Source organism: Bifidobacterium felsineum, from assembly GCF_002802915.1.
GTDB lineage: Bacteria > Actinomycetota > Actinomycetes > Actinomycetales > Bifidobacteriaceae > Bifidobacterium > Bifidobacterium felsineum.
The window spans coordinates 173,014-288,356 of record NZ_PEBJ01000003.1 but is presented as its reverse complement, the minus strand read 5'-3'; the positions used below and the strand labels follow the sequence as shown (position 1 = coordinate 288,356).

Below are 115,343 nucleotides of genomic sequence, written 5' to 3'. Positions count from 1 at the left end.
GCACAAGAACAAAAGAAGACAACAAAGAACAGCAACTCGCGCCGTCGTGGCTCTGGCCGCAAGGGCGGCAAGAGCCAGACCAGCCGCAACAACCAGTCCCGCAAGATCAATCAGGCGCCTACTGCGCCTCAGCAGGATGCGGTGCTGATTGCTCCGCCGAAGTATCGCAAGGGTTCCATGCGCATCACGCCGCTTGGTGGCCTCGGCGAAATCGGCCGCAACATGAACGTGATCGAATACAACGGTCATTTGCTGCTCATCGACTGCGGCGTGCTCTTCCCTGAGGAGGAGCAGCCGGGCGTCGACCTGATCCTGCCTGATTTCAGCTACATCAAGGACCGTCTCGACAAGGTCGACGCCCTGGTGCTGACTCACGGTCATGAGGACCACATCGGTGGCGTTCCCTACCTGCTGAAGCTGCGTCCGGATATCCCGCTGATCGGCTCCAAGCTGACCCTCGCATTCGTGGACGCCAAATGCAAGGAACACCACCAGAACCCCACCAAGGTGGAGGTCGCTGGCCGCGAAAAGCTCAAGGTGGGCCCATTTGAGCTTGAGTTCGTCACGGTAACCCACTCCATTCCGGACGCCCTGGCTGTTTACGTCAAGACTCCGGCAGGTTCCCTGATCGATACCGGCGACATCAAGCTCGATCAGCTGCCGCTCGACCACAAGATCACCGATCTGGTGGAATTCGGCAAGATTGGCGAAAAGGGTGTGGACCTCCTGATGATGGATTCCACCAACGCCGAGGTGCCTGGCTTCGTGAAGCCTGAGACCTCCATCGGTCCGGCATTGGATCAGGCGTTCGCCCAGGCCACGCGCAAGATCATCGTGGCCAGCTTCTCCTCCCATGTTCACCGTGTGCAGCAGGTGGTGGATGCGGCCCACAAGTATGGCCGCAAGGTCGTGTTCGTAGGCCGTTCGATGGTCCGCAACATGTCCATCGCCGCCGACCTCGGCTACCTGCACATCCCTGAAGGCACCGTCGTGGACCTGAAACAGGCCAACGACATCCAGGATGACAAGCTCGTCTACATGTGCACCGGTTCCCAGGGCGAACCAATGGCCGCCCTCGGCCGTATCGCCGACGGCAACCACCGTGACATCCACATCAACGAGTTCGATACGGTGATTCTCGCCAGCTCCCTGATTCCGGGCAACGAGCATGGGGTGTACAAGGTCATCAACAAGCTCGTGCAGCTCGGCGCCAAGGTGGTCAACCGCGATAACGCAGCCGTGCACGTTTCCGGCCACTGCAACGAGGGCGAGTTGCTGTACATGTACAACATCGTCAAGCCGAAGTGCGCCATGCCTATCCACGGTGAGAACCGTCACCTGGTGGCCAACGGCCTGATCGCCGTTAAGACCGGCGTCGATCCGCAGAACGTGGTGCTTGCGGAAGATGGCGACGTGGTGGATCTCTACCACGGCAAGGCCGCAGTCGTCGGCTCCGTGCCGTGCGGTTACGTGTACGTCGACGGTGATTCCGTCGGCGAACTGACCGACGACGAACTGGAGAAACGCCGCATCCTCGGTACCGAAGGCTTCGTCTCCGCATTCGTGGTGGTGGATACCGACAACCGCGAAGTCGTCACCGGCCCGAAGATCTACCTGAACGCCGTTGCCGAGGACGAAAGCGAATTCGACAAGGTGCGTCACCAGATCGTCGAACAGCTGAATGACGCTCTGATGCAAGGCACTCGCGACACCTATAAGCTGCAGCAGATCATGCGCCGCACACTGGGCGGCTGGGTGGCCCGCCAGCTGCACCGCAAGCCGATGATCGTGCCGGTTGTGGCGGACATCGCTCAGGATGTCGACATTATCGACCAGCACTGAGTGCCGTTAATGGTAGCGGGTCAGGGGAGCGTAATACCCCTGACCCGCTACAGTCGTAGTTAACCTTTACTTGAAAAGTCGTTTTCCACTCCGGCGCTTTGCGCCACCTCCCTTGCACAGGGAGGTTTTTGTATGAAAGGAACACTATGCCCGGATCGAATCTGACCCGTGTCGAGGCCGAAGAACGTAAGGCCGTAGTCGAAGCGCCAATTCACTACCATGTTGACCTTGACCTGACCGTGGGCCCGAAGAACTTCGGTTCCAAAGCCCTCATCTGCTTCAACGCCAAGGAAGACTCCTCGACCTTCCTCGATCTGATTGCCGATGAAGTCACCGCCATCGAGCTCAATGGCGAATCGATCGACCCGGCCGTGGCCTACAAGGACAACCGCATCGAACTCAATCACTTGAAGGCCAAGAACGAGGTCACCGTCACCGCTTTGTGCCGTTACTCCAACACCGGCGAAGGCCTGCATCGTTCGGTTGATCCGTCTGACGGCAACGTGTACCTGTACTCCCAGTTTGAAGTGCCGGACGCTCGCCGTGTCTATGCCGTGTTCGATCAGCCTGATCTGAAGGCCACGTTCGATTTCAAGGTGCTTGCCCCGAAGAGCTGGATCGTCACCTCCAACATGCCGGCTGCCAGCATTGAAGATGACGCTCGCGAAACCCTTGACGGCACTCTGGAAAACAAGCCGAACGAATCCAGCCGCCTGTGGACCTTCGAGCCGACCCCGGTGATGAGCTCCTACCTGACCGCCATCTGCGCTGGCCCGTACGCCGAATGGCACACCGAATACCACAACGAGGATGGTCGCACTGTGCCGATGGCCCAGTACTGCCGCCAGTCCTTGGCCGACGCCTTCGCCAAGGACGTGGACTACCTGTTCGACATCACCAAGAAGGGCTTCGCCTTCTACGCCAAGACCTGGGGCGTGCCGTACCCGTACGCCAAGTACGACCAGATCTACGTGCCGGAATACAACGCCGGTGCCATGGAGAACATCGGCATGGTGACCATCCGCGACTCCTACGTGTTCGAATCCAAGGTGACCGATGCTCTGGCCGAACGCCGCGTGGTGACCGTGCTGCACGAACTCGCCCACATGTGGTTCGGCGATTACGTGACCATGAAGTGGTGGAACGACCTGTGGCTCAACGAGTCCTTCGCTGAATTCACCTCCACGTTGGCCACCGCCGAGGCCACCGAATGGCACGACGCCTGGGCCACCTTCTGCTCCGGTGAAAAGAGCTGGGCACTGCGCCAGGATCAGCTGCCGACCACGCACCCGATCGTGGCCCCGATCAACGATCTCAACGATACCTACGTCAACTTCGACGGCATCACCTACGCCAAGGGCGCTTCCGTGCTGAAGCAGCTGGCCTTCTACGTGGGCCGCGAGCAGTTCTTCAAGGGCATCAACAGCTACCTCAACCGCCACGCCTACTCCAACGCCACCCTGGCTGACCTGCTGGGCGAACTGGAGAAGACCTCCGGCCGCGACCTGAAAGCATGGAGCGCCAAGTGGCTGGAGGAATCCGGCATCAACACCATCGCCGCATCGGTGGCCGAAGCCGCTGACGGCACCATCGCCGAGCTCAAACTCACCCAGACCGCTCCTGAAGAGCACCCGGTGCTGCGCCCGCACCGTCTGGCCATCGGCTTCTACAACGAAGACAAGGCCACCGGCAAGATCGTGCGTACCGAACAGTTCGAACTCGATGTGGACGGCGAAACCACCATCGTGGAAGCCGCCGCCGGCAAACAGCGCCCGGCTCTGATCCTGGTGAACGACGACGATCTGACCTACACCAAGATTCGCTTCGATGCCGAGTCCCAGGCCTTCGCCGAAGCCAACCTGCATCGTTTCGACGACGCACTGGCTCGCGCCGTGACCTGGCTGGCCTTCTGGGACATGACCCGTGACGGTGAGTTCCCGGCCGAGCGCTTCGTGGACATGACCCTGCGCCTGCTGGCCACCGAAACCGAATCCACCACCTTCCGCTACGCATTGGCCTGCATGAGCACCACCGCCCACCACTATGTGGCGCCGGCCCGTCGCGAAGACGTGCTACGCCATGTTGCCGCCGAGCTGTGGAAGCTGGCCAACGCCGCCGAAGCCGGTTCCGACACCCAGTTCCAGCTCATCACCGCCTACCTCGGTTACGGCGAGGAAGGCGACGAAGCATTCGCCGCCAACGCCCGTGGCCTGCTTGACGGCACGGTGAACCTGCCTGGTCTTGAGATCGACAACAACTTCACTTGGACCATCATCCAGTCCCTCACCTCCGTCAATGCGTTGAGCGATGACGAGGTTGAAGCCCAGCTGGCTAAGAAGGATTCCATTGTGAACCGTGAGTTCGCACTCGGCGCTCGCGCCGCACGCCCGACCGTTGAGGCCAAGGAATGGGCTTGGGATCAGGCGCTCAACAACACCGAGCTGACTAACTCCCAGCTCGAGGCCGTGGCTCGTGGCTTCTCTGCCACGCCGAACACCGAGTTGGCCGAGCCGTTCGCCGCCAAGTACTTCGAGACTGTGGATTGGATCTGGGCCAACAAGACCTACCACATGGCCGAGGCGCTGCTCAATGGCCTCTACCCGGGTTACGCCGATCCGGCCACCCTCACCAAGCTGGGTGACGCATGGCTGGAGGAGCACTTCGCCGCCGACAACGCCCTGAAGCGTCTGATTGTGGAGAACGTGGCTTCCTCGCACCGCACGCTCAAGGTCCGTGACTACAACGCCGCCCTGTGAGCCTGTAGTCCATATAGCAAAAGAAAACCCGCAATCAATCCTCAACAGCGTATCCTCGCTCAAGGCTGGTGATGTGCCGACCTGAACAAGTGAAGGGTACAAGGATGATTGCGGGTTTTTCCATACTTTCGCTGCTGTTGATTCTGTTGGCCGGTGTCGGTGCCGGATTCGTGGGGTATGCAGTAGGCGCATCCTCATTGGTCTCTTACCCGGCACTGCTTGCTTTCGGCATTCCACCGGTGCTGGCGAACGCCTCCAATACCGTCGGTGTAGTGGGTACCGGCATTGGCGGTGTAATGGGCGCTCATCGTGAGCTTAAGGGGCAGACTCTGCGTGTTATCACCTATGTAGCCATCGGTGCCATCGGCGGCATCATCGGCGCTTTCCTGCTGCTTGAGCTCGACCCCAAGGTATTCGAGTTCGCAGCCCCTGCGCTGATTCTGTTTAGTTCTCTCATCATCGCCGTCAATCCTCGCGGACGCATGCAGGCGAAGCAGGCGGCCGTAGATGCCGCAGCCCAGCTGAACCACATCAGTGCGGCCGAACAAGCCACGGTAACGGAACCGATTGCCGAACAGCGTAAGGCCGAGGACCGTGCGGCTCAACTTTCCATCGATCAGCCGGTGCAGCCGATGAACAAAGACTCATGGTGGGTCTGGATTGGCGTATGGGCCGTGGCCATTTATTCCGGCTACTTTGGAGCCGGTGCTGGCACTTGTGCGCTCGCCGTATTGGATGCGGCCAAAATCGGGCCGTTCCATAAGATCAACGCCCTGAAAACTCTGATCGGTACCGGTGCGAACATCACCGCATCCGTGGTGTTCATCGTGCGAGGTGCAGTCGACTGGCCGGCCGCCATCATGCTGTGCATCGGCTGCTTCATCGGCGGCTACATCGCTCCACCAATCACCCGCAGGATTCCGGCGAATATCATGCGCGCCGCCGCCGTGATCGCCGGCATTGTGCTCACCATCGATTTGGCCCTCAAAACCTACTAACCATTGTCGGAAATACGGGCTGAAATGGACGTTCCTGGCAATTCGAAGCGCCAAATAGGACATCGAGGATGCCCAAAACGTCCGTTGGACGCTTCGAATTGCCAGGAACGTCCATTTCAGCCCGTGATTGAATGGAATCAAGGTGATGTGGTAGGGGAACTTACGCCCAAGTGGCTGCAAATGCAACCGAATTGAGCAGTATTGCGCAAATCAGTATGACATAGTGCGCCCAGCCGATTACCATGGTGCACGTTATAGAACGAGACGGCTGGAAGCCGCTCAAGTGAAGGATGCAATAGTATGCCGAAAATGTTTGGAACCGATGGTGTTCGAGGACTTGCCAACAAGGATTTGACTGCGCGCCTGGCCCTCGATTTGGGTGACGCCGCCGTGCGTGTGCTGGGCGATGCCGGCACGAAGGATGATCAGCCTGAAGGTCGCCGCCGTGCGCTTGTGGGCCGTGACACCCGAGTTTCTGGCGATTTTCTGGCGTCTGCACTCTCTGCAGGTATGTCCGCAGGCGGTTTCGACGTCATCGACGCCGGCATCATTCCGACTCCGGGTGTGGCTTATCTGACCAGCGTACTCAATGTGGAAATGGGCGCCGTGATCTCCGCATCCCACAACCCGATGCCTGATAACGGCATCAAGTTCTTCGCTCGTGGCGGCTTCAAGCTGCCCGACCAGAAGGAAGACGAGATCGAGGCCGTGCTCGGTCAGGATTGGGAGCGCCCGACTGGTGCTGGAGTGGGCCGTGTGAGCCATGACCAGACCACTGCCACCAACCTATACATCGACCACCTGGTCTCCACCATCGCGCCGCTCAACGATGACCAGACCCAGCCGAAGCCTTTGAAGGGTCTAAAGATTGTGGCCGATTGCGCCAACGGCGCCACCTCCGTAGTGGCTCCTGAAGCCCTGCGTCGCGCCGGTGCCGATGTGATTGTGATCAACGCATCCCCGGATGGCTACAACATCAACAAGAACGCCGGTTCCACCCACCCCGAGCAGCTGCAGGCCATGGTCAAGGCCACCGACGCCGTGATGGGCGTTGCCTTCGACGGCGACGCCGACCGCTGCCTCGCCGTGGACGAAGACGGCAACATGGTCAACGGCGATCAGATCATGGGCATTCTGGCCCGCGCCAAGAAGCGCGAGGGCAAGCTCAACCACGACACGCTCGTCGTCACCGTGATGAGCAATCTGGGCCTCAAGCTCGCCCTGAAAGAAATGGGCATCAAGACCGTGGAGACTTCCGTAGGTGACCGCTATGTGCTCGAGGAAATGCTCAAGGGCGATTACTCGCTCGGCGGCGAGCAGTCCGGCCACGTGATCAACCGTGAATTCGCCACCACTGGCGACGGTACCCTGACCGCACTGACCCTGTGCAACGAGGTCGTCAAGTCCGGCAAGAGCCTTAAAGAACTTGCCGCCGACTTCCCGCAGCTGCCGCAGACCCTGATCAATGTGCCGAATGTGGATAAGAAGGCCGCCTCCACCAACAAGCGTATTCAGGAGGCTGTCGCTCACGAGGAGGAGCTGCTGGGCGATTCCGGCCGTGTGCTGCTGCGCCCGTCCGGCACTGAGCCGCTGGTGCGCGTGATGGCCGAAGCTGCTACCCAGGCTTACGCCGACGAGGTGTGCACGCGCCTGGCCAAGATTGTGGCTGAGGAGCTCGCCCTGAAATAGTCCCTTCCGTAAAGGAACGTCCACAAAAGGAAAGCCCGCATGTTTGGAAAGAACACCAAAGTCGACCTTGAGCTCAATCGCATCGTCGAGCAGCTCATTAAAACCGGTGGCAAGGAGAAGATCCTGCCTATCGTGCAAGCCGGAGAGCCGGTGCTGCGTCAGCAGACCATGGCCTACAACGGGCAACTGTCGAAGCGCACGTTGGCCAAACTCATCGACACCATGCACACCACGATGCTGGAAGCACCGGGTGTGGGCTTGGCCGCAACGCAAATCGGTCTCGGTCTGGCACTCGCTGTAGTCGAAGACCATGTGCGTGACGATGAGGACGATCCTCGCGAAATCGCCGAATTCCCCTTCCATGTGATCATCAATCCGAAGTACACGCCTGCCGGTGACGCTACCGCCTCCTTCTATGAAGGGTGCCTGAGCTTTGACGGCTATCAGGCCGTGCGCAAGCGTTGGCTTGATATCACTGCCGAATGGGACGACGAAGACGGCAAGCATCATACCGAAAAGCTGCATGGCTGGCCGGCGCGTATTTTCCAGCACGAGACCGATCATCTGAGCGGCGAGCTCTACATCGATCGTGCGGAGATTCGGTCGCTGACCACGTATGAAAACCTCGAGGACTACTGGTGCAATGATCCGGTGCCTACTGAGGCAGCAGAAGAACTCGGTTTCGCACTGTAAATTGTCGCTGCTGTGATTGCTGTGACCGCTGTGGCTGTAGGTGTTCGAACGTTGACTGTAGGTTATTAAACGTTTTTCGTTCAAAAACCTACAGTCAACGTTGAATGAGATGTTGGCACGGAGTCATGCGTGATCGAGGCCGTGAACAAATTTGTGCCCAAAGCCACACGATAGTGCATTGATAGGCGGTATTTGGCTGCTCGACAGGTCTGAGGATTCGTTTATACTTCTGATTCCGTGAGTGAATATCAGGACAGTCGTCAGCAGCGTGAAAACCGCCGCCGCACTATGGTGCGCGTGGTGTGCGTTGTCATAGCTGTGGCTATGCTCGGCTCCCTGGTCATTCCGGCCATCTACGCCGGACTTTGACGCTGCCTGTGCGCATTCGTGTTTGCGGTTCGCACGTCCTGTTGCAACTGGTGTAATACATGTTCACATGCGCGGTCAGCGAAACATCATGAGCATCACTGGCCGATGCCGAACGATTAACAGCACACAGGCAATCACCGCGGCAGGAAGTCGGCGATTGGCGCCAATGGCGAGATCCGGCGACGGAATGTGCACAGGCTGTCAACAAGGACGTGGCACTAAGGAACTTTCAAGAATACACAGTAAGGTAAAACACGATGGCAGAATTTGACTTTACCCAAGCAATCGGCGAAGCTCGCGCCAAGTATGATTCCATCGCCAAGGCGCTGGACGTGGATCGACTCAAGGCTGAAATCAAGGAGCTTGAAGCTCAGGCTGCAGCACCGGGTCTGTGGGATGATCCGGAGAACGCGCAGAAGGTGACCAGCAAGCTTTCCGCTACGGAATCCCAGCTAAAGCGCTTGAATTCCGCATCCCAGCGCATTGATGATGTAGAGACGCTTGTCGAGCTGGGTCGTGAGGAAGGTGATCAGGCCTCCCTCGATGACGCCCAGAATGAAATCGGCGAGATCCAGAAGGATCTCGACCAGATGGAGATTCAGACCTTGCTCGACGGCGAATACGACGAGCGTTCCGCCGTTGTGACCATTCGTTCCGGTGCAGGTGGCGTGGATGCTGCCGACTTCGCGCAGATGCTGCTGCGCATGTATCTGCGCTACTGCGAGCGTAATGGCTTCAAGGCCAAGGTGATGGACACCTCCTACGCCGAAGAGGCAGGCATCAAGTCCGCCACCTTCCAGGTGGATGCGCCATACGCCTATGGTCGCCTCTCCGTGGAAGGCGGTACCCACCGCCTGGTGCGCATCTCCCCGTTCGACAACCAGGGCCGCCGTCAGACTAGTTTCGCCGCAGTCGAAGTGGTGCCGCTGGTCGAGGCCACCGATCACATCGATATTCCGGATACGGATATTCGTGTGGATACCTACTGCTCCTCCGGCCCTGGCGGTCAGGGCGTGAACACCACCTACTCGGCCGTGCGCATCACCCACTTGCCCACCGGCATTGTGGTGACCATGCAGGATGAGCGTTCCCAGATTCAGAACCGCGCCTCCGCCATGGCCGTGCTCCAGTCCCGACTGTTGGTGCTGCGCCATGAAGAGGAAGCCAAGAAGAAGAAGGAACTCGCCGGCGACATCAAGGCCAGCTGGGGAGACCAGATGCGCTCCTACGTGCTGCACCCATACCAGATGGTCAAGGATCTTCGTACCGGTTACGAAACCAGCCAGACGCAGGCCGTGTTCGACGGCGATATCAATGGCTTCATCGAAGCCGGCATCCGCTGGCGTCACGAGCAGCGCCGCCAGGCCGAATCCGAAGAGTAATAGAAGCGCAATACCTGCCTGAAGACCGGGAACGAAGGTCTGTGCTGTGCGCAGCACAGACCACCCATCAAAAACACAATCTGACGAAAAGGAAACGGATATGGCATTGATCTCATTGGACAAGGTGTCCAAGATCTACCCGAAGGGTACGCGTCCGGCACTTGACAATATCAATCTTGATATTGAACGCGGTGATTTCGTGTTTTTGGTGGGTGCGTCCGGCTCCGGCAAGACCACGTTGCTCAGCCTGCTGCTGCGCGAGGAGGAAGCCACCAGCGGCGAGATTCGCGTGGCAGGCAACGATTTGCGCCGCATCTCCAACCGTCAGGTGCCGCAGTATCGCCGTTCTCTGGGCTTCGTGTTCCAGGACTACAAGCTGCTGAACAACAAGACGGTGTGGGAGAACGTGGCATTCGCACTTGAGGTGATCGGCACTCGTCGCTCGACCATCAAGTCGCTGGTTCCCAAAGTACTGGACACGGTTGGCCTGACCGGCAAGGAAAAGAACTATCCGCATGAGCTCTCCGGTGGTGAGCAGCAGCGCGTGGCCATCGCCCGAGCATATGTGAATCATCCGCAGATTCTGTTGGCCGACGAGCCCACCGGAAACCTTGATCCGACCACATCTCTGGGCATTATGGAAGTGCTGGATTCCATCAACCGTACCGGTACCACTGTGGTCATGGCTACGCATAACGAGGAGATCGTCAACTCCATGCGCAAGCGTGTGGTGGAACTGCACAACGGCAAGATCGTGCGCGACGAAGCCCATGGTTCCTATGATTCCGCGCTGTTCTTCCCGGATGCCGAGGTTGAGGCGCGTTCGGATAAGGCTAATCACATTGCCGCGCCGGCTCGCGCTGCGATTGAGGTGGGCGAAGGCCAGTCCGAGGGTATCGCCCGTCTGGCTAATTCCGTGCATTCCGGCCGTACGGGCCGCTATGGCGAGACGTTTGCCCCGATTGAGGATACGTTGACCTGGGGGAAGGGCTTGCCTCTTGACGAGCAGGCTGCCGCGTTGGAGGAAACGCAGGCGTTTGACCCATTGAAGGATACGGCGGACGGAGCAGTGACATCCTCCGATGCCCGTGACGATTCCCGATTCGCACCTCCTCGCGTGCCCGCGCCATCGTCACCATCGGATTCCGCTGAAGCTGCCGGTCAAACCGCAGCACATGCACACGGCGCCGAAGGCGGAAGCGCGGCAGCCGAAGCATCTTCGCTTGTGCCTCCGGCACCGCCTGCGCCCCCTGTGCCGCCTGCGCAACAATCCGCGGCTCCTGTGCCGCCAGCACCATCCGATGAGCACAACGCTGACGCTGACAAGAAGGGGGAGTAGCTAGCTATGCGTGCGCAATTCATTCTATCTGAAACCTGGACCAATCTGAGGCGAAACCTGGCCATGCTGCTTTCGCTGATGCTGGTCACGTTCATCTCCTTCCTGTTCATCGGCGCATCGGTGCTGACCCAAGCGCAAATTACCAAGGCCAAAGGCGATTGGTACGACAAGGTCGAAGTCGTGGTCTGGCTGTGCCCGGACGGCACCAGCCAATCCGCCAATTGCGCCTCGGGTAAGTCGCCTTCCGCTCAGGAGATCACTGATCTGCAGAAGACCATCCGCGATGAGCTCAACGATGTGGTCGCTAAGATCGATTACGTCAGCAAGCAGGATTTCTACAACAACACGTTCACCAAGCAGTATCCGAACGGTGAATTCCAAGGGCGCACCCTGACCGCCGATGACATGCAGGATTCGCTGTGGCTGAAGCTCAAGGATCCGACGAAATACCAGGTGGTGGCCGAAGTGCTTTCCGGCAAGGAAGGCGTGGAGGATGTGACCGATCAGCGGCAGATCTTCGATCCGGTCTTCGCCGTACTGAACCGCGCCACCGCAGTGACGGCGGTGCTGGCAGGTGTGATGGTATTGGTCGCCATTCTGCTTACCGGAACCACGATTCGTATGTCCGCCGCGTCCCGGCGCACGGAAACCGAGATTATGCGATACGTCGGTGCCTCCAACTGGACCATTCGGCTGCCGTTCATTTTGGAAGGCGCCATTGCATCCTTACTGGGCTCGGTGCTTTCATGCCTGATGCTTTCGGTGATCGTGCGTGTGTTTATCACCGGATGGTTGGCCCAATCCGTTACCTGGATTCCGTATGTGAATCAGCTCACAGTGCTGATGATCTCCCCATTCCTGATATTAGGCGCGATATTGCTATCGGTCATTGCCTCCACCATCTCGTTGAGACGTTATCTGAGAGCATAAGTTTGCCGGAGCGCCACCGGCATTCTCAGATTCGCATGTTATGGTGTGCATTTGTATGGCAATGGAAAGGATTATTCGTCTATGAATAAGACGACGAACACAATAAAGCCCGCATTGGCAGCGTTGACGGCGGGTGTGTGCTGCGTGGCCGGATTTGTGCTGGCTCCCGTGCAGTCCGCCGAGGCGAACACCTATTCCAATTTGGTCAATGCGCAAAATCAGCATGCGGCATCCGTGGCGCGTGAGTCACAGCTGAAAGCGCAGTTGGCCGGTGTCAGTACTGAGCTTGCCAACAAAATCGTCGAGCTTGATGATCTGACCAATAACAAGATCGTCGCCGCCCAGGATAAGGTCACGCAGGCCAATGCCGATGCGGCTACGGCCCAGGACGAAGCCGAGGCCGCGGCGCAACGCCTCGAGGCCGCACAAAAAGATAAGGAAAACCTCGAAAAGCAGATTGAGCAGACCGGCAAGGACTATGACGATGCTCATGCCGCCGTTGCCCAGATTGCCCGAGATAGCATGCATGGCTCCAATACTTCGGAGGTCATGAGCGTGGTCACTGGTGCCAGCAGCACGCAGGACTTCGTGAATTCCATGCAGTCCCGCGACGCATTGTCTCGCAACGAAGCCAACGCCGCATCATTGGCCGCAAGTGATCTCAACACATCTAAGAACCGTGGAGAACGTCTTGCCGCCATCGAGAAGCAGATTGCCACGCTGAAGACCCAGGCCGATCAGAAGTCCGCCGCGGCGCAGACTGCTGCCGAAAACGCGCAGAATGAGCGTGACGCTCTTGAACAGCTGCGTCAGGAAGGCGAGCAGCGTCGAAACGAACTGACCTCCATGGTCTCCGATTTGAAAGATCAGCAGGCGGCTCAGGCGGCGCAGAGCGTTCTGCTGGCGTCACGAGTGGACTCCTATAACCAGCAGTATATTCAGGAACAGGCTGCTGCTGGTGGTCAGGTGAGCAATGGACAGCAGCAGAGCAGTGGTGGCACTGTCTCTGGCGGCAGTACTGGTGGTGGCACTGTTTCAGGCGGCGGCAGCAGCTCTGCGGGCAGTAGCACCGGTCAGGGCACATCGAATGGCGATGTCGGCAATATGTATGTTGCGGGTCAGTGCACGTGGTATGCATACAACCGGCGTAAAGCGATGGGCATTGGCACCCCCTCCTACCTCCATAACGGTGGTGAATGGTACCTCAACGCGCCTCGATATGGTCTGCGTGTCGATCACGTTCCCCAGGTAGGTGCGGCGCTGTCCTTCCCGCCAGGGGTTGCGGGCGCTGATGGCACCTATGGCCATGTGGCCGTGGTGGAAGCGGTATCCGGCAACACGGTGACGATTTCCGAGATGAACGTCATGGGCCCGTTTGTTGTTAGCTCGCGCACTCTGCCTAACGCCAGCGCGTACTGGTATGTGCACTGATGGGACAAGCAGGCCGGTCCTATTATGGCCTGCGATTGCGTTATGATGATTCCCCCTCCTCAACAGGAGGGGGATTATTGAATGGAAGGAGGGAAGCTATGGCCAAGGAAACCGGTGAGAAGCTGATTGTGCAAAACAAAAAAGCTCGGCATGACTATGCCATCGAAGACAAGTATGAGGCCGGAATCGCGCTGACTGGCACCGAAGTGAAGTCGCTGAGGGAAGGTCGTGCTTCGCTATCCGAAGCGTTCATATCCATCGATCGTCGTGGTGAGATGTGGCTGGAAGGCGCCAATATTCCCGAATACCTGAACGGTACTTGGAATAATCACGCCCCCAAGCGCAAGCGCAAGCTGCTGCTGCATCGTCAGCAGATCACCAAGCTGGCCCGCGGCATCGAAGCCAAGGGATACACGATCGTGCCGCTCAGCCTGTATTTCAAGGATGGCCGAGTCAAGGCCTCCATCGCATTGGCCCGAGGCAAGAAGGAATTCGACAAGCGTCAGGCATTGCGCGAGGAACAGGACAAGCGCGAAGCATTGCGTGCCATGCGCTATGCCAACATGCGTCACTAGGCTTGGCTTGTTATGCAATCAGCTCTTCTCTGTGTTGAGAAGAGCTTTTTTATTATGCTGTCTTCGGTCCAACGATGTCCACAACGTGAGCAGTATCTCGCATTATTAACCGCCTTGTAGCATTGCGAACTTACTCTCTGGAGCCAACTGGGAAATATACCCGCCCAGCCGACTATACGGAGAGAGGAAATCCAATGTCTCTAAGCAAGGGAATGAAATCCATGGCTGCCGCCGCCGTAAGCGCGGCAATGTTGATTGCGGTCGCCGCATGCGGCACCAGCGACAATGCGGATACTGCTTCCACCAGCGGTTCCGATTCGTCCAGCAAGTCCAGCACGCAGGGCTTCGATACCAGCAGCATCAAGAAGGACGACGCCATCGCCGCGCTGCTACCTGATTCCGTTGCCGGAGACGGCACTTTGACGGTCGGCACCGATACCTCGTATGCTCCAGCGGAGTTCCTGGCGGAGGACGGCAAGACACCAGTTGGCTTCGACGTCGATTTGTCTAAGGCGCTGGCCGCCGTGTTCGGGCTCAAGGAGAAGACCGTTTCCTCCACGTTCGATTCGATTATTCCATCCGTCGGCTCCAAGTACGATATCGGTATTTCTTCCTTCACGGTGACCAAGGAGCGCTTGGACGCCGTCGATTTCGTCACCTACTTCAAGGCGGGGTCCACTTGGGTGACCAAGAAGGGCAACCCGGACAAGGTAGATACCTCCAACCTGTGCGGTGTCAAGGTGGCCGTGCAAACCGGCACCACTCAGGAGGAAGAGATCAATGCCGCCAATGACCAGTGCAAGGCCGACGGCAAGCCTGAGATCGATGTTCAATCCTCCAAACTGCAGACCGATGTGACCACGGCTGTGGCTTCCGGCAAGGCGTCTATCTTCTATGCTGATTCTCCGGTGGCCGGTTACGCCATCGAACAGACCGGGGATACGTTGGCCGCTCTTGGCGACGACACTGGCGTGACCCCGGAAGCCGTGGCCATCAAGAAGGGCGATTCCGCCACTGCTGAAGCCGTGCAGAAGGCCGTGCAGAAGCTGATGGATGATGGCACCTACAAGAAGATTCTCGATACCTGGGGCGTCTCCTCCGGAGCCGTCGATAAGGCTGAAATCAACCCTGCCGTATCCGAGTGATATGGGCGCCGCTGCTGCGCCATGCCAACCAAATCGTATATGTATGCATGTTAGTGTATAACTATACCTAATGATTGATGACGGCCAGCCAATCAAGGCCGGTCGCCCAAGAGAAGAAGAGAAGTACTATGCAGTCCAAGAAGCTGAAGACCATTGCCGCCGCCGTTCTGAGCGCAGCCATGCTGTTCACCGCCGCCGCTTGCGGCACCACCGATGAAGCCACCTCCGGCTCTGATTCCGGTTCCGGTTCCGGTGAGACCAAGACCATCACCAGCTACGATGTGAGCTCCGTCAAGAAGGATGATGCCATCGCCGCTTTGCTGCCTGAATCCGTGGCCAAGGACGGCAAGCTGACCATCGGTACGAACCCCTCCTATGCTCCGGCTGAATTCCTCGACGCCGACGGCAAGACCCAGATTGGTTATGACATGGATCTGGCTCACGCTTTGGGCAATGTGTTCGGCCTCAAGACTGAAATCGTCTCCTCCAACTTCGATACCATCATCCCGGCCATCGGCTCCAAGTACGATCTCGGCATCGCGGCATTCACTATCACCAAGGAACGCATGGAATCGGTTGATTTCGTCTCCTATTTCACTTCCGGCATGGCCTACGCCGTGGCCAAGGGCAACCCGAACAAGGTTGACGCCAGCGATTTGTGCGGCCTGAATGTGGCCGTGGAAACCGGCACGGTGGAAGAGGACGCCATCAATGAAACCGCCAAGCAGTGCAAGGCCGATGGCAAGAAGGACATCACCATCCAGTCCTCCAAGCAGCAGACCGACGCCACCACTGCGGTGGTGACCGGTAAGGCCGATGTGTTCTTCGCCGACTCCCCGGTGGTCGGCTACGCCATCGCCCAGACCGACGGTCAGCTTGAGCAGCTCGGCAAGGACTTCGACTCCGTGCCGAACGCCATCGCCATCAAGAAGGGTGACACCGGCACCACTGAAGCCGTGCAGAAGGCTATGCAGAAGCTGATGGATGACGGTACTTACGGTAAGATTCTGAAGCACTGGGGCGTTGAGTCCGGCGCTCTGACCAAGGCTGAAGTCAATCCGAACGTCGAGTGAGGGCAGTTCGCTCGGCCTGTTCGGCTGACCGGGCCGGACTGAACTCAAGCTGAACTCAAGGGGAGTTCACCCTGTATAAAGAATGGGGCGCTTATGTTGCACGTAACACAAGCGCCCCATTCATGCGTTAAGGTGCAACGATAGTTCTTACAAGTCGTGCAAGGCGACTTCAACATACACAAGGAATGACCATGGCGAAGAAAGTAGTTGACGGCGAAGGACTCGATATCCCCAACCGCATCAAAGCCCTACCGGTAAAGCGCCCAGGGCCCATTGTGGCCGCAGTGATTGTGGCGTTGCTCGCCGCAATGCTTATCCAGGGCATGATCACCAATCCGCGATTGGATTGGCCCACGGTCTGGAAATACCTGTTCAATGAGAATGTGCTCGAAGGTATTCGCTATACGCTTGAGCTCACCGTGATCTCCATGGTGGTGGCCATCATTCTTTCCGTGATCCTGGCCATTATGCGCAAGTCCATCAATCCGGTGTTGCGCGGTGTCAGCTGGTTCTTCATTTGGTTCTTCCGTGGAACCCCTGTGTATACGCAGCTGATCTTCTGGGGTTTGTTCTCCGTGTTGATCCCCAAGCTCAGCCTCGGTATTCCATTCACCTCGGTCGAATTCTGGAGCATTGATTCCAACGTGGTGGTCACCGCGTTCAACGCCGCATGGATCGGTTTGGCATTGAACGAAGCGGCCTATCTTTCCGAAATCGTGCGCGCCGGTCTTGAAGCCGTTGATCCAGGACAGACCGAAGCCGCAGAAGCCTTGGGTATGAATCGCACGTTGATTATGCGCCGCATCGTGCTGCCTCAGGCCATGCGCATCATCATTCCGCCCACCGGCAACGAGACCATCGGCATGTTGAAGACCACCTCCCTGGTCACCGCAGTGCCGTTCACCTTGGAACTGCAGTTCGCCACGAACGCCATCGCCAACCGAATCTACAAGCCGATTCCGCTGCTGTTGGTGGCCTGCTTCTGGTACCTCCTGATTACCTCCATTCTTATGGTGCTGCAGTCTCGATTGGAGAAGCACTTCGGCAAGGGCTTCGACGCGCGCGCCATGGGTACGCGCGGCAAGCAGCCGCCGCTGCCGGGCAAGACCGAAGGCGAACCCAAGGATGATGTGAACAAGCTCAACGAAGCCGCATTCACCGGCATGACCGCGTGAGAGGGAAGGTACAACAATCATGACTGAAACTATGAATGCCTCCACTCCGGCTATCAAGGCCACTCAGGTGCATAAGGCCTTCGGCACGTTGCATGTACTCAAAGGCGTTGATCTGACTGTTATGCCCGGTACTGTGACCGTAATCCTGGGTCCCTCCGGTTCCGGCAAATCCACGTTCCTGCGTCTGATCAACCAACTGGAAACCCTGACTGGTGGCTCCATCGAAGTCAACGGCGAGCTTGTTGGCTACAAGCATGTGGAAAAGAACGGACAGGACATGCTGCAGACCTTGAATGACAAGGAGATCGCGGCACAACGCTCTAAGCTCGGCATGGTGTTCCAGCGCTTCAATCTGTTCCCACACATGACCGCCATCGAAAACGTGATGGAGGCGCCGGTTCATGTGCAGCATAAGTCCAAGAAGGAAGCCCATGATTTGGCCGTTGCCGAGTTGACGCGCGTTGGTCTGGGCGATCGACTGGATTATTATCCATCCCAACTTTCCGGCGGTCAGCAGCAGCGCGTGGCCATTGCCCGCGCGTTGGCTATGAAGCCGGAAATCATGCTGTTCGACGAGCCTACCTCCGCACTCGACCCGGAACTGGTGGGTGAGGTGCTGAACGTCATGCGTTCCTTGGCTAAGGAAGGTATGACGATGGTGTGTGTGACCCATGAGATTGGTTTCGCCCGTGAGGTTGCCGATCAAGTGGTGTTTATGGATGGGGGAGTCGTCGTAGAAAAGGGCGGCCCCGAAATCATCGACAACCCCACCGAACCAAGGTTCAAGGACTTCTTGCAGCACGTGCTGTGATTCAGATAACGATTACGTCCGCATATAGCGGCGGCATACATCGCTCGACACACTCAAGGCCGTTCGGCCAAGCTTACGGTCGCGCAATGCATGCCGCCACTATACGCTCTTTTTGTATATACGTGTATGTTGTAGTTACTTGGTTATTCCGTTTTCTGGCTCCCTCGTTTGAGAGGGGCTGCCAGCGGAGCGGACCGAGGGGCAAGGCGTGTTGTTGAGTAGTGCGTTGCGCTGATAATGCGAAAACGTCTGGCCTGATTCGACTTTGGGCATATTCGTCCGCTAGGGTAGAGGGCTATGTGTGGAATTGTTGGATATGCAGGAAATGTTGAAACCGCTTGCGGCAAGCCGCTTGAGGTGTGCCTTCAGGGCCTGGCCCGTCTTGAATATCGAGGTTATGATTCAGCCGGCGTGGCGCTGAGCGCACCGGGCATGGATAAGGTGGCCGTGCGCAAGAAGGCCGGCCGCTTGAAGAATCTGGTCGAAGACATCGAACATAAGCCCATGCCGTTGGCCACAGTGGGTATCGGTCACACCCGTTGGGCCACCAACGGCGAACCGAGCGACGTGAACGCCCACCCGCACACCAGCATGGACGGCAAGGTCGCCATCATCCATAATGGCATCATCGAGAACGCCTCCCAGTTGCGTCTTGATTTGCAGGCAGAAGGCTACCGTTTCGTCTCTGCTACTGATACCGAGGTGGCCGCCAAGCTGCTCGGCAAAATCGTCGATAAGGTGATTGCGGAGAAGGGCCATCCTGATTTGTTCGAGGCCATGCGTCGTATGGCTCGCATGCTTGACGGCGCGTTCACTATCCTGGCCACCGACTGCCGTCAACCGGATATTGTGGTTGGCGCTCGCCATGATTCTCCGCTGGTCGTGGGTCTGGGCGAAGGCGAGAACTTCCTTGGTTCCGACGTAGCCGCTTTCGTGGCCTACACGAAGCACGCCATGGAAATCGATCAGGATCAGGCAGTGTGCGTTTCCGCCAACTCGGTCACCGTCACCGATTTCGACGGCAATATCATCGACAACCCGAAGACCTACACCGTGGACTGGGACGCCTCCGCCGCCGAGAAGGGCGGCTGGGATTCCTTCATGGACAAGGAAATCCATGAGGATCCGGCCGCGGTTCAGCGCACGTTGCTTGGCCGCTTCGATAAGAACGGCGATATCACTCTTGATGAAGTGCGAATCGATGAACATGACTTCAAGTCCATCGACAAGATCATCGTGGTGGCCTGTGGTACCGCGAGCTACGCCGGCCAGGTGGCCAAGTATGCCATCGAGCACTGGGTGCGTATTCCGGTGGAAATCGAATTGGCGCATGAATTCCGCTACCGTGATCCGATTCTGACCCCACGCACGTTGGTGGTGGCCATCTCCCAATCCGGCGAAACGATGGATACGCTGATGGCGTTGCGCCACGCCCGCGAACAGGGCTCCAAGGTGCTGGCCATCTGCAATACCCAAGGTGCCTCCATCCCTCGTGAATCCGACGCCGTGCTGTACACGCATGCCGGCCCGGAAGTGGCTGTTGCCTCCACCAAGGCATTCGTGGCACAGATCACCGCCGCCTATCTGCTGGGCCTGTACCTGGCTCAGGTCAAGGGCGCGATGTTCCGTGACGAGATCCATCAGGTGCTCGACTCCCTGAAGGAAATGCCGCGCAAGATTCAATGGGTGCTCGATACGCAGCCCAAGGCCATTCAAGCTGCCGCCGAGCGCATGGTCAACGCGAACTCTTTCCTGTTCCTCGGCCGCCATGTGGGCTACCCGGTGGCGCTGGAAGGCGCATTGAAGTTGAAGGAAATCGCCTACACCTTCACCGAGGGCTTTGCCGCCGGCGAATTGAAGCATGGCCCGATCGCCTTGGTGGATGAAGGTGAACCGGTGGTGTTCATTGTGCCGCCTGAACGCGGACGCAATGTGCTGCATGCCAAGGTGATTTCCGGCATCGAGGAAGTCAAGGCTCGTGGTGCCTACATCATCGCGGTTGCCGAGCAAGGCGACCCGGATGTGGAACGTTATGCGGATGTGGTGTTCTGGCGTCCGGCCTGCCCGACGCTGATGAGCCCGCTCGTGGACGTGGTGCCGCTACAGCTGTTCGCCATGGATATGGCTAAGCTCAAGGGCTACGACGTGGACAAGCCTCGCAATCTCGCCAAGTCCGTCACTGTGGAGTAAAGGTAATGCCGCGGCCACATCGATTTGTGACTGAGGAGCCTCATATTCCGTTCGATTTGGATGTGCTGTATGAGGATGAGCGGCTTATCGTGGTTGATAAGCCGCATTTCCTTGCCACTATGCCGCGCGGCATGTGGTATCGCGAAACAGCGCTGATTCGGCTGCGCGAACAGTACGGTGAGCCGGATATCATTCCCGCGCACCGATTGGATCGCATGACTGCCGGCATACTCGTGTTCGTGCGCGACAAGTCGTGCCGCGGAGCCTATCAGATGCTGTTCCAGAACAAACAGGCAGTTAAGGTATATGAGTGCCTGGCACCGTGCCGTCCTATTGCAAACCCTCGATTTGGCACGGTCGTGCCTTTGGAATCGCCTCGACCGTTCCCGCTATTGCGTCGCTCGCACATCACCAAGGTGCGTGGCATCATGACCGCCTATGAAGAACCGGGAGCGGTCAATGCCGAAACGCTGATCGAGCGTGGTTCGCTCACAGTCGATAATCAGCTCGTCCGAGCCGCTCAGGTTCCAGGGGAGCCACTGGTTTGCCGCTACACCTTGCATCCACACACCGGCAAAACGCATCAGCTGCGAGTGCACATGAACTCGTTGGGGTTACCCATCGTCGGCGATAACTACTATCCACGCATCCAAAACCGTCCCTATGACGATTTCAGCCAGCCGTTGGCACTGGTCGCACGCACATTGACCTTCACTGATCCCATCACCGGCAACCTGCGCGAATACACATCCCGCATGCCGCTCAGTTGATGCTACTTAGTTGATGTCGCGCACGGAACCGCGTTCGATGAGCTCGGTGGGGATTACGGTTTTGATGCCGGTGGGCACCCTGTCGCCTTCGCATTGGCGGCGAATCATCGAAAAAGCGGTTGCGCCAATATCATCGAAACGCATGCGCATGGTAGTGAGATTCAGTCTCGGGACCATGTCCACAAGCGAATCATCCACACCCACTACACTGACATCTTCAGGGACCCGCTTGCCTGCGGACTGCAAGCCGAGAATCGCCCCATACGCCATCTGATCGTTGGCGGCATAAATCGCCGTGCAATCAGGATTATGAGCCAGCGCCACACCTGCCTGATAACCGGAATCCGCGCACCAATCGCCGATATACATGCTTGGTACAGGTGCACCCATCTGCTCAAGCGCTTCGCGCCAGCCTCGTGCACGGGATTCGGCGGCGCGGGAAGTGGCGGGGCCAGCGATATGATAGACGGTTTTATGCCCCTTGCTCATCAGATAATCCACGATGGCAGTGGAGCATCCATACTGATCGGCGTACACAGTGGGGCAGTGGTCGGCTGCGGCTTCGCAAATCAATACAACCGGCAACTCTTTTGGCGGTTTGTACCCGATGAAATCGGAGATACGCTCCTCTAGCACCACGATGACGCCGTCCACTGGCTGTTGCTGCATGCGTTCGATAGCGGCGGCCAAGGTTCGTTCGGAACCATGACGCATGGTCTGAATGGTTACGGAGTAATCGTCATCGGCGGCGGAGGAAATGATGGCGTCGAGAATGCGGGAGTTGCCGAAGGATGCGGTATTGAACATCACCACGCCGATGTCCTGGAATTTGCCACGCTTCAAGGCTCGCGCCGCATAATTCGGCCGATAGCCGAGCTTCTGCATGGCTGCTTCCACGCGCTGGCGGGTTTCCGACTTTACGGCGTCACTGCCGTTGGCCACGCGGGATACGGTTTGGGGGGATACTCCTGCGGCTTTAGCTACATCCTGCATGGAGACTTGTGATGCTCTCGACATGGTGACCCCCGGTCGACACTTCAACTACAACTGTTCTCTCACGAATAATGCCATTCATCATCGAACAAGACGGTAACGATAACATCATTGTTTTCGTGACCATTATATCAAACATGGCGAAAATCCCTGAATTAAGACACGAATGGACAATGTGATAAACAGTGTTATGATGGTAACGCAAACATTTTTATCAACCTTCGAAGGAGAGGGGTTGGAATGGCTTCAGCTGGTATCGCTGCTGAACCTGTGAAGGCAGGCGAGGTGCGTGTGAATAAGCATAAGGCGGATTGGCGTGGATGGAAGTTCATGTGGCCTTTTGCGGTGGTGTTCGTGTTCGTGTTCATCATCCCGATCGTGTACGCCATCTATATCAGCTTCTTCAAGAAGCAGATGATCGGCGGCACGAAGTTCGTGGGACTTGAGAATTACTCCCGTCTGCTGGTCGATCAGCAGTTCTGGAGCTCGGTAGGCCGTGTGGCTTTGTTCACGGTGGTGCAGGTGCCAATCATGCTGTTCCTCGCCGCCGCCATGGCGTTGGCTATCGACTCCATGAAGCTGCACGGCACGAAGTTCTTCCGCATCAGCACATTCCTGCCTTACGCGGTGCCCGCCGTGGTATCCACGTTGATCTGGGGCTTCGTCTACGGCGCCAAGTACGGCCTGGTCGGCTCGTTCAATGACTTCTTCGGTACGAACATCGACGTGTTGAAGCCTTCGGTGCTGTTGGCCGCGATTGGCAACATCAACACGTGGGAGTTCACCGGCTATAACATGCTGATCTTCTACAGCTCGCTGTCCACGATTCCGCATTCGCTGTATGAGGCGGCTTCGATCGATGGCGCTTCCGAGTGGCAGATCGTCAAGTCGATCAAGTTGCCGGAGTTGAAGGGGTCGCTGGCGATCACGGTGATCTTCTCGATCATCGGTTCGTTCCAGTTGTTCAATGAGCCTTCCATTTTGCAGAACATGGTGCCGGGCAATGCGATCACCACGTATTACACGCCGAACATGTACGCGTACAACCTGTCGTTCTCCGGTAACCAGTCGAACTACGCCGCGGCCCTGGCCATCGTCATGGCCGTGATCACCATGGCCATCGCCTACGCGGTCCAGCTCAACAGCATGAAGGAGCAGATGAAGTGACGCGCCTGACGTTGATTGATGGAATGACTGAGACTGTGATTGTGAAGGAGCGTATCTGATGAGTGCAGCAACGAGTGCCCGTTTGACTGAGGCGGAGTTGAGGGCTCAGGAGAAGGCGGCCAGGAGGGCCGAGAGGGAGCGTCAGAAGAGGATCGCCCGTGACGAGGCGGCCGAGAGGAAGCGCAGCGAGAAGGCCGGGTTCGCGAACGTGAACAACCCGCGCCGCAGCACGCTGATGACGATCCTGTGCGCGATCTTCGCGGTCTACTGCCTGTTCCCGTTCGTCTACCTGGCGATCAACGCCACCAAGACCCAGGCCGACTTCACCAGCACGTTCGGTTTGGGCTTCGGCAAGACGTTCGCCCTGTGGGACAACATCGTCACCGTGTTCACGTATCAGAACGGGATCTTCGGCCGTTGGCTGGTCAACACGCTGATCTACGTGGTCGTCGGCGCCGGCGGCGCGACCCTCCTGGCGATCATGGGCGGCTACGCGTTGGCGAAGTTCCGTTTCCCGGGCCGCAAGGCCGTGTTCGCGGTGATCATCGGCTCCATCAGCGTGCCGGGCATCGCCCTGGCGGTCCCGCAGTTCCTCCTGTTCGCCAAGCTCGGTCTGACGAACACGCCGTGGGCCATGATCATCCCGTCGCTGATCAGCCCGTTCGGCCTGTACTTGATGTGGATCTTCAGCGAGCAGGCCGTGCCCACCGAACTGCTCGAGGCGGCGCGCGTGGACGGCGCGTCCGAGTTCCGCACGTTCTGGACCATCAGCCTGCCCCTCTTGGCCCCCGGCATCGTCACCACCGCCCTGTTCACGATCGTGGCGACCTGGAACAACTACTTCCTGCCGTTGATCATGCTGAAGGACGCCGACTGGTACCCATTGACCATCGGCCTGAACCAGTGGAAGGACCAAGCCAGCACGGCCGGCGGCCAGGCCATCCAGAACCTGGTGATCACCGGCTCCCTTATCACGATCATCCCCTTGGTCATCGCCTTCCTGTGCCTGCAGAAGTACTGGCAATCCGGCCTCGCCGCAGGCGCCGTCAAGGAATAATGATTGTGAAAGCGACTGCTTTGACAACCATTGTTCAGGTGCCACCTGATCTCTACGCCTAATACAGGGGCCGATGAGCCGAATTGGCTTCGATTCATCGGCCCTTTTTATCACTGTCGATAAATAGGCGAACACGTAAGGAATGAATAATTATGGAACACAGGAAATTCAACTGGCCGCAGCCTCTTGCCGGCAAAAGCCCGCGCATCTGGTATGGCGGCGACTACAACCCCGACCAGTGGCCCGAGGAAGTCTGGGATGAAGACATCGAACTGATGAAAAAAGCCGGAGTCAATCTGGTCTCCGTAGCCATTTTCTCCTGGGCCAAGCTTGAGCCGGAGGAAGGTGTTTACGATTTCGACTGGCTCGATCGAGTCATCGACAAGCTCGGCAAGGCCGGCATCGCCGTGGACCTCGCCACCGGTACCGCATCCCCGCCGATGTGGCTCACCCAAGCACATCCGGAGATTCTGTGGGTGGACTACCGTGGCGACGTCTGCCAGCCTGGCGCCCGCCAGCATTGGCGCGCCACCAGTCCGGTCTTCCTCGACTATGCGCTCAACCTGTGCCGCAAAATGGCCGAGCACTACAAAGACAACCCATACGTGGTTTCCTGGCATGTAAGCAACGAATACGGTTGCCACAACCGCTTCGACTACTCCGAAGACGCCGAACGCGCCTTCCAGAGGTGGTGTGAGAAGAAGTATGGCACCATCGATGCCGTCAATGATGCATGGGGCACCGCCTTCTGGGCGCAACGCATGAACAACTTCTCCGAGATCATCCCGCCGCGTTTCATCGGCGACGGCAACTTCATGAACCCGGGCAAGCTGCTCGACTGGAAACGCTTCAGCTCTGATGCGTTGCAGGACTTCTACCGTGCTGAGCGTGACGCATTGCTTGAAATCACGCCCGGCAAGCCGCAGACCACCAACTTCATGGTGTCCGCCGGCGGTACCGGTCTTGACTACGACAAGTGGGGCTACGACGTCGACTTCGTGTCCAACGACCACTACTTCACCCCGGGCGAAGTGCACTTCGATGAGCTCGCCTACTCGGCCTCCCTATGCGACGGCATCGCCCGCAAGAAGCCGTGGTTCCTGATGGAGCACTCCACCTCGGCCGTCAACTGGCGTCCGATTAACTACCGTGTGGAGCCAGGCGAGCTGGTGCGTGATTCGCTCGCTCACCTGGCCATGGGCGCCGACGCCATCTGCTACTTCCAGTGGCGTCAATCCAAGGCCGGCGCCGAGAAGTGGCACTCCTCGATGGTGCCGCACGCGGGCCCGGATTCCCAGATCTTCCGCGACGTGTGCGAGCTGGGTGCTGATTTGAACAAACTCGCCGACGAAGGCCTGCTGGATACGACCCTAGTCAAGTCCAAGGTCGCCGTCGTGTTCGATTACGAGTCCCAGTGGGCTACGGAACATACCGCCACGCCTACTCAGGAGGTACGCCATTGGACCGAGCCGCTCGCATGGTTCCGTGCGCTTGCGGACAACGGTCTCACCGCCGACGTGGTGCCGGTCCGCGGCCCCTGGGACGAGTATGAGGCTGTGGTGCTGCCAAGCCTGGCCATTCTTTCCGAGGAAACCTCACGCCGCGTACGCGAATATGTGGCGAACGGTGGCAAGCTGTTCGTGACCTACTACACCGGCTTGGTGGACGAGAAGGATCACGTCTGGCTTGGCGGATACCCCGGCTCCATCCGAGACGTGGTGGGTGTGCGTGTGGAGGAGTTCGCTGCCATGGGCAACGACTTCCCAGGCACCATGGACCATCTTGATTTGACCAATGGCACCGTGGCGCATGATTTCGCCGACGTGATCACTTCGGTTGCGCCGACCGCCCATGTGGTGGCATCCTTCAAGGCTGATAAGTGGACCGGCTTCGATGGCGCTCCTGCCATTACCGTCAACGAATACGGTGACGGCAAGGCGGCATACATTGGTGCCCGACTGGGTCGCGAAGGCTTGGCCAAGTCTCTGCCGGCACTGCTCGAGGAGTTCGGCATCGATACGCCGGCGGAAGATGATCGTGGCGAAGTGCTGCGCATCGAACGTGCCGATGCCGCCGACGAGAACCACTTCGTGTTCCTATTCAACCGCACGCACGATGTTGCCGTGGTGGATGTGGCAGGCGAGCCATTAGTTGCATCGCTGGCTCAGGTCAACGAATCCGAGCATACGGCCGCCATCCAGCCGAACGGTGTGCTGGTGGTGAAGCTGTAACACGGTAACGCTTACAGCAAAAATCCATGCGGGGTCTCGCTGGGCAATATGCTTGGCGAGGCCCCGTTTCGTTGTTTTGTGTTGCGGCATCGGCGGAATAACACAATTGTTTGCGATAACACGCCGGGCATAATCATTTGCCAATGCCGGACACGTGTGTATACTGATAAATGTTATCGCAATCATAGTTTTGGAAATGGCGAGAGGAGCCACTTCTCGAGGTTGAGGAGAATTCCAAGGAGTTTGAATCAACCGCAAGCAATGATTGCGAACGACAAACATATTTGGATCGTTCTGGACGATTCGAGGAAGGAGAACAGAACGATGAAGTTCACTACCGCCAAGAAGGCCATCGCTCTCACCGGTGCCGTTGCCATGCTGGCTTCCGTCGCTGCCTGCGGTTCCGACAGCGCTGGTTCTCAGCCTGAGCAGGAAAAGGATGTGCAGGAAATCACCGTGTGGGCTTGGGAGCCCACGCTGACCCAGGTTGCCAAGGACTTCACGAAGAAGACCGGCATCAAGGTCGACCTCAAGAACGTCGGCACCAACACCAAGGAATACACTCAGCTCGATAACGCCATCGAGGCCGGCAACGGCGCTCCGGATGTGGCCCAGGTCGAGTACTACGCCATCCCGCAGTACGCCATCAAGGGCAACTTGCTGGACATCACCGACAAGACCTCCGGCTTCAAGGACTTCTACACCCCTGGCCCGTGGGCTTCCGTGCAGTTCAGCGGCAAGGTCTACGGCCTGCCGATGGATTCCGGCCCAATGGCCTTCTTCTACAACAAGGAAGTCTTCGACAAGGCCGGCGTTGACGCCACCCAGATCAAGACCTGGGACGACTACTACGAGGCCGCCAAGAAGATTCACGCCCTCGGCGACAACTACTACATCACTTCCGATACCGGCGACGCTGGCTTCTACGACTCCATGACCTGGCTTGCCGGCGGCCAGCCGTTCAAGACCTCCTCCGATGGTTCCGAGGTCACCATCAACCTGACCGGTGACGAGAACGTGCAGAAGTTCAACGAGTTCTGGCAGAAGATGCTGGACGAAGGCCTGCTCGACACCAAGACCGCCGGCTGGTCCGAGGATTGGTTCAAGGGCATGGTCGACGGCACCATCGCCTCCCTGCTCACCGGTGCTTGGATGCCTGCAAACCTTGCTAACTCCGCTGCCGGTGGCGCTGGCAAGTGGCGTGTGACCCAGATGCCGACCGCTGACGGTTCCGCAACCAACTCCGAGAACGGTGGTTCTTCGCTGGCTGTGCTATCTTCCTCCAAGAAGGCTGAAGCTGCCTACAAGTTCATCGAGTACGCTAACCACGGCGATGGCGTGGCCACCCGTGTGGCTGGCGGCGCATTCCCGGCCGACAAGGCTTCCATGGAATCCGATTCCTTCAAGAACGCCACCACCGTGAAGAACTCCGATGGTCAGGATGTTGACTACTTCGGTGGTCAGAAGTACAACGAGGTCCTTGCTCAGGCTGCTGAGAACGTGTCCTCCGACTACCAGTTCCTGCCGTTCGAAGTCAAGGCTCGCACCATCTTCGGCGACTACGTCGGCAAGTCCTACACCGGCGACCAGAAGCTCTCTGATGGTGTTGCCGCTTGGCAGAAGGCCCTGCAGGATTACGGCAAGGATCAGGGCTTCACTGTGAAGTAAGCTTCACGCTTCCATCCATAACTTCATAACTGACTGCAAAAGCCCCGAGCGCTATGTGCTTGGGGCTTTTTCTTGTATTGCCATTTATTGTCATTGTCTTTTCTGTGTTGCCACCAACGCCTTACCGGATTTTTCGGGAATCCGCGGTATAGGTCATGGATGAGGAAACATCGCGCACCGGCATACTAGTAGACTCGGCACTATGAGTTTGATTGACCGGCGAATCCGAAGAATGGCAACTGCGGTGGTGGCAGCTGTCCTCTCCGTCTCTCTGGCCTCATGCGGGCAAGCCACACAGGATAATCGCACCCAGATTACGGTGTGGAGCTGGGAGCCCAGCATGGGCAAGGTCATCAGCCGATTCGAGAAGGCTAATCCGGATATCAAAGTCAATTGGACGAACATCTCCGGCTATAACAATCTCAACACCGCTATTCAGGATGGTTATGGCACTCCGGATGTGGCGCAAATCGAATACTATGCACTGCCACAGTATGAGGTTTCCGGACAGTTGCTGGACCTGACCGATCGCATCGGTTCCGATTATGCGAACTTCTTCACCCTCGGCACATGGTCGTCCGTACAACTTGCCGGCCGCACGTACGGTCTGCCGATGGATTCCGGGCCGATGGGCTTCTTCTATAACAGCGACATTTTCGAACAGGCCGGCGTTGACGCCGCTCAGATCAAGACTTGGGATGATTATTACGAGGCGGCCAAGAAGCTGAAAGACATAGGCGCGTACATCGCCGCCGACTCCGGCGACGGCAGTTTCTATGACGCCATGGTCTGGCTTGCTGGCGGCCAACCCTTCCATACGTCGGCGGATGGCAGAACCGTGACCATCGATCTCGACCACGATGCTGGTACGCAACGCTTCACCGCATTCTGGCAGAAGATGATTGACGAAGGCCTGGTGGATACCACATCGGCCACATGGTCCGAGCGGTGGAAGAGCCGCGTGGGCAATGGCACCATAGCCTCGGTGTTCATGGGTGCATGGATGCCGTCCCTGCTGTTGGCCAATGTGCCGGGAGCGGCCGGCCTGTGGCGCGTGACGACTATGCCTACCTATGACGGCAATCCCACCAATGCGGAAAGCGGAGGGTCGGCGCTCGCAGTGCTTCAGCTCACTCGCAAACCGGATGCGGCTTACCGTTTTGTGGATTTTGTGACCCATGATGTGCAAGGCATCAGCGCACGCGTGGCAGGCGGCGCATTCCCCGCTGACTATGCCACGCTCAATTCCAAGGAATTCCTGGATAAGACCACCATCACCAACGAAAGCGGCATCGAAATCCCGTATTTCGGCGGGCAGAAATTCAACCGCGTGCTGTCTGAAGCGGCGGAGGATGTGTCCGTTGGCTACCAGTATCTGCCGTTCGAAGTCTATGCGCGCAGTGATTTTGAATCCACTGTGGGTAAGGCCTACAGCTGGGCCAGCAGTTTCCAGGCCTATCAACGCCGTCAAGCCGCCATCGACATGGGGCTGAAAGACGAGAACGGCAACCTGTTGCAGCCGTTAGAGGACCCAGGTAAAAAAATCAGTTTGGAAAACGGACTCACCCAATGGCAGAAGGACCTGAAGGAATACGGCTACAACCAGGGCTTCACCATCAGGTAGCGGCCAACTAACGCACGTTGCGCGCGTAGATGTGCGCCATGCCCTTGAAAATCAGGTCCGGATCGTATACGTCGATTAGATCGGTGTCATCAGCGAACACACGGCCCAAGCCTCCGGTGGCGATGACCTTGAAATCCTCGCCGCCAAGCTCCTTGCGGAACTGCTGAATCGTGCGCTCCACGCCGCCCAGGAACGTGTAATAGAGACCGGCCTGCATGCACACCTTGGTATTGGTGCCCAGAATCGTAGACGGTCGGGTGATTTCCACTTCCGGAAGCTGAGCGGTATCGCCCCAGAGAGCCGCGGCACCCGTACGGATACCGGTGGTGATCACACCGGAATCGATGACTCCGTTTTCGCTCACATGCGTAAACGTAGTCGCCGTGCCGAAATCAGCCACCAAAACCGGGCCGCCGTATTCGTTATAGGCACCGGCGCAATCCGCCAGAATGTCTGCGCCCAGTGACTTCGGATCGTCCACGCGCACATTCATGCCGGTTTTGATGCCCGGGCCGATCACCATCGGCTCGATATCGAGGAACTTGATAATCGACGAGCGGAAGGAATGCATGACTTTCGGCACCACCGAACAGATCACCACATCATCCACATCCTGAGGCGTAAATCCGCTCATATGCAGAAATTCGGTCAGGAACAAGCCATACTCGTCGGATGTATGGTTGGCCTTCGACGTGATGCGGTACGTGCCCATATTGGTGAGGCCTGAGCCGCCATCCAAAAAACCGATCACAATATTCGTATTGCCGATATCAACGGCGACCAGCATGATAACCCTCCAGCGTTGAGATGGATTTCACGGCCTCATTCTACGCATATTCGGCGCACCTTCTACGCACCCACGCCTATGATTGAGCTTCGGTGGTCGACCCGGCTTGGGCGGCCAACCGATTTCAACGAATAATTGCATAAAGGATTACAGAGGAAGAACTATGTCTCAAGACAATGGTGTGCACGCAGCAAGCGGCGCAACCACGGACGCAAGCTTGGCGGCGCGTGCCAAGAATCCGAAGAAGAACGGTCCGAAATGGTGGCTGATTTCCCTGATCGCCGTCATCGTGGCATGTGCTGTGGTCATTGGTATCACTTTGGCTTACGACAAGAAGGATGATTCCGCGGACGCATCCGCCAGCAATCAGTATGCGGACACCGTGACCATCGGCCTCAAACTGGCTCCCACCAACCTTGATATTCGCAACACCGCAGGTTCCGCATTGGATCAGGTGCTGATCGGCAATGTGTACGAAGGCATTGTGGCCCGCGACTCCAAGAACCAGGTGGCGCCAGGCCTTGCTTCCAGCTGGGAGGAATCCAAGGACGGCCTGACCTACACGTTCCACCTCAACAAGAACATGACCTTCTCCAATGGCGACAAACTGGATGCCGAGGATGTTGCCTGGTCCATCAACGAGCTCATCGCCAAGCAATATCATGATGCCGATGCGCTCGCCGCAGTGAGCAAAGTGGAGGCGAAGGATGCTGACACCGTGGTCATGACGCTGAAAACCCCGAACTCGAACCTGCTGTGGACCCTGACAGGCCGCTCCGGCTTGGTATTCGACAAGGATGCCAAGTATGACTTGAAGACCCAGGCCGTGGGCTCCGGCCCATACACTGTGGCCAAGTTCGTTGAGAATGATTCGATTACACTCAAGGCCAACGAGAAGTACTGGGGCAAGAATAAGGCCAAGACGCCGACCATCGTCATCAAGTATTTGGCTGACGACAATGCTGCCGTGAATGCGCTGAAGTCCGGTGACGTGCAGGTGCTCGCTCCGATCACCGAGACCCTCGCCGGACCGTTCAAGTCCGACTCGTCCAACTACACGGTTAAGGCCGGTAACGGTACCGATAAGTATGTGCTCGGCTTCAACAATGCCTCCGGTTCCAAGCTCGCTGATAAGCGCATCCGCCAGGCCATTCGCTACGCCATCAATCACAAGGAGATCATCGCCTCCCGCGGTGGTGCGGACAAGGCGCTCGGCGGCCCGATTCCGTCCCTCGACCCGGGTTACGAGGATTTGACCAAGCTCTACCCATACGATCAGGCCAAGGCCAAGTCGCTGATGGCCGAGGCTGGATATTCCGAAAGCAATCCTCTGGAGCTGAGCCTCACCTACGCCAACATCTACGGCACCGAGCTTGGCGACCAGCTGCGCTCGCAGCTGAAGCCGATCGGCATCGATCTGAAGGTCAACGTGGTGGAATTCTCCACCTGGCTGCAGGACGTGTACACCAACCATGACTTCGATATCTCGCTGGTGGATCACAACGAAAGCCACGACTTCTACTCCTGGGCCGACCCGACCTACTACTTCGGCTATGACAATGCCGAGGTGCAGAAACTCTACAACGAGGGCGTGGCAGCCACCACCGATAAGGAACGTGACGCCAAGTTCGCCGAAGCCGCCAAGCTCATCTCCGAGGATGCGCCGGCCGACTGGCTGTTCAACTACCGCATCACCACGGTTACAGCCAAGGGTGTGAAGGGCTTCCCATTCGACCTGAACCAGACCGTTCTGCCGCTCTACAACGTGACCTACTCGCTCGCCGAGTTCAGCCAGCAGTAGTTAAGCGCATTTTTCTCACAAAACGTACGCTGAGTGAATCTCAGCGTACGTTTTGTGAGAAAAATGATGCAGGAGTGATTGCAAAGGAGCTGCATATGCGATTTGTGATTCGCCGACTTTTGCTGTTCGTAGTGGCGTTGTTCGGCATATCCGTGGTGGTGTTTGCGGCGCTGCGCATTCTGCCCGGCGATGTAGCCTCCATTATGGCGGGCATCAATGCTCCAGCCAGTCGCGTGGCGCAATTGCGCGAACAGCTCGGCCTGAATCGACCGCTAGCTGTGCAGTACTTCGATTGGATGGGCGCGCTGGTCACCGGAGATTTCGGCACCTCGATTCTGACTGGCCGCTCGGTGACAGCGTTGATCGGCGCGCGCGCATCCATTACCTTCCCGCTGATTATTCTGGGACTGCTGATTGCCATGGCCATTGGACTGCCGCTCGGCTGCGCAGCGGTGCTGGCGCGTTCGCCTCGCGTGCGCGCGGCATTCCATGTGCTCGCCATTATCGGCGGTTCCGTGCCCGCACTGTGGGGTGGCTTGCTGCTGATTCTCCTGTTCGGCAAAGGTATCGGATTCATTGGCGTCCTGCCTTCGCAAGGCTTTCCATTGGATGGCTGGGGAAAGCCCGGCAACGCAATACTGTCGCTGATTCTGCCGGCGCTGACGGTCGGTATCATCGTCGGAGCTTCGCTGATGCGCTACACGCGCACGGCATTGGGTGATTTGGCAGGCTCCGGCTACATTGACATGGCCCGCTCCTGCGGCATGACCCGCACCCAAGCGGTCTTGAGCGTCGGGCTTCGTCTCGCCATGCCGCAGCTCGTATCAGTCATCGGCCTGACTTTCGCCTCGATGATCACTGGTGTCATGGTTATCGAAAACCTTTTTGCTTTGCCTGGCATCGGCAATGGTCTCGTCACCGACGTCGGCAATCGTGACCTGATTGCCGTGCAAAGCGAACTGTTCCTGCTCGCCGCGTTCTTCTTGGGGATAGGCCTGATCGTGGATGTACTGCATCGCCTACTCGACCCGCAGTTGAAGAACGCCGGCAATGTTGCGGAGGTGAGCGCATGAGCAAGCAGAGGACCAACAAGCTGGGGGCCATCGTGCGATCCGTCTGGCAACGCGGCGAGGGCAAATTCACGCTGATTGTGCTCGCGCTCTGGCTGGCTGTGGCATTGGTTTCCCTTGTCTGGACACCGCAATCATTGTGGGTTACCGATGGCTACCATGTGTGGGCCAAACCGTCTGCCTCGCACTGGCTCGGCACGGACGGCACTGGAGCCGATGTATTCAGCTGGCTGATGGCCGGCTCGCGCACCAATCTGCTCATCGTGCTGCTCACCGTAGTGGTATCCGCTCTGTGGGGACTGCTGCTGATTGCTGCCATGGTGGCGCGCAATTCCGCGCTTGCCAGCACATCCGTGGTGATGATTGACGCGCTGATTTCCATTCCGACGGTACTGATTGCGCTGATTCTTGCTGTGCCAATGGGGGCTTCCATCACTGTGATTGTGATTGCCTGTGGATTCGGCTATGGGCTCAATCTTGCCCGTGTGGCTCGCCCGTCTGCGTTGCTGGCCGCGCGCTCGGCCTATGTGGAATCGGCTCTGGCCAATGGCGCGAGCGGGTGGAGGGTGCTCGTCAGCCATATCATCCCCAATATTCTGCCGGTGCTGGCCGTGCAGCTGTCTCTGTCTGCAGGTACTGCGGTGCTGGCCGAATCCGGGCTGACGTATCTTGGCATTGGCGTACCTTCCGGCGTGCCGAGCTGGGGACATTCGCTGGCTACCTCAGTCAAGCTCATCAATGTTTTCCCGCTAACCGTGCTCTGGCCGGGTCTCATTGTTACGGTGGTGGTTGTGGCGTTGAACGTGTTCGGCGATGTGCTGCGCGACGCCATCGATCCAGTGACGAACCCGGCATTGCGCCAGATTGCTGATTCCGCCGAGAAAGAAGGCGAGCGATGAGCGTTGTCGTAGAGGATATGAACATTGCCATCGGTGGCAAACCCATTGTTGCTGATGTGGATGTAAACATTGCCGATGGCGAGCGAGTCGGACTCATCGGTTCCTCAGGTTCCGGCAAATCCATGATTTCCAAAGCGATGCTGGGATTGCTGCCGCTGAATGCCTCGGTTTCCGGGTCGATTATGCTTGGCGGTACGCAGGTCGTCGGTGCTTCCGAACGTGAGCTTGCGGATTTGCGCGGCCGCTACGTGGGCACGGTATTTCAGAATTCGGCCGCTTCGTTGAACCCGGTGATGACGGTAGGCCAGCAGATCGGCTTGCCGCTGAAACTTCATTACGACCTCACCAAAGCCGAACGGGCTGAACGCATGGTCGCAATGCTCGGCAAAGTCGGGCTGAGCGCGGATATGGCGGACAAGTATCCGCATGAGCTTTCCGGCGGGCAGCAGCAGCGCGTGGGCATCGCCACGGCGTTGATTACCTCGCCGCGATTCATCATCGCCGACGAACCGACCACCGCACTTGATTCGATTACGCAGCGTCAGATTGTCGATTTGTTGACTTCATTGGTGGATGATGCAGGCGCTTCGATGCTGTTTATCACCCATGATTTTTCCGTGCTCGCGCGTGCTACCACGCGCTGCTATGTGTTGGAATCCGGGCGTATCGTGGATTCCGGAGCGACCGCCGATGTGCTGGCGAACCCACAGACGCCTGAATCCAAGCGCTTGGTGTCCGCAGCCCGCAGTCTCACCCTCCGCAACACCAGGGAGGATTCCGATGAGTGATGAATTATTGCTTGCCGCACGCAAGATCAATGCGTCCTTTGCGGACCGTAATATGCATCGCGGCCTGTTCGACTTCGGCCGCACGCCTCGCCGTCAGGTATTGTTCGACGTGTCCGCTGAAATCCATGCAGGGGAGTGCCTTGCCGTCATCGGTGCATCCGGCTCGGGCAAAACCACATTGACCCGCATCATGCTGGGCCTTAGTACCCCTGATTCCGGCAGCATCAAATACCGTGGCGCCGAAGTCCGCCACGGCTCGGAAGGCCTGCGCACCTTGCGAGCCGAATCCTCCATCGTATTCCAAGACCCGTTTTCCTCGCTCGACCCACGTTGGACCGTTGAGCGTTCGGTTTCCGAGCCCCGATGGCTGCGTCGCCGTGCGCTCGGATTCGCGGCCGACGAAGTCGAGGGCAAGACAGCGCAAGCGCTGGCCCGAGTAGGCCTTGAGCCCAGAATCTTCATGGGCCGCTATCCCTGCGATCTGTCCGGTGGCCAAGCCCAGCGCGTGGCTATTGCCAGGGCCATCGTCAACGAGCCGCGTCTGATTCTGGCCGATGAGCCGATGAGCGCCATCGATGTGGCCGCCCGCGTGCAGATCCTGGAAACCTTCCAATCGATTCTGTCCGGCGAAGGCTCGCGAACGACAGACCCAACCACCGGCCAGCCCATCAAACCGGCCATCATCATGGTCTCCCACGACCTTGGCGTCGTACAACACATTGCCGATCACATCCTTGTGCTGCATGAAGGCAAAGTAGTCGAATCTGGCACCGCCGAAGCCGTGCTCAATAATCCCCAGTCCGACTACACCCGTCAGCTCATCGCCGCCGCCTCGCTATAGTCGGTGTAGCTTGTAGTAAGCATCATCAGCGAACGGCATTGAGCAATAGGGAAGTGTGCGGATGAGTGAACAGTCGGCTGCTCAAATGGATGCCCAGAAGGACTTGGCGAACAAGCCGATTATTCCTCTGGTGTTCTCTCTGGCTGGGCCGGCAATCGTGGCGCAGGCGGCGAACGCGCTGTATACCATCGTCGACCGTCTGTTCATCGCACATATTCCCGAAGTCGGTGATATGGCCATTGCGGGCATCGGCATCTGTTTTCCGGTGACTATCGCGGTCTCTGCTTTCGCATTGCTGATTGGCTCAGGCGGTGCGCCTTTGGCCTCCATCGCGCTTGGCAAAGGCGATGTGCGAGGCGCCGAACGAATCCTCAGCACCAGTACCGCGACGCTGATCGCCATATCGCTCACACTGACCGTGTTGCTGGAACTGACCAAAGAGCCGGTATTGCGAGCATTCGGTGCTAGCGATCACACGTTGCCGTACGCTTCGGATTTTTTGAGTGTCTACCTACTGGGCACCTTGTTCGTGCAGATCACGCTCGGGCTCAATACCTTTATTTCCGCGCAAGGCAAGGCAATAGTGGCGATGGTGTCGGTGCTCATCGGTGCTGGAATCAGCGTAATTCTTGACCCGATTTTCATTTTCTGGCTTGATATGGGCGTGCGCGGTGCCGCAATGGCCAATGTGATTTCTCAGTTCCTGTCCGCAGCATGGATTGTGGCGTTCTTGGCTTCGCCGCGCAGCGCCATACGGTACCGATCGGCGCGGATGACCATTAATCGAACCGTGTTGCCGGTGCTGGCTTTAGGCGCCTCTCCGTTTGTGATGCAGTTGACCGAATGCGCTATCAATGTGGTGTTCAATAGTCAGCTTTCCCGACTTGGTGGCGACGATTACGTGGCGGCCATGACCATCATCACCAGCACCATGCAGCTGATTTATGTGGTGAACAATGGTTTGCAGCAAGGCTTGCAACCCGTCATCAGCTACAACTATGGTGCTCGCAACTATGCGCGCGTGCGGTATGCGTATCGATTGGGAATAGGACTGTTACTCGTGGTGATGTCCGCTATGGTGACGGTAATTGCGATGGTTCCCGAATCGTTCGCGCGATTATTCACCGCTGATGACGGCATTATTGCCATTGTTGGTTCGATGATGCCGCTGTTCGTGTGCGGTTGGGGTATTTTCGGCATCCAGTGTGGTGTGCAGTGCACGTTGGTGGGCCTGGGCCTCGCGAAACCATCACTGTTTTTGGCTATTCTGCGCAAAATCATCCTGCTGATTCCGTTGGCATTCATACTGCCACACTTTATGGGCGTAGTTGGCGTCTTTGCCGCCGAGCCCATCTCGGATATCACCTCGGCAGTGGTATCGGTGTTTGTGTTCCGGCATGCCGTTGCGCGGGTTGTACCGCGGACTGGGGCTCTTACTGAAGCAGCAAGTCAAGCGGCGTAAATGATTTCGGCTTTGCGGCGCAACAGTGACTTGCCGCCATATACATTGGCCTGCGATTTGATTCATTGCGAACTTGACTGCTGCTTGTTTTGGTTATATGGTTAGTTACATAAGTAACTAACCAATGAAGTAGTTGCTTTGCTATCTCCATGAGGTTGGCTGAGCGATATCGGTCAGACTGTCCCTACCATCGTTGATTCCAATGCCAAACCACAGTCGCAGGAGGTGAACCAAACCTTGCACTTCGATGATTCCAGTGGCGAGCCACTGTTCAGACAAGTGGCCGACCAGCTGAATGAAGCCATTGTCTCCGGACTCTACAAGGAAGGCGACCAAGTGCCGAGTACCACGGAAATCTCCACTACATACCGTATCAATCCGGCCACCGTGCTCAAAGGCATGAACCTGCTGGTTGAGCGAGGATTGCTGGAAAAACGCCGAGGTTTGGGTATGTTCGTGGCGGCCGGTGCGGTAGCTCGCGCTCGTGACGCCAAACGCGAGGAGTTTCTTTCTAGCCAACTGCCGCAGTTTATTGCTGAAGCGCGACGTTTGGGCTTCGGTCCCAAAGAACTTACCGAGCTGATTGAGAAGGAGTATGCATCATGAGCGCAACGGAATACGCTACGGCTGCTGTGGATGCAGCCGCCAATGCAAAGCTCACCATCACTGACTTGCGCAAACGCTACGGTTCAACCGTGGCATTGAACGGCGTGAATCTTACGCTGAGGCCCGCGATTTACGGGTTATTCGGCCGCAATGGAGCAGGAAAGTCCACATTGATGGGCATCATCGCCAATCGTCTGCTGCCGAGCGGCGGTTCGATTGAACTAGACGGGGCGGGCGTCTTCGAGAACGAAGTCGCACAATCACGCATCTATCTGCTCAATGAAACCGTGCCATTCATGGTCGGCGTTCGGCTCAACACGATTTTCAAGCGCGAAGAACGGTATTACGGTGGCTTTGATTGGGCGCTCAGCGCTCGCATGCTCGCCGAATTCGGCATTATGCCGGGCAGCTTGTACGGTCAGCTTTCGCTTGGCCAACGCATGATTGTGCGATTGGTGGCCGCCCTCTGCGTGCCGGTGGACGTGCTGTTGCTGGACGAGCCAGTGCTCGGTCTCGACGCCGCTAACCGCGAATTGTTCTACAAGTTCCTGTTGGAATCGTTCGGTGATTATCCGCGCATCATCGTGCTTTCTACCCATATCATCAGCGAGATCGCACATGTGGTGGAGCGGGTCGCCATTCTCGACCAAGGCAAAATCATCGATGAATTCGATGCCGAATCGGTGGGCTCAAGGGCAACTGTTTTGGTTGGCGAGGCTGATCAGGTAACCACGTTCGCTGCCAGTAATCAACTGCAAATCATTTCGCGCGAGGAGATGGGGAAGCTGCTTTCCGTGGTAGTGCGCGGGCAGATTGACTCCTCCGAATTACCGGCTGGCGTATCCGCCACTCGGCTCGATTTGCAGGAGTACGTCATACGTGCCACCTCGTCTCCGGAAACGCAGCAGTCGGATTCACTATCCACCAACGTTGCAGGCTTCGCAGCGGCGGCACTGCCATCACAGAAAGGCCAATGACATGACTGGCAAAACTCAAGGATTGAGCAAGCAGTTCCTCCTGACATTGCGCCGATGCCTTACGGTGTATGGCGTGGTGCTTGCGGTAGGGTTGCTACTGTTCGTGCCGCTGTGCTATCAGTCGGTAATGCTCGGATATACCGGTTCGAGCGCGATTGTGTTTCCGGGAATCAACGATGTTGAGCTATATTTCCGCCCCATATTGTTATTCACAGCAATGGCATGGCAATGGTTCTTCTTCGATTCGGCACTCTGCCACGGGGTTTCGCGCAGATCGTACATGAAAGCGACCGCGATAACCGCCGCCGTGGTGCCGCTGGTACTGTCTGCGTTCTATCTGGTGGCACGATTTACGGTTATCGCCACGGGAACGGCGATTTGCTATGAGAAATCGGATGGATGCCGGCTCACTGGCCCGTTCTATGCTCATCTGTCCGAACAATTCCTGTATGCGTGGGAACGAGTGTCCTCAGATGCCTTCTCGGCATTGGAGGCAACATATTCGAAGGAGCTTGCAGCTGGTCCGCTGTTTGTGGGTATGAAGTTCTTCTCGATGATGCTGGCGTATACGGCTATCGGCACGTTGATTGGTGCCGTGTTGGCTTGGCTGGCGAGCAAGGGAATCTGGGCGGTCGTAATCGCCGTTGTTGCGTTCTGGTATGCAGCGCAGCAGCTGAGTTCCTCGATGTCAATGCTGTTGTATGTGCCCAAGATGCAGGCGGTAGGTGCGTTCTTTCAGCGCGGAACAGCGCAGAACCGATTGGTGCAGGCCATGTCTGGGCGCGTAGTCAGCTATACGGCGGACGGCGTGGAAATCGGCACCTATGTGGTGTGGATTCCATTGGCTGAATCGCTGGTGCTGTTCGCGCTGTGCATGTGGATTGTCTGGATGCTTACCAAACGCCGAGAAATCCACCCTGCACGCCAGCGCGGATGATAAAAAACGAGGCTCTTCTTTTGATAGCGAGAAGAGCCTCGTTTCGTAATATGAACGCCGGCGACACGCGCATGCTGCAACCTGTGCTATGGTGTGAGGCATGCAGATTTTCTCATGTTGTTGTCGCTAACCGACGCCCCCGGGCGCACGGTCAGTGACGCATAACTTGAGAACGAGCATTCATATCGCAGCAGGATGACTGCGAATCTTCGATGAATTTGGAACCGCGAAAGTTGGCGCGGTGTGATGGTTCGCATCACAACATCGGAACAGCAAAGAATCGCAGCACGCTCCTTACGCGAATGAAGGGGTATGGATGCTCCAATCAACATAATGTCATAGTCCGCTCGTCCGGGAACGTCGGTTCATGAAAGCACACGACCCAATAGCAATCCAAGCAACCCAACCCACGGACCAAAGGACTTCACATGACCATCCACAACAGCCTCGCGGAACTTATCGGCAACACCCCGCTTGTCAAGCTGAACCACATTCCCCAGGCGGCCGGAGTCAAGGCCACCATCGCCGTCAAGGTCGAATATTTCAACCCAGGCGGTTCCTCCAAGGATCGTATCGCCGAGCGCATCATCGATGCCGCCGAGCGCTCCGGCCAGCTGAAGCCCGGTGGCGTCATCGTCGAGCCCACCTCCGGCAACACCGGCGTCGGTTTGGCGCTCGTCGCCCAACAGCGCGGCTACCGCACGATCTTCACCCTGCCGGACAAGGTCTCTGAATCCAAGCGCGCCGTGCTGCGCGCCTACGGTGCCGAAGTCATCGTGACCCCCACCGATGCCGGTCCGGACGACCCGCGTTCCTACTACCAAGTGGCCGAACGCCTCGCCAACGAAATCCCCGGCGGCTTCCGCCCGAACCAGTACGACAATCCGAACGGCCCGGAAAGCCACTACTACACCACCGGCCCGGAAATCTGGGAAGCAACCGACCATAAAGTCACCCACTTCGTTGCCGGCATCGGCACCGGCGGCACCATCTCCGGTACCGGCAAGTACCTGAAGGAAGCCTCGAACGGCGCGGTCAAGGTCATCGGCTCCGATCCGGAAGGCTCCATCTACTCCGCTGATTCGCTCGCCGACGTGCACCAGTACGACATCGAAGGCGTGGGGGAGGACTTCTATCCCAAGGCCTTCGACCGCAACATCACCGATGACATCGTCAAAGTGGGCGATGCCGAAGCCTTCGAAATGACCCGCCGACTGGCCGGCGAAGAAGCACTGCTCGTGGGCGGCTCCTCCGGCATGGCCGTCGCCAGCGCCATCAAGTACGCGCTCGCCAACGATCTCGACGAAAACCAGCTCGTTGTAGTGCTCGCACCGGATTCCGGCCGCAGCTACATGGAGAAGATCTTCAACGACGACTGGATGCGCGCCAACGGCTACGGCGACGTGGTGGACCGCACCACCAAGCCCTCCCTCGCCGAACAGTACCTTGCTCAGGCTCCCTCTGACGAGGGAGCTGTCAGCAAAGCTGACTGAGGGAGAGACTGGCGACGCAGTCGCCAATGAAAAAGTCACATACGCTCCGCAATAACCCGATATCAATAACACCAATACCAACACAACCCGCATAAGCCGGCAGCTGCCGTAATCTGCGAAGGCAGCATACAGAAAGGAACCCATCACATGTCCGCTGAATACAACGCCAAGTTTGCCCAGAACGCTCTCGCCACCCGTGCCATCCACGCCGGCCAGGAGCCTGACCCGACCACCGGTGCCGTGGTAACCCCGATTTTCGCCACTTCCACCTTCAAGCAGGATGGTGTTTTGGGCTTGCGCGGCGGCCACGATTACTCCCGCTCCATCAACCCCACCCGCACCAGCTTCGATGAGCAGCTGGCTTCCGTGGAAGGTGCCAAGTACGCGCTGAGCTTCTCCTCCGGTCTTGCCGCCATCGATGTGCTGCTGCGCTCCACCATCAAGCCCGGCGACAACATCCTGCTCGGTAACGACGTGTACGGCGGCACCTATCGTCTGCTCTCCAAGGTGTTCGTGCCGTGGGGCGTGGGCCTTGACGTAGTGGACATCACCGATCTGAAGGCCGTGGAAGCAGCCCTGTCCTCCAAGCACTACGAATACGTGTGGGTTGAAACCCCGTCCAATCCGCTGCTCAACATCACCGACATCGCCGCTACCGCAGAGGTGGCACATAAGTATGGCACCAAGGTTGCCGTGGACAACACTTTCGCCTCTCCGGCGCTTCAGCACCCGCTGGATGAAGGTGCCGACGTAGTGGTCTACTCCACCACCAAGTACATCGGCGGCCACTCCGACGTGGTCGGCGGTGCCGTGGTGGTGAACGATGACGAGACCCGCGAAAAGGTGGCCTTCCTGCAGAACGCCGCCGGCGCCGTACCGTCCCCGTTCGACTCCTGGCTGGACATTCGTGGCTTGAAGACCCTGGACCTGCGCGTCAAGCGCCACAGCGCCAACGCCCTGAAGGTGGCTGAATGGCTGGAATCCCAGCCGGCTGATGTGATTGAGCGCGTCTGGTACCCGGGCCTTGAATCTCACCCGGGCCACGAGATCGCCGCCCGCCAGATGCACGGCGGCTTCGGCGGCATCGTCTCCGTGCAGCTCGCCGCAGGTGCGGAAGCCGCCAAGCGCTTCGTGGACCATACGCAGATCTTTACGCTGGCTGAATCCCTGGGTGGCGTGGAAAGCCTCATCGAGGTGCCGGCTGCTATGACCCACGCCTCCGTTGCCGGCACCACGCTGCAGGTGCCTGCCAACCTGGTGCGCATTTCCGTGGGCATCGAGAACGCCGACGACCTCATCGCCGACCTCAAGCAGGCCCTCGAGCGCCTGTAATGTGCTAACTGCTTTACGAGGGGTGCATTCCGCTGTCTCCGAATGTCTATCTGCGTTGTAAGGGGTACCAATTCAATGGAATGACATCCACCATCACCGTCATTGCAGCGATGATAGATGTCATTTCACGTAAAAGGTACCCCTTGTAAAGCAGATAGATGTCAGAAGATATAGGAATGTACCCCTCGCAAGCGAGATAGTGTTTTTATAACACTGTTCAAACGCTTCTTGGCGGCATCGATGCGCTATGGTGGGAGCCATGACGGCACAGGATGCGGCGCTCGTTGCGCTCAAACAGTATTACGGCTACGACTCATTCCGGCCCGGCCAACAGGGGATTGTCGAAGCCCTGCTCGCCGGCCGTGATGTGTTGGGCGTGATGCCTACGGGCGCCGGCAAATCCGTGTGCTATCAGATTCCCGCTGCACTGTTGCCGGGCGTCACGCTCGTTATTTCGCCGTTGATTTCCCTGATGCGCGATCAGGTGGATGCGCTGAATGACATTGGTCTGCCGGCCGCATTCGTCAACACCACGCAGGACATGGACGAGCAATCCATGGTGCTCGCTCAAGCTGCTGCCGGGCAAATCAAACTGCTCTACGTGGCTCCGGAACGTTTGGAAACCGCGCGATTCCGCGATTTCGCCGCCCGAACGCCGATTTCCCTCATCGCCGTGGATGAGGCCCACTGTGTCTCCCAATGGGGGCAGGATTTCCGTTCCTCATATCTCGGCATTGGCGAATTCATTGCTGGGCTTCCCAACCGCCCTCCGATTGGCGCGTTCACTGCCACCGCCACCGAGCGTGTGCGTCGGGATATTGTGGAATTGCTCGGTTTGCGGAACCCGGCCGTTACCGTGACCGGTTTCGACCGGCCGAACCTGTATTTCGATGTGGTCAAGCTCGAAACCAAATACAAGGCGGCATGGGTGGCCTCATATATCGCCGAACATAAGGATGAATCCGGGATCATCTATTGTGCGACTCGAAAGAACACGGAGGCGCTCGCCGCAACGCTGAATGATATGGGCCACACTGCGGTCGCCTATCACGGTGGCATGGCCGCGGATGTGCGTGGAAAGGCGCAACGTGATTTCATCACCGACAAGGTGCCGGTGGTAGTGGCCACCAACGCGTTCGGCATGGGCATCGACAAGTCCGACGTACGTTTCGTGATTCATTACAACATGCCGGAATCCATCGAGGCCTATTATCAGGAGGCCGGTCGCGCCGGGCGAGATGGTGAGCCGAGCCGCTGCACACTGCTGTGGAACGAGTCCGATATCGTGACCCGACGCCGGCTTTTGGACGGTGATTATGAGAACGAGCGTATGACCTCCGAACAGCAGGAAATTGTGCGCCAGTCCAAGCGCCGTCTGCTTGACGGCATGATTGGCTACTGCCGCACTACCGACTGCTTGCATCGGTATATGACCCGATATTTCGGCCAGGAGTTGGCGGCGCCGGGGGCCGATGCCGCCAATAGTGGTGATGATAAGTGCGGCGCATGCTCCAACTGCGAAAGCACCTTCGCCACCACGGATGTGACCCAAGTGGCGCGTGCCATCAGCCGATGCGTGCACGATGTGAACCAGCGCGTTGGCTCAGGAAAAATCGTCAAGATTTTGCGCGGCTCTCAAGCCCAGGATTTGGCGTGGCTGGACCCTGAGCAACTGCCTACATTTGGCATGCTCAAAGAGGTGAATACCGCATTGATACGCGATGTATTGAACCAGATGGCCACGGATGGGTATCTTTCCATCGCCGAAGGGCGGTTGCCCATCGTGCAATTCGGTGGACGTGCCACTGAAACCGTCGCACCTGATTTCCATTACGAGATCAAGAAAGTAGAGCGCAAATCAACGGCTCGTGTGGCAAGCCGCGGCGCATATGGCGGGGGAGCGGCCGATAGTACTTCCGAGGCTCAGGTCACGGACGCTGGCAAGCCACTCGGCTCATATACGCCGGATGATGATGCCGAAGCGTTGTTCCAGAAACTGCGTGAACTGCGTCGAACCATTGCACAAGAGATTGGCAAGCCGCCATACATCGTGTTCTCGGACAAAACCTTGCGCGATATGGCTGTGATTAGGCCAGTGACCAATGCGCAGTTCCTGGCCGTCAATGGTGTAGGCGAGCACAAGCTCGAGCTCTACGGCAAACGTTTCATGGAGGCAGTAGCCGCATTCAATGCCGGTAAGGCGTAGTCTCACTTCGTTCGACAGCCCCTCTCCTGAGGGGGCGTCAGTGCAGCTGGCCGAGGGGAGATTCGGCGACGTAATAAATCCCAATAACAAACGTCTATAGCGATTCCGCAAATCGCTCGCACGCGAACCGATCTTGCTGGCTACGATGATTAAACAGAACAGTCTTGTCAGAACAATTCACAGAAAGGGAATCATGGCAGAGGAAACTCAGGAAAAGCCTGTTGTCGAGTCGTTCCAGCTTGACCACACCAAGGTCAAGGCTCCATACGTGCGTTACATCGATACCGAAAAGGGGCCGCATGGCGATGTGATCTCCAATTACGATCTGCGTCTGACCCAGCCGAACAAGCAGGCCATCCCAACCGGCGGTCTGCACACCATCGAACACACGATTGCCGTGCTGCTACGCGAACGCATCCCGGGCTACATCGACTGCTCGCCATTCGGCTGCCGCACCGGCTTCCATCTGCTGACCTGGGGTGAGCATCCCACTGAGGAAGTGGCTAAGGCACTGAAGGAATCCTTGGAATTCATCGCATACAAGGCCACTTGGGATGATGTGCCGGCCACCACCGAGAAGAGCTGCGGCAACTACCGTGACCATAGCCTGTTCACCGCCAAGGAATGGGCCAAGCAGATTCTCGAAGAAGGCATCAGCTCCGATCCGTTCGAGCGTAAGGTTGTCTGATTCGCAATACCGGTGTTGGCATATCGGCCACCACCGTTGAGACGGTCCCCGTCCACGCTATGACGTGGGCGGGGTTTCTTATGCCATGACATGGTAGGTTTACCAATGAGTTAACGCCTGATCAATCGCAGTTGGCGTACAGGGATGCAAGAGAAGAGGTATAGGTGACCCAGTCGGATACCGCGAACAAAACTACGGGCCGCCGATTCCGCCATGCCACGATGCGTGATTTGCCGCAAATGCAAAAGATTTACGCACATGCGCGCGCACTTATGGCTGCGAACGGTAACCCTACGCAGTGGGGTACTGAATTTCCGCGCGAATCTGTGATTATCGATGACATCGCCAACCAGCGCACGATGCTGTTGGTCGATGTGCATAATGGTCGCGAACGGATTCTCGCCCAGTTTGCACTCTGCCCGGGAGAAGACCCGACATATGCTTCCATCGATGGGGCATGGCTTGATAACGATACTTATGTGACCATCCACCGTATCGCTTCATCCGGTTTGGTCCGCCATGCCGCGCGCGACTGCATTACCTGGGCATTGAAGCATTATGGCAACGTGCGTGCCGATACGCATCCGAATAACAAGGCCATGCAGCATGTGTTGGAGACTGCGGGATTCGCCCGCTGCGGTCTGATTCAACTATTGGACCGTCCCACGGATACGACCAGAATCGCCTATCAAAGACATGAATGGTAGTAATAAAGCCCCTCAAATGAGGGGCTTTATTACTACCATCAGCGATACTGATTATTTGGTTGTTCCAGCTTCAGCGGCTTCGACATAATCATCAGTAACTTCAGGTGCGTTGGTATGTTCCAGCTTGCTGCGCTTGCGGCTGTAGCCGAAGTACACAATCAGACCCAAGCCGAACCAGATGGCGAATCGCACCCAAGTCTCCCAGTTCAAGCCTGCGATCAGGATGAAACAGAACACGATGGAGATAATCGGCGTGAACGGCACAAGCGGAGCCTTGAAACCGCGGTGCGCATCCGGCTGCGTCTTGCGCATCCACAGAATACCGGCGGACACGATAATGAATGCGGACAGCGTACCGATGTTCACCAGCTCGAACAGCACATTGATGTTGATGAAACCGCCGGCGATAGCGGTCAGGATGCCGAAGAACCACGTGCCCTTGAACGGGGTGCGGTACTTCTCATGCACGTGGCCGAAGAACTCCGGGAACAGTCCGTCGCGGCTCATGGCGTAGCAGATGCGGGACTGACCGTAGAGCTGCACGAGCATCACCGTGGTCATACCGATCAGAGCGCCAAGGTTCACGATCACGGCCAGCCAGTTCAAGCCGGTGGCGAGAATCACGCCGGCGACCGGGGCGTCAATGAAGTTGGCGAACTCCTTGTACGGCACCACACCGGTCATGATGAACGTCATCACGATGTAAAGCACGGTGGAGATGGCCAGGGAAAGCAGAATGCCCTTCGGCAGCGTCTTGTTCGGATTCACGGTTTCCTCAGCGGAGGAGGAGACGGCGTCGAAGCCGATGAAGCTGAAGAACACAATCGAAGCGGCAGGCACAATGCCATATGGCTGGGTGGAACCGGGTTGGAAGGTGTAGATGCCGTACGGGGAGAACGGGTGCCAGTTGGCCGGGTTCACGAACCACACGGTGCAGACGATGAACAGCACGATAATGATGAGCTTGATCATCACCATAATGTCGTTGGTGCGCTTGGTCTGGTTGATGCCGATGGACAGCACCCAGGTAATCAGCAGCACAATCACAAAGCCGGGCAGATTGAAATAGGTGGTGACGCCCGGCGTGGTGCCGTAGGCGGCGGTGAGCTCAACCGGCAGATGCAGACCGAAGCCCTCGAGCAGTTTGTTGAAATAGCCAGACCAGCCGGCAGACACGGTAGCTGCCTGCAAAGCGTATTCCAGAATAAGGTCCCAGCCGATAATGAAGGCGATCAGTTCGCCGAACGCCAGATAGGCATAGGAATAAGCGGAACCGGAAACCGGTGCCATGGAAGCGAATTCGGCGTAGCACAGGCCTGCGAAACCGCAGCAGATGGCGGCAAGCAGGAACGAGACGGACAGTGCCGGGCCGGCGGTGAGCGCACCCTTGCCGGTAAGCACGAAGATACCGGTGCCGATGATCGCGCCGATGCCGAGCATCGTCAGATCGAACGTGTGCATGGTGCGCTTTAACGGAGTGGATTCAGATACAAGCTGATCCACGCTTTTTTTACGGAAGAGATCCATGTTCTTCTCTCATGAACTTGGTTTATGGGGCTAAACCGGACGGATTTCCGGGATCCCGGCACGCCTCAACGCCGGGAATCAACAACGGTTCGCGTAATCAATCGAATCGCGGTAGAACCGTATAGTTTGCACAGTGTACGCTGCCTGCGCGGACAATATTGTTACGCGTTCACGATAAAAGTCCTTGATGTGTAACTTTTGGGTTACTTTTCGTTCAAAGTTTGCTGAAACGTGGTTTCAACGCCCGCACGTCATATTGTCGCGCAAGAATAGGGACTCATGAGCATGAATGCAGCACCTGAAATCAGTTTTTCCGGCGAACAGGGTAAGGCCAATTACGCGGCCGCCCGTCGCCAATACCCCGCACAGGCCATTGTGGATCTGAAAGCCTTGCGGGACAACATGGCCCACTTGGTCTCCGTGGTCGGCGGGCCGAACTCCGGTACTGCGGTGATGGGCGTGGTGAAGGCGGACGCATATGGCCATGGTCTGCTGCCATCTGCTCTGGCCGCTTTGGCGGGTGGCGCGACGTGGCTCGGTACCGCGCAATCGCATGAGGCGCTACTGCTGCGCAAGCTCGGCATCGGCCCCGACCGCTGCCATATTCTGACTTGGGTCTACAACGGCACCGAGGTTCCGTTCGACGAGCTGATCGCTGCCGATATCGATGTGTCCGTGGGCTCGCTGCCTGGTATCGATGCCGTGGCTGCCGCTGCACGTCAGCTTGGCAAACCGGCCCGCGTGCATGTCAAGGTCGATTCCGGCTTTGGCCGCAACGGTTTTACTCCCGCTGGATTCGAGGCGGCGCTCGCCAAGCTGGTGCCGCTCGCGAAGGAAGGCGTAATCCAGATTATTGGCCAGTGGAGTCACTTGGCAGTGGCTGATTCTCCGGATGTGCCGGAATTTGTGGCTTCCACCGACCGCCAGATCGAAACGTTCAAGGACTTCACCCGCCGTATGGAGGCAGCTGGCATTCCGCCAGAGATTCGCCACTTGGCCAACACCGCGGCCACGCTGGATCGTCCGGAGATTCACTTCGAGTTGACTCGCCCGGGCATCGGCCTGTACGGCTACGAGCCCGACCCGGCCATGGGCACCCCGCGCGACTGGCATCTGACGCCGGCCATGCGTCTGCAGGCCCAGCTCGGTACGGTCAAGGATGTGGAAGCCGGCCACGGCATCTCCTATGGCCGCACCTATCTGACGCCAGACAATACTTCTACCGCCATCGTGCCGCTCGGCTATGCGGACGGCATCCACCGTTCGGCTTCCGGCTTTGATATGGAAGGCGCCAAGCATGTGGAGAAGGAAGGCGGCCCGGTGCGCTTCATGACCACCGCCGGTCCGCGTTTGCTGCGCGTGTGCGGTCGTGTGTGCATGGATCAGTTCATCGTGGACCTGCACGGTTCCGCCGCCGAACTGGGTGTGCACGAGGGTGACACGGTGGAGCTGTTTGGCCCCGGCCGTGGCGAGGACTTCGCCGAACCGACCGCCGATGATTGGGCTCGAGCCGCTGGCACCATCAGCTATGAGATCTTCACCTGCCTGAGGAACCGTATCCCGCGCCTCTATGAGCATGCTTCTGAGGTGTTGCCGCCCGAAGATCTGGCGAAGCTCGACGCTTCTACCTTGCTGTAAAAGGTTGACAACGGTGAATTACCCGAATTTTGGACACTGACAGAATCTCAGCATCCAAAATTCGGAAGAATGACCGTAACACCCTAAAATACGGACGTTCAGAATGAGGCAGCGTCCAAAATTCAGATAAGCAAGGGTGGGCTCCTGAAATATGGACGCTGCCGGATACTCAGTGTCCAAAATTTGAGGACGAGGGATTTCCTTCCGGAAATTCTGGCGCTGTTCAGCTGTAGCCAAACAAAGTTACCTCGTTTTCGTACTATGGCGTTATGGAAACAACGCGGGATGGGGAAACAGTACTGGTCAACGAGGGATACAGCGCTTTTGACGAGGAGCGCTGGGCCCCCGAACCACCGAAATCGAAATCTCGCACCGCTTTCGAACGAGATCGCGCGCGGCTGATTCACTCTTCGGCCCTGAGACGACTCGGTGCCAAAAGCCAGATTCTGATTGCCGGAACCGATGATTTCGCCAGAACCCGTTTGACCCATACGCTGGAAGTCGCCCAAATCGGCCGGCAGATCGGTGCACTGCTTGGCTGCGATCCGGATGTGGTTGACTGTGCCTGCCTTGCTCATGATCTCGGTCATCCGCCGTTCGGCCATAACGGCGAGCGCGCACTTGCCGAAATCGCAAAAAACATCGGTGGGTTCGAAGGCAACGCCCAAACCCTGCGCATCTTGACACGTTTGGAACCCAAAGTATTCCACCCGGATGGACGTTCCGCTGGTGTCAATCTGACGCGTGCGGCTTTGGACGCCGCAGTCAAATATCCGTGGACCCTGGCCGAAGCCGACCAGCATCCAAAAGGGGAGCGATCCAAGAAATTCTGCGTCTATCCGGACGATGAGCCTGTATTCCGGTGGCTGAAGCGCAACGCTCCCAAGGCCACCAAGCCGATGGAATGCCAGATCATGGATCTTTCCGACGACATCGCCTACTCGGTGCACGATGTGGAGGACTCCATCGCCACCGGCGCATTCGATCCGATTGTGCTGGCCGATCCACAGATTCTCGATCACATCATCGAGCAGACGCGCGCATGGTACGGCACGAAATGGGATGCCGATAAGCTGCTTGCCGCGTTTATGCGATTCCGCCGTGAGCATGTGTTCCCCGCGCATTTCAATGGGTCTCGTCAGGCGTTGGCACAGCTTAAGAACATCACCTCGGATTTGATTGGCCGGTTCTGCTGGTCGGTGGAAACCGCCACGAGAGACACCTATGGGGAAGGTCCATTGACACGGTATTCCGCGAATATCGTGATTCCCGAGGAGACTAATTACGAGATCGTGGCGCTTAAAGGCATCGCCGTGTACTTCGTTATGGCACCGCGCGAACGCGAGCCATTCCATCAAGAGGAGTTGAAGATCGTCGAGGACCTGATCGACGTGCTGATGGCTGATTCCCCGGCTCCTTCAGACGCGTTGGAAAGCCAGTTCCTGGCTGATTGGAATGAGTGCACCAATGATGATGAACGTCTGCGTGTGGCCATCGATCAGGTCGCCTCTCTGACCGACGGCTCCGCCTTGGCATTACATTCGATTCTGTGCTGAGACTTACCTCGCCAAACGTACGCTTACAGCGCGTCAGTGTACGTTTGGCGAGGAAAAGGAGAAGGAGGGAGGATCGAGGAGGGTAAAAATTTACCCTGTCCGCAATCAGGCGGTAGTCTAGAGAACTATGGTCGGGATGATTAAGAAAGAAGACGTTGAGAAGGTGCGCGCCGCCGCGGACCTGTATGACATCGTATCCGCGACCGTAACGTTGAAACCTTCCGGAACCGGCACCTATGTTGGCCTGTGCCCCTTCCACGACGAGAAGACCGGCAGCTTCAATGTACGCCCCTCACTCGGCGTCTGGCATTGCTTCGGCTGCGGTCTGGGCGGCGACGTCTTCAAATATGTGGAGCAGTCCGAAAACATCGACTTCCGCGAAGCGGTGGAACTACTTGCCGACAAGTATCACATCGAACTGCATTACGAGAACAGTGGCAATGGCACAGGCCATCCGGACGGCACGGGTTCCAAGCGCACGCGACTGCTGGAGGCGTGCGAGGAAGCACAACGGTTCTTCGTCTCCCAGATTCTGACTCAGGAAGCATTGCCCGCGCGCAAGCTGCTCGGAGGACGCAACTTCTCGCAGGCTGACTGCGAACGGTTCGGCTGTGGATACGCTCCACAGGGCTGGGATAACCTCGTACGTCATCTGGCTTCCAAAGGCTTTACGCAAAAGGAGATTCTCGACGCCGGCTTGGCTCGCCAAGGTCAGCGCGGTATTTACGACTACTTCCGCGGTCGCGTGACCTGGCCGATTCGCGATTCGACCGGCCGCACGCTCGGCTTCGGCGCTCGCAAACTATATGAGGATGATCAGATCGCGGCGAAATACATCAATACGCCGGACACGCAGCTGTATCGCAAAACCCAAGTGCTGTACGGCATCGATTTGGCCAAGTCCGCGATTGTGAAGAAACGCCAGGTGGTGATCGTCGAAGGCTATACCGATGTGATGGCCATGCATCTGGCTGGCATCGATACAGCCATCGCCACCTGTGGCACCGCATTCGGTGCCGAACACGCGAAAATCGTACGTCGACTTATCGCCGATGATTCGCTGGGAGCCGTGCAATTGGTTGGTCCGCTCAAGGTCAAGGACCAACCGTTGAGCTCGCGCATCGTATTCACATTCGATGGCGATGCGGCCGGTCAGAAAGCCGCATTGCATGCGTTCGGATTGGACTCGGCCTTCCTTTCCCAGACGTTTGTGGCTGTGGCCGATGACAATCTCGACCCTTGCGACTTGAGAATCGAACGAGGCAACGAAGCGGTACGTTCGCTGATCGCCCATGCCAAGCCGCTGTATGATTTCGTGATTGACGCCGCCATTGCGCGCTTCGACCTGACCTACACGCCTGGCCAAGTGGGGGCGATGAAGGCCGTTGCACCACTGGTCGCGCAAATCCGAGACCGTTCGCTTTGGGATGCGTACGCGCGCAAGGCCGCGGGGCGTATTGGCATGGATCTGGAGGTGATGCGCCGCGAGGTGATGAGCGCACGCCGTCAGATGCATGTGCGCGATGAAGACGCATACGCCGCCAAACGCCGTTTCCAGAACGAAGCTCCACGTGTTGAACCGGGCACGAATCCGTACGCCAATCCCGCGGCGCGCAAGGCATTGGAACGTCAGGACGCCAAGGAACAGGCGTATTTCAAGATTGACGATGCCGTATTCATCGCCGAACAGCAGTTCATGGCTACACTGATTCAAGTGCCGCGCGCCATAGATCGTACGATGTTCGGCCAACTGACTATCGATCACTTCATGAGTCCGGTGTTCCGTACGCTGTTCCAGGCGATTGCAGCGGCTGGAGGATTGCCTTCCGATGACACTCCCCAAGGCCTATGGATGCATAACCTCACCAAGGCCGGCGGCCCTATGCTCAACCAGGTAATCAATGAGCTCGCCGTCATGCCACTCCCATTGCCGGGAGATGATACCGGTAACGGGGCTCAGCCTGCGCAGCCGAATGTTCCGGGCAATGCCGCGGCGGTGCAGTTGCGTCCCGCTACCAAGGAAGAACAACGGTATGCTGCCGAATTACTCACCCGACTGTTGGACATGGGCTTCATGCGCCAAATCGGTTTGGCCAAGCGCCGCATGGCGCAGCTGCCTGACGGTGAGGAGAAGATCGCGCTTCTCGGTCAAATCACCCGTATGGAAACCGCACGCAAGGACCTGCAGGCACAGGTCTATGGCAATACGATCGGCTAGTCGGCCGAATTCAAGGCCATGCCGTTGCTCTAGGGGATGCGACCACAACCAGCAGGGGGTGTTGGAGCATAGTCATCAGTGCTAAGCTCGTGTGCAAACGTGAGAAGAGTCACGTTGCGCATACCGACAAAGGGGTTCCCGGGCGCATTGTTTCGGGGTAATGAGAAGGGCGAGTCACAGTGGAATCGCAGCAACCTGACAACGACGGCAATCAGCAATCCCAGCCTCAACCGGCGCCATGGCAACAAGGATCCAGGCAGAACGCTGCTGCGAATCAGCAGCCATACCAAAGCCAAAACGGGCAATATGGTCAATACCATCAATATGACCAGCAGCCACAGCCTGGGCAGCCGCAGTATCAGCCGGGACAATACGCCCAGCCGCAATATCCGACGCAGCAGTATCCTCAGCATCAACCGAGCCAGCAGCCCTATGCGCAGCCACAAGGGCAGTGGCAACAGCCTTCCCAATACCCGCAGCAGCCGCAATATCCACAGGGGCAAACACAAGGCCAGCTGCAATATCCACAGCCCCAGCAATATCAGCAGTATCCGCAATACCAAACCGCGCAGCCGACCCAGCCTGGGCAACCGCCCCAGCAGCAGTTCGTCTATCCTACGCAGCAGCCCTACCAGCCACAGCTCCAGCAGCCTGCCTACCCAGGCCAAACGCAGCCCAATGGCCAAAGCACATCGCACAAGGCCAAGCAAAGCAAACAAGCAAAGCCCAAAGGCCAGAAGCGCAAGCCGAAATGGTTGATCATCGTTATCGCTATCGTTGCCGTACTAGCGTTGGTATTCGGCGTCGTCAGCGTCGGCGGCTACTACATGATGAAAGCGGATGGCGCCATCGATGGCATCATGGCCGACTCCACCATGCCTACCAAAGAGCAAGCCTATGCCGGCATGCCGAGCGACAAATACCAGTTCAAGGACCCCATTGCCGTAGATACCTATTATGAGTTCGAACTCATCATGAAGGATCCGGTCAAGATCAAAGACAATGTCAAATGGGGCGAGGCTCAGATGACAGGCGTTGATCTGAGCCTTGATGATTGTGCTCGCGTCTACCAGGATTCCTCATTCGGCGTGCCAGTGCCCACAACGACGATTGCCACCGAGCCGTTTGATGAGAAGGAAGGCGCCGGAACCATCACCCTGTCCGGCAGCATGGATTTGCCGAAAGACATGCAGCATGGCAACTCCATCGCCAAGGAGCACGGCTTCCTGCCATCGGATGGTTACTACTACGTGCAATACGTGGGCGCGAACGGCAAGAAGCTCGCCAAGCCCATCGTGCAGTTCTTCCGCGTCAAGGAGCATACGGATATCACCCGTCTGCCGCAGGTGAACAACGTGACACCCGTGGTCAACAAAGATGGCGGCGTCGATATCTCCTGGGACAAGGTTGACGGTGCGAAGTCGTACAACGTGTACGTGTACATTACGCGTAAGGCGATCGGCAAGGACGGCGACGAAAATTACATGCCGGCGACGCGGTCCATCAAGAAAATCGGATCCAGCACCAAGACTGAGCTGCTCTCCGCCGACTATGACAAGCCGAAGGAATATAAGGACGATACGCTCGGCACCAGCGTCTTAAAGCAGAACATGGCCTTCCAATCCCTTGCCGTGGAAAGCCAGGACACTATTGAGCAGTGCCAGAAATCCACGCATGAATACTGTGCTGAAATACTGCAGGATGCAGGCGGTTCATGGGATGCCGATTCGGCCGGCAAACTATATATCGTGGTCACGGCTGTCGATAAGGACGGTCATGAAGGCCGCTGGCATGCAGTCGATGCCAATGATCTGGTGCCTACCATTCCGATTGGTCAAGCGACGCAGGCGCAGACCTCTCAATGGAGCTATGGCCTGAAGGGCGTCTTCGGTGAAGGCAACACTGTGGAAGAAGACATGCAGGCCTACGTGTACACGTTCGTGGAAATGGCGAACGGTGCCACGGTGGCAGTGCCCAGCGAATTCAGCGATCTGACCAGCAATGGCAGGAATGGTTGGCAATTCACCTACAGCGCGCCCGGCACCAAGATCAAAAACACCGGAAACGTGTACTACGAAGGTGATTTGACCCAGACCTTCAGCCAAATCACCAAGGCCGCCACCGATGCGCTGCCCAAGGCCGGCGGTGTGCTTGACCGATTGAATTCGGTCGGCAAGACGGACTGGACCGGATATGACACGAAGAAGATTGATTCCGACACCAAGGAATCCCCGCTCTACAACTTCGCGTCCACTGATTTCGGCAAGTATCTGGCCAACAACATCCTCAACGGCCACGAGGTGATTGACATCACCAAGTATGCCAATGATGAGTACCAGACCAGCACGCAGGATGTGATGACTGAAGTGCTGTACCAGAACCCGTACATCGCCACGGTTTCTGATCGAGTGAACTACACGGTTCGCAAGAACGGCAACAAGACAGTGATGTGGGTCAAGTATCCGGATGACTATAAGCAGCGCCAGCAGGAAGTCGAGAATCTGGTGAACTCCGCCAAAGGGCAATTCCAAGGTTCCGACAGCGATAAAGCCATCGCCATCGATCAGTTCCTCGCTGGCAAGATGGAATACGACATTGATGCGGCCAATGCCGTAGGAGGTCGCGATAGCAGCGGCAATGCATTCGAAAACGACGAAGGCATGAAGCAGTATCCGAATGCGTGGAGCGTGTACGGCGTGGTCAGCGGTAAGGGTGTGTGCATGTCGTATGCCTACGCGTACCAGGTTCTGGCCAAGGCCGCAGGTTTGGATTCACGCGTGGTAGTCGGTTCCGTGTCTGGCACGAGTGTTCCTCACGCCTGGAACTACGTGCACATCAACGGTGAATGGCTGCTCATGGATTCCACATGGGATGATGACGGCAGCACGGCGATTGATAAGTACCAGCTCAAGAAGCCGGCCGAAGTGACCGATCACTTCGCCGCGAACCAAGGCTGGACGTTGGCTTCCGAAACCGGCGACTACCAGTAAAGTGCCTGTGATGTTGTAATACGTCGTGGCGCCATGGTTGGATCCAAAATGTCTCCTTTGCTCTTGCGGAGGAGACATTTTCATATTGCTTTTGTTCGAGATATTCGAATTGGATGGGTGAAGAGGTCGGCGATTGGCCCCATCCAAATTGGACTGGTTTGGTGGTGTGCGTATGTGCGCGCCTCATAATAAGCGGGACGATAACGTTCACTCTTAAACGAAGGGGATACCAATGGCAGGCAATCGCGCAGAACTCAACCGAAATCTGGCTCAAATGCTCAAGGGCGGCGTAATCATGGACGTTACCACGCCGGAGCAGGCGAAGATCGCCCAGGATGCGGGCGCTTGCGCGGTCATGGCCTTGGAGCGCATTCCCGCCGACATTCGTGCGGCAGGCGGCGTCTCCCGTATGAGCGACCCGGCCATGATCAAGGGCATTCAGGAGGCCGTCTCCATTCCGGTCATGGCCAAGGTGCGCATCGGCCACATCGCCGAAGCCCGCATCCTGCAGGCCATCGATATCGATTACATCGACGAATCCGAAGTGCTCTCTCCGGCCGATGATGTCTACCACATCGATAAGAACCAGTTCGATGTGCCGTTCGTCTGCGGTGCCAAGAACCTGGGCGAGGCGCTGCGCCGTATCGCCGAGGGTGCTGCGATGATCCGCACCAAGGGCGAGCCTGGTACCGGTGATGTGATTCAGGCCGTGCGCCACATGCGCACGATGAACAAGCAGATTCACGAGCTCGTCTCCCTGCGCGATGACGAAGTATATGAGGCGGCCAAGCAGCTCGCCGTACCTTACGATCTGGCCAAGTACGTGCACGATAACGGTCGCCTGCCCGTAGTGAACTTCGCCGCCGGCGGCGTGGCCACCCCAGCCGATGCCGCGCTGATGATGGAACTCGGCGCCGAAGGCGTGTTCGTGGGCTCCGGCATCTTCAAGTCCGGCGACCCGGCCAAGCGCGCCGCCGCCATCGTCAAGGCCACTGCCAACTGGCAGGATGCCGACCTGCTTGCCAAGCTGTCCGAGAACCTCGGCGAGGCCATGGTTGGCATCAACGAGGACGAAATCCAGACCATCATGGCCGCCCGCGGAGAGTGACATGGTCGTAGCTGTTGAATACATATCCAAAGAAGAATCAGATGGCGTCGAATCCGCGTCTCACGGAGTGACCGGCATTCTGGCTGTGCAAGGCGCATTCGCCGAGCATGCCGCCGTGTTGGACAAGCTCGGAAGCCCGTGGAAGCTGCTGCGCGCGGCCGAGGATTTCGATGATTCCATCGACCGTGTGATTCTGCCGGGCGGTGAATCCACAACACAGGGCAAGCTTCTCAAGTCCACCGGCCTGTTCGAGAAAATCGACGCTCATATCAAGGCCGGCAAACCGGTATTCGGCACATGCGCCGGCATGATTCTCCTGGCCAAAAAGCTCGATAACGACCCGAACGTGTACTTCGGCGCGCTGGACGCCGTGGTGCACCGCAACGCCTACGGCCGCCAGCTTGGCAGTTTCGCCGCCACCGCTGATTTCGGGCAGCCGGGTGCGCCTGACTACATCGCCGACTTCCCGCTGGTGTTCATCCGCGGGCCGTATGTGGTGTCCGTTGGTCCGGAAGCCACTGTGGAAACCGAAGTGGATGGCCATGCGGTCGCTCTGCGCCAAGGCAAGATTCTCGCCACCGCGTTCCATCCGGAATTGACGGATGATACGCGCGTCCACGAGCTGTTCCTTACGCTGTAGCCCCACTCTTTTCGTGCGAATCGTACGCAAATAGCCTCCAGAAAGGCTGTTTTGCGTACTTTTCGCGCGAAAAGTACGGGAATAGGGTGTATGGAGTACTGTTTTGCGCACGATTCGCGCGAAAAGTACGGAAGATGCTTATGCGGTACGACCTGGGAGGTGGGATATGCAATTGCAGCTGAACCGGCGCAGTGGCGTGCCGTTATATCGGCAGTTGGCTGGTGAACTGCGCGAGCAGATCGTCTCCGGCACGCTCGCTGAAGGATATCGTCTGCCTCCTGAACGCGAACTCGCCGCGCGGTTGGAAGTCAATCGCACCACGGTATTGCAGGCCTACCAGCAACTGAAAGATGAAGCGCTCATCGCGTCCAAAGTAGGCAAAGGCACATTCGTGCTACCTCGAAACGACTCGACGGACGGGCCGGCAGCGCCAAGGCCAAGGCAAACAGTACCATCCGCGCTGGCTGCCGAACCAACCGTCATTCGGCCACCGTGGTCCGTATTGTTCAGCGACTATTCCAATCGCTTCACCTACCACGACATCGCCGCAGCCAACCGTGCGCAAAATGGCAAGGCGATTATCGACTTCGCCACCGGATCGCCCAATCCGGCTGACATTCCCGATGATTTGCTGCGCGCGGTGAGTCTGGAAGCCTTCTCGTCGCACGAATTTGATGGTCAGCCGGAATCCCCGATCGAAGGATTCCCGGAACTGCGCGAACTATTGGCTGAACATATGCGGGCCCGTGGCGTGCATTGCAATGCGCGCAATGTGATGGTGCTCTCCGGCTCCGAGCAAGGCATCGATCTATGCGTACGCGCGTTCATCAATCCCGGCGACTGTGTACTTGTGGAGCAATCCACATTCTTTCCGGCATTGCAATCTTTCCGTTCCGCCGATGCTCGAATCGTGGGCGTACCCATGGATGAATACGGCATGCGAACCGATTTGCTGGAAGGCTACTGCGCCCGATTCCATCCGAAATTCATCTATACGATTCCGACTTTCCAAAATCCCACCGGGTCGACGATGCCGGCGGCACGTCGCAAAGAGCTGATTGATGTGGCGCGTAAGTACCAGTGCCTCATCATTGAAGACGATGCGTATGGCGAACTCTGGTACGGAAGACCGGATGCTGGGCGCGGAGGCAATGCCAAACGTCCAGTTCCGCTCAAAGGCATGGAAAACGCGGGATATGTGATGTATCTTTCCACATTCTCGAAAACCGTGACATCGGGATTGAGGACCGGGTGGATTGTGGCCGATCCGCATGTGATTAATCGATTGGCCGCACTGCGTCGCATGGTCGACCAGCATACGAGCACATCATCGCAGCGTATCTGCTTGGAACTGCTGAAAGAAGGGCGTATCGCCGAGCATGTGAAGACGCTGACTATCGCCTATCGCAAGCGGCGCGATACGGCGGTGGCTGCATTGGAGCAATATGCGCGAGATGGTATGAGCTGGAATGTGCCGGAAGGTGGCTATTACATCTGGGTGACATTGCCGGAGGGTGTGCGCTCGCTGGATGTGCTCGACCGTTGCCGCACCAAAGGCGTCACGTTCATGCCAGGTAGTGTATTCGATGTGGATGAGACGGACGATTCGCATATCCGCCTGAATATAGTGCATCCGGATGCCGGCGATATTGAACGCGGCATCCGGATGATTTGCGAATCCGTAGGCTGAGGGAATCAGGCAAGTTGAGCGAGCAGCGTCGGCAGCTCGGCCATCGTGTCGATCACGGCATCGGCACCGGCATTGACGAACGCGTCGCGGGCGGCGTCGCGGGCCTTGGCCTTATCGGCATCCGACAATGCGTTGAACTCGGCCTCGGACAGGGCCATCTGGGAGCTGCCTTCCGTCACGCCAATCGTAAAGACGCCGGCGTTCTTGCCTTCGCGAATATCGGAAAGCGTGTCTCCCACCTTCGCTGCCTTGCGCACGTCAGTGACGCCCAACTTCTCAAGGTTCCTGAACACCATGTACGGGTAGGGGCGGCCGAAACCGTTGGTGCCGTCCGGGCTGATCCAGAAGTCCGGAGCATAACCATTCTCGGCGGCCTTCGGCACCACGATCTCCATCATCTTGTCGGTGTAGCCGGTGGTGGAACCGATCTTGATGCCGGCTTCGCGCAGTGCGGCGACCGCATCCACCACGCCGGGCTTCGGATCAGCGAAACCATCGAGAATGGAGAGCAGCTTCGGCTCGAAATGGCTGTATACGGCGTCTACGTCGGCGTCGGTGGGGGCGGCGCCATGCTCATCCTCCCAAGCGCGGGCGATGCGGTTCATATGCAGCATCGTGTTGATGTGATCATGCTTCAGCATGCCCATCGGCTTGCGGGTCTCGGCCATCGTTGGCTCGATGCCGAATTCCTTGAACGCCTCTTGGAAGGCGCGGACCGGGGCGAAGCAGCCATAATCCACAGTGGTGCCGGCCCAATCAAAAATAACAGCTTCAAAACGGTTGGTCATGTTGTATGTGCTTTCATTGCGTTTTGTTGGCAGGAAGTCAGGCATATGTTGTTCGACGCACTCAAGGCCGTTCGGCCTCGCTCCGGTGTGTGCTCGTGAAGCGTAGCACACACCTTCGCTGCTTACGGTCTCACAACACATGCCTGACTTCCTGCCAGCCGTATTGACGAATTATTTACGGACTGATGTATTGAAATCAGGCGGTGAGCTTGACGCCTGTGGGGGCGGCGGCCTTGATCGGCTCGCCGGCTTTGTCCATGGCGGCGATGGCTTCCGGCACGGAATCGGTGCCGATGGCGGCCTCGAGCAGTCCGCGTTCGCCCATGTAGAGGGCCAGCAGTTCGGTCACCTTTTCGATGTCGTCGGTGTAAATCTCGCCGATGTTGCCCAAGCGGAAGGTGTCTTCGTTGGTGAGCTTGCCCGGGTAGATGGCGTAGCCGCGTTCCTTGATGAACTCGTACATGTCATGGAAGTTGAACTGGGTGCCTTCCGGGTAGAGGAAGGTGGTGATGATCGGGCCCTGGTGATCCTTGAGGAACACGCGGAAGCCGAGCGCCTTCATGCGGGCGATGAGCAGGTGGTTGTTCAGTGCGTAACGAGCGGAACGGGCAGGAATGCCACCCTCGGCGAACATTTCGTCGAGGGCCTTGGAGAAGGCGAGCACCACGTGGGTCGGGGAGGTGTAACGCCACTTGCCGTTGGCCTTCTCGAGGGTGTTCCACTGATCCCATAGGTCGAGGGAGAGGGAGCGGGCCTTGCCCTTGGAAGCCTCCAGCTTGGCCTTGTTGCAAATGATGAAGCTGAAGCCCGGCACGCCCTGGATGCACTTGTTGGCGGAGGAGACGAGGAAGTCGATGCCCCAGTCGGCCACCGGGATGTCCACGCCGCCGAAGGAGCTCATGGCATCCACCATGAAGGTGCAGCCGTGCTTCTTGGCCACGGCGGCCACGGCCTGAATGTCGTTCAGGAGGCCGGAGGTGGTTTCGGAGTGGATCATCGAAACATGGGTGATGGTCGGGTCGGCGGCAAGGTATTCCTCAACCTTGGTGGCATCCGGGATGCGGTCGTACGGTTCGGCGTACTGGGTGTAAGCAATGCCGGCGTGGTCGCAGATCTTGGCCTGACGGTCACCGTAAGCGCCGTTGGTGCACAGCAGTACCTTCTCGTCCTTGCCGATCACGGAGGTCAGCACGCTTTCCACGCCGAAGGTGCCGGATCCCTGCATCAGCACGACGGTGTAGTCGTCGGCGTTCACGTGGGCGAGTTCAAGTAGCTGGCGACGAATCTTCTGGGCGATCTGCTGGTAATCCTCGTCCCAGGTGCAGTGGTCGAAGAGCATTTCTTCCTTGACCGTGCGGGTGGTAGTCAGCGGACCGGGGGTCAGCAGCTTGTATTCGTTTGCCATTGGTGGATTTCCTTTCTTGGGTTCTGCGGCTGAGTCTAATCAGCTGCGTAGTTGCTGTAATCTTCTACGTAGTTTGTAAGGCACAATCGGAGTGTCGTATGTAGTTCTGTATGTGATGAGTGTTGACGCGTTTGGTTGGCATGTATGATGCCCGACACGCTCAAGGCCGCTCGGCCTCGCTCCGGTGTGTGCTCGCGGAGCGTAGCACACACCTTCGCTGCTTACGGTCGGGCATCACACATCCCAACCAAACGCTATGCAATGCATGATTTGGAACTGGAACCTGCGATTATTCGCCTTGGGCGGCAATTATGGACTCGCCTACGGCGAGGCTCAGTATTACCTTCGTTCGGCTTTCGCCTCGCTCAGGCCTCGCCGATGAACAGTCCACTGGACTGTTCAGTTTTCGGCTCGGCGTTTGCATTCGGACGAGAAGTCCTGGTGCTCTTGCAGCAGGTCCACGGTCAGGGGCTTCGGGAAGGTCTTGGAGCGCTTGGAGGCGTTCGCCGGAGCCTTCTCACCCTGGTAGAGCGGCGTCGGATAGGTCTTCAGCAGCTCCTTGCGGCCTTCGTCGATGATTACGCCGGCCATCTTCTGTGCCTTCGGATTGGTCTTGGCGCCCTTATCCAGCACGGCTACCGACTCGGTCAGCGAGTAGTTGCCTTCCTCCGGGTCCACGTAATCGATCGGCAAGCCCTTCTTCTTGTCGGCCACGGCTTGGTGGCGCAGGCCGAAGCCAATCGCCACTTCGCCGGAACGCACGGCCTTCAACGGGCCGGAGCCGGATTGTTCAAGATGCGGGCCCGCATTGCGGTAGATGTCGGTCAGAATCTGCTTACCTTCATCACCGGTGCCGTAGGCGTCGGCGATGGCCTGAATCATCAGCCAGCCAGTGGAGGAGCCTTCCATATCCGGCACGGAAATCAGACCCTTGTACTGCGGGTCGGCAAGATCCTTGAAGCTCTTCGGTTCGGGCACGCCGGCTTCCTTCAGCGCGGTGGTGTTCACGATGATCGCACCTTCCTGCGCGGTGGTGGGGGAGCGGTATGCGGGTGCCTTGGAGTTCTCGGAGGTGCCGAGCAGCTTGGAGTGCACGTCGGTCAGGTTTGCGAACATGTGGTTGCGTTCCTGGGCGGAGTCCACGTAGTAGGAGCTCATCGTGAGCATGTCCGCTTCCAGGGCCTTGCCTTCTGCGAGCATCTTGCCGCCGAGTTCGGAGGTGCCGAAGCTTTGGATGATGTACTGGTTCTTGAAACCGTTGTTATCGAGGGCGTGCTGGAAGGCCACTACGGCTTCGTCATCGGCGTTTGTGTAGATCACCACTTGACCATTGGAGCTGGCGGTGGCCGTAGCGCCGAAGCCGAAACTGACTAACAGCACGGCAAGCACGGCGGAAAGCGCTGCGGTGAACGCGTTGCGAGCCTTGCGATTGCCGGAAGTCGGCAACGGGAAGTCCGGCGTACCGTTGTGCGCGGTCTGTGCGGCGGCGGTCAGACGGGTGTCGGCGGCGACCGTGGAACGAGCGGCGGCCAGCTGCGGGGTCTTGACGGTCGCGCGGGCGGCAGCCTTGGCGCGCTCGGCCGAACGGTCGCGCGTGGCGAAGGCGATCACGCCCTTGACCACCAGGTTCGTCACCAGAATCAGCAGCGAGAGCACGAACACGTCATCGAACTTGGCGATATGCTGCAACGCGGAGATCTTGGTGGTGATCACCTGCGTGCGGGCACCGGTCAGGAAGACCACTGCGGAGATCGTCACCATGGCGTTGACGAAGTAGTAGCCGAAGACCTGCAGGATCGTGGGCCATGCGTTCGGCGTTACCACGCGCACGATGGTCTTGATCCAGTTATCGCCCATGAGCTTGGCCGTGGTTTCCCAGCCGGCGTTCATCTTGGACAGGGAATCCTTGATCATCTGGTACGGGGTGGCGAAATAGTGGATGATGTTCGCGATGATCAGAATCCAGAACGTGTTCTGCAGCGAGGAGCCTGAGAACGCAAACAGGAAGGCGATGCCGAGCACCATGCCAGGCACGGTGTTGATGATTGCGGAGATCGCGTCCACCGAGCGCTTCGCCCAGTTCGGCAGCTTGGAGCGGGAGGTCACCAAACCTGCGGCATAGGCGAACAGGCAGCCCACGATAGCGGTCATCACGGCCACGTACAGCGAGTTGGTGAACACCTGCGTGAGCTCGGAATCGGTGAACATGTTCGCAATGTGCGAGAAGGTCGGTGCCACGTTGAACGGCCACTCGGTGACGAACGGGATCAGCAGGATCACGGCGAACACCGAGAGCGTGCACACCAGCACCACCACGGAGGCGATGCCGCAGAACCAGTCGCGACGCTTGCCCTTCGGCAGCTCGACCTGACTGATCTGCTTGTAGCGGATGGCGAAACGCTCCAGCACGGTCATCAGAATGATGGAGATGATCGAGGGGATGAGCATGAACACGGCGATCACGGCACCACGGTTGAAGTTCGGGATGGAGCCGAGCATCTGGTTGAACAGGGTCATGGCCAGCACGTCGTATTCGCCGCCCACCGAGGTCGGAATGCCGTAGTCGGTGAACGCGAGGAAGAACGACTGGATGAAGGCCACCGCCATCGTGCCGATCAGCGGCCTCAGCACGGTGTTGAGGAACGTGGTTACGGGCTTGTCTCCCATGATGTGCGAGACGATGATGAACTTCTTATCCACGAACTGGAAGCTGTTGTTGATCAGCAGGAAGCAGGTGGGCAGCGTGTAGATTACGTAACCCATCAACAGACCGTTGAAACCGTAGATGTCGAACAGCTGATGCCCGAACAGGCGGGTGATCAGACCCTGCTTGCCGAACGAGTAGATGATGGCGAAACCGTAGGTGATGGTCGGCAGCAGCATCGGCAGCTGGGCGAGCAGTGCCACGGCCTTCTTGAATCCGGCTGGCACGTTCGTGCAGTTAATGGTGTACGCCAGCAGGAATGCCAACAGCACGGCAACCAATGCGGAGGTGGCGGAAACGGCCAGTGAGTTAGTGAGCGAGCGGGTGAACTCCGGGCGGGAGAGCACGGCCGCATAGTTGGAGAGCGTGGCGGAACCGGAAGCGGTGGTGAAGGAGCGGATGATGACCAACACCATCGGCACCACGAGGAACGCGGCGAAGCAGACGGCCACAATAGCCAGCAGCGTCCACAATTCAGTCTGCTTCGGCGCACGCGGACGGCGCTCGTAGTTGACGATTTCAGGGCGGATGTTAGGCAGTTGCTTGCCCGCCTGGATGGATTCGACGGACATGGCTCAGGCCTCCTGCCCTGCGAGCGCGTGAGCCTTTTCGTCGGCTTCGGCTTCGCTGAACAGCGAGTAGATGTTGTTGCGCTTGACCTCGAGCTGGTGCAGGATGAACTTCTTGACGAAGTCGGACGCCGGGTGTTCGATGATGTTCTCCGGCGTATCGAACTGGGCGATCTTGCCGTGGTTGATGATGAGCACCTTGTCGCTCATCGTGCAGGCTTCCTCAGGATCGTGGGTGACCATGATGGTGGTGAGCTTGTACTGGTCCACGATCTGCTTGATCTTGGCCTTGATGGATTCCTTGATGACGCCGTCCAGTGCGGAAAGCGGCTCGTCGAGCAGCAGCAGCTTCGGCTTCATCACCAGCGTGCGGGCCAGGGCCACGCGCTGCTTCTGGCCGCCGGAGAGCTCGTCGATGTGCTTGTTCAGGTGCTCTTCCAGGCCGAGCAGCTTGATGAGTTCCTTGATCTCGGCTTCGGAGGAGATGCCGGGGTTGTTACGAAGACCATACGTGATGTTCTCGTAAGCGGTGAGGTTCGGGAACAGGGCGTAATCCTGGAACACGATGTTGAAGCCGCGCTTCTCCATCGGTACCTGGGTCAGATCCTCGCCGTTGTAGAGAATCTGGCCGCTGGTGGCATCGGTGATGCCGAGGATGATGTTCAGCAGCGTGGTCTTGCCGCCGCCGGAGGGGCCGAGGATGGACATGATCTGGCCGTCTCCAAGAGTGAGGCTGATGCCGTTCAACACATGAGTGTCACCGAACGACTTGGTGATGTTCTTCAGTTCGAGCATATTTCCCAACTTGCCTTCCGCGAGCTACTCGCAGAATCATTTTTCGGACAATCAACATTCAGTTATGTGCGGCGTGTAACCGCTTGCCGTACTTCCATAGTCGTGCAAGAGCGAGTGGCGGGAATCTTACATTGGAGAAAGCTCAGGAAAAGGAAAATGAACAGTAAGTAAAACTACCTGCTTTATGCGTAGTCGGCGTAGTTTTCGCAGGACGCCATTTTCACAATGTTCCGAATGCCGCTGTGCCGCTGCGGCGGAGCGGGGTTGAGGATTCTCGGACTTTAGTATTGCCAGCAACGCGTACATATTCGGAATTTGCTTTCAGTTCACTATCTCGTAAATAACAATTGAATAAAAAAGTCGGGAATGCAGCCCAATCGCCAGTAAGGGAAAGTGCCAATTTCTGCAAAAAAGGTCGGAAAACAGCACGCCGAAACTACGTACTCGGCATGGCATTCCGATACTATGGTCCACGTCAGAATGGCTTGAAAACGGAGGATTCATGCGGCGTTGGCTGATCAACCTGCTGAAAAATGAGACGATTCTGGTGGTCGCCGCAATACTCGCACTGATATCCTGCTTCATCGTTCCGCCAGACGCCGATTACAAGGGCTATATTCATGCCAGCACCATCAGCCAGCTCATCTGTTTGATGATTGTGGTGTGTGGATTCCAGCGCATCGGCGTCTTCCGCATCATCGGCTCGCGCCTGCTGGAAAAAACCAGCACGATGCGCGGCCTTGTCATCACACTGGTGGCGCTTACCTTCTTCTCCGCGATGCTCATCACCAACGATGTGGCACTGGTGACGTTCGTGCCGTTCGCGGTGGCGGTGCTCATCATGGCCGGGCAGCAGGAGCGCACTATTCTGGTGGCCACGTTGATGACCATTGGTGCGAATGTGGGCAGCATGCTCACCCCGATCGGCAATGCACACAACCTGTATTTGAAGGCGCTTACCGGTATGCCGACGATGGAATTCATCGCCATCATGGCGCCATATTCCATTGTCGCCGCCATACTGCTCGTCATTGTGGCTTGCGTGGTATTCGGCAAGCAGCCGGTCGGCAATCTTGGCAATCTTGAAACCGGCGTATTGGCCCCCGAGCGGAACAAGCATCAGCCTGACGAAATCCGCATCACCGGTTATGGTGCCGGCTACGGCGGCTGGCGAACCGTGGTGTATTCGCTGCTGTTCGTGGTCTGCCTGCTTGCGGTTTCCGATGTGATTCCGCTGTGGGCCATGTGCGTGATTGTGGTCGTGGTGTTCCTGTTTACCGATCGGCGCGTATTCCGTTACGTGGATTGGGGTTTGCCGCTCACCTTCTGCATGTTCTTCATCTTCATCGGCAATATGAAACGCGTGCCGGAGTTTTACGAACTCGCGCGCTCGCTGGTCGGCGGTCATCCGCTCGAAGTGGCTGTGGCCTCCAGTCAGGTGATCAGCAACGTGCCAACCACCATCCTGTTGTCCGGATTCTCCGACCAGTGGCGTGAGCTCATCATCGGCACCAATCTGGGCGGCATGGGCACATTGATCGCGTCCATGGCCTCGCTGATCTCCTATAAGAACGTCGTGCGCCAATACCCGGATAAGAAGGGTCGCTACTTGGCCATCTATTCGGCGGTCAACGTACTGTTCCTCGTGGTGCTCGTCGGCTTGAGCTGGATCATCGAGTAGCAGTCGACTCACTGCAGCTCTGCAGCTGGCTACCAGCGCGCAGTAACCAAGGTCAGGCTGTACGGCTTGATTTTCATTGCCAACAGTGAGTTCGAGGCCGGCAATGATACCGTCCGCCGTTCAGGAGCAAGCGTACCTTGAGCCTCACCGCGATAGCCGATGGTGGTTTTCGCATCGGGGGTGGCGCTAAGCGTTTCGATTTCCAATCGAATCGTGGCGTTGCGAGCCTTGCCATTGTCAGCATCGTCCATGCTTCTGCCCAGTGCAACCAGCCCACGCTCGATCTCCAACGTCACATCCACCGCAGTGGCACCGGTGTTGACGATTTTGATATAGCGGCACGCTTGCGTCGCACTATCGTCGGTCGCGCTGCTGCCGGTGGCACTGACATACAGGTGCTGTGCTGCCGCCGCATCACGCTCCACATCCACCTGATAGGTCCACGCTCCAACATGCGCGGAGAACAGCCGCTCAGCCGCATAGTTGAGCGTGGGATTCACGTGCGCCGGATTGAATTCGATAAGATTCTGAGCCCAGCCCTTGGCGGGAATATGCGCGAGCAGTGGGGCATATGAGGTCATCTTCACCACGTCGGAATTGCGCTCGCAGCCGGTCAAAAACGCGGCCTCGCCTAGTGCGGACTTCCATGTGTTCGCGCCCTGCTCGGTTTGCGGTTGACCGGCGAAATAGCCGTTCGCCGAGTACTCGCCGAAGTAGACGCCTGCGCCGCAGCGAGGATAATCATCGAAACGACGAGCCTGCGACTCAAACCACTGGGCCGAATGGTAGGAATGTTCATCCACGATGATCGCGTCGCCAGTGGCGGAATCCTTCGCTCCGGTGCCGGCACTCGCGGTTTTGCGCGCATAATCCCAGGTGCGTTTCATCGGCAGTTGGAATGGGAACAAGCCGGCGCTCATAATGCACAGCATCTGAGGGTATCGCTCATGGATCGCGTCGCTGATGCGCGTGAACTTCGCCACGTAATCAGCGCCGAAATTCTCATTGCCCACGCCGATCATATCGAGGCCGAATGGCTCCGGATGACCCATATCGCGGCGCACCGCGGCCCACGGACTCGTGTTGGGGTCCCCATTGGCGAACTCGATCAGATCCAAATAATCCTGCACCACATTGCGTTGGAACGCCTCAGAATCGATATCCATATGGCGTGGATCGCGGCCGGGGGACTGGCATGCGATGCCGGCGAACAGGGTCGGCAGCGGCTTGGCCCCAAGGTCCTCGCACAGGCAGAAATATTCGTAGAAGCCGATCTGATAGCTCTGGCAATAGCTGGAACCATCCGGCATCTTGAACGACCAGATGGAATACTGCGGTCGGCGGGCCGCCAACGAGCCGATCGTATCCTTCCAGCGATACTCGTTGCCGGGCGTCACGCCCTCGACAATGCAGCCTCCGGGGAAGCGCATGAACGTGGGGTGCAATGCCTTGATGGTCTCCACCAAGTCGCGTCGAAGCTTGCCGTACCGCCATTTCGGGTCGTTGGCTCCCCAATAATCGGCGTCCATGAACTGCACCAGATCCAGATCAAATGCGATATCGATGTTGGCTGCATCATCGTCAGTGGGCGCAGTCGCATCCGGTGCCGGTTCGATGGCGATATGCAGTTTGCCGTAATCGGTCGCCAATCCGCGTACTTGTGCCGTGCAGTGGCGCCAACCGTTATTGCTGCCGACGGTCGAGTCGGTCCACGAAACGGCGGCGGAGCAATCGAACCGGGCGGTTTCGGTCAGCGGGCTGCCATCCGCACTGATCACATTGATGGCAAGCGTCACGTTGCCGTCCACCGGCCGTAGCTCAAAGTCAATGTCATAGCTATGCCCGGCAACAATGGAGAATGCGGGTTCGTCGGCGTTATCGCCACCGCCGTTGTACCCGAGGTTTTCAATGAACACCGGGCTATCGGACGCATCGGCGGCATCGGCCGAATCGGACGTATTGCCCACGAAAGCCGTGCTGTAGTGGGGCATCGCAGCGGTGATGCGCGCATACCTGCTGTGGACATGGACCGGTGCGTCGGGACACTCGGTGGCGAGTATCTGACCATGCTCCCCGCGGATTTCAGCTCCATAGCTTTCGGCGCTGCAGTTGGTAAAACGCCAGAATCGCAAAGGGTCAGCCTCGGTGCGCCACCGATCGGCGCCGGAAATACGCCAAGTATGGTGGTTGAGATACACGCCATCGAAACTGTAATTATTCACCATATTGGCGTTCAGTCCGCCGTCGGCACTGTGATTGATGTCTTCAAAAAAGACGCCGTACAGTCTCTCGCTCGTTCGATGAGTGGGGTCTGAGATCGTAATCCGCACCATGATGCCAATTGTAGATGTTCACCGCTGGATTGTGCAGCGAAAGTAAACGGAAGAGTTCTCTCACAGTTCATATTGCTGTTAATGCTTTTTGCCGGTTTCCCGGTTTCGACCCGGTACGCTCGGTAATCAGAAAGTAATTGTTGAAGGCGATGATGAGGAGCGTGCCTGTGCAATCCTCGGTGGGAATACGAGAGCGTATCGACCACGTATATCCAACATTGCGTCCGGCCGAGCGTGCTGTGGCGCAGTATATTCGCGATCACACGGAAGAGGCGGCCGAGCTGACGGTGGGTCAGCTTGCGGATGTGGCGCACGTAAGCCAACCTACGGTTATTCGCTTCTCTCGCAAGCTTGGCTTCGGCGGCTACCGTGAGTTGCGGTATGTGTTGCGGCATCCGACCGCCGCGCATAAGGTGACATTCGATCCGCTGTCCGGATTCGACCTGAATCCTTGGGATAGTGTGGATGAAATCCCCTCCAAAGCCGCTGATGGCGCGAAAGCCCTGATCGATGAGATGCGCGGGGCATTGGATGCCAAGGCCTACCGCAAGGCGATTGAGATCATCGCCGAAGCGGGATTGATTGATATTTTCGGCGTGGAGAATTCGCTGACGCCGGCCATGGATCTGTTCACGAAGTTCGAGTATCTGGGGCTCACGTGCCGTCTCAATACGGACGCTTACCTGCAGCAGATCGGTGCCGGACACCTGACTCATGGCGATGTTGCCATCGCGTTCTCCCACTCCGGAAGCTCAGCGGATACAGTCAAGGCGCTGAGGCTGGCGAAGTCGCGTGGTGCAAAAACCATCGCGATTACCAATGCCATCGGTGCCCCCTTGGCTAGCTGGGCTGATGTAGTGCTTGTGACCGGGCGCGACTCGCATGCCATCTACGGCAATGCGATCTTCTCGCGCGTGGCCGATACCGCCCTCGTGGACATGCTCTACATGGGCGTGATCCTCTCCGACTACGGCCGCTTCTCCACCGCGCTCGATGAATCCGGCCGTATGATTCGCGACCGCGTGTTCGAGGGATGATTACTGCGTCTCGGCTGGATAGTATGTTTATCCGCTGATGCCCCTGTAGCTCAATGGATAGAGCCACGGCCTTCTAATCCGTCGGTTGCCCGTTCGAGTCGGGTCGGGGGCACATCTCAAGACTGCTTTCCCATTGACTGGTTGCAATGAGGAAGCAGTCTTTTTGTATTTGCAGCTTATCCGGGGACACCCTTAGGGGGTGCGGAGGCGGTGCGGCAGCTATAGACTTGCTGAAAGCGTTCTGAAGAGAAGAGCCGAAAACAGTGGTGAACCCGCTCGCCAATGGCGACGAACGAGAGAAGAAGATGCCTATGGCACAATCCAATGTCCGTGCACATACGCGCCCCATCATCGAAGTGCGCAACCTGCGCAAGGAATACCCGGTGGAAGATGAGACGGTGGTGGCCCTTGAACGTGTGAATCTCGCCATTCCACAAGGCCAGATCTGCTGTATTTTCGGCGAATCGGGCTCCGGCAAATCCACGCTCCTGAACCAGCTGGCCGGTATGGAAAAGCCCACGAGAGGTGGTGTCAGAATCGGGGGAGTGCAGGTGAGCAAACTCAGCGAACGCGAGCTTGCGGCCTTCCGTCAAAAGCATATCGGCTTCGTTTTCCAGTCCTACAATCTGCTGCCGAACCTCACCGCGCTTGAAAACGTGGCCATGCCGTTGATGTTCCGTGGCGTTCCCAAAGACCAGCGTGAACGCACCGCACGCGCCGTGCTCAAACGCGTAGGCCTCGGCCACCGCCTCACGCACTATCCGCGGCAGATGTCTGGCGGCCAGCAGCAGCGCGTTGGCATCGCCCGCGCGTTTGTCACCAAACCTGAAGTGGTCTTCGCCGATGAGCCGACCGGTAACCTCGACTCCAAAACCAAGGCCGAGGTCATGGCGATGATCTGCTCATTCGCCCGCGATTTCAACCAAACCATCGTGCTCGTCACACATGACCCGCAAATGGCCTCATACGCCGATCGCATCGTCACGCTATTGGACGGCCGAATCGTCAGCGATCGCGCGAATCAGCCGGCGCTATCATCCCCAACTTCATCACAATCATCCCTAACCCGTCCGCAGTCAGATATCACAATCAATCAAGGAGCCTCGCGATGAACATCCATACCAACCAATCCGGCACCCACGCAGGCTCTTGTGTCGCCCAATCCGTTGCGGCACCAGCTTCAACATCCCCAATTTGCCGCATCAGCGCAGCCGTATGCGCCATGCTGATGGCTATTGCTTTCCTATGTGCGGTGATATTCGCGCCAACCCACGCATTTGCCGATGAGGGCGACGATTCCACAAGCAGCAGTACGGTAGCCGCTCCCATTGCCGGCCCGGTGCCGAACATCATCGTGACCAACTTCACCTATGGAGGGGATTCCGTAGCCGCCGGCGCCAAGTTCGATTTGGCGTTCACCTTCCAGAACAAAGGCCAGGTGGCGGTGACGAACATGGTGGTCACCGTGGATGGCGGAGAAAGCTTCGCCATCGCCGGCGGCACGAACACGTTCTATGTGGACGCATTGTGGGCCGGCTATTCACTGACGCAAACCGTGCCGATGCAGGCGCTCGCTTCCGCGAAGAGCGGCGCACAGCCGGTGAGCATCAGCTTCAAATACGAGTATCTTGACTCCGGCGCGCGTTCCTCCACCCAGTCCGACATCAAGATTTCCGTGCCGATCAGCCAGCCCGACCGGTTCGAAGTGAGCGACCCGGTACTGCCCGACCAATCGATCGCCGGCCAGGAAGCCACCATCACGATGGAATATGTGAACAAGGGCAAAGGTGACATCTCCAACGTTGAGGCCACGATGGAAGGCGAGGGTTTCGACGCCACGATGAAGAACCAGTATGTCGGCAACGTGACATCCGGGGCCACCGGCTCAATCGGCTACGCGTTCACCCCACAGGCTGCCGGCGAGCTCAGCGCTACCGTCAAAGTCACCTACGAGGATTCCGACGGGCAAAGCAAAACCAAGGAATTCCCGGTCAAGATCACCGTGGCAGACGCGCCGGTGATGGATGGCACTGCCGTGGATGACATGACTGTTGAGCCAGCCGGTCCGGTGGTGCCCATATGGGCGTGGGTGGCTGGTGCCGTAGCTGTAGTGGTGCTGATTGTGGTGATCGTGCTGCTAGTGCGTCGCCATCGCAAGAAGAAGTCAAAGAGCAAGATTGATGAGGAATGGGACGACTGGGCGGAAGGCGACGCGAATAAGGGCGATGCCGCAGCCAACGGTACTGATGCGCGTGCTGACGCGGCATCCAGCGCATCAGCTGGAGCGGCTGCCGCAGCCGGCGCATCGCCAAGTGATTCGGCTCCGACCACCGTGTTGGAACCGGTCTCCGCAGTCGATTCCCCAGCTCCCATCGCTGCCGATTCCACTGCGCACAGCAAGTAGAGGAGCCGGCCATGCGATTCGGCGATATCCTGAGACTGTGCCGGCAGAATCTATGGCGGCGTAAATCCCGTACGATTCTGACCGTGCTCGGCGTGATTGTGGGCTGCTGCTCGATTGTGCTGATGATCTCCTTGGGTCAGGGCATCAACGAGCAGAATGAGAAAATGCTCAAATCCATGGGCGACCTGTCCATCGTCACCGTGTACACCAATGGCAGCTATGGAAGCGGCATGATGATGGGTAGCGGCGCATCCTCCTCTTCCGCTTCCTCCGATGTGAAGCTCAACGACGAATCGGTGGAATCATTCCGCGCGTTGGCCGGCGTCTCCGGCGTGACCCCGGTGATGAACTACAACTACAATTCCAGCGCCCGAACCGGTGCCGGCGGCCGGTACCTGTACGACTATGTGCAGATTATGGGCATTGACATGTCGCAGTTCGACCAGATGGGATTCAAGCTCAAAGACGGCGCGTTGCCCATGCGCGAAGGCGAGGTGCTCGCCGGCGAATGGCTGGCCTACGATTTCATGGATACGCTCAAAAACGGTGAGATGCGTGAAACCTCGCGCGGCGACGGCTGCCTATGGAACGATGACACTGCCCAATGCGATCCGGAAGATGATCCGTATTTCAAACCGATCGGCACACAGCTCACATTGACCACTGGCGCGAACTACCAAGGTGACCCATATACGCAGAACCTGTACGGCACCGGCTCTGGCGGCGGTTCGGCGGGTGGTGCCGGCGAATCGCAGAACGTCAGCGTCGATATGCGCATCGCCGGCGTGACCGTTTCTGATTACAACAAGGGTTTCGCCACGTCCGACGGCATCGTCATGGATCTGAAGTCGTTGAAGGAGCTCATTGCCAAAGTCGATCCTTCTGCGGCCAAGCAGCGAACCGCCAATTACGATCAGGTGCTGGTCAAGGCGCAGGATATGGCGTCCGTGCCGGAGGTCGAATCGCAGATCAAGGCGCTCGGCTACGAGACATCCTCCTATGAGGACATGCGCAAATCTCTGGAAGAGCAGTCGCGCGCAATCCAGCTCATCTTGGGCGGCATCGGCGCGGTGTCCCTCTTGGTGGCGGCTATCGGCATTGCCAATACGATGGTGATGTCCGTAACCGAACGCACACGCGAAATCGGCATTATGAAAGCGCTTGGCTGCTATGTACGCGATATCCGCGTGATGTTTTTGACCGAAGCCGGCGCAATCGGATTCCTTGGTGGCCTGATTGGCTGCATCATCAGCGCGATGCTGTCGTTGGGCATCAACATGGCGGGTATGACATATATGGGTGGCGGTATGGCATCCAGCTCAGGCGGTGACGGTTCCGGTTCCAGCTCTGATGGCTCCATATGGACGATGCTCTGGCAGGCAACGGTCGGCGGCGAGGATGTGACCCGCTACTCGGTGATTCCTTGGTGGCTGTATGCGTTTGCGATTCTATTCGCCACGCTGATCGGTCTGCTCTTCGGTTTCGGCCCGGCCAATAAAGCCGTGAAGATCCCAGCCTTGGATGCCATCAAAAACAGCGAGTGACCGCATCCGCGATAGCGTCTACAGTCAAACCATAACGCTTATTGAGCTCGCTCAGCGGCACGCGGTCGGTGAATTCCTTGGTGGCACCGAAGTTCAGTACGCGGGGGTTGTGCGGCTTGTCGACCTTGTTGCTGCCGTTGCTGTGCTGCCAATGGTTCGCGTAATAGGCGGTGACTTTCTCGCCCCAGCCGCCTTCAAGCTGACCGTCCTCGAGCGTGATAATCAGCGAGTGTCGTTCGCGCAGCGATTCGAGCACATCCGTATCCAGCGAAGTGCACTGCCTCGGATCAATCACCGTTGCAGTGATGCCATGACTTTCAGCCAATGCGGCTGCAGCACGTTCCGCCAACGGGTATGTATTGCCCAAGCCGAGAATCGCCGCCTGCGAGCCGGACTGATTGACGCGCCATGCCAGCATGCCCTCGAGCGTACGCTCAGATCGAATAGCGTCAGCATTGTGCGTGCCGGTAATCGGCAACAATTCAGGATTGCGTTCGGCGGCGAGCACACCTTCGCCCGGTACACGAATCACCACTGAACCAACGGGAGCGCCAGCGGTGTCAGCCGGCAGCGTAGCCCAAGCCAGATCATCCAGAAAATCACGTCCGGATGTCGGCACCAGCATCGTCACCTGGGGAATATTGGCGAACATCGCCAGATCGTAGGCGCCGGAATGGGTGTTATCCGAACCGGAAAGCCCGCCCAGAAAGTCCAGCACGGTCACGCGCGAACGGTTGAGGCTCATCTCCTGGAAGAACTGATCGTACGCGCGCTGGAAGAAGGACGCGGTCGTGGCCACCACCGGCGTGCCACCTGCGCGTGCAATACCGGCGGCGAACGCCACGGCATGCGCTTCGGTGATGCCGGTGTCCACATAGTGCGAGCCGGCACGCTCGCGGAAGTCATGCGTAATGCCATTGGAGCCAGGGGTGGCGGGAGAAATCACCACCAAACCTGGCTCGGCTGCAAAGCGCGGCTCGAGCGCAGCCATGGCCATCTTGCCGTAATGCTTGCGCGGATCTTCGGGCTTGCCGAGCGAAGCGTCCGGGTTCTGCCAATGGGAGGCCTCACACTGACCCTCATGCGGATTGTGGTCGGACAGGTTGCAGTGATCGGAATGCCAGGGCTCATCGTGAAGCACATTCGCGGTCGCTGTGATGCCCTCGGCCTCGTCCGTGGCAGTGGTGTGCTGAAGCTGTTGGTGAGTGGCGCTGATGGCATCGGTCTCGCCTTCGTAGCCTGCGCCCTTCAGCGTATGGATATGCACCACCACCGGGTGATCGGTGTCGCGCACTTCCTCGAATGCGGCAACCAGCGCGTCCACATCATTACCCGCCTCAACATAGCGGTAATCTAGGCCGAATGCATTGAAAATATTGGGTTGTGCAGTGCCGCCAGATGCACGCAGACGGGCGAGCGGACCATACATGCCGCCGAAATCGCCGGCGATGGACATCTCATTGTCGTTGAAAATGATAATGAGGTTGCCGCCCTGTTCCGCGGCATTATTGAGACCCTCGAAAGCCACGCCGGAGCTGAGGGAACCATCGCCGATCACGGCTACCACATTGCCGATCGCGCTACTGCCATTGCTGGCGACTTCGGCGTTACGGGTTTTTGCGATGCCACAGGTCAGCGAAATCGAAGTGCCGGTATGTCCCAGAACGAACTGGTCATGTTCGCTTTCATCTGGATTGGTGAACCCGGTCACCTCGCTGAAATGCTCCGGCTCAAGGTATGCGAGCGCACGGCCGGTCAGCATCTTATGCACATAGCTTTGGTGGGAAACATCAAAGACGATGCGATCGCGTGGGGAGTCGAATACGCGGTGCAGCGCCACCGTTGCCTCCACCATGCCGAGATTGGAGCCGATATGGCCGCCATGCCGATGACCATAGTTCAGCAGCGTGGCGCGGATTTCACGGCACAGTTGCATAAGTTGGTTCGCGGGAAGGGCTTTGACGTCGGCGGGAGATGCGATATTGCGCAGGAGTGGGGCGTCAACCGTAGTGTTCGAAGCGTGGTGTGTAATGTCGGGCACGGCGATAGTGGGGGAGTGGGTGCCTTTCGTGGCTCCCGAATCGGCAATATTGAACTCTTTTCCCGGCATATTGCTCATACCCGTGTGGCTCCCCTTCTTGTTATCTTTCCGAGTTCGACATGCTAGTGCCATGTGTAGTCGGGCATGTGAGGCATGCGACAATACCCCCAACATCTCCGTATATTCAATGCACAGGTGCTATCGGCGTTACGAGGGGTTGATTTCATGATTCCGGAAAGTCTATCTGCGTTACGAGGGGTTGCTTGCTGAGTAGACCGTGCCCCAAAATGGCGGAACGGCGTAGAGGCGATGCCGCTTGTAGATACGATTCGACGGGTAAGGAACCCCTTGTACAGCAGATAGATGGTTCAAACTTCGTTAATCAACCCCTCGTAACGCAGATATCGCGTGAGTGCTTCCATATAAACCGTCCCGGTATGGAAGAATGAGTGCTAGCTGTATTGCATATAACACATATATAAAGGTAAAGGAGCCGTGCCAATGAAGGCCGTATACGCATCCACCATCAATAATGACAGTCCACTTGCCGCGCTCGCGGTAGGAGACCAGCCCGAGCCGATAACGCGACAGTACTGGTCCACGATTTCGGTACGAGCCGTGAGCGTCAACCATCACGATATTTGGTCGCTTAAGGGCGTGGGACTCTCCGCTGAGCAGATGCCGATGATCCTGGGCACCGACGCCGTGGGCATACTCGATGAAGACATTCCCGGCAAACATGGGCTCAAAGCGGGCAGCGAAGTGGTGCTGTATACCTTTATCGGTACGGACGGCAACGGCGTGGCGCCAGGGGAGCGGCGTTCGATTCTTTCCGAAAAATATCCGGGCACCATGGCGCAGAAGACCTCCGTGCCCTCAGCCAACGTGTTTGCCAAGCCGGCCAATCTCACCACGGTGGAGGCGTCCGCGTTGGGAACGAGTTGGCTGACCGCCTACTCACTGCTGTTCAACGCCGCCGGCATCAAGCCGGGTGACTCCGTGCTGATTCAAGGCGCGGGCGGCGGTGTTTCCACGGCGGCCATTCAGCTCGCTCATGCGGCTGGTCTTGAGGTGTTCGTGACCTCGCGTGAAGCAGAAAAGCGTACCAAGGCCTTTGAACTGGGCGCTAACGCGGCATTGGAGATTGGTGCTCGACTGCCGCGCAAGGTGGACGCGGTGATTGAATCCGTGGGTGCTGCCACATGGAGCCACTCGATGAAATCCGTGCGGCCCGGCGGCACGATTGCCATCTGCGGCGCCACCACCGGTGACCAGCCTGGTGCCGAATTGACGAGACTGTTTTTCCAGGATATCCGCGTTCAAGGCAGCACAATGGGATCGCGTGAGGATTTCGCCCGATTACTACGTTTTGTGGAGCACGCCAATATCCATCCGGCGATTGACAGCGTTTTCGCTGGTCTGGATGCGGCACCTCAGGCATTTGCCAAGATGGTCTCCGGCGACGTATTCGGCAAAGTGGTGATAGAGCTGTAAGATCGCTCGCAGCAAATCATTCTCAATAAGAAACATGCAGGGATTTCGTGAGGTGTAACGCACATATTTCACTGAAGAATGGCGTGTTTTCGGTAGTTCTCACTGTTGGAATATGTGCGTTTTTGCGTGTTTTTCCTGCACGGTTGCAAGACGCTTCGATTCTGTGCAAGGGCAAGCGTACAGTGAGGGCATATTCTCAATAACTAGGGAGTAAATGATAATGGCAAATGAAACCAAGCCCCAGGTCGCCGTGGTGATGGGTTCCTCCAGCGACTGGGAAACCATGAAGCGCGCCTGCGATATTCTCGACCAGTTCGGCGTTGCTTACCATAAGCAGGTCATCTCCGCACACCGCACACCGGAGCTTATGGCGGACTTCGCCCACAACGCTCGCAAGAATGGCCTCAAGGTCATCATCGCCGGTGCCGGTGGCGCCGCCCACCTGCCGGGCATGATCGCAGCCCAGACCACACTGCCGGTGATTGGCGTGCCGGTCCGCTCCCACGCCTTGTCTGGTTGGGACTCCCTGCTCTCCATCGTGCAGATGCCGGGTGGCATCCCGGTGGCCACCACCGCCGTGGGCAACTCTGGTGCCACCAACGCCGGTCTGCTCGCCGTGCAGATGCTATCCGCGTTCGATGAGACCCTGGCCCAGAAGCTTGAAGACTACCGCAACGAACTGAAGGAAAAGGTGGCCGAATCCAATGCCCAGCTTGTCTGAGGAAACCAACGGGCGCGTCTCCATGCTGATGCCGGGCTCTACCATCGGCATCATCGGTGGCGGGCAACTGGGCCGCATGATGGCTCTGTCCGCTCGCTACATGGGATTCCGCGTCGGTGTGCTCGACCCCACGCCAAACTGCCCGACCGCTCAGGTGGCCGATTTCCAAATCACCGCCGAGTACGACGACAAGACCGCCATCCATGATCTCGCCGTGCAGTCCGACGTGCTCACCTACGAGTTCGAAAACGTGGATGCCGACGCCATCGATGAGGTTCGTGGCATCGCCGCAGCCCCGCAGGGCACCGATTTGCTGCGCGTCACCCAGCATCGTGTGCATGAGAAGCAGTTCATCAACGACCACGGCACCGCCACCGCCCCGTGGCGTGCGGTCAACAATTTCGATGAACTCGACGCCGCGCTGGACGAAATCCACTACCCGGCCGTGCTGAAGACCGTCTCCGGCGGCTATGACGGCCACGGTCAGATGGTGCTGCGCTCCGACGCCGATCTGGAGAAGATCCGCGCCCGCGGCGATCGCGGCGGCGGCTTCCCGCCAAGCATTCTGGAAGGCTTCGTGGACTTCGCGTTCGAAGCCTCGATTCTGGTCTCCGGCAACGGCAAGGACTTCGTGACCTTCCCGATCGTGCGCAACGAGCACCGCAACAACATTCTGCATATGACCATCGCGCCGGCCAAAGTCAGCGAACATGTGGCCCGCGAAGCTCACGAACTGGCCATCCGTCTGGCCAAGGGCTTCGAGCTCGCCGGCACGCTCGCCATCGAGCTGTTCATCACCAAGGATGATCAGGTGATCGTCAACGAGCTCGCGCCACGCCCGCACAACTCCGGCCACTACACCATCGAGGCCTGCTCGATGGACCAGTTCGACGCGCATATCCGCGGCATCGCCGGTTGGCCCATGCCTGAGCCGCAGCTGCTCTCCCCGGCGGTCATGGTCAATGTGCTTGGCCAGCATGTGGAGCCTACTCGCGCGCTGATCAAGGACCACCCGGAGTGGAACGTGCACGACTACGGCAAGGCCGAAGTGCGTCACGACCGCAAGATGGGCCATATCACTGTGCTCACCGACGATCCGGAACGCACGGTCGCCGATCTCGAGGCTACCGGCTGCTGGAATGATCTGAAGAAGAAGGCGTGACCTTATCGCATGGTTGAACATATAGAACGTCAGACCAAGCAAAAGGACGCGATTCGTGCGGCACTTGCCGATTGCGAGGAGTTCATCTCCGCCCAGGATCTGCACCGCAGGTTGGAGGATGAAGGCTCTCGCATCGGCCTGGCCACCGTATACCGTCAGTTGAATGCGCTGGCGGATGCGGGCGCGGCGGACACGATCAGGCTCGACGGCCAGCAGCTGTTCCGCCTGTGTGGCGACGACGGGCACCATCACCATCTGGTGTGCAAGAAGTGCGGGCGCACGGTGGAGATCGACCCACCAAGCGAATCCTGGTTGCGAAAAGTGGCCGAAGGGCACGGTTTCACCGTGGAATCCCACACGCTGGAGGTCTTCGGTCTGTGCCCGGAGTGCCAAAAGCGCTGATCGCTGATTGCGGCCTGATTATTTGGTGGAAAGCCGGACCCTGTGTATGCAAGGTCTGGCTTTTTGCATCGACACGCCCAAAGAACTGAAAATGATAATGGTTCTCAATAGATGCTATAGTGCAATACGTCAACCGAAGTAATCACAAGGTAGAAGAGGAAACAACGGTATGACTGCATGGAAGAAGATCACGGCTCTGGCTGTATCGGGATTGATGATTGCTGGATTGGCGGCGTGCGGCTCAACGGGTTCGAGCGCAGACGGCGCCGCTGAGGCGAACGGCGGCAAGCTCGAGGTCGTGGCATCCATCAACCAGTGGGGCTCCTTGGCCGAAGACCTTGGCGGCGACCACGTCGAAGTCACCAATATCATGAATAAGACCAACGTTGAGGCCCATGATTATGAGCCCACGAGCCAGGATGTGGCCAAGTTCCATTCCGCACAAGTCGCCATCGTGAATGGTGCCGATTATGATTCCTGGGCCGCCAAAGCCGCGCAGGATACCAAGGCCACATTGGTTACCGCCGCCGAAACCGCAGGAATCAAGGATGGCGACAATCCGCACGTCTGGTTCTCCGCCAAGGTGCGCTCCAACACCGCCGACGCCATCACCGCCGCCTATCAGAAAGCGGATTCGGCGCATAAGGATGATTATGCCGAGCTCAACAAGGATTGGCATGCCAAGGCGGACAAGCTTGAAGCCAAAATCAAGGAAACATCAGCGAAGACAAAGAGCCTGCCCTATGCCGCCACCGAATCCGTAGCCGCATATCTGGCCGATGACCTTCAGATGAAAGACGCCACGCCCAATGGCTATGCGCAGGCTTCCGCCAACGAAAGCGAGCCGACGCCAACCGACATCAAGAAATTCCAGGATGCACTGAAATCCGGCAATATCAAGATGCTGGTGCTCAATACTCAGGAATCCAACTCCACCACCGAGCAGATTGTGGATGCCGCGAAGAGCTCCGATGTGCCGATTGTGGAACTTACCGAACAGATGCCTGCCGAATACGCTGATTTGCTTGATTGGATGAACGCATTGGTCGATCAATTCGCGGCCGCTGCGCAATGATTCGCCGCACAAGCAATGACGCTATGCGGTAATCCACTGCAATGCGTGTAATGCGTAAGGCGCAGTTTGGTGATTCGGCAATAATATTACGAAAGAACTGCGCACTACGTACCCCGGGTGTCTTGGATGAAGATCCAAGGCACCCTTTGCGTTAGGGTGAATAGTTAGGAAACGGTAAGGGAAACCTCGGTGATATGGATTTTCCAAGGTTGAGCGGCAACAATATGCCATTGGATAAAACCGAGACACGATACGACTGTTAGAGACTGTAGGCGAATGAGCGAAAACACCAGTAACACCACATCGAAGTTCCGTTGGCGGCTCTGGGAAAACCGGGCCGAGGCGGATGAAGTCACTCCGAAGCACCCGCATAAGTCTTTCCCCGGCTGGTTGTACGGCGTGCTGTTCGTTGTCTTCGATGTCATTGCGGTGGCGGCGTTGGAAATTGGCGTGTCTTCCAGCTCCACCCGTGTGCAGGTTTCCAGCCCCACGGTCGGCTTTGGGTTCGTGAGCAAGATGTGGACCGAAGGCAATTTCGTGTTCCTGCTTAACGTTCTGCTTGTCGGGCTCCTCTACCTTATGCTGCTGATGCTGTTCAACCGATTCTGGACGGCAAGCATCGTAATCATGGGAGCCGGCATCTTCGTGGCGGCCATCGAACACTTCAAAGTGGAGATTCGGTACGAAGCCATTCTTCCCGCCGATCTTGGCTTCCTCGGCTCCAACACCGGCAATATGCTCACGTTCATTCCGGCCGGCGCGCATGTGACGATTCTTGTGGCGCTCGGTGCTTTCGCCGCATTGCTGGCGCTCGTACTGATGCTACGCCATATTGATGGGCGTAAAGGCCATATGATTCGGTCCAAGAATATGGGGCTCAATCTTGCGTCCCGGCTGATCCTGGTCCTGCTGCCGCTGCTGGGCTTCTCCTTGTACTGCATGCAGGTGAGCACCACTGACTCCTGGGCGAACAAGCTATCCCAAGGCATGGGAGACATGCCATCCATGTGGGATTCGGTCTACGATGCACAGCGCAATGGTCCGCTTGTGGCATTCACCCGCCAGCTCAATCCGAAAGTCATGGACAAGCCGGACAACTATTCCGAAGAGACGATGAAGGAGGTCGCGGCCCGATACCAGAAGGCGGCCAAGCAGATCAACACCTCCCGCTCCAAGAACCTCACCGATTCGACCGTGGTGTACGTGCTTTCCGAATCCTTCTCCGATCCGAGCCGCGTGCCGGGCCTCAAGGTCAACAAGGATTCCATGCCGAACATCCGCAAGATCAAGGAAGGCACGACTTCCGGCCTGATGCTTTCCTCCGGTTACGGCGGTGGTACGGCGAACCTTGAATACATGGGGCTTTCCGGTCTGAGCATGGCCAACTTCGACTCCTCCCTGACCAGCCCATACCAGCAGCTGGTGCCGAGCGCGCATTGGGCACCCACCATCAACCAGATGTGGGGCGCGCCCGCCAATTCACTCGGCTACCATCCGTACGAGTCCAGCATGTATTCACGCGCCACGAACTACAAGAAGTTCGGCTTCTCGCACTTCTACACGCTCACCGGGCCGGACGTGATCAAGTATCAGGATAAGATCGACGATTCGCCATACGTCTCGGATAAGTCGTCTTACGATTCCGCACTCGAGGGCATTAAGTCCGGCAAGGCAAACAAGTTCATCCAGATCATCACGATGCAGAACCACATGCCCTACCACGAGTGGTACAAGAACAACGACTACACCGCCGAATCCACCACCGGCACCCCGCTGGAGAAGGACGAGCAGGAGTCCATCGAGACCTACCAGAAGGGCGTGGAAATCACCGATCAGGCCACGCAGGAGTTCCTGGATGAGCTCGATGCACTCGACAAGCCGGTCACTGTGGTGTTCTATGGCGACCATCTGCCGGGCATTTATTCCTCCGCCAGCCAGGACGATAACAATTCCCTGGCCCTGCACCTGACCGACTACTTCATCTGGTCGAACAAGGCCTCCAGCTCGCAAGGCAACAAGACGGACGATGCCGCCTACTCGTCGCCAAACTTCTTCGTGGCGCAGGCCGCCGAGCATATGGACGCCAAGGTGTCGCCGTATCTCGCCTTCCTGACCGAGATGCATTCGAAGATCGCGGCCATGGAACCGCCTGTGGTCAACAAGATTCAGGGGTGGGACCGCATTCCCGAGGGCCAGAACATCTATCTGGATCAGAATGGTAATCCGATGAGCGAGGATGACTTCGACGAGGAGACCCAGCAGCTGCTCGCCGATTACAAGCTCATCCAGTACGACATCACCGCCGGCAAAAACTACCTCAAAGACACGGACTTTATGACGTTGCCGTAAAGCAAATCGGCCGAAATGCTGCAAAACACGGGCTCAAATTGACGTTCTGGCGTATTCGAAGCGCCAAATAGGACGGATTGAGCTTCCAAAACGTCCATTTTGTGCTGTGAATTGCCGGAAACGTCCACTTCAGTCCGTAATTTGAAGCCAGAATATCTACAATAAAGCCATGAAGCGCGTCAATATCAATTCCGGTTGGCAGTTCCGTTCTATTGGCGGTAAGAGAAGTGGCCGCAAGGGAGCGTGGCAATCCATCACGCTCCCGCATGACGCGATGATTCATGAGCCGCGCACCCCGCGCACCGGCAACGGCTACAACACTGGCTATTATCCAGGCGGCACCTACGAATACCGCACCACGCTCGATTTCGTAGACCCGCCGGCCGCATGCCTGCTCGAATTCGAAGGCGTCTACCCAGGCGCCGCAGTGCTGGTCAACGATGAGCCGGCCGGCGAACTCACCTATGGGTACGGTGACTACTATTTCGACATCGCGAGCTTGCTGCACGCCGGCGCCAATGCCATCACCGTGCTTGTGGACAACTCCCATGTACCGAACTCCCGCTGGTATTCCGGCTCGGGCATCTACCGCCCGGTATGGTTGTGGACGGCTGACTCAGCCGATGTGATTCGCCCTGATACTGTGCGCATCAATACGACCATTGCCGAGGGGAGTATGCAAGACGCCAACGCTGCTGCAACGGTGTCTATTGCGCTCGATGATCCGCTGATTCTCGGCCAGTATGTCAGTGTTGTGATTACTGATACCGACGGCAATGCCGTGACCGAATTTCAGGATGGTAACGGCACGATTGACCACGCGCAGCTGTGGTCTCCTGATTCGCCTGCGCTCTACACCGCGCACATCACGTTGCATGACGCTGACGGCATCATGCTCGATACGCATGAAGAACGCTTCGGCATCCGCACATTGACCTGCGATGCGCAGCATGGCCTATGCATTAATGGCAAACGCGTGATTCTCAACGGTGGATGCGTGCATCATGATAACGGCATCCTTGGCGCGGCAACTCTGCCTCAGGCCGAATACCGACGTGCGCGCATTATGAAAGACCAAGGATTCAATGCCATCCGCTCCGCCCATAATCCGCTTTCCAAAGCTTTCCTCGACGCCTGTGATGAGCTGGGATTGCTGGTGATGGACGAGGCGTTCGACATGTGGTGGATGCATAAAACCAGCTATGATTACGCCGGCTCATTCCGCGAACATTACGCTGATGACCTTGCCGCAATGATATGCAAGGACCGCAACCATCCCAGTGTGGTGCTGTATTCCATCGGCAACGAGATTGCGGACACCAAGTCGCCGCGTGCCGCCGAGGCCGCACGTTCGATGCGGGATATTATTCGAGGGCTTGACCCTACTCGGCCGGTAATCGACTGCGTGAATCCGATTTCGTTGACGATGGCGGCGAAAACCCAGGCCGGTATGGACCAGCATGATGCCAAAGTGGAAGGGGAGCCCGGTCTCAACACCACGCTGGAGCATGCCTCCGGTCCGGCACTGCTCACCGCCATCGATAAGCTGATGCCCGCGGCGCTCGCCACCGGCATCATGCAGCGGCAAACCAGCGATGTATTCGATGAAGTGGACGTGGCTGGATTGAATTACTGCCGTCAAGGGCCGGAACGATTCCACCGCAAACATCCCGACCGCGTATTCTGCGCCAGCGAGACATACCCGCAAGAGATTGCCTATACTTGGCCGGACGCCCAGCGTCTGCCATATTTCATCGGCGACTTTGTCTGGACCGGTTGGGATTACATTGGCGAGGCGTCGGTAAGTGCATGGGCCTATGCCAACCCAGAACCGTATGGCTGGATGCGTGAATACGGCAATCGCATGGCCATCCGCGGGCGCGCAACCGGACCATATCGCCGGTATCCGGGATTGCTCGGAGGCTCTGGGCTTATTGATATCACCGGTATGCCCACTGGCCAAATGCTGTATCGGCAGATTGTGACGGGCGCTCGCCGCACGCCCGCCATTACGGTACGCCCGATGCAATTGCTCTACGGTGACGGAGCCACGCGAGCCGGGCGTACCTCTCGGTTCATTGAACGCGGGCATGACGGTGTGGAAAGCTGGTCGTGGGCCGGTTATGAAGGTCGCGAGGCGATTGTGCAAGTGTTTTCCGGCGGCAAAACCGTGCAGTTGACGCTCAATGGCAATGTGGTTGGTACGTCGCCGGTGCGCCAATGCATGGCTGAATTCCATGTGCCGTATGAGCCGGGAGAGCTGATTGCCACGGCTTATGATGCGCATGACCGCGCGATTTCCAGCAGCACGCTCACTTCGGCAGGACCGGCGATGCAAATCACCACGCAATTCGAGCATGTGGTGAACCCATACCCTGACAGTGACCCACGTTGGGAAGCCAGCGAACTCATTTTCGAATCCATCGCGCTGACTGATGCCGATGGCGTGGTGCATGTGACCGATGATCGGCGCATCACGGTGCTGCCAGGCGGCAGTGTAGTTGTCGGCGCGGCGCTATCGGATGATGGTGCCTCTGCTGATCGACGTCAATCATATGTTCCACATGATGTTTCACACGATGGTGCATCGGCGGAGGGGGTGCTCGCACACACCTCGCATGTCAATAATGAATTGCAGGAATTACTGAGTCACGCCGAACTATTGGGCGTAGCCAGCGCCAACCCCATCACCTTCGACGAACTCACCGGCAACGCCTGCACCACCTATTTTGGCCGTGCCCAGGCTATTTGGCGAGTGCAGCCGGAAAGGCATGCTTATGTATCCTGAATCCTTTACTCAACTGAAGCGCGCCTATGCATCGGGCCGCACGAGGCCTTTGACATGGCGCCGCGAGCAATTAGATGCGCTGCGTCGCATGATCGCCGAGCACGGTCACGATTTCATCGCAGCCGAGACGGCCGATTTGGGTAAACCGGCTAGCGAAACCGTGCTGATGGAACTGAATCTGATCTCTGCCGAAGCACGATTCGTCCGCAACCGTATGGGGTTCTGGTCAAAGCGACAATACAAGCCGATGCCATGGTCCCTGCAACCGGCGCAAGGATGGACCATCGCCGAGCCGAAAGGCGTGGTGCTGATTATCGCGCCTTGGAACTATCCGGTGCTGTTGGCTCTTGAGCCACTCGCGGATGCGATTGCAGCCGGTAATGCCGTCTGCATCAAGCCTTCCGAGTTGGCGCCTCACATGTCAGCATTGATCGCCAAGCTGGTTGCGCAATATCTCGATCAGGAAGCAATTACCGTTGTGGAAGGCGGGCCAAAGGAAACCGGCGAACTACTGGACTGCGCATTCGACCATATCTTCTACACCGGCGGCGAACGCGTCGGTAAGATCGTCATGGCCGCCGCAGCCAAGCATCTGACGCCGGTCACGCTGGAACTCGGAGGCAAATCGCCGTGCTTCGTGGACAATACCGTTGACCTGAACGTTGCCGCCCGGCGCATCGCATGGGGCAAGTTCTCCAACGCCGGCCAGACCTGCGTGGCCCCCGATTACGTGCTTGTCACGCCGGACATCGCTGAAGCGTTGGCCAAGCGCATCTCCGTAGCCGTAACCGAGTTCTACGGCGAAAATCCGGAAACGTCAGAGGATTACGGCCGCATCATCAACGATCGTCATTTCGAGCGATTGCTGAAGCTCCTGCCCGCTGGAACGGTACCACCGCAAGAGCCCAGTTCGCCTCTGATCAAAGCCGCGTCCGCAGTCGGCGCAGCTGCCGAGATGGTCGGACGTCGCATCAATGTGGGACTTGATGCCCTTGCTTCGCGCAAGGCTCAGCAGGCTCCGGGCGTCATCGATTCCGCAGGGCGACTGGTATGCGGGGGAGCGGTGAACCGTGAAACCCGGTATATCGCACCTACCGTATTGCTCGGCACACAGCCGTATGCGCCGGTGATGAACGAAGAGATTTTCGGCCCGATTCTGCCGATTTTGGTGGTCGAAGATGCTGATGCCGCCATTCGATTCATCAACGCTCGCCCGCGCCCGCTTGCCGCATACGTGTTTTCGAATCGTCGTGCGGTGAGATTGGCATTTGAGCGTCGTACCTCATCGGGCTCACTGGGCTATTCGCTGACGTTGGCTCAGCTGTTGTCCAGCAGGCTCCCCTTTGGCGGCGTTGGCGCTTCGGGCATGGGCGCTTACCACGGCAAGACAGGCTTCGAGACATTCAGCCATATCAAAACCGTGGTCGCCAAGCCGCAGTTCCCCGATACGTTGAAGTTGGTTTACCCGCCACTGGACGAGTTCAAGACCAAACTCATCAAATTCCTGTAGCCGCAACCGTCGCGATGCAGCCATTGCATGTACCCGGCTGGACCGCCCTCTGCGACCAACCTGCCAAATGAGGAAATGCGATGCGTGAGGGGGCATGGTTGACACCCGGCATGGGTTTACGGTACTGGTAGTCGCGGGTGGTGTCGAGGGTTTGTTCGGCGAGAATCTTTCCGGTGACCGGGGCGATGATGGTGATGATGCCGTGGGCGATTTCCAGTTCCACGGTTTTGTCGGCGTTCTTCCTGCCGACGTTGACGGTGCGCCGTCCGTCCGCGATGATTTTTGCATGATGCAGCCGTTTTTGCTGACCTTGTGGAGTTTGGCGGGGCGGTGACATCGGCGCATACGGGTTCCGTTCGTTCGGCGGCGGACCCCGAGTCCGCGTCCAAACCCTTGACAATCAGTTCCCGTCGAATCGCGACGATCCGTTCGACCTCCCGTTCGCATCGGCGCTTCAGCTCGTGCGCCCACTGGCGCGTCACCCCATATCGTCGGCTCGCTTCCGCGAACGGCACGTCCGAGAGGATTGTGTTGACGATGGCCTTGTTGCGCAGGAACTCACTGCGAACATCCCCGTTGTCTTCGACGGATGTTGATGCCGACTGTTGCAATTGTGTATCCATACACCGGTCAAACCGACAGACCGTAAACCATGCTCTTATGCCGAACGGCAAAAAATCTGCCTGATTCTGTAAAAAATCGAGGATTTTCAACGGTTTTGTGGATTGCGGTAGGTTTTACGGCTCATAATGCCACAACAGGTATAGCAAAGGGGGTTGCCGCCGAGTGGATGAACCACTAGCAGCAACCCCCTTTGCTATACGGCTATACGGTATATACGCGTAGAAATGTTATTGCAGCACTCGGTAATAAGTCATGCCGCTCATCACCGGAGTGACCTGCGTGCCCTGAGCCGGGTTCATTGCGTGAATCATCATGCCGTTGCCAATGTAGATGCCAGCATGAGTGGAGCTGACCATCAAATCGCCAATCTGGGGAGTGGAGACTCGCGTGCCAGCCGAACCCTGGTTGGCGGCGATGCGAGGCAAGGTAATGCCGAAGTGGGCGAATACATACGAGGTGAAGCCGGAGCAATCCCAGCCGCTAGGAGTGGTGCCGCCGTACACGTATGGAGCGCCTTGGAACTGTAGTGCATAAGCCACCAAGTCGGAAGCGTTACCGGAGACCGGGGCATCCGCAGTGGCCGTAGAGGTGCTCGTAGTGGTAAGGGAAGAACGAGAAGCGCTGCGGCTCGCAGCTGCGGATGCCGCTGCCTGAGCCTCAGACTCGGCTTTTGCCTTGGCTTCCGCATCTTTCTCCGCCTGAGACTTGGTCTGCGGCACATTCAGGGATTCAACGTCACCCCAATCACCAGAGGCGTCGGTGGAAGTGGATTCCACGCCGACGGTGATATGGCGGGTGGTCTTGACCGCAGGAAATGCGCGTGAGGAAGCTACCGTGTTGGAAGTTGCTTCAGCAGCGGTGGCCATAGGAACAATACCCATCGGAAGAGCGAAAGCTGCAACGCAGGCAGCGACAGCGGCGAATTTACCGGTGCGATTGATATTCAGCATAAAGTGCAATAATTCCTTCCGGACAAACTGCCACTAACTATAGCTTTGCCCCTGTACCTATCAGTTTTCGTAGGCACAGGGGCAAATCCATGTGTGCTTTTTACTTCAGCTTGCTGAATGTGTGAGGACGCTCCATCATCACACATTCAGGTTCCTGAAGTAGCAGAAGTAGTGCAGCTGCAAGGCGCGTCGAGGAAGGCGTACGAAAGTACGTCGACGAGACCGCAACGCAGCAGATGTGCTGCTTCTGCTACTTCAGGGCTTTGAAGCCGATATCGTGGCGGTAGAACAAGCCACGAAGTTCGAGCTTGTCGATAATCGCATAGACCTTGTCCTGTGCGGACTTGATGTCCGGGGCGGAAGTTTCGACGAGCAGTACGCGGCCGGAGTTGGCCACAAGACCACCCTTGCCGTCGGAGACGACGCCGGCGTAGAAGACGTGGGAATCCTCGTCGACATCGATTTCGGGCACGCGGGCACCCTTGATCACATTCTCCGGGTAGCCTTTGGAGGCGAGCACCACGCCAAGAGTGGCGTTGGATTCATTCCAAGTGAATTCGGGGGTACCGCCGTTCAGGATGGCGTTGATGCCGGCGCCGAAATCAGAGGTGAGCTTCGGAAGCACGACTTCGGTTTCCGGGTCGCCGAAGCGGGCGTTGAACTCGATGACCTTCGGGCCATCGGCGGTGGCGATTAGGCCGGCGTAGAGGATGCCGGTGAACGGGGTGCCTTCCTCGGCCATGCCTTCGACGGTGGGGCGCACGATCTTCTCGATGGCCTCGTCGATTACAGACTGCGGAATCTGCGGGACCGGGCTGTAAGCACCCATGCCGCCGGTGTTCGGACCCTCGTCGCCGTCGTAGGCGCGCTTGTGATCCTGGGAGATTGGCATCGGCCAGAATTCAGTGCCGTTGACGAAGCTCATCAGGGAGAATTCCTGACCCTCGAGGAAGTCCTCGATAACCACCTTGGCGCCGGCGGAGCCGAAACGGTGGTCGACGAAGATGTCTTCAAGAGCGCGGATGGCGGTGTGTAGGTCCATGGCCACGGTCACGCCTTTGCCGGCTGCCAGGCCGTCAGCCTTGATGACGATCGGGGCGCCATGCTCGTTCACATAGTCCTTGGCGAGCTCCAGATCGCTGAAGGTCTGGTACTTGGCGGTGGGGATGTTGTGACGCTCCATGAGCTGCTTGGCGAAGTCCTTGGAGCCTTCAATCTGTGCGGCGGCCTTGCTCGGGCCGAATGCCTTGATGCCTGCTGCGGCAAAGTCATCCACGATGCCTTCGATCAGCGGCACTTCCGGGCCGACGAAGACCCAGTCGTAGTTGTTTTGCTGTACGAAATCGATGAGCGCGGCATGGTTGGACTGGCTCAGCTGAGTGATGTGGATGCCGTCCTTGGCCATGCCCGGGTTGCCCGGAGCGACAGTAACCTCATCAACGCTGGGGGACTTGAGCAGTGTGTACGCAATGGTGTGTTCGCGTGCGCCGGAGCCGATGACGAGAACTTTCTGACCCATGATTGTCCTTTCCAATGAGTTGGCTCCCCATCAAGTGAGGGGAGCCAAAATGCGAATTGCTAAACGTTACTTAAGCGTGATCTGCGTGCCGTCGGTGTCCTTGGTGATTTGACCGATCACGTAGCCGGTCTCACCGTTGGATTCGAGCAGCTTCAGGGTTTCGTCGGCGCGCTCCGCCGGAACGGCGAGCACCATGCCGATGCCCATGTTGAAGATGTTGTACATCTCCTTGTGATCGATGTCGCCGGCCTTCTCCAACACGTTGAAGATTGGCAGCACAGGCCAGGAGCCGAGGTTGATTTCGGCGGCGAGGCCATCCGGAATCATACGCGGCACGTTCTCGATGAAACCGCCGCCGGTGATGTGAGCCACGCCCTTGACCACTCCGGCCTTGAACAGCGGGGAGAGGGCCTTCACGTAGATCTTGGTCGGGGTCAGCAGCACGTCGCCGAGCTTTTCGCCGCCGAGCTCATCCAGTTCGGTGTCCACGGTGTAGCCGGCCTGCTCGAACAGGGCCTTGCGCACCAGGGAGAAGCCGTTGGAGTGCACGCCGGTGGAAGGCAGGCCGATCAGGGTGTCGCCTTCGGCGATGGTGGAGCCGTCCACAATGGCGGACTTTTCTGCCACGCCCACGGAGAAACCGGCCAGATCGTATTCATCTTCGTCGTACATGCCTGGCATTTCAGCGGTTTCGCCGCCGACCAGTGCGGAACCGGCCTGAACGCAGCCATCGGCCACGCCGGCCACGACCTGCTCCAGCAGGGCCGGATCGTTCTTGCCGCAGGCGATGTAGTCGAGGAAGAACAGCGGTTCAGCGCCCTGAGCGGCGATGTCATTGACACACATGGCCACGCAGTCGATGCCGATGGTGTTGTGCTTGCCGACCATCTTCGCCACCATAAGCTTGGTGCCTACGCCATCAGTGCCGGAAATCAGCACCGGCTCCTTGTAACCCAGGGAAGCGAGGTCGAACAGGCCGCCGAAGCCGCCGATGCCGCCCACCACGCCAGGGCGGTTGGTGCGAGCCACATGGGACTTGATGCGCTTGACGACTTCGTATCCGGCTTCGACGCTAACGCCGGCGTTTTCATATGCTTTTGGCATGAAAGGGCCTTTCTTTATACGTATTTGGGCTTGAGCTGTTTGCTGTTGTTCTATTCGTTTTCGGGCTGCACGGTGTTGTATTCGTTGCCGATGTACTTGCTCTTGTACAGTGCGAATTCAGGCAGACGAACGCGGTCTTCCGGAGTGAGCGACTTCAGGAAGTCGGCCTCATAATCATCGAGAGCGGTGGGGTAGTCGCCATTGAAGTAGGCCACGCACAGACCACCATAGGGTGCGTCGGCGTTCAGGCCGATGGATTCCACCAATCCGTCGAGGGAAAGGTAGGCCAAAGAGTCGGCGCCGATGTAGTCGCGGATTTCTTCCACGCTCATCTTGGCGGCGATGAGTTCCTTCGTAGTGGAGATGTCGATGCCGTAGAAGCAGGGGTACTTGAGCGGCGGGGAGCTGATACGCATGTGCACTTCAGCCGCACCGGCTTCCTTGAGCAACTGCACGATGCGCTTGGAGGTGGTGCCGCGCACGATGGAATCATCGATGACGATGACGCGCTTGCCCTTGACTACGCCGCGCACGGCGGAAAGCTTCATGCGCACGCCTTGTTCGCGCAGCTCCTGCGTGGGCTGGATGAAGGTGCGGGCCACGTACTGGTTCTTAATCAGACCCATTTCGTTGGGCAGTCCGGCGGCTTCCGCATAGCCGGAGGCGGCGGAAAGGGAGGAATTCGGCACGCCGATGACCATGTCGGCATCCACCGGGGATTCGGCGGCCAGACGTGCGCCCATACGCTTGCGGGCGGAATGCACGTTGACGCCGTAGATATCGGAATCCGGGCGGGCGAAGTAGATGTATTCCATCGAGCAGATGGCCAGCTGCGTGTTGTTGGTGTACTGAATGATCTTGTAGCCGTGGTCGCTGACCACCACGATTTCACCCGGGCGAATGTTGCGTACCAGTTCGGCGCCGACAACGTCCAAGGCACAGGTTTCGGAAGCGAGCACATACGCGCCGTTCTTCATCTTGCCGAGGGAGAGCGGGCGGAAGCCGTTCGGGTCGAGGGCGCCGATCATGGCGTCTTCGGTCATCAGCAGGTAGGCGAAACCGCCGTGCACCGTGTTCAGGGCCTCCTTGAGCTTGTCCATGAAGGTGCGCTGGAGGGAGCGGCGGATCAGGTGCATGAGCACTTCGGTATCGGAATTCGAATGGAAGATCGCGCCTTCGTCTTCAAGCTTGCGGCGAAGCGACGGGCAATTCGTCAGATTGCCGTTGTGGCACAGGGCCACATCGCCATCATGGAAACGGAAGATGAACGGCTGGATGTTGTCCGTGGTGCCGGAGCCGGCCGTGGCGTAACGCACATGGCCAATGGCGCGATTGCCCTTCAAGCGTTCGATTTCACGCTCGTCGCTGAACACCTGGGTGAGCAGACCGAGTCCGCGGTGTCCGATGAGACGGCCGTGATCGTTGGAGACAATGCCGGCACCTTCCTGGCCGCGGTGTTGCAGTGCGTGCAGGCCGAAATAGGTGAGTCGGGCGGCGTCGGGATGGCCCCATACGCCGAAGATGCCACATTCCTCATGAATGTCTTCGAGTTCAGCCGACAAGCCAAAGCTCCTTTTCAAGCAGGGGGATTCACTACCTGTTAACCCTACCAATCGGCGGCTACATTACCGTGGCTTCCCGCAGTGATTGACGCGCCGGGCGATTTGTGCGAGGAAACCGAACGGATTCGCACAATCGCACATATTGCATAACGGCTGCATACCTTGGTTTATCGAAGCGGCGTGTTCGATTGGGGATTTCGAATTCTTGCACGGTTCTTATTGAGAATGATTCGCTGCAGTGCATCGAACAAATGTTCGACTATTTTGCTATGATGGAAACTGCTGTTGATGGAAGGAGGTGTAGGCATGGGTGCCCGGCATGACCATATATATCTGGCCATTGATCTGAAGTCCTTCTATGCCTCCGTGGAATGTGCGGCGCGAAGACTGGACCCGCTGACCACGCATCTGGTGGTGGCGGATGAAACCCGCACTGATAAGACCATTTGTTTGGCCGTCTCTCCGTCGCTGAAGGCGTACGGCATTCCTGGGCGGCCTCGTTTATTCGAAGCCAAGCAGCGGTTGGCTCAAGTCAATATGGAGCGAGCGGTTCATGCCCCAGGTGGCCGGCTTGTGGGTGAGTCATATCGCGCTCGCGAACTGGCTGCTGATCCAAGACTGAAAGCCACCATGCTTATCGCGCCTCCACGCATGGCGCACTATATGGAGGTCAGCGGCCGAATTTACGGCATTTATCTGAAATATGCTGCGCCTGAAGACATTCATGTCTACTCGATTGACGAAGTGTTCATCGACGCCACGCCATATCTACGTGCGTTGCGTATGACGCCGCATGAGATGGCCAGGTCCATTGTGCGGGACATTCTTGCCGAAACCGGTATCACGGCTACGGCGGGCATCGGCACCAATATGTATCTGGCCAAAGTGGCGATGGATATCGTGGCCAAGCATATGCCTGCCGATGGGGATGGCGTGCGCGTCGCCGAACTGGATGAGATGTCATACCGACGATTGCTATGGAATCATCGCCCGTTGAAGGATTTCTGGCGGGTGGGGCGCGGTTATGCGCGCAAGCTGGAGAAAATCGGGTTACTGACCATGGGTGATATCGCGCGGTGTTCCATAGGCCGTGCGTCGGATTATTACAACGAGGATCTGCTGTACCGCATGTTCGGCGTGAACGCGGAGCTGCTTATCGATCATGCGTGGGGCTGGGAGCCGTGCACGATTGCGGATATCAAGGCCTATGAGCCGGAGGCGCACAGTACCAGCATCGGTCAGGTGTTGACTGGGCCGGCTGTGTTTCGCACGGCTCAGTTGATCACTAAGGAGATGGCGGATGCGCTCGCGCTTGATTTGGTGGGCAAAGGGGTCAAAACCAATCGACTCACGCTGGTTGTCGGCTATGACATCGGCAGTCTTGATGCACGAAAGCTCGATGATTGCGAGGATTCTGTCATGCGGGCGTTGGCGTCTCGTGCGGCCAAGGAATATAAAGGGCCGGTCGCCTATGACCATTATGGGCGAAAAGTGCCCAAGCCTGCGGTCGGCTCCATTGGATTAGAGGATTACACAGCATCCGCGGAACATATTCGCAAAGCAATGGCGTTGCTCTTTGAGCGCATTGCGAACCCGTTGCTATTGGTGCGGCGCATCACGGTGATTGCCGATGATATAGCCACACCGACAGAACTTGCGGCTGGTAAGCGATATGAGCAGCTTGATCTGTTCGAACAAACGGGACCGGGCCTCGAAACCAATGCGGAGCCGGGGCAATGCCGGGAAGTCGATACCGTAATGCCGGTACAGGTTGGTGCTGATGCAGACGATCGGACTGAGCGTGGCGGAACCATTGAGCAAACGCTGCTCGATATCAAACAACGTTTCGGCAAAAACGCCGTGGTGAAAGCCATGAATATGGAGAAAGGGGCTACCGGCATAGAACGTAATGGACAAATCGGAGGCCATCGCGCATGACATTGAAGGAAACCCACGAATATGATGACATCATCAACATGCCTCACCATGTGTCGCGCAGACATCCGCAGATGCTGCGAAGCAAACGCGCTGCGCAGTTCATGCCGTTTGCGGCGCTAACGGGATATGAGCAGGTGCTCGAGCAGACGGCAAAAAGCGCCGAAACCGCCATCGCCGTGGCGGAAGCGCAAGGCGATAGCGATTTCGGCGCGTAATGCGGCGGGCTGTCAGCCCACGTGACGCTCGAAGCGGTGGAAGCCGGTGATCTTGTCGATTTCGGCCATGGCGTCAGCCGGAATCTCGAAGCCGGAGGCCTTCATGTTGTTCTCCAGCTGGCTCGGCTTGGAGGCGCCGGCGATGACGCAGCTGATTTCCGGGTGCTGCAGGATCCAGGCCATCGAGAGAATTGGCAGGTTGGTGCCGAGCTCGTCGGCCACCTTGCGCAGCTGCTCGACCTTGTCGAGGTTCTCATCGGTCAGCAGGTCGTTGATCTGGTGGTCGGACTGCCAGGTGGCGCGGGAGCCGGCCGGCAGCGGCTGACCCTTGCGGTACTTGCCGGTCAAGAGGCCCTGGGCGAGCGGGGAGAACGTAGTGATACCGATGCCGAGCTTGCGGCAGGTGCCCATGATCTCATGCTCGATGTAACGGTCGTTCAGGTTGTACTGCGGCTGAACCACGGTGATCGGGTAGAGGTTGTAGCGGTCGATGATGCGCTGTGCCTCTTCCAGACGAGCGGAGCCCCACTCTTCGGAAACGCCGTAGTAGAGCACCTTGCCTTGGGCTACGAGGTCGCTCATGGCGCGAAGGGTTTCGGTCAGGTCGGTGGTCTCGTCGAAACGGTGGCAGAAGTACATGTCCAGATAATCGAGCTGCATGTTCTTCAAGGTCTGGTCGATGCTTTCGAAGATGTGCTTGCGGGAAAGCCCGCGATCATTCACGCCTTCGCCGGTGGGGAAGAAGACCTTGCTGGAGATCACCAGTTCCTTGCGTGGGTATTCCTTCAGCACTTCGCCGAGGAATCGCTCCGCTGCGCCGCCTGAGTAGGCATCGGCGCAATCGAAGAAGTTGACGCCGCTGTCATAAGCCAGCTTCACGGTCTGCTTGGCCACGTCCTCGGCAGCGGTGCCTTTGAGGTCGGTGACCCAGCTGCCCAGTGCAACCTCGCTGATTTTCAGACCGGACTTGCCAACGCTGCGATACTTCATTGTTGCTCCTTCGTTGCTGTGTAGGTGCGGCCCATGGTTTGCGGTAGGCTTTCCATGCTCGCACATGCCATTTATCGATAATATCACGGTATTCCCGTGAGCGTTAACAATTCACATTGAAACAGTTCAACCACACTTGAACGCAAATCGCGTGCCAATAGCCGTGTCGCAATCCCGAGAATGATCCGTGAAGAAGATCTGAGTGTGTCGCCTTCTGGCAATTCGGTGTTGAACAGCTTTCAGCAAACCGTTCAACACCGGATTGCTGGGAACTCGCAACGGTGCTGCAGCGGACCGATAGCGCTAGAGCTGCACGAATACGGTGGGCGAGCCGGAAGACAGGTCCGCAACGCGGGTTGGCATGCCATCTGTATCAAGCTGGAATACGGTCACATTATTGGAAACCTCATTCGCTACCAACAGTAGATTGCCGAGCGGCAGAATATGGCGTGGGCGACTGCCGCCACAATCAATGCCTCGGCCCTGCCAGCTATGTTCACTGGTTGGAGCCAAACGATGCAGCTGTTCTCCATCCCAACCCAACGCCACGATGCGTTCCGAACCGCGAAGTCCAACATAAGCAACTCCTGAAATCTCGCTTGCCGCAGCGTCATCAGACCGCAGCGAACGCCGAGGCACAAAAGCCAGTGATGCCGCCTGGTCGATCGGATCTCCGCCTAGCTCAATGGTTTGCAATACCTGGATATCGATAGGTGTGTCTGCGTCGGCAGCAGGGCCAAGCAATGTGACCGTATTGCCCCACTCGCCGACTACCGCCACGCGCCAGTCGTGCGCAGTGGTGTTGTCGGCTACCGGCAGTAGATGTATATCGCGCGGGCCGGTGCCGGGCGCCAGCTGTACAGCACTGTCACGCATCAATTGGCCGGACTCCCAGTGATGCACATAAATGCGGTCCGCACCCAAATCAGTAGATAACACACGGCCATCCGGCAGAGGAAGAATCCAATGCGCATGAGGTCCTTCCTGAGCAGGCAGCGGGCCATGACCTTCACCTGCCATAACCTGTGCGGCATCAAGTACCGCCCCATTGTCGGCGATCGGATACACGCAGACATGCCCATCCGCGTAGTTGGCCACAATCAGATGTTTTGCTCCAAGATCATCAACGGCAATTACAGCGTGAGTGGGGCTTTCACCCTGCGCTGCCACGCGAGAAAGCTCGGTGAGATGGAGCCCGGCAGCAGTGTGGGCGCCCTGACCAATAGCCTCCAGAACATCAATGTGGAATGCGGCCACCTCATTGGTGTCTTCCAATACGGCGTATAGCCGATCACCATCACGCTCGATCCACGTGGGGGAGGGCACGTCGGCCAGCACGCCCGCTTTGTGAAGTGCGACAGAAGGAGCGCTGTTGCCATCGTTTGCTGTCGAGACAAAAATCTCCAATGTTTCTATACCTGGGCAATTTGAGCCGCGGATACTTCCAAAACCGCCAGTAAGTACAGTTGCATAACCATTGTTGTCAATCACAGTTGGCTGAGTCATGCTACCCAATCTACTCCTGAGCCAATCCTGTGAGCCGAGGCTTACTGGAATTTGCAAGGATTTGCCGGACTAGCTCATCTCATGTTCACTGATACGCCGGCGGCGCGAAAGGCATTACGATAAGCAGCGATCAGGTCCGGCAAACGCATCGCAGCATTGGCCGGACTGGTGGACGGCAGCGGTGTCATGCCAATATCGATGCCGGCGGCGGCCAGATTCGGTGCAATCAGTTTGCGATACAGCTGTGCGGCTTTCGCGCCGGTAGTGAAAATATGCGATATCGGAGTGCTATGCAGCATCGGAACCAAGTCGTTGGGTATGGCGTTGCGAATACTTGCGTCGCTCGCTCCGGTGATATCGCAGGAGGCGATGACATCCCACAGAGCAATGCCGTGCTGCAAGGCAAAATCGCAGCGAGATTCCGGGGTATCTCCGGCACGATCGGTCAGATCAGTGGGTTCGGCGAACAATGCTTCCATCACCGGCCAGAACCGATTGCGCGGATGCATGTAATAGAACGCTGCTTCGCGAGATTTCGGGCTTGGCATTGACCCGAGAATCAGGATTCTCGATTCGCTGTTCCACACTGGTCCGAACTCATGTTCCACATGAGTGAGCTGCTTGGTCGATGTGTTCATACCAGCTATCTTATGGTCGCTATGACTGATCAGAAGTTTCAACAACTACAAGAAAGGGGAGGTCCGAAGACCTCCCCGATACTAGATTTATTCGATTGCGTCTAGTGGATGAACAATCATGCGGCGAAGTATTCCACGCCGGCCTCGAAGATCGGCTGGTACTTGTCGCCGGGCACGTTCACGTACAGGCCGTTGCCGGAACGCTCGGAGTGGCCCATCTTGCCGAACACGCGGCCGTCCGGGCTGGTGATGCCTTCAATGGCCAGGAGCGAACCGTTCGGGTTCACATCGAGGTCCATGCCGGGCACGCCCGCCTCGTTCACGTACTGGGTGGCAATCTGGCCATTGGCCTTGAGCTGAGCCAGCACCTCGTCGGAGGCCACGAAACGGCCCTCACCGTGGGAGATGGCCACGGTATGCACATCACCTACGGAGGTCTTGGCCAGCCACGGGGACAGGTCGGAGGCCACGCGCGTGCGCACCAGACGGCTCTGGTGGCGGCCGATGGTGTTGAACGTCAGCGTCGGGCATTCAGCGGTCATCGGCACGATGTCGCCGAACGGTACCAGACCTAGCTTGATGAGAGCCTGGAAGCCGTTGCAGATGCCGAGCATCAGGCCATCGCGGTTCTTCAGCAGGTCGCGCACGGCCTCGGTCACGGCCGGAGCGCGGAAGAACGCGGTGATGAACTTGGCGGAACCATCCGGCTCATCGCCACCGGAGAAGCCACCAGGAATCATCACGATCTGGCTTTTGTTAATCTCCTCGACCAGAGCGGCGGTGGATTCAGCCACGGCAGCCGGGGTCAGGTTGTTGATCACCAGCGTGTGGGCTTCGGCACCGGCACGCTCGAAGGCGGCGGCGGAATCGTATTCGCAGTTGTTGCCCGGGAACACCGGGATGATGACACGCGGCTTGGCCACGCCGGCACCCGTGTACACGGTCTTCTTCACGCCAGCGGTCTCAGCATGGAAGTCGACGGTCTCCACAGTCTGGCCCTTCTCAGCACCCTTGGAACGGTACGGGAACACGGACTCGATGCCACCCTCCCAAGCGTTCTGCAGCTCGGCCAAGTCGATGGTCTCGCCGGCGGCGCTGAATGCGTACGCTTCGGTGGTCACACCGATTTCGCTCACCTCAACCAGGTTGGAGACGGCCGGAACCTTCTCGTTGTCCTTGAGCTCCACAATGAACGAGCCATAAGCCGGGGCGAACAGATCGTCGGCGGTGATGCCATCGTTCAGGTCCACGCCGATGCCGTTGCCTACGGTCATCTTGAACAGGGCCTCGGCAGTGCCGCCGTAACCCGGAGTGGAAACAGCCAGAGCCGTGTGGAAGTCGGTGAGCTCCTCGACCAGTGTGAAGGCCTCAAGCAGCGCATCCTTGTCCGGAGTCAAGCCATCGGCCAAGTAACGCGGTGCGATACGCACGATGCGGTGGCCAGCACCCTTGAACTCAGGGGAGGTGGCGCGCTTCATGTTGCCCACGGCCACAGCGAAGGAAATCAGCGTCGGAGGCACATCCAGATCCTCGAAGGAGCCGGACATGGAATCCTTACCGCCGATGGCGCCAGCGCCCAGATCAACCTGAGCCATCAAAGCGCCAAGCACGGCGGCGGTCGGCTTGCCCCAACGTTCCGGCTCGTCGCGCAGCTTCTCGAAGTACTCCTGGAAGCTCAGATATGCCTTCTCATGTTCGAAGCCAGCGGCCACCAGCTTGGCCAGCGACTCGACCACGGACAGGTAAGCGCCGGTGAACTGGTTCTTCTCCATGATGTACGGGTTGAAGCCCCAAGCCATCGCGGAGGCAGTGGTGGTCTCACCGAACACCGGGAACTTGGCCACCATAGCCTCGTTCGGTGTGAGCTGCTTGACGCCGCCGAACGGCATCAGCACAGTGCCGGCACCGATGGTGGAATCGAAACGCTCGGACAGACCCTTGTTGGAGGCCACATTGAGGTTGGTCACCAGAGCATGGAAACGATCGGAGAGAGAACCGGTGGTCCATTCGGACGGCACGGCGTATGCCTGCTGAGCCTCGACGTGCACGATCTGGTGCTTGGAAGCACCGTTGGAGGCCAGGAACTCGCGGGAGAGGTTCACGATCTCGTCGCCGTTCCAGGTCATCACCATGCGCGGATCCTCGGTCACGGTGGCGATCACGGTGGCTTCGAGGTTCTCCTCGCAGGCGTAACCGAGGAACTCGTCCACATCCTCGGCGGCCACGTCCACGGCCATACGTTCCTGGGATTCGGAGATGGCCAGCTCGGTGCCGTCCAGTCCTTCGTACTTCTTCGGCACGGTGTTCAGGTCCACGTACAGGCCGTCAGCCAGCTCGCCGACCGCCACAGACACGCCGCCGGCACCGAAATCGTTGCAGCGCTTGATCAGACGGCAGGCATCACCACGGCGGAATAGACGCTGCAGCTTGCGCTCCACCGGAGCGTTACCCTTCTGCACCTCAGCGCCATCGAGCTCCAGAGACTCCACGTTATGAGCCTTGGAAGCGCCGGTGGCACCACCAATGCCGTCGCGGCCGGTGCGGCCACCTAGCAGGATGATCTTGTCGCCCGGAGCCGGGGTCTCACGGCGTACATGGTCGGCCGGGGTGGCGGCAACCACAGCGCCAACCTCCATACGCTTGGCTACGTAACCCGGGTGGTAGATCTCATCCACCTGGCCAGTGGCCAGACCAATCTGGTTGCCATAGGAGCTGTAGCCGGCGGCAGCGGTGGTCACCAGCTTGCGCTGTGGCAGCTTGCCTTCCAAGGTCTCAGAGACCGGAACGGTCGGATCGGCGGCACCGGTCACGCGCATGGCCTGGTACACGTAGGAGCGGCCGGACAGTGGATCGCGGATGCAGCCGCCGATGCAGGTGGCGGCACCACCGAACGGTTCGATTTCGGTGGGATGGTTGTGGGTCTCGTTCTTGAACAGGAACAGCCAATCCTCATCGTGGCCGTTCACATCAACCTTGACCTTGACGGTGCAGGCGTTGATTTCCTCGGACTCGTCGAGGCCAGTGAGGATGCCGTTCTTCTTCAGCCACTTGGCGCCGATGGTGCCCATGTCCATCAGGCACACCGGCTTGGCGTCGCGGCCAAGCTCGTGGCGCATTGCCAGATAACGGTCAAATGCAGCCTTAACCACGGCGTCATCGATGTTCACGTCGTCCAGTTCGGTGCCGAACGTGGTGTGGCGGCAGTGGTCGGACCAATAGGTGTCGATCACCTTGATCTCGGTGATCGTAGGCTCACGGCCCTCCTCGGCGAAGTACTTCTGGCAGAATTCCAGATCGGCGAGGTCCATGGCGAGACCGCGCTCGTCGATGAACTTCTGGCCGGCTTCGGCATCCATCTCGTCAAAGCCCTTGATGACTTCCACCTTGCCGGGCACCGGCACCTGGGTCTTCAGGGTTTCCTTGGTGTCCAGGCTCGCCTCGCGGGCCTCAACCGGGTTGATGACGTAATGCTTGATGGTCTCAACATCGGCATCGGTCAGATCGCCTTCGAGCGCGTACACCTTGGCAGAGCGCACGGTCGGACGCTCACCCTGGGAGATGAGCTGGATGCACTCGGCGGCGGAATCAGCGCGTTGATCGAACTGGCCGGGCAGAAACTCGGTGGCGAACACCTTGTCCGAGCCGAAATCGGGCAGGTCGTAGGAGACGTTGTCCACCTGAGGTTCGCTGAACACGGTGGGCACGGTCTGGTTGAACAGGTCTTCGGAAATGCCTTCGGCATCGTAACGGTTGACGATGCGCAGGCCCTTCAAGCCCGTGACACCCAGAATGGTGCGCAGTTCGCCGGCGAGCTGCTGCGCTTCGACGTCAAAGCCGGGCTTCTTTTCCACATAGACGCGGAAAACCATGGAAATCCTTTCCTTTTCCTAACAATCGTTAAAAAGACAATTTGGCTCCCTTCTTCAGAGGGGAGCCAAATAGATAAATCAGGCGACTTCGATGCCTTCGGACTTGGCCAGCTCGGCCAGGCGGCCTTCAATCTCCTCGTAAGCCGGGATGATGGAGCCCAGGCCGCGGCGGAACAGATCCTTATCGAGGTGCTCCACCTTGCCGGAGTGATCGCGCTGATCCCACAGGCGGCAGGAATCCGGGGTAATCTCGTCGGCCAGCAGCAGCGTGCCGTCGGAAGCGCGACCCATCTCGATCTTGAAGTCCACGAGCTTGACGTCGATCTTGGCGAAGATGTCGATCAGCGCCTCGTTGATCTTGCGGGCCAGCGGAGCGATCTCAGCGAGATCCTCACGGGTGCACACGCCCAGAGCCACCAGATCATCATCGTTCACGAACGGATCATGCAGATCATCATTCTTCAGGAAGTACTCGAGCACCGGCTCCTTGAGCGGCAGGCCTTCCTCAACGCCCAGACGGGAGCAGAAGTGGCCGGCGGCGGTGTTGCGCAGCACGATCTCCAGCGGGAACATATCCATCTTGCGCACCAGCTGAGCGGTGTCGTTCACGCGCTTAACGAGGTGGCTGTTGATGCCGCGAGCCTTGAGCAGGTCGAAGATGATGGTGGTGATGAGGTTGTTCAGACGGCCCTTGCCGGTGAAGTCCTCTTTCTTCTCACCGTCGCCAGCGGTGGCGGTGTTCTTGTATTCGACCCACAGGATGTCGGGATCGTCGGTTGCGTACAGTTGCTTGGCCTTGCCCTCGTAGAGCTTTTCCAGCTTCTCCATAACTCGCCTTTCAGGAGTGGAATTCTGGGTGAACTAACGGTAAAAGGGTATCAACGATAGCTGACACCCAGCGGGTTATCGAACGGTAATCTCCAAAGCTTCGGCAACATTACCTGCCTTGGCTCGCGCATTGGCTTCATCACTGCCAATAGCCAGTGCGACCGCCATGCGGCGGTGCCCATGCACTTCCGGCTTAGCGAAGATACGCAAATCAGTACCAGGCTCAGCCAACGCACCGGCCAGATTGGTGAATTCAGCTTCACCATCGCCTGCGACCACAATCGCGTGGCTGGCGGCAACAGCATCGTCAGGCAAGGTCAAAGCCACATGATCAGTGGTAATCGGCAGGCCCAAGATTGCGCGCGCGTGCAGGGCGAACTCACTTAAACGCTGTGAAGCCATCGTCACCATACCCGTGTCGTGCGGGCGGGGGGAGACCTCATTAAACAGCACCGAGCCATCAGTCAATACGAACAATTCCACGCCAAACACGCCCCAACCGGTTTCACCTGCCTGACGTGCGCGAGCCACAAGCCCTTCAACTGCACCGCGAGCAATCAGTTGAGCCTGCGCCAGAACAGCTTCGGAAGATGTGGCCGGCTGCCAGGACTCGCGATAATCGCCGGATTCCTGACGCTGACCAATCGGCGCGCAGGTCACAATACCGGCTGAAGAACTCACCGTCAGCACCGTCAGCTCACGCTCAAGCGGAGCCAAAGCCTCCACGATCACACGGGACACATCGCCTTCATCAGCGGCACGACGGCCCTCCTGAGCTTCAACCCAAGCCGCATCAATCGCATCCGCGGAACGTACCACGGACTGACCATGACCGGAGGAGCTCATTACCGGCTTTACCACGCACGGATAACCCACTTCAACAGCGCCGGCACGCAGCTCCTCCAGAGAACCTGCAAAACGATATGGCGTAGTCGGTAAGCCAAGCTCCTCATGAGCCAGTACGCGCAGGCGCTCGCGGTCCATGCAGATTGCCGCAATCTCGGCGCTCGGCACCACCTGAGCGCCAGCAGCTGCCGCTCCCGCCAACACATCGGTGGCAATGGCCTCAACCTCCGGCACAATAATGTCTGGCTTCACATCATCGAACAGGGTCTGCAGCTCGGCGGCATTCGCCATATCCAGCACACGGTACTCATGTGCCACCTGCTGAGCCGGAGCGCCGGCATAGGAGTCAGCGGCGCACACCCAGGCGCCCAAACGCATAAGTTCGATGGTGACTTCCTTGCCCAGCTCGCCGGAACCCAAAAACAGTACACGGGTGGGATGCTTACCCAGCGGAGTGCCGAGAGGACGATTGATAGTAAAAGAAGAGGGAGTGTTGGCAACAGTATTCACAGCAGTCTCAGTCATACCCCACATTCTGCCATGCCGCACGAATTTTGCTGTTTGTAACCTGCCATAAATACTGCATATAGACACGCCGTTGCATTGGAAACAAAGCTCCCGTACCTTAGCAATCACCGGCCGATTTGTTCAGCGCGGTCGGGCCAACGTTTGAGGGGAACTGCGGGAGGCTCATCGACAACGCTTCCCGCGTGACGATGGGCGAGGGTGATGCATCATGCCAGCGCACAACGCGGCACTGATTTCCAAACGAGCGGCCAACCTTCCCGGCAATCCCTTTGCCGAAGCGGATGCGAGAGCTGCAGCCGCCATCGCCGCCGGACAAGACGTCATCGACTTAAGCAAAGGCAATCCTGACGGTCAGCCGCCTGTGTTCGTGCAGGATGCGCTCGCAGCTGCTGCCCATGATCCTGCGGAATTCGGCTACCCGCCATTTGACGGTCTGCCGCAGTATCTTGACGCCATTGCCGGCTGGTATGAGCGACAACACGGGGTAGCCGTAGATCCTGCCACCGAATTACTCGCCACATCCGGCTCGTCGGTTGGCATCGCCACCGTGATTCAGGCGTTAATCGATCCTGGTGACACGGTAGTGGCTGTAGATCCGTATTACCCGCAGTACGAAGGTTCCACGGCGGTTGCTGGCGGCCGATTCGAGACGATTCCCGCCAGTGAGTCCTATGGTTTTCTGCCGGATTTGGATTCGGCTGATCCAGCATTATGGACTCGCGCCAAACTGCTGATTCTCAATTACCCGAACAATCCCACCGGTGCCGCGGCAAATCCTGAACTGTATGCGACCGCTGTGCGGCTTGCCAAGCAGTATGGGTTTGTGATTCTCAATGATTTCGCTTACGCCGGTTTGGAATTCGGCGGAGCGCGCTCGTTGAGCATATTGGAAACTCCTGGTGCGCTCGATGTGGCTGTGGAACTGGGTTCGCTTTCCAAGATGTACATGGTGGCTGGCTGGCGCGGTGGATTCATTGCAGGCAATGCCGAGGTGCTGGCTGCGGCCAAAGCCGTGCACAGACAGACTGCTGTACTCGCTTCCAGTGTGATTCAGCATGCCGGTGCCGTGGCATTGAATTCCGACCAGTTCACGGTAGGGGAGTTGGCGGCCCAATATCAGCATCGTTTTGAAGTGGTGCGCGATGGCTTGCGCGGCAGTGGTTTGGAAGTTGCTGAATCACATGGTGGATTGTTCGCGTGGGCCCGCGTGCCTCAAGGCCATGGCACGTCAGCGGATTTCGTTGGTTGGCTGCTCCATAACGCCGGCGTCGCGCTGATGCCGGGTTCCTGCTTCGGCAAGGTCGGCGAAGGCTGGGTGCGCATCAGTCTGCTGAAGCACACCGCTGATTTGTATCAGGCGGTGGCACGTGTTCGGCGAGCTTTGGAATCGTTGCGTTAAATCGTTACATTAATTAGTCAATTTGTGATGCGCCACACCATTGGTGGCCTGAGGTCGCGTGTAAATCCAGCGCGTTGCCCTCATGATGATGGCTGATGCCTACAATGAAGCAATGCGTGAAAATGGAAGTGAAGAAAGCATTGACAGGCCGCTGACCATTGCCTTGGTAGTGGATACGGTGGGTAATCAAGGCAACGGCACCTCCAATTCGGCGTTGCAATGGGCTGCGGAACTGGAACGTCAGGGGCATCATGTGCGGCTTGTGGGCGTTGGAGCTCCTGAATATCCCGCTCGTGTGAACAAGGTGCCGCTGGTCTCGTGGGTGGCTTCCAAGCAGTTGATGCAGTTCGCACAGCCCAGCGACACCCTGTTTCGCACGGCATTCCAGGGCGTGGATGTGGTGCATATCTACATGCCGTTCAAATTCGGGCGTCATGCCGCCAAAGTCGCGCGGCAGATGGGTATTCCGGTGACTGCGGGATTCCATCTGCAGCCTGAAAACGTATTGTATTCGGCTGGCCCGCTGCGCCATATTCCTGGGGTCTCCAACTTCCTGTACTGGCTGTTCAAGCATTGGCTGTACAAGAACATCGACCATATTCATGTGCCGACTGAAATGACCGCATCGTTGCTGCGCTCGCATGGTTATCGGGCGAAGCTGCATGTGATTTCCAACGGATATTCGCCTGTCTATACTCCTCAAACGCCGGTGGACCCATATGCTCCGGTACCGGTCCCGTTCCGCATCATCGCATCCGGCCGCTTAGCCCGGGAAAAAGACCAGATTACGCTGATCAAGGCTATTTCCATGTCTCGCCATGCTGCGGATATCCAGCTGGTGATTGCCGGCACCGGCCCGCTCCGGCGTTATCTGACCTTCCGCGCTGGACGTTTGCTGGCTCGCAAGGCGGATATCGGCTTCCATAAGCATGCGGAGATGCCTCAGCTGTTGCGCTCAGGCGATCTGTTCGTGCACTGTTCGATTGCGGATATCGAATCAGTCAGCGTAATTGAGGCGATGGCTTGCGGTTTGGTGCCGGTAATTGCCGCATCGGAACTGTCGGCGGCCAGCCAGTTTGCGCTGTTGGACGAGTCGTTGTTCCCGGTTCGTGACGCCGCTCTACTGGCGCGTCGCATTGATTGGTGGATCGCGCATCAAAAGGAACGCGCCGAATGGAGCGCCAAGTATGCCGAGAACACTAAGGAACATTATTCCGTGGAGGCTTCGGTCCACAAATTTGTGGATATGGAACGTGAGGCTATCGGGGAGTAGTCGGGGAACAGCCTCACGCGATTGAGTGCTCAATGGCCGCCGTGGTGGTTTGCTGCACTGTGCGCCGGACACGCTCCGGGCCGGTCGTACCAAGTCTTTACGGTCCAGCACACAGTGCATTACAACCACCGCTCCGTTAGCGCCAATGTGCTGTTGGTGTGCCTGTTTACAGCAGCTCGATAAGCTGATCGACTTCCTCCTTGGTGGTAGCCCAGCTGGTGCAGATACGCATCACAGTATGGGTGTCGTCGGCTTTTTCGGTGAAACCGAGCTTGACGTGTTGCACAAGACGGTCGATGGTCGGCTGGTCGAGAGTCACGAAAATCTGATTGGTCGGAGCCTCGAAGGCGAGCTGGTAACCCTTGGTCTTGAGTGCCTCGCGGATGCGATCGGCAGCAACATTGGCGTTGCGGGCGATCTTGAGGTACAGGTCATCGGTGAACAGCGCATCGAACTGCGCGCCCAGCACAAAGCCCTTGGCCAGCAATGCACCATGCTGCTTGATTTGCGTGAGGAAATGCTTCGGTGTGTTGTTCTTGGTGAATACCACAGCTTCGCCGAACAAGGCACCCACCTTGGTGCCGCCGATGTAGAACACGTCGGCTATGCGGGCCAAATCAGGTAGCGTCAGGTCGCTGCCGGTGGCGGTCAGTGCATAGCCGAGGCGTGCGCCGTCCACAAACAGTGGCATATCGTATGTATGAGCCACATCAGCAAGAGCCTCCAGCTCGGCCTTGTTGTACATGGTGCCGTATTCGGTGCTTTGCGACACATACACGCATCCGGGGAAGACCATGTGCTCGTAATTGCCGTCCGCGTAGAAGGTCTTGCAGAATTCGTCGAGCTCGGCGGCATCCATCTTGCCGTTGTGATGGGGGAGCGTCAGCACCTTGTGCCCGCTGAATTCGATGGCGCCGGCCTCGTGCACGTTCGGGTGGCCGGAAGTCACGGTGACCACACCGGCGTAGGGCGGGGTGATGGTGTCAATCACCACCTGATTGGTTTGCGTGCCGCCCACCAAGAACCAAACATCGGCGTTCGGGCAGTCACAGGCTTCGCGGATTTTGGCCTTGGCCTGGGCGGTCAGTTCATCTGAGCCGTAGCCGGAATACAGGTGCTCATTGGCGCGCACCACGGCGTCGAGCACGGCCGGATGGGCGGCGCGGGAGTAGTCGTTCTCGAAAGACAGCATTGCGAATCCTTCTTTTGGTTCTCGTAGAGCAATAGCCCCGAGTCTACAACGCTGGCTTGTTTGATACAGAGCCGTATGACGTATTGAGCTGGTTCAAACCGGCGTTATGTATGCGGCGGAACCATGAGGTCGCGTACATAGTGAGGGTTTGGCCATGTGAAACGGCGCTATGTATGCGGCACCTTCGTTCGGCCGCGTACATAGTGAGGATTTTGGTGATTTGCGCGAGGAATCGACTGGATAATGGCTCGGAAAACGAAAACCCCTCCGTTTCCGGAGGGGTGCTGGGGTGGCCAACGCGGCTCGAACGCGCGACCTTCTGAACCACAATCAGATGCTCTACCAACTGAGCTATGGCCACCATCGAAGCACAATCGCAGACTGCTTTTGCGCAACAGATGGATACTATACACGAATTTCTCGGACTGTGTACATCGGTGTGTCGCGCGGAATGATTCTGGTGGGGAGCATAGGAGAACAACGGTTTTCCGCTGTTCGCGCTCGACTTGTTGCAGGGGGATTATGACCAAGGATCAGTGGTGGATAGAGCCGCTTGCTTCGACATGAAAAATCATTTGCCGTGTTGTATGGGTGATGCGTCCAATCAGTCCATGCGAATGTGACCGCGCCCACAATGTGAACACTGTGTTTCGTCTGCGCCTCTGCTGGCCTAGTTTCGTACCTTGACATTTCCAAATGAGAGAGAGAAAACACTATGGAAAAGGTTAAAGCGTTCGCCGATTGGCTGACCAAGTGGTTCACGGTCATCGTGATCGTGTGGGCCGTGTTTAACTACTTCGTGCCACAGGCCAGCCTGTGGGGCAAGGCTTACACCGGCTACATGCTGGGCATCGTGCTCTTCGGCATGGGCCTGACCCTGTCTCTGGATGACTTCAAGCGCATCCTTACCCAGCCGCTGATGGTCATCGTCGGCACCATCGCTCACTTCGTCATCATGCCGCTTATCGCCGTGCTGCTGTGCTGGATCTTCCGCCTCGATGGCGCTCTGGCCGTCGGTGTGATTCTGGTCGGCTGCTGCCCGTCCGGTACTTCCTCCAACGTGATGAGCTACCTGTCCCGCGGTGATGTGGCTCTCGACGTCTCCATCGGTATCCTCTCCACCCTGTGCGCTCCGTTCATGATCCCGCTGCTGATGCAGTGGCTGGCCTCCCAGTACGTCACCGTGCCGGTCGAGTCCCTGTTCCTCAACGCCGTCAAGGTGGTGCTCTTCCCGATCGCCCTTGGTGTGATCTGCCACATGATCTTCGGCAAGAAGATTGAAAAGGTTACTGTGGCTCTGCCGATCGTCTCCCAGGTCGCCATCCTCCTGATCATCGGCGTTGTGGTTGCCGCCAACGGCCCGAAGCTGTTCGTCGCTTCCTCCCTCATGGCAATCCCGGTGGTCATTCTGCACAACCTTTCCGGTTACGCTCTGGGCTTCGGCTTCTCCAAGCTGATGTACAAGATCTACCCGAAGGGCTTCCGTTACGCTCAGCAGAAGGCCATCACCTTCGAGGTTGGTATGCAGGACTCCGCTCTGGGTGCAACCCTGGCTCTGGCTTCCTTCGCCTCCAACCCGATCGCCGCTGTGCCGTCCACCTTCTTCTCCGTGTGGCACAACATCTCCGGATCCATCCTCTCCAGCTGGTGGCGCAACCATGATGACAAGCACGAGATTCACTGGGATTCCGATAACGGTGAAAAGGGCTCCGCTAAGGATGCCGACTCCGTGCATGCCTTCGATGCCGACAAGGCTGCTGCCAAGGCCTGATTCGGTACTGGTCCGGGAAAGACATAGCTGCATTTTTCAGATTGATTGACCACAACCGCTCCTGCTTACTCCTGATTGATGTATCGGGCGTTTTGCAGGAGCGGTTTTGCTATAATTTGTAATGCGGAAAGCAGTGAAGAGAAACGGCGAAGAGGCCGGTTCCGCAAGAGGTTTCAAAACAGAACAACCGAACAGGCAACAATTCATTAGGTGATAGATAGTCAGGTAATGGTGTTTCCTCCTTGGCGGTGCCCCCGAGTGACATAGACTCCTCGGGGGCACTTGCTGTCTGGGGTGGAATCGTGGGGAATGTCATAGTCCACGCGGAGCTGGATGGTTGGGATATCCGTTGTGAGACCCTAGACTTGGCCGAACGGTCTTGAGCGTGTTGAACAACACATATCCCAGCCGTCCATTGGTCGATGTGGATTGATTCGGCGCGTCGTTGTCTGGCCGATCCGTAATATAGATATTCGTGTGTGCCAACGGCATACCTTATGTAACAGGTGTGCGCGCTGGGATATCCTTCAAGCCGATGATCGCACGCAGCAATGCGGACGCGGGAGGCGGGAAGGCCATCGGGCCGGTGGACTGGGCTAACTTTTGACTACTCGTCAGGCGCGAAGTTATGTGCGCGCGGGAACGATTCAGTGAAAAGTGTGGGCGCAGTGCGGCGGTCACACGAAAGTAAGAGAAACCACTGAATCGGAGAATTCAAGTTGCCTACTATTGAACAGCTCGTCCGTAAGGGACGTCAGGCAAAGCCGAAGAAGTCCAAGACTTTGGCACTGAAGGGAAGCCCGCTGCGTCGTGGCGTGTGCACCCGTGTCTACACCACCACCCCGAAGAAGCCGAACTCGGCTCTTCGTAAGGTTGCCCGTGTGCGCCTGTCCTCCGGCATCGAAGTCACCGCCTACATTCCGGGCGAAGGCCACAACCTGCAGGAGCACTCCATCGTGCTCGTGCGCGGCGGCCGTGTGAAGGATCTGCCGGGTGTGCGTTACCACATCGTGCGTGGTGCACTCGATACCCAGGGCGTCAAGGACCGTAAGCAGGGTCGTTCCCTGTATGGAGCAAAGAAGGCGAAGTAAGAGATATGTCACGTAAGGGACCTTCCAAGAAGCACGTCGTGCTGCCCGATCCGATCTACGGTTCCACCGTGGTGGCGCAGCTCATCAACAAGATTCTGCTTGACGGCAAGAAGTCGATCGCCGAGGACATCGTGTACTCCGCTCTCGACATGGTCAAGGAGAAGTCCGACCAGGAGCCGGTCGCTGTTCTGAAGCGCGCCCTGGACAACATCCGTCCGTCCCTCGAGGTTCGCTCCCGCCGTGTCGGTGGCGCCACCTACCAGGTGCCGGTCGAGGTCAAGCCGAACCGCGCTAACACCCTGTCTCTGCGCTGGCTGACCGACTTCTCCCGTGCTCGTCGTGAGAAGACCATGGCTGAGCGTCTCGCCAACGAGATTCTGGACGCTTCCAACGGCCTCGGTGCTTCTGTCAAGCGTCGCGAGGATACTCATAAGATGGCAGAGGCCAACAAGGCCTTCGCTCATTACCGCTGGTAATTAATTCCAGGAGAATAAGGAATAACGATGGCTCAAGAGATTTCGGACCTTCACGACGTCCGCAATATCGGCATCATGGCTCACATCGATGCCGGTAAGACCACCACTACCGAGCGAATTCTGTTCTACACCGGTAAGAGCTACAAGATCGGTGAGGTTCACGATGGCGCTGCCACCATGGACTTCATGGCTCAGGAGCAGGAACGCGGCATCACCATTCAGTCTGCTGCTACCACCTGCTTCTGGAACCGTCAGACTCACGACACCAAGGACAAGTTCCAGATCAACATCATCGACACCCCTGGCCACGTGGACTTCACGGCCGAGGTGGAGCGCTCCCTGCGTGTGCTCGATGGTGCCGTTGCCGTGTTCGACGGCAAGGAAGGTGTGGAGCCGCAGTCTGAGACCGTGTGGCGTCAGGCTGACAAGTACAGCGTTCCGCGTATCTGCTTCATCAACAAGATGGATAAGCTGGGCGCCAACTTCTACTACTCCGTCGACACCATCAAGCAGAAGCTGGGTGCAAACCCGATCGTGATGCAGCTGCCGATCGGCGCTGAGAACGACTTCGCCGGCGTCGTCGACCTGGTTGAGATGCAGGCCTACGTCTGGAACGGTACCGAGGGCCTCGGCGCTAAGTACGACACCACCGAGATCCCGGACGATCTCAAGGACAAGGCTGAGGAATACCACGAGAAGCTCGTGGAAGCCGCTGCCGAAGCCAACGACGACCTCATGAACAAGTTCTTCGAGGAAGGCGAGCTGTCCAAGGAAGAGATCCGCGCCGGCATCCGTCAGCTGACGATCGCCCGCAAGGCCTTCCCGGTCTTCTGCGGCTCCGCCTTCAAGGACAAGGGTGTTCAGCCTATGCTGGACGCCGTCGTCGACTACCTGCCGTCTCCTGAAGACGTGCCGGCAATCAAGGGCTACAAGCCGGGCGATGAGTCCGTCGAGATCGACCGCAAGCCGACCAAGACCGACCCGTTCTCCGCTCTGGTCTTCAAGATCTCCACCCACCCGTTCTACGGCAAGCTCGTGTTCGTGCGCGTCTACTCCGGTTCCGTCAAGCCTGGCGACACCGTGCTGGACTCCACCCGCGAGAAGAAGGAACGTATCGGCAAGATCTTCCAGATGCACGCCGATAAGGAAAACCCGATGGATGTGGCCGATGCCGGCAACATCTACACCTTCGTGGGCCTGAAGAACGTCACCACCGGTGACACCCTGTGCGCCATCGACGAGCCGATTACCCTCGACTCCATGACCTTCCCGGATCCTGTGATCCAGGTGGCCGTTGAGCCGAAGACCAAGGCCGACCAGGAGAAGATGGGCATCGCTCTGGCCAAGCTGGCCGAAGAGGATCCGACCTTCCAGGTCACCACCGACGAAGAGTCCGGCCAGACCCTGATCGCAGGTATGGGCGAGCTCCAGCTCGACATCATCGTCGACCGTATGCGTCGTGAGTTCAAGGTGGAGTGCAACCAGGGCAAGCCGCAGGTTGCCTACCGCGAGACCATCCGCAAGGCCGTCATGGACCAGGGCTACACCCACAAGAAGCAGACTGGTGGTTCCGGCCAGTTCGCAAAGGTCCTGATGAACTTCGAGCCGCTCGACACCACCGAAGGCAAGACCTTCGAATTCGAGAACGCCGTCACCGGTGGCCACATTTCCCAGGAATTCATCCCGTCCATCGAGGCTGGCGTCAAGGAAGCCATGGAATCCGGTATTCTCGCCGGCTTCCCGGTTGTGGGCGTCAAGGCCACCGTCACCGACGGCCAGATGCACCCGGTCGATTCCTCCGAAATGGCCTTCAAGCTCGCAGGCTCCATGTGCTTCAAGGAAGCTGCTCCGAAGGCTAAGCCGGTCATCCTCGAACCGATCATGAAGGTCGAGGTCCGTACTCCGGAAGAGTACATGGGCGAAGTCATCGGCGATCTGAACCAGCGTCGTGGCAACATCCAGTCCATGACCGACGCCATCGGCGTCAAGGTCATCGACGCCAAGGTCCCGCTGTCCGAGATGTTCGGCTACATCGGCGATCTGCGCTCCAAGACCCAGGGTCGCGCCATGTTTACCATGGAGATGGACTCCTACGACGAGGTCCCGAAGAGCGTCGCCGAAGAAATCATCAAGGCCCAGCGCGGCGAGTGACACGCGCCACTAGCTGAAGCTAGCCAGTGTCTCCAGTCAGCGGTAATATCGTGTACCGCTGACTGGGTTCTGGCTCTCAAAGTGGCACATAACCCAGAAACCCAGTAGAATAGAGCGAGTGCCTACGCGAAAGGGCGTAGGAAACTCACGAGACGTCCAGGAGGACAAGAGTAATGGCAAAGGAAAAGTACGAGCGTACTAA

General features: G+C 57.9%; 86 protein-coding genes and 2 tRNA genes (2 of these 88 only partly in view). 66 read left to right on the top strand and 22 right to left on the bottom strand.

Annotated features, from left to right (window positions below; translation table 11 throughout):
• The 17 genes from CSQ86_RS07560 to CSQ86_RS07485 all read left to right on the top strand — a co-directional run.
• On the top strand, positions 1-1,842 hold the 3' portion of the coding sequence (locus tag CSQ86_RS07560) for a ribonuclease J (protein WP_100494494.1). Its footprint begins 3 nt before the window's first position; the window shows 1,842 of its 1,845 coding nt (coding positions 4-1,845); its start codon lies beyond the left edge, outside the window; its stop codon occupies positions 1,840-1,842.
• A 146-nt stretch (positions 1,843-1,988) separates the two neighbouring features.
• On the top strand, positions 1,989-4,598 hold the full coding sequence (pepN, locus tag CSQ86_RS07555; RefSeq protein WP_100494493.1) for an aminopeptidase N: 2,610 nt from the start codon (positions 1,989-1,991) through the stop codon (positions 4,596-4,598).
• A 104-nt stretch (positions 4,599-4,702) separates the two neighbouring features.
• Entirely contained in the window at positions 4,703-5,596 is an 894-nt protein-coding gene (locus CSQ86_RS07550; RefSeq protein WP_100494492.1) for a sulfite exporter TauE/SafE family protein, read from the top strand.
• 300 nt (positions 5,597-5,896) lie between these two features.
• Positions 5,897-7,285 (top strand): phosphoglucosamine mutase, encoded by a 1,389-nt coding sequence (gene glmM, locus CSQ86_RS07545; protein ID WP_100494491.1) that lies wholly within the window; start codon positions 5,897-5,899, stop codon positions 7,283-7,285.
• A gap of 39 nt (positions 7,286-7,324) precedes the next feature.
• On the top strand, positions 7,325-7,978 hold the full coding sequence (locus tag CSQ86_RS07540; protein WP_100494490.1) for a peptide deformylase: 654 nt from the start codon (positions 7,325-7,327) through the stop codon (positions 7,976-7,978).
• 237 nt (positions 7,979-8,215) lie between these two features.
• Entirely contained in the window at positions 8,216-8,347 is a 132-nt protein-coding gene (locus CSQ86_RS10015; RefSeq protein ID WP_272945240.1) for a hypothetical protein, read from the top strand.
• A gap of 257 nt (positions 8,348-8,604) precedes the next feature.
• On the top strand, positions 8,605-9,729 hold the full coding sequence (gene prfB / locus CSQ86_RS07535; protein ID WP_100494489.1) for a peptide chain release factor 2: 1,125 nt from the start codon (positions 8,605-8,607) through the stop codon (positions 9,727-9,729).
• 100 nt (positions 9,730-9,829) lie between these two features.
• Positions 9,830-11,068, top strand: a complete 1,239-nt coding sequence (gene ftsE, locus CSQ86_RS07530; RefSeq protein WP_100494488.1) for a cell division ATP-binding protein FtsE — start codon at positions 9,830-9,832, stop codon at positions 11,066-11,068.
• A 6-nt stretch (positions 11,069-11,074) separates the two neighbouring features.
• A complete protein-coding gene (gene ftsX / locus CSQ86_RS07525) occupies positions 11,075-11,998 on the top strand; it encodes a permease-like cell division protein FtsX (RefSeq protein WP_100494487.1) in 924 nt (307 codons plus the stop codon).
• Between the two features lie 81 nt (positions 11,999-12,079).
• Complete coding sequence (locus tag CSQ86_RS07520; protein WP_100494486.1) at positions 12,080-13,429, top strand: CHAP domain-containing protein; 1,350 nt, start codon at positions 12,080-12,082, stop codon at positions 13,427-13,429.
• 98 nt (positions 13,430-13,527) lie between these two features.
• A complete protein-coding gene (gene smpB / locus CSQ86_RS07515) occupies positions 13,528-14,004 on the top strand; it encodes an SsrA-binding protein SmpB (protein ID WP_033889531.1) in 477 nt (158 codons plus the stop codon).
• A 194-nt stretch (positions 14,005-14,198) separates the two neighbouring features.
• Positions 14,199-15,149 (top strand): ABC transporter substrate-binding protein, encoded by a 951-nt coding sequence (locus CSQ86_RS07510; RefSeq protein ID WP_165773789.1) that lies wholly within the window; start codon positions 14,199-14,201, stop codon positions 15,147-15,149.
• A gap of 128 nt (positions 15,150-15,277) precedes the next feature.
• Entirely contained in the window at positions 15,278-16,222 is a 945-nt protein-coding gene (locus CSQ86_RS07505; protein WP_100494484.1) for an ABC transporter substrate-binding protein, read from the top strand.
• Positions 16,223-16,413: 191 nt separating this feature from the next.
• Entirely contained in the window at positions 16,414-17,397 is a 984-nt protein-coding gene (locus CSQ86_RS07500; protein WP_033889535.1) for an amino acid ABC transporter permease, read from the top strand.
• Positions 17,398-17,416: 19 nt separating this feature from the next.
• On the top strand, positions 17,417-18,208 hold the full coding sequence (locus CSQ86_RS07495; RefSeq protein ID WP_100494483.1) for an amino acid ABC transporter ATP-binding protein: 792 nt from the start codon (positions 17,417-17,419) through the stop codon (positions 18,206-18,208).
• Between the two features lie 297 nt (positions 18,209-18,505).
• On the top strand, positions 18,506-20,398 hold the full coding sequence (gene glmS, locus CSQ86_RS07490) for a glutamine--fructose-6-phosphate transaminase (isomerizing) (protein WP_100494482.1): 1,893 nt from the start codon (positions 18,506-18,508) through the stop codon (positions 20,396-20,398).
• 5 nt (positions 20,399-20,403) lie between these two features.
• Complete coding sequence (locus CSQ86_RS07485) at positions 20,404-21,168, top strand: pseudouridine synthase (RefSeq protein WP_165773788.1); 765 nt, start codon at positions 20,404-20,406, stop codon at positions 21,166-21,168.
• 6 nt (positions 21,169-21,174) lie between these two features.
• Here CSQ86_RS07485 and CSQ86_RS07480 read toward each other — a convergent pair whose 3' ends face one another.
• Positions 21,175-22,161 (bottom strand): LacI family DNA-binding transcriptional regulator, encoded by a 987-nt coding sequence (locus tag CSQ86_RS07480; protein WP_165773800.1) that lies wholly within the window; start codon positions 22,159-22,161, stop codon positions 21,175-21,177.
• A 240-nt stretch (positions 22,162-22,401) separates the two neighbouring features.
• Between CSQ86_RS07480 and CSQ86_RS07475 the strand changes: the two genes are divergently transcribed.
• The 5 genes from CSQ86_RS07475 (at position 22,402) to CSQ86_RS07455 (ending at position 29,908) form a co-directional block, all read left to right on the top strand.
• Entirely contained in the window at positions 22,402-23,328 is a 927-nt protein-coding gene (locus CSQ86_RS07475; protein WP_100494480.1) for a carbohydrate ABC transporter permease, read from the top strand.
• Between the two features lie 58 nt (positions 23,329-23,386).
• Complete coding sequence (locus CSQ86_RS07470; RefSeq protein WP_100494479.1) at positions 23,387-24,385, top strand: carbohydrate ABC transporter permease; 999 nt, start codon at positions 23,387-23,389, stop codon at positions 24,383-24,385.
• A gap of 152 nt (positions 24,386-24,537) precedes the next feature.
• Positions 24,538-26,616, top strand: a complete 2,079-nt coding sequence (locus CSQ86_RS07465) for a beta-galactosidase (protein WP_100494478.1) — start codon at positions 24,538-24,540, stop codon at positions 26,614-26,616.
• A gap of 324 nt (positions 26,617-26,940) precedes the next feature.
• A complete protein-coding gene (locus CSQ86_RS07460) occupies positions 26,941-28,284 on the top strand; it encodes an ABC transporter substrate-binding protein (RefSeq protein WP_100494557.1) in 1,344 nt (447 codons plus the stop codon).
• A 202-nt stretch (positions 28,285-28,486) separates the two neighbouring features.
• Positions 28,487-29,908: an ABC transporter substrate-binding protein gene (locus CSQ86_RS07455; protein WP_165773787.1), complete on the top strand. Its 1,422-nt coding sequence runs from the start codon at positions 28,487-28,489 to the stop codon at positions 29,906-29,908.
• Positions 29,909-29,915: 7 nt separating this feature from the next.
• Here the strand turns inward: CSQ86_RS07455 and CSQ86_RS07450 are convergent, their stop codons facing one another.
• Positions 29,916-30,695, bottom strand: a complete 780-nt coding sequence (locus CSQ86_RS07450; RefSeq protein WP_100494477.1) for a type III pantothenate kinase — start codon at positions 30,693-30,695, stop codon at positions 29,916-29,918.
• A gap of 163 nt (positions 30,696-30,858) precedes the next feature.
• Here CSQ86_RS07450 and CSQ86_RS07445 point away from each other — a divergent pair, with 163 nt between their 5' ends.
• The 14 genes from CSQ86_RS07445 to CSQ86_RS07380 all read left to right on the top strand — a co-directional run bounded on the left by CSQ86_RS07445 (position 30,859) and on the right by CSQ86_RS07380 (position 46,502).
• On the top strand, positions 30,859-32,496 hold the full coding sequence (locus CSQ86_RS07445; protein ID WP_100494476.1) for an ABC transporter substrate-binding protein: 1,638 nt from the start codon (positions 30,859-30,861) through the stop codon (positions 32,494-32,496).
• A 95-nt stretch (positions 32,497-32,591) separates the two neighbouring features.
• Positions 32,592-33,569, top strand: coding sequence for an ABC transporter permease (locus tag CSQ86_RS07440; protein ID WP_100494475.1), 978 nt, complete (start codon positions 32,592-32,594; stop codon positions 33,567-33,569).
• On the top strand, positions 33,566-34,465 hold the full coding sequence (locus CSQ86_RS07435; protein ID WP_100494474.1) for an ABC transporter permease: 900 nt from the start codon (positions 33,566-33,568) through the stop codon (positions 34,463-34,465). Before CSQ86_RS07440 ends, CSQ86_RS07435 begins: the two co-directional genes overlap by 4 nt.
• Positions 34,462-35,253, top strand: a complete 792-nt coding sequence (locus CSQ86_RS07430) for an ABC transporter ATP-binding protein (RefSeq protein ID WP_100494473.1) — start codon at positions 34,462-34,464, stop codon at positions 35,251-35,253. Before CSQ86_RS07435 ends, CSQ86_RS07430 begins: the two co-directional genes overlap by 4 nt.
• Complete coding sequence (locus tag CSQ86_RS07425) at positions 35,246-36,094, top strand: ABC transporter ATP-binding protein (RefSeq protein ID WP_100494472.1); 849 nt, start codon at positions 35,246-35,248, stop codon at positions 36,092-36,094. The genes CSQ86_RS07430 and CSQ86_RS07425 overlap by 8 nt, the downstream gene beginning before the upstream one ends.
• 61 nt (positions 36,095-36,155) lie before the next feature.
• Positions 36,156-37,556 (top strand): MATE family efflux transporter, encoded by a 1,401-nt coding sequence (locus tag CSQ86_RS07420; RefSeq protein WP_243387726.1) that lies wholly within the window; start codon positions 36,156-36,158, stop codon positions 37,554-37,556.
• A 225-nt stretch (positions 37,557-37,781) separates the two neighbouring features.
• On the top strand, positions 37,782-38,162 hold the full coding sequence (locus CSQ86_RS07415; RefSeq protein WP_243387723.1) for a GntR family transcriptional regulator: 381 nt from the start codon (positions 37,782-37,784) through the stop codon (positions 38,160-38,162).
• Entirely contained in the window at positions 38,159-39,139 is a 981-nt protein-coding gene (locus tag CSQ86_RS07410) for an ATP-binding cassette domain-containing protein (protein ID WP_100494471.1), read from the top strand. Before CSQ86_RS07415 ends, CSQ86_RS07410 begins: the two co-directional genes overlap by 4 nt.
• 1 nt (position 39,140) lies before the next feature.
• Positions 39,141-40,076: a hypothetical protein gene (locus CSQ86_RS07405; RefSeq protein WP_100494470.1), complete on the top strand. Its 936-nt coding sequence runs from the start codon at positions 39,141-39,143 to the stop codon at positions 40,074-40,076.
• A gap of 428 nt (positions 40,077-40,504) precedes the next feature.
• Positions 40,505-41,569: a pyridoxal-phosphate dependent enzyme gene (locus CSQ86_RS07400; RefSeq protein WP_100494469.1), complete on the top strand. Its 1,065-nt coding sequence runs from the start codon at positions 40,505-40,507 to the stop codon at positions 41,567-41,569.
• Between the two features lie 147 nt (positions 41,570-41,716).
• Positions 41,717-42,901, top strand: a complete 1,185-nt coding sequence (locus CSQ86_RS07395; RefSeq protein ID WP_100494468.1) for a cystathionine gamma-synthase — start codon at positions 41,717-41,719, stop codon at positions 42,899-42,901.
• A 259-nt stretch (positions 42,902-43,160) separates the two neighbouring features.
• On the top strand, positions 43,161-45,107 hold the full coding sequence (recQ, locus tag CSQ86_RS07390) for a DNA helicase RecQ (RefSeq protein WP_100494553.1): 1,947 nt from the start codon (positions 43,161-43,163) through the stop codon (positions 45,105-45,107).
• Between the two features lie 193 nt (positions 45,108-45,300).
• On the top strand, positions 45,301-45,795 hold the full coding sequence (locus tag CSQ86_RS07385; RefSeq protein WP_033889558.1) for an S-ribosylhomocysteine lyase: 495 nt from the start codon (positions 45,301-45,303) through the stop codon (positions 45,793-45,795).
• 164 nt (positions 45,796-45,959) lie between these two features.
• Entirely contained in the window at positions 45,960-46,502 is a 543-nt protein-coding gene (locus CSQ86_RS07380) for a GNAT family N-acetyltransferase (protein WP_100494467.1), read from the top strand.
• Between the two features lie 51 nt (positions 46,503-46,553).
• On the opposite strand, the gene CSQ86_RS07375 is transcribed toward CSQ86_RS07380, so the two are convergent.
• Positions 46,554-48,029, bottom strand: coding sequence for an APC family permease (locus tag CSQ86_RS07375; RefSeq protein ID WP_100494466.1), 1,476 nt, complete (start codon positions 48,027-48,029; stop codon positions 46,554-46,556).
• Positions 48,030-48,308: 279 nt separating this feature from the next.
• On the opposite strand from CSQ86_RS07375, the gene alr reads away from it, so the two are divergent.
• The 7 genes from alr to pdxR all read left to right on the top strand — a co-directional run bounded on the left by alr (position 48,309) and on the right by pdxR (position 59,869).
• Positions 48,309-49,667, top strand: a complete 1,359-nt coding sequence (gene alr / locus CSQ86_RS07370; protein ID WP_100494465.1) for an alanine racemase — start codon at positions 48,309-48,311, stop codon at positions 49,665-49,667.
• A 269-nt stretch (positions 49,668-49,936) separates the two neighbouring features.
• A complete protein-coding gene (locus CSQ86_RS07365) occupies positions 49,937-51,223 on the top strand; it encodes a deoxyguanosinetriphosphate triphosphohydrolase (protein ID WP_100494464.1) in 1,287 nt (428 codons plus the stop codon).
• Positions 51,224-51,350: 127 nt separating this feature from the next.
• Positions 51,351-53,441, top strand: coding sequence for a DNA primase (gene dnaG / locus CSQ86_RS07360; protein ID WP_100494463.1), 2,091 nt, complete (start codon positions 51,351-51,353; stop codon positions 53,439-53,441).
• Between the two features lie 179 nt (positions 53,442-53,620).
• The gene (locus tag CSQ86_RS07355; protein ID WP_100494462.1) at positions 53,621-56,431 is read left to right on the top strand and encodes a transglutaminase-like domain-containing protein; all 2,811 of its coding nucleotides are present in this window, start codon (positions 53,621-53,623) and stop codon (positions 56,429-56,431) included.
• Positions 56,432-56,663: 232 nt separating this feature from the next.
• Complete coding sequence (pdxS, locus tag CSQ86_RS07350) at positions 56,664-57,539, top strand: pyridoxal 5'-phosphate synthase lyase subunit PdxS (protein WP_033889567.1); 876 nt, start codon at positions 56,664-56,666, stop codon at positions 57,537-57,539.
• A gap of 1 nt (position 57,540) precedes the next feature.
• Entirely contained in the window at positions 57,541-58,179 is a 639-nt protein-coding gene (gene pdxT / locus CSQ86_RS07345; protein ID WP_100494461.1) for a pyridoxal 5'-phosphate synthase glutaminase subunit PdxT, read from the top strand.
• 166 nt (positions 58,180-58,345) lie between these two features.
• Positions 58,346-59,869: a MocR-like pyridoxine biosynthesis transcription factor PdxR gene (pdxR, locus tag CSQ86_RS07340; RefSeq protein ID WP_100494460.1), complete on the top strand. Its 1,524-nt coding sequence runs from the start codon at positions 58,346-58,348 to the stop codon at positions 59,867-59,869.
• Between the two features lie 5 nt (positions 59,870-59,874).
• Here the strand turns inward: pdxR and phnX are convergent, their stop codons facing one another.
• The 4 genes from phnX to CSQ86_RS07320 all read right to left on the bottom strand — a co-directional run bounded on the left by phnX (position 59,875) and on the right by CSQ86_RS07320 (position 66,130).
• Positions 59,875-60,657: a phosphonoacetaldehyde hydrolase gene (gene phnX, locus CSQ86_RS07335; RefSeq protein ID WP_100494459.1), complete on the bottom strand. Its 783-nt coding sequence runs from the start codon at positions 60,655-60,657 to the stop codon at positions 59,875-59,877.
• Positions 60,658-60,853: 196 nt separating this feature from the next.
• Positions 60,854-62,062 carry a 2-aminoethylphosphonate--pyruvate transaminase gene (phnW, locus tag CSQ86_RS07330; RefSeq protein WP_100494458.1) on the bottom strand — a complete coding sequence of 403 codons (1,209 nt, stop codon included), beginning with the start codon at positions 62,060-62,062 and terminating at the stop codon, positions 60,854-60,856.
• Positions 62,063-62,461: 399 nt separating this feature from the next.
• Positions 62,462-65,338, bottom strand: coding sequence for an extracellular solute-binding protein (locus CSQ86_RS09845; RefSeq protein ID WP_207761563.1), 2,877 nt, complete (start codon positions 65,336-65,338; stop codon positions 62,462-62,464).
• 3 nt (positions 65,339-65,341) lie between these two features.
• The gene (locus tag CSQ86_RS07320) at positions 65,342-66,130 is read right to left on the bottom strand and encodes an ABC transporter ATP-binding protein (RefSeq protein WP_100494457.1); all 789 of its coding nucleotides are present in this window, start codon (positions 66,128-66,130) and stop codon (positions 65,342-65,344) included.
• Positions 66,131-66,632: 502 nt separating this feature from the next.
• On the opposite strand from CSQ86_RS07320, the gene CSQ86_RS07315 reads away from it, so the two are divergent.
• The gene (locus CSQ86_RS07315) at positions 66,633-67,811 is read left to right on the top strand and encodes an anion transporter (RefSeq protein ID WP_100494456.1); all 1,179 of its coding nucleotides are present in this window, start codon (positions 66,633-66,635) and stop codon (positions 67,809-67,811) included.
• A gap of 29 nt (positions 67,812-67,840) precedes the next feature.
• On the opposite strand, the gene CSQ86_RS07310 is transcribed toward CSQ86_RS07315, so the two are convergent.
• The gene (locus CSQ86_RS07310; RefSeq protein WP_100494455.1) at positions 67,841-70,144 is read right to left on the bottom strand and encodes an alpha-L-arabinofuranosidase C-terminal domain-containing protein; all 2,304 of its coding nucleotides are present in this window, start codon (positions 70,142-70,144) and stop codon (positions 67,841-67,843) included.
• Positions 70,145-70,311: 167 nt separating this feature from the next.
• Here CSQ86_RS07310 and CSQ86_RS07305 point away from each other — a divergent pair, with 167 nt between their 5' ends.
• The 5 genes from CSQ86_RS07305 to CSQ86_RS07285 all read left to right on the top strand — a co-directional run bounded on the left by CSQ86_RS07305 (position 70,312) and on the right by CSQ86_RS07285 (position 75,129).
• Positions 70,312-71,181, top strand: coding sequence for a MurR/RpiR family transcriptional regulator (locus tag CSQ86_RS07305; RefSeq protein ID WP_100494454.1), 870 nt, complete (start codon positions 70,312-70,314; stop codon positions 71,179-71,181).
• Between the two features lie 39 nt (positions 71,182-71,220).
• Positions 71,221-71,293 (top strand) — tRNA-Arg (locus tag CSQ86_RS07300).
• Positions 71,294-71,492: 199 nt separating this feature from the next.
• On the top strand, positions 71,493-72,293 hold the full coding sequence (locus tag CSQ86_RS07295; RefSeq protein WP_100494552.1) for an ABC transporter ATP-binding protein: 801 nt from the start codon (positions 71,493-71,495) through the stop codon (positions 72,291-72,293).
• Between the two features lie 110 nt (positions 72,294-72,403).
• Complete coding sequence (locus CSQ86_RS07290; protein ID WP_100494551.1) at positions 72,404-73,585, top strand: COG1361 S-layer family protein; 1,182 nt, start codon at positions 72,404-72,406, stop codon at positions 73,583-73,585.
• An 11-nt stretch (positions 73,586-73,596) separates the two neighbouring features.
• Complete coding sequence (locus CSQ86_RS07285; protein WP_100494453.1) at positions 73,597-75,129, top strand: ABC transporter permease; 1,533 nt, start codon at positions 73,597-73,599, stop codon at positions 75,127-75,129.
• Here CSQ86_RS07285 and CSQ86_RS07280 read toward each other — a convergent pair.
• Complete coding sequence (locus CSQ86_RS07280; RefSeq protein WP_100494452.1) at positions 75,113-77,248, bottom strand: 1-deoxy-D-xylulose-5-phosphate synthase; 2,136 nt, start codon at positions 77,246-77,248, stop codon at positions 75,113-75,115. The genes CSQ86_RS07285 and CSQ86_RS07280 overlap by 17 nt on opposite strands.
• Positions 77,249-77,671: 423 nt before the next feature.
• Between CSQ86_RS07280 and CSQ86_RS07275 the strand changes: the two genes are divergently transcribed.
• From CSQ86_RS07275 to CSQ86_RS07240, 8 genes are all read left to right on the top strand, one after another.
• Positions 77,672-78,664, top strand: coding sequence for a zinc-binding dehydrogenase (locus CSQ86_RS07275; protein ID WP_100494451.1), 993 nt, complete (start codon positions 77,672-77,674; stop codon positions 78,662-78,664).
• 220 nt (positions 78,665-78,884) lie between these two features.
• On the top strand, positions 78,885-79,385 hold the full coding sequence (gene purE, locus CSQ86_RS07270) for a 5-(carboxyamino)imidazole ribonucleotide mutase (RefSeq protein ID WP_033889581.1): 501 nt from the start codon (positions 78,885-78,887) through the stop codon (positions 79,383-79,385).
• Positions 79,369-80,547: a 5-(carboxyamino)imidazole ribonucleotide synthase gene (gene purK / locus CSQ86_RS07265; protein ID WP_100494449.1), complete on the top strand. Its 1,179-nt coding sequence runs from the start codon at positions 79,369-79,371 to the stop codon at positions 80,545-80,547. The genes purE and purK overlap by 17 nt, the downstream gene beginning before the upstream one ends.
• 9 nt (positions 80,548-80,556) lie before the next feature.
• Positions 80,557-80,949 carry a Fur family transcriptional regulator gene (locus CSQ86_RS07260; RefSeq protein WP_100494448.1) on the top strand — a complete coding sequence of 131 codons (393 nt, stop codon included), beginning with the start codon at positions 80,557-80,559 and terminating at the stop codon, positions 80,947-80,949.
• Between the two features lie 169 nt (positions 80,950-81,118).
• Entirely contained in the window at positions 81,119-82,024 is a 906-nt protein-coding gene (locus tag CSQ86_RS07255) for a metal ABC transporter solute-binding protein, Zn/Mn family (RefSeq protein ID WP_100494447.1), read from the top strand.
• Between the two features lie 276 nt (positions 82,025-82,300).
• Positions 82,301-84,373 carry an LTA synthase family protein gene (locus CSQ86_RS07250; protein ID WP_100494446.1) on the top strand — a complete coding sequence of 691 codons (2,073 nt, stop codon included), beginning with the start codon at positions 82,301-82,303 and terminating at the stop codon, positions 84,371-84,373.
• Between the two features lie 169 nt (positions 84,374-84,542).
• Positions 84,543-87,161, top strand: coding sequence for a glycoside hydrolase family 2 TIM barrel-domain containing protein (locus tag CSQ86_RS07245; protein WP_100494445.1), 2,619 nt, complete (start codon positions 84,543-84,545; stop codon positions 87,159-87,161).
• The gene (locus CSQ86_RS07240; protein WP_100494444.1) at positions 87,151-88,671 is read left to right on the top strand and encodes an aldehyde dehydrogenase family protein; all 1,521 of its coding nucleotides are present in this window, start codon (positions 87,151-87,153) and stop codon (positions 88,669-88,671) included. Before CSQ86_RS07245 ends, CSQ86_RS07240 begins: the two co-directional genes overlap by 11 nt.
• On the opposite strand, the gene CSQ86_RS09735 is transcribed toward CSQ86_RS07240, so the two are convergent.
• The 5 genes from CSQ86_RS09735 to purF all read right to left on the bottom strand — a co-directional run bounded on the left by CSQ86_RS09735 (position 88,658) and on the right by purF (position 94,430).
• Positions 88,658-89,008, bottom strand: coding sequence for a hypothetical protein (locus CSQ86_RS09735; protein WP_133119275.1), 351 nt, complete (start codon positions 89,006-89,008; stop codon positions 88,658-88,660). The genes CSQ86_RS07240 and CSQ86_RS09735 overlap by 14 nt on opposite strands.
• Positions 89,009-89,522: 514 nt before the next feature.
• The gene (locus CSQ86_RS07230; RefSeq protein ID WP_243387707.1) at positions 89,523-90,245 is read right to left on the bottom strand and encodes a C40 family peptidase; all 723 of its coding nucleotides are present in this window, start codon (positions 90,243-90,245) and stop codon (positions 89,523-89,525) included.
• Positions 90,246-90,495: 250 nt separating this feature from the next.
• Positions 90,496-91,764 (bottom strand): phosphoribosylamine--glycine ligase, encoded by a 1,269-nt coding sequence (purD, locus tag CSQ86_RS07225; RefSeq protein ID WP_100494442.1) that lies wholly within the window; start codon positions 91,762-91,764, stop codon positions 90,496-90,498.
• 66 nt (positions 91,765-91,830) lie between these two features.
• Entirely contained in the window at positions 91,831-92,868 is a 1,038-nt protein-coding gene (gene purM, locus CSQ86_RS07220; RefSeq protein ID WP_100494441.1) for a phosphoribosylformylglycinamidine cyclo-ligase, read from the bottom strand.
• Positions 92,869-92,918: 50 nt separating this feature from the next.
• Entirely contained in the window at positions 92,919-94,430 is a 1,512-nt protein-coding gene (gene purF / locus CSQ86_RS07215; RefSeq protein WP_100494440.1) for an amidophosphoribosyltransferase, read from the bottom strand.
• A 306-nt stretch (positions 94,431-94,736) separates the two neighbouring features.
• Here purF and CSQ86_RS07210 point away from each other — a divergent pair, with 306 nt between their 5' ends.
• Entirely contained in the window at positions 94,737-96,368 is a 1,632-nt protein-coding gene (locus tag CSQ86_RS07210) for a Y-family DNA polymerase (RefSeq protein WP_243387705.1), read from the top strand.
• Positions 96,365-96,583, top strand: coding sequence for a hypothetical protein (locus tag CSQ86_RS07205; RefSeq protein WP_100494438.1), 219 nt, complete (start codon positions 96,365-96,367; stop codon positions 96,581-96,583). The genes CSQ86_RS07210 and CSQ86_RS07205 overlap by 4 nt, the downstream gene beginning before the upstream one ends.
• Before the next feature lie 12 nt (positions 96,584-96,595).
• Here CSQ86_RS07205 and CSQ86_RS07200 read toward each other — a convergent pair whose 3' ends face one another.
• The 6 genes from CSQ86_RS07200 to purT all read right to left on the bottom strand — a co-directional run bounded on the left by CSQ86_RS07200 (position 96,596) and on the right by purT (position 105,785).
• Positions 96,596-97,573, bottom strand: coding sequence for an aldo/keto reductase family protein (locus tag CSQ86_RS07200; protein ID WP_100494437.1), 978 nt, complete (start codon positions 97,571-97,573; stop codon positions 96,596-96,598).
• Positions 97,574-97,876: 303 nt separating this feature from the next.
• A complete protein-coding gene (locus CSQ86_RS07195; protein WP_100494436.1) occupies positions 97,877-99,079 on the bottom strand; it encodes a lactonase family protein in 1,203 nt (400 codons plus the stop codon).
• A 74-nt stretch (positions 99,080-99,153) separates the two neighbouring features.
• Entirely contained in the window at positions 99,154-99,717 is a 564-nt protein-coding gene (locus CSQ86_RS07190) for a DNA-deoxyinosine glycosylase (protein WP_100494435.1), read from the bottom strand.
• A 116-nt stretch (positions 99,718-99,833) separates the two neighbouring features.
• Positions 99,834-103,586, bottom strand: coding sequence for a phosphoribosylformylglycinamidine synthase (locus CSQ86_RS07185; protein WP_100494434.1), 3,753 nt, complete (start codon positions 103,584-103,586; stop codon positions 99,834-99,836).
• A 78-nt stretch (positions 103,587-103,664) separates the two neighbouring features.
• Complete coding sequence (gene purC, locus CSQ86_RS07180; RefSeq protein WP_100494433.1) at positions 103,665-104,414, bottom strand: phosphoribosylaminoimidazolesuccinocarboxamide synthase; 750 nt, start codon at positions 104,412-104,414, stop codon at positions 103,665-103,667.
• Positions 104,415-104,489: 75 nt separating this feature from the next.
• A complete protein-coding gene (purT, locus tag CSQ86_RS07175; RefSeq protein WP_100494432.1) occupies positions 104,490-105,785 on the bottom strand; it encodes a formate-dependent phosphoribosylglycinamide formyltransferase in 1,296 nt (431 codons plus the stop codon).
• 211 nt (positions 105,786-105,996) lie between these two features.
• Between purT and CSQ86_RS07170 the strand changes: the two genes are divergently transcribed.
• Both CSQ86_RS07170 and CSQ86_RS07165 read left to right on the top strand, forming a co-directional pair.
• Positions 105,997-107,187, top strand: coding sequence for a pyridoxal phosphate-dependent aminotransferase (locus CSQ86_RS07170; protein WP_100494431.1), 1,191 nt, complete (start codon positions 105,997-105,999; stop codon positions 107,185-107,187).
• A 112-nt stretch (positions 107,188-107,299) separates the two neighbouring features.
• On the top strand, positions 107,300-108,460 hold the full coding sequence (locus CSQ86_RS07165) for a glycosyltransferase (RefSeq protein ID WP_100494430.1): 1,161 nt from the start codon (positions 107,300-107,302) through the stop codon (positions 108,458-108,460).
• Positions 108,461-108,626: 166 nt separating this feature from the next.
• Here the strand turns inward: CSQ86_RS07165 and CSQ86_RS07160 are convergent, their stop codons facing one another.
• Positions 108,627-109,652, bottom strand: coding sequence for a threonine aldolase family protein (locus CSQ86_RS07160; protein ID WP_100494429.1), 1,026 nt, complete (start codon positions 109,650-109,652; stop codon positions 108,627-108,629).
• Between the two features lie 285 nt (positions 109,653-109,937).
• Positions 109,938-110,013 (bottom strand) — tRNA-His (locus CSQ86_RS07155).
• A gap of 354 nt (positions 110,014-110,367) precedes the next feature.
• On the opposite strand from CSQ86_RS07155, the gene CSQ86_RS07150 reads away from it, so the two are divergent.
• From CSQ86_RS07150 to tuf, 5 genes are all read left to right on the top strand, one after another.
• A complete protein-coding gene (locus CSQ86_RS07150) occupies positions 110,368-111,423 on the top strand; it encodes a bile acid:sodium symporter family protein (protein WP_100494428.1) in 1,056 nt (351 codons plus the stop codon).
• A gap of 719 nt (positions 111,424-112,142) precedes the next feature.
• The gene (gene rpsL, locus CSQ86_RS07145; protein WP_003813881.1) at positions 112,143-112,514 is read left to right on the top strand and encodes a 30S ribosomal protein S12; all 372 of its coding nucleotides are present in this window, start codon (positions 112,143-112,145) and stop codon (positions 112,512-112,514) included.
• A gap of 5 nt (positions 112,515-112,519) precedes the next feature.
• Positions 112,520-112,990 carry a 30S ribosomal protein S7 gene (gene rpsG / locus CSQ86_RS07140; RefSeq protein ID WP_003828652.1) on the top strand — a complete coding sequence of 157 codons (471 nt, stop codon included), beginning with the start codon at positions 112,520-112,522 and terminating at the stop codon, positions 112,988-112,990.
• Between the two features lie 27 nt (positions 112,991-113,017).
• The gene (gene fusA, locus CSQ86_RS07135; RefSeq protein ID WP_100494427.1) at positions 113,018-115,141 is read left to right on the top strand and encodes an elongation factor G; all 2,124 of its coding nucleotides are present in this window, start codon (positions 113,018-113,020) and stop codon (positions 115,139-115,141) included.
• Between the two features lie 173 nt (positions 115,142-115,314).
• Positions 115,315-115,343 carry the beginning of an elongation factor Tu gene (gene tuf, locus CSQ86_RS07130; RefSeq protein WP_100494426.1) on the top strand. The gene runs 1,171 nt beyond the window's last position, so the window shows 29 of its 1,200 coding nt (coding positions 1-29); it begins with the start codon at positions 115,315-115,317; the stop codon falls past the right edge of the window.

Excerpts from the sequence above, each read along its gene's own strand:
- pepN (WP_100494493.1), top strand. The coding sequence starts at position 1,989 with ATGCCCGGATCGAATCTGACCCGTGTCGAGGCCGAAGAACGTAAGGCC.
- CSQ86_RS07550 (WP_100494492.1), top strand. The coding sequence starts at position 4,703 with ATGATTGCGGGTTTTTCCATACTTTCGCTGCTGTTGATTCTGTTGGCC.
- glmM (WP_100494491.1), top strand. The coding sequence starts at position 5,897 with ATGCCGAAAATGTTTGGAACCGATGGTGTTCGAGGACTTGCCAACAAG.
- CSQ86_RS07540 (WP_100494490.1), top strand. The coding sequence starts at position 7,325 with ATGTTTGGAAAGAACACCAAAGTCGACCTTGAGCTCAATCGCATCGTC.
- prfB (WP_100494489.1), top strand. The coding sequence starts at position 8,605 with ATGGCAGAATTTGACTTTACCCAAGCAATCGGCGAAGCTCGCGCCAAG.
- ftsE (WP_100494488.1), top strand. The coding sequence starts at position 9,830 with ATGGCATTGATCTCATTGGACAAGGTGTCCAAGATCTACCCGAAGGGT.
- ftsX (WP_100494487.1), top strand. The coding sequence starts at position 11,075 with ATGCGTGCGCAATTCATTCTATCTGAAACCTGGACCAATCTGAGGCGA.
- CSQ86_RS07520 (WP_100494486.1), top strand. The coding sequence starts at position 12,080 with ATGAATAAGACGACGAACACAATAAAGCCCGCATTGGCAGCGTTGACG.
- smpB (WP_033889531.1), top strand. The coding sequence starts at position 13,528 with ATGGCCAAGGAAACCGGTGAGAAGCTGATTGTGCAAAACAAAAAAGCT.
- CSQ86_RS07510 (WP_165773789.1), top strand. The coding sequence starts at position 14,199 with ATGTCTCTAAGCAAGGGAATGAAATCCATGGCTGCCGCCGCCGTAAGC.
- CSQ86_RS07505 (WP_100494484.1), top strand. The coding sequence starts at position 15,278 with ATGCAGTCCAAGAAGCTGAAGACCATTGCCGCCGCCGTTCTGAGCGCA.
- CSQ86_RS07500 (WP_033889535.1), top strand. The coding sequence starts at position 16,414 with ATGGCGAAGAAAGTAGTTGACGGCGAAGGACTCGATATCCCCAACCGC.
- CSQ86_RS07495 (WP_100494483.1), top strand. The coding sequence starts at position 17,417 with ATGACTGAAACTATGAATGCCTCCACTCCGGCTATCAAGGCCACTCAG.
- glmS (WP_100494482.1), top strand. The coding sequence starts at position 18,506 with ATGTGTGGAATTGTTGGATATGCAGGAAATGTTGAAACCGCTTGCGGC.
- CSQ86_RS07485 (WP_165773788.1), top strand. The coding sequence starts at position 20,404 with ATGCCGCGGCCACATCGATTTGTGACTGAGGAGCCTCATATTCCGTTC.
- CSQ86_RS07480 (WP_165773800.1), bottom strand. The coding sequence starts at position 22,161 with ATGCAGGATGTAGCTAAAGCCGCAGGAGTATCCCCCCAAACCGTATCC.
- CSQ86_RS07475 (WP_100494480.1), top strand. The coding sequence starts at position 22,402 with ATGGCTTCAGCTGGTATCGCTGCTGAACCTGTGAAGGCAGGCGAGGTG.
- CSQ86_RS07470 (WP_100494479.1), top strand. The coding sequence starts at position 23,387 with ATGAGTGCAGCAACGAGTGCCCGTTTGACTGAGGCGGAGTTGAGGGCT.
- CSQ86_RS07465 (WP_100494478.1), top strand. The coding sequence starts at position 24,538 with ATGGAACACAGGAAATTCAACTGGCCGCAGCCTCTTGCCGGCAAAAGC.
- CSQ86_RS07460 (WP_100494557.1), top strand. The coding sequence starts at position 26,941 with ATGAAGTTCACTACCGCCAAGAAGGCCATCGCTCTCACCGGTGCCGTT.
- CSQ86_RS07455 (WP_165773787.1), top strand. The coding sequence starts at position 28,487 with ATGAGTTTGATTGACCGGCGAATCCGAAGAATGGCAACTGCGGTGGTG.
- CSQ86_RS07450 (WP_100494477.1), bottom strand. The coding sequence starts at position 30,695 with ATGCTGGTCGCCGTTGATATCGGCAATACGAATATTGTGATCGGTTTT.
- CSQ86_RS07445 (WP_100494476.1), top strand. The coding sequence starts at position 30,859 with ATGTCTCAAGACAATGGTGTGCACGCAGCAAGCGGCGCAACCACGGAC.
- CSQ86_RS07440 (WP_100494475.1), top strand. The coding sequence starts at position 32,592 with ATGCGATTTGTGATTCGCCGACTTTTGCTGTTCGTAGTGGCGTTGTTC.
- CSQ86_RS07435 (WP_100494474.1), top strand. The coding sequence starts at position 33,566 with ATGAGCAAGCAGAGGACCAACAAGCTGGGGGCCATCGTGCGATCCGTC.
- CSQ86_RS07430 (WP_100494473.1), top strand. The coding sequence starts at position 34,462 with ATGAGCGTTGTCGTAGAGGATATGAACATTGCCATCGGTGGCAAACCC.
- CSQ86_RS07425 (WP_100494472.1), top strand. The coding sequence starts at position 35,246 with ATGAGTGATGAATTATTGCTTGCCGCACGCAAGATCAATGCGTCCTTT.
- CSQ86_RS07420 (WP_243387726.1), top strand. The coding sequence starts at position 36,156 with ATGAGTGAACAGTCGGCTGCTCAAATGGATGCCCAGAAGGACTTGGCG.
- CSQ86_RS07410 (WP_100494471.1), top strand. The coding sequence starts at position 38,159 with ATGAGCGCAACGGAATACGCTACGGCTGCTGTGGATGCAGCCGCCAAT.
- CSQ86_RS07405 (WP_100494470.1), top strand. The coding sequence starts at position 39,141 with ATGACTGGCAAAACTCAAGGATTGAGCAAGCAGTTCCTCCTGACATTG.
- CSQ86_RS07400 (WP_100494469.1), top strand. The coding sequence starts at position 40,505 with ATGACCATCCACAACAGCCTCGCGGAACTTATCGGCAACACCCCGCTT.
- CSQ86_RS07395 (WP_100494468.1), top strand. The coding sequence starts at position 41,717 with ATGTCCGCTGAATACAACGCCAAGTTTGCCCAGAACGCTCTCGCCACC.
- recQ (WP_100494553.1), top strand. The coding sequence starts at position 43,161 with ATGACGGCACAGGATGCGGCGCTCGTTGCGCTCAAACAGTATTACGGC.
- CSQ86_RS07385 (WP_033889558.1), top strand. The coding sequence starts at position 45,301 with ATGGCAGAGGAAACTCAGGAAAAGCCTGTTGTCGAGTCGTTCCAGCTT.
- CSQ86_RS07375 (WP_100494466.1), bottom strand. The coding sequence starts at position 48,029 with ATGGATCTCTTCCGTAAAAAAAGCGTGGATCAGCTTGTATCTGAATCC.
- alr (WP_100494465.1), top strand. The coding sequence starts at position 48,309 with ATGAGCATGAATGCAGCACCTGAAATCAGTTTTTCCGGCGAACAGGGT.
- CSQ86_RS07365 (WP_100494464.1), top strand. The coding sequence starts at position 49,937 with ATGGAAACAACGCGGGATGGGGAAACAGTACTGGTCAACGAGGGATAC.
- dnaG (WP_100494463.1), top strand. The coding sequence starts at position 51,351 with ATGGTCGGGATGATTAAGAAAGAAGACGTTGAGAAGGTGCGCGCCGCC.
- pdxS (WP_033889567.1), top strand. The coding sequence starts at position 56,664 with ATGGCAGGCAATCGCGCAGAACTCAACCGAAATCTGGCTCAAATGCTC.
- pdxT (WP_100494461.1), top strand. The coding sequence starts at position 57,541 with ATGGTCGTAGCTGTTGAATACATATCCAAAGAAGAATCAGATGGCGTC.
- pdxR (WP_100494460.1), top strand. The coding sequence starts at position 58,346 with ATGCAATTGCAGCTGAACCGGCGCAGTGGCGTGCCGTTATATCGGCAG.
- phnX (WP_100494459.1), bottom strand. The coding sequence starts at position 60,657 with ATGACCAACCGTTTTGAAGCTGTTATTTTTGATTGGGCCGGCACCACT.
- phnW (WP_100494458.1), bottom strand. The coding sequence starts at position 62,062 with ATGGCAAACGAATACAAGCTGCTGACCCCCGGTCCGCTGACTACCACC.
- CSQ86_RS09845 (WP_207761563.1), bottom strand. The coding sequence starts at position 65,338 with ATGTCCGTCGAATCCATCCAGGCGGGCAAGCAACTGCCTAACATCCGC.
- CSQ86_RS07320 (WP_100494457.1), bottom strand. The coding sequence starts at position 66,130 with ATGCTCGAACTGAAGAACATCACCAAGTCGTTCGGTGACACTCATGTG.
- CSQ86_RS07315 (WP_100494456.1), top strand. The coding sequence starts at position 66,633 with ATGCGGCGTTGGCTGATCAACCTGCTGAAAAATGAGACGATTCTGGTG.
- CSQ86_RS07310 (WP_100494455.1), bottom strand. The coding sequence starts at position 70,144 with ATGGTGCGGATTACGATCTCAGACCCCACTCATCGAACGAGCGAGAGA.
- CSQ86_RS07295 (WP_100494552.1), top strand. The coding sequence starts at position 71,493 with ATGGCACAATCCAATGTCCGTGCACATACGCGCCCCATCATCGAAGTG.
- CSQ86_RS07290 (WP_100494551.1), top strand. The coding sequence starts at position 72,404 with ATGCTGATGGCTATTGCTTTCCTATGTGCGGTGATATTCGCGCCAACC.
- CSQ86_RS07285 (WP_100494453.1), top strand. The coding sequence starts at position 73,597 with ATGCGATTCGGCGATATCCTGAGACTGTGCCGGCAGAATCTATGGCGG.
- CSQ86_RS07280 (WP_100494452.1), bottom strand. The coding sequence starts at position 77,248 with ATGAGCAATATGCCGGGAAAAGAGTTCAATATTGCCGATTCGGGAGCC.
- CSQ86_RS07275 (WP_100494451.1), top strand. The coding sequence starts at position 77,672 with ATGAAGGCCGTATACGCATCCACCATCAATAATGACAGTCCACTTGCC.
- purE (WP_033889581.1), top strand. The coding sequence starts at position 78,885 with ATGGCAAATGAAACCAAGCCCCAGGTCGCCGTGGTGATGGGTTCCTCC.
- purK (WP_100494449.1), top strand. The coding sequence starts at position 79,369 with ATGCCCAGCTTGTCTGAGGAAACCAACGGGCGCGTCTCCATGCTGATG.
- CSQ86_RS07260 (WP_100494448.1), top strand. The coding sequence starts at position 80,557 with ATGGTTGAACATATAGAACGTCAGACCAAGCAAAAGGACGCGATTCGT.
- CSQ86_RS07255 (WP_100494447.1), top strand. The coding sequence starts at position 81,119 with ATGACTGCATGGAAGAAGATCACGGCTCTGGCTGTATCGGGATTGATG.
- CSQ86_RS07250 (WP_100494446.1), top strand. The coding sequence starts at position 82,301 with ATGAGCGAAAACACCAGTAACACCACATCGAAGTTCCGTTGGCGGCTC.
- CSQ86_RS07245 (WP_100494445.1), top strand. The coding sequence starts at position 84,543 with ATGAAGCGCGTCAATATCAATTCCGGTTGGCAGTTCCGTTCTATTGGC.
- CSQ86_RS07240 (WP_100494444.1), top strand. The coding sequence starts at position 87,151 with ATGTATCCTGAATCCTTTACTCAACTGAAGCGCGCCTATGCATCGGGC.
- CSQ86_RS09735 (WP_133119275.1), bottom strand. The coding sequence starts at position 89,008 with ATGTCACCGCCCCGCCAAACTCCACAAGGTCAGCAAAAACGGCTGCAT.
- CSQ86_RS07230 (WP_243387707.1), bottom strand. The coding sequence starts at position 90,245 with ATGCTGAATATCAATCGCACCGGTAAATTCGCCGCTGTCGCTGCCTGC.
- purD (WP_100494442.1), bottom strand. The coding sequence starts at position 91,764 with ATGGGTCAGAAAGTTCTCGTCATCGGCTCCGGCGCACGCGAACACACC.
- purM (WP_100494441.1), bottom strand. The coding sequence starts at position 92,868 with ATGCCAAAAGCATATGAAAACGCCGGCGTTAGCGTCGAAGCCGGATAC.
- CSQ86_RS07210 (WP_243387705.1), top strand. The coding sequence starts at position 94,737 with ATGGGTGCCCGGCATGACCATATATATCTGGCCATTGATCTGAAGTCC.
- CSQ86_RS07205 (WP_100494438.1), top strand. The coding sequence starts at position 96,365 with ATGACATTGAAGGAAACCCACGAATATGATGACATCATCAACATGCCT.
- CSQ86_RS07200 (WP_100494437.1), bottom strand. The coding sequence starts at position 97,573 with ATGAAGTATCGCAGCGTTGGCAAGTCCGGTCTGAAAATCAGCGAGGTT.
- CSQ86_RS07195 (WP_100494436.1), bottom strand. The coding sequence starts at position 99,079 with ATGACTCAGCCAACTGTGATTGACAACAATGGTTATGCAACTGTACTT.
- CSQ86_RS07190 (WP_100494435.1), bottom strand. The coding sequence starts at position 99,717 with ATGAACACATCGACCAAGCAGCTCACTCATGTGGAACATGAGTTCGGA.
- CSQ86_RS07185 (WP_100494434.1), bottom strand. The coding sequence starts at position 103,586 with ATGGTTTTCCGCGTCTATGTGGAAAAGAAGCCCGGCTTTGACGTCGAA.
- purC (WP_100494433.1), bottom strand. The coding sequence starts at position 104,414 with ATGGAGAAGCTGGAAAAGCTCTACGAGGGCAAGGCCAAGCAACTGTAC.
- purT (WP_100494432.1), bottom strand. The coding sequence starts at position 105,785 with ATGACTGAGACTGCTGTGAATACTGTTGCCAACACTCCCTCTTCTTTT.
- CSQ86_RS07170 (WP_100494431.1), top strand. The coding sequence starts at position 105,997 with ATGCCAGCGCACAACGCGGCACTGATTTCCAAACGAGCGGCCAACCTT.
- CSQ86_RS07165 (WP_100494430.1), top strand. The coding sequence starts at position 107,300 with ATGCGTGAAAATGGAAGTGAAGAAAGCATTGACAGGCCGCTGACCATT.
- CSQ86_RS07160 (WP_100494429.1), bottom strand. The coding sequence starts at position 109,652 with ATGCTGTCTTTCGAGAACGACTACTCCCGCGCCGCCCATCCGGCCGTG.
- CSQ86_RS07150 (WP_100494428.1), top strand. The coding sequence starts at position 110,368 with ATGGAAAAGGTTAAAGCGTTCGCCGATTGGCTGACCAAGTGGTTCACG.
- rpsG (WP_003828652.1), top strand. The coding sequence starts at position 112,520 with ATGTCACGTAAGGGACCTTCCAAGAAGCACGTCGTGCTGCCCGATCCG.
- fusA (WP_100494427.1), top strand. The coding sequence starts at position 113,018 with ATGGCTCAAGAGATTTCGGACCTTCACGACGTCCGCAATATCGGCATC.